This window comes from Pseudomonas sp. NPDC090752 (assembly GCF_055584805.1).
The window spans coordinates 163,700-276,139 of sequence record NZ_JBVJLI010000004.1; the positions used below are offsets into that span (position 1 = coordinate 163,700).

Annotated in this window: 105 protein-coding genes and 6 tRNA genes (2 of these 111 only partly in view); 43 read left to right on the forward strand and 68 right to left on the reverse strand. The window is 61.1% G+C overall.

Annotated features, from left to right (window positions below):
* On the forward strand, positions 1-149 hold the final stretch of the coding sequence (locus tag ACZ6YA_RS07975; RefSeq protein WP_465896572.1) for an MDR family MFS transporter. It extends 1,402 nt beyond the left edge of the window; the window shows 149 of its 1,551 coding nt (coding positions 1,403-1,551); its start codon lies beyond the left edge, outside the window; the stop codon is at positions 147-149.
* Positions 150-280: 131 nt separating this feature from the next.
* Here ACZ6YA_RS07975 and uvrB read toward each other — a convergent pair whose 3' ends face one another.
* Positions 281-2,296 (reverse strand): excinuclease ABC subunit UvrB, encoded by a 2,016-nt coding sequence (gene uvrB, locus ACZ6YA_RS07980; RefSeq protein WP_465896573.1) that lies wholly within the window; start codon positions 2,294-2,296, stop codon positions 281-283.
* A gap of 287 nt (positions 2,297-2,583) precedes the next feature.
* Between uvrB and ACZ6YA_RS07985 the strand changes: the two genes are divergently transcribed.
* Both ACZ6YA_RS07985 and ACZ6YA_RS07990 read left to right on the forward strand, forming a co-directional pair.
* Positions 2,584-3,780, forward strand: a complete 1,197-nt coding sequence (locus tag ACZ6YA_RS07985) for an amino acid aminotransferase (RefSeq protein WP_465896574.1) — start codon at positions 2,584-2,586, stop codon at positions 3,778-3,780.
* A gap of 74 nt (positions 3,781-3,854) precedes the next feature.
* A tRNA-Asn gene (locus ACZ6YA_RS07990) sits at positions 3,855-3,930 on the forward strand.
* 58 nt (positions 3,931-3,988) lie between these two features.
* Here the strand turns inward: ACZ6YA_RS07990 and ACZ6YA_RS07995 are convergent.
* The 17 genes from ACZ6YA_RS07995 to ACZ6YA_RS08075 form a co-directional block, all read right to left on the reverse strand.
* A complete protein-coding gene (locus ACZ6YA_RS07995; RefSeq protein WP_465896575.1) occupies positions 3,989-4,405 on the reverse strand; it encodes a cupin domain-containing protein in 417 nt (138 codons plus the stop codon).
* A 106-nt stretch (positions 4,406-4,511) separates the two neighbouring features.
* A complete protein-coding gene (locus tag ACZ6YA_RS08000; RefSeq protein ID WP_465896576.1) occupies positions 4,512-5,072 on the reverse strand; it encodes a DUF1285 domain-containing protein in 561 nt (186 codons plus the stop codon).
* A gap of 10 nt (positions 5,073-5,082) precedes the next feature.
* Complete coding sequence (locus ACZ6YA_RS08005) at positions 5,083-5,688, reverse strand: DUF4823 domain-containing protein (protein ID WP_465896577.1); 606 nt, start codon at positions 5,686-5,688, stop codon at positions 5,083-5,085.
* 65 nt (positions 5,689-5,753) lie between these two features.
* On the reverse strand, positions 5,754-6,722 hold the full coding sequence (locus tag ACZ6YA_RS08010) for a GTP 3',8-cyclase MoaA (protein WP_465896578.1): 969 nt from the start codon (positions 6,720-6,722) through the stop codon (positions 5,754-5,756).
* A 107-nt stretch (positions 6,723-6,829) separates the two neighbouring features.
* A complete protein-coding gene (locus tag ACZ6YA_RS08015) occupies positions 6,830-7,465 on the reverse strand; it encodes a TetR/AcrR family transcriptional regulator (protein ID WP_465896579.1) in 636 nt (211 codons plus the stop codon).
* A gap of 364 nt (positions 7,466-7,829) precedes the next feature.
* The gene (locus ACZ6YA_RS08020; RefSeq protein WP_465896580.1) at positions 7,830-8,612 is read right to left on the reverse strand and encodes a TatD family hydrolase; all 783 of its coding nucleotides are present in this window, start codon (positions 8,610-8,612) and stop codon (positions 7,830-7,832) included.
* Positions 8,613-8,642: 30 nt separating this feature from the next.
* Positions 8,643-9,629 (reverse strand): DNA polymerase III subunit delta', encoded by a 987-nt coding sequence (locus tag ACZ6YA_RS08025; RefSeq protein ID WP_465896581.1) that lies wholly within the window; start codon positions 9,627-9,629, stop codon positions 8,643-8,645.
* Positions 9,622-10,254: a dTMP kinase gene (tmk, locus tag ACZ6YA_RS08030; RefSeq protein WP_465896582.1), complete on the reverse strand. Its 633-nt coding sequence runs from the start codon at positions 10,252-10,254 to the stop codon at positions 9,622-9,624. Before tmk ends, ACZ6YA_RS08025 begins: the two co-directional genes overlap by 8 nt.
* A 9-nt stretch (positions 10,255-10,263) precedes the next feature.
* Positions 10,264-11,427, reverse strand: a complete 1,164-nt coding sequence (mltG, locus tag ACZ6YA_RS08035) for an endolytic transglycosylase MltG (RefSeq protein ID WP_465896583.1) — start codon at positions 11,425-11,427, stop codon at positions 10,264-10,266.
* A 4-nt stretch (positions 11,428-11,431) separates the two neighbouring features.
* Positions 11,432-12,247 (reverse strand): aminodeoxychorismate lyase, encoded by an 816-nt coding sequence (gene pabC / locus ACZ6YA_RS08040; protein WP_465896584.1) that lies wholly within the window; start codon positions 12,245-12,247, stop codon positions 11,432-11,434.
* The gene (fabF, locus tag ACZ6YA_RS08045) at positions 12,247-13,491 is read right to left on the reverse strand and encodes a beta-ketoacyl-ACP synthase II (RefSeq protein ID WP_465896585.1); all 1,245 of its coding nucleotides are present in this window, start codon (positions 13,489-13,491) and stop codon (positions 12,247-12,249) included. Before fabF ends, pabC begins: the two co-directional genes overlap by 1 nt.
* A 174-nt stretch (positions 13,492-13,665) precedes the next feature.
* On the reverse strand, positions 13,666-13,902 hold the full coding sequence (gene acpP / locus ACZ6YA_RS08050; protein ID WP_008096410.1) for an acyl carrier protein: 237 nt from the start codon (positions 13,900-13,902) through the stop codon (positions 13,666-13,668).
* 203 nt (positions 13,903-14,105) lie between these two features.
* Entirely contained in the window at positions 14,106-14,846 is a 741-nt protein-coding gene (gene fabG / locus ACZ6YA_RS08055) for a 3-oxoacyl-ACP reductase FabG (protein ID WP_387527323.1), read from the reverse strand.
* A gap of 16 nt (positions 14,847-14,862) precedes the next feature.
* Complete coding sequence (gene fabD / locus ACZ6YA_RS08060) at positions 14,863-15,801, reverse strand: ACP S-malonyltransferase (RefSeq protein WP_465896586.1); 939 nt, start codon at positions 15,799-15,801, stop codon at positions 14,863-14,865.
* Positions 15,802-15,928: 127 nt separating this feature from the next.
* Positions 15,929-16,939 carry a phosphate acyltransferase PlsX gene (plsX, locus tag ACZ6YA_RS08065; RefSeq protein WP_465896587.1) on the reverse strand — a complete coding sequence of 337 codons (1,011 nt, stop codon included), beginning with the start codon at positions 16,937-16,939 and terminating at the stop codon, positions 15,929-15,931.
* Positions 16,940-16,942: 3 nt separating this feature from the next.
* Positions 16,943-17,125 carry a 50S ribosomal protein L32 gene (gene rpmF / locus ACZ6YA_RS08070; protein WP_346613720.1) on the reverse strand — a complete coding sequence of 61 codons (183 nt, stop codon included), beginning with the start codon at positions 17,123-17,125 and terminating at the stop codon, positions 16,943-16,945.
* A 13-nt stretch (positions 17,126-17,138) separates the two neighbouring features.
* Positions 17,139-17,666, reverse strand: coding sequence for a YceD family protein (locus ACZ6YA_RS08075; RefSeq protein WP_465896588.1), 528 nt, complete (start codon positions 17,664-17,666; stop codon positions 17,139-17,141).
* A 96-nt stretch (positions 17,667-17,762) separates the two neighbouring features.
* Here ACZ6YA_RS08075 and ACZ6YA_RS08080 point away from each other — a divergent pair, with 96 nt between their 5' ends.
* Positions 17,763-18,341: a Maf family protein gene (locus ACZ6YA_RS08080; RefSeq protein ID WP_465896589.1), complete on the forward strand. Its 579-nt coding sequence runs from the start codon at positions 17,763-17,765 to the stop codon at positions 18,339-18,341.
* 5 nt (positions 18,342-18,346) lie between these two features.
* Here the strand turns inward: ACZ6YA_RS08080 and ACZ6YA_RS08085 are convergent, their stop codons facing one another.
* Genes ACZ6YA_RS08085 through rluC form a run of 3 tightly spaced genes read right to left on the reverse strand, consistent with a single transcriptional unit; the run spans position 18,347 to position 20,995 of the window.
* Positions 18,347-19,372 (reverse strand): S49 family peptidase, encoded by a 1,026-nt coding sequence (locus ACZ6YA_RS08085; RefSeq protein ID WP_465896590.1) that lies wholly within the window; start codon positions 19,370-19,372, stop codon positions 18,347-18,349.
* Between the two features lie 2 nt (positions 19,373-19,374).
* Entirely contained in the window at positions 19,375-20,049 is a 675-nt protein-coding gene (locus ACZ6YA_RS08090) for an HAD family hydrolase (protein ID WP_465896591.1), read from the reverse strand.
* On the reverse strand, positions 20,039-20,995 hold the full coding sequence (gene rluC / locus ACZ6YA_RS08095) for a 23S rRNA pseudouridine(955/2504/2580) synthase RluC (protein WP_465896592.1): 957 nt from the start codon (positions 20,993-20,995) through the stop codon (positions 20,039-20,041). The genes ACZ6YA_RS08090 and rluC overlap by 11 nt, the downstream gene beginning before the upstream one ends.
* A gap of 743 nt (positions 20,996-21,738) precedes the next feature.
* On the opposite strand from rluC, the gene rne reads away from it, so the two are divergent.
* Positions 21,739-24,951 (forward strand): ribonuclease E, encoded by a 3,213-nt coding sequence (rne, locus tag ACZ6YA_RS08100; protein WP_465896593.1) that lies wholly within the window; start codon positions 21,739-21,741, stop codon positions 24,949-24,951.
* An 82-nt stretch (positions 24,952-25,033) separates the two neighbouring features.
* Here rne and murB read toward each other — a convergent pair whose 3' ends face one another.
* The 8 genes from murB to ACZ6YA_RS08140 are packed head-to-tail and all read right to left on the reverse strand — an operon-like array spanning position 25,034 to position 31,874.
* The gene (gene murB / locus ACZ6YA_RS08105) at positions 25,034-26,053 is read right to left on the reverse strand and encodes a UDP-N-acetylmuramate dehydrogenase (protein WP_465896594.1); all 1,020 of its coding nucleotides are present in this window, start codon (positions 26,051-26,053) and stop codon (positions 25,034-25,036) included.
* Positions 26,050-26,514, reverse strand: a complete 465-nt coding sequence (locus tag ACZ6YA_RS08110; protein WP_465896595.1) for a low molecular weight protein-tyrosine-phosphatase — start codon at positions 26,512-26,514, stop codon at positions 26,050-26,052. Before ACZ6YA_RS08110 ends, murB begins: the two co-directional genes overlap by 4 nt.
* The gene (kdsB, locus tag ACZ6YA_RS08115; RefSeq protein ID WP_465896596.1) at positions 26,514-27,278 is read right to left on the reverse strand and encodes a 3-deoxy-manno-octulosonate cytidylyltransferase; all 765 of its coding nucleotides are present in this window, start codon (positions 27,276-27,278) and stop codon (positions 26,514-26,516) included. Before kdsB ends, ACZ6YA_RS08110 begins: the two co-directional genes overlap by 1 nt.
* Positions 27,275-27,460, reverse strand: a complete 186-nt coding sequence (locus ACZ6YA_RS08120; protein WP_003247142.1) for a Trm112 family protein — start codon at positions 27,458-27,460, stop codon at positions 27,275-27,277. Before ACZ6YA_RS08120 ends, kdsB begins: the two co-directional genes overlap by 4 nt.
* A gap of 43 nt (positions 27,461-27,503) precedes the next feature.
* The gene (gene lpxK / locus ACZ6YA_RS08125) at positions 27,504-28,514 is read right to left on the reverse strand and encodes a tetraacyldisaccharide 4'-kinase (protein WP_465896597.1); all 1,011 of its coding nucleotides are present in this window, start codon (positions 28,512-28,514) and stop codon (positions 27,504-27,506) included.
* A complete protein-coding gene (locus ACZ6YA_RS08130) occupies positions 28,514-28,948 on the reverse strand; it encodes an ExbD/TolR family protein (protein WP_465896598.1) in 435 nt (144 codons plus the stop codon). Before ACZ6YA_RS08130 ends, lpxK begins: the two co-directional genes overlap by 1 nt.
* Positions 28,945-29,580, reverse strand: coding sequence for a MotA/TolQ/ExbB proton channel family protein (locus tag ACZ6YA_RS08135; protein ID WP_401073480.1), 636 nt, complete (start codon positions 29,578-29,580; stop codon positions 28,945-28,947). The genes ACZ6YA_RS08130 and ACZ6YA_RS08135 overlap by 4 nt, the downstream gene beginning before the upstream one ends.
* Positions 29,581-29,633: 53 nt before the next feature.
* The gene (locus tag ACZ6YA_RS08140; RefSeq protein ID WP_465896599.1) at positions 29,634-31,874 is read right to left on the reverse strand and encodes a DNA internalization-related competence protein ComEC/Rec2; all 2,241 of its coding nucleotides are present in this window, start codon (positions 31,872-31,874) and stop codon (positions 29,634-29,636) included.
* Between the two features lie 142 nt (positions 31,875-32,016).
* Here ACZ6YA_RS08140 and ACZ6YA_RS08145 point away from each other — a divergent pair, with 142 nt between their 5' ends.
* On the forward strand, positions 32,017-32,655 hold the full coding sequence (locus tag ACZ6YA_RS08145; protein WP_465896600.1) for a DUF2062 domain-containing protein: 639 nt from the start codon (positions 32,017-32,019) through the stop codon (positions 32,653-32,655).
* On the opposite strand, the gene ACZ6YA_RS08150 is transcribed toward ACZ6YA_RS08145, so the two are convergent.
* The 3 genes from ACZ6YA_RS08150 to ACZ6YA_RS08160 all read right to left on the reverse strand — a co-directional run bounded on the left by ACZ6YA_RS08150 (position 32,539) and on the right by ACZ6YA_RS08160 (position 35,028).
* Complete coding sequence (locus tag ACZ6YA_RS08150; protein ID WP_403133066.1) at positions 32,539-33,318, reverse strand: ABC transporter permease; 780 nt, start codon at positions 33,316-33,318, stop codon at positions 32,539-32,541. The two genes, ACZ6YA_RS08145 and ACZ6YA_RS08150, sit on opposite strands and share 117 nt — an antisense overlap.
* Positions 33,315-34,247 carry an ABC transporter ATP-binding protein gene (locus ACZ6YA_RS08155; RefSeq protein ID WP_465896601.1) on the reverse strand — a complete coding sequence of 311 codons (933 nt, stop codon included), beginning with the start codon at positions 34,245-34,247 and terminating at the stop codon, positions 33,315-33,317. Before ACZ6YA_RS08155 ends, ACZ6YA_RS08150 begins: the two co-directional genes overlap by 4 nt.
* 157 nt (positions 34,248-34,404) lie before the next feature.
* Positions 34,405-35,028: a glutathione S-transferase gene (locus ACZ6YA_RS08160; RefSeq protein ID WP_465896602.1), complete on the reverse strand. Its 624-nt coding sequence runs from the start codon at positions 35,026-35,028 to the stop codon at positions 34,405-34,407.
* A 286-nt stretch (positions 35,029-35,314) separates the two neighbouring features.
* Between ACZ6YA_RS08160 and ACZ6YA_RS08165 the strand changes: the two genes are divergently transcribed.
* Positions 35,315-37,762, forward strand: coding sequence for an acyl-CoA dehydrogenase (locus ACZ6YA_RS08165; protein WP_465896603.1), 2,448 nt, complete (start codon positions 35,315-35,317; stop codon positions 37,760-37,762).
* 79 nt (positions 37,763-37,841) lie between these two features.
* Complete coding sequence (locus tag ACZ6YA_RS08170) at positions 37,842-38,252, forward strand: PA2817 family protein (protein ID WP_465896604.1); 411 nt, start codon at positions 37,842-37,844, stop codon at positions 38,250-38,252.
* A 109-nt stretch (positions 38,253-38,361) separates the two neighbouring features.
* Here ACZ6YA_RS08170 and ACZ6YA_RS08175 read toward each other — a convergent pair.
* The 5 genes from ACZ6YA_RS08175 to ACZ6YA_RS08195 form a co-directional block, all read right to left on the reverse strand.
* Positions 38,362-38,437, reverse strand: a tRNA-Gly gene (locus tag ACZ6YA_RS08175).
* An 85-nt stretch (positions 38,438-38,522) separates the two neighbouring features.
* Positions 38,523-38,598: transfer RNA gene (locus ACZ6YA_RS08180), tRNA-Gly, on the reverse strand.
* 3 nt (positions 38,599-38,601) lie between these two features.
* A tRNA-Glu gene (locus tag ACZ6YA_RS08185) sits at positions 38,602-38,677 on the reverse strand.
* Between the two features lie 91 nt (positions 38,678-38,768).
* A tRNA-Gly gene (locus ACZ6YA_RS08190) sits at positions 38,769-38,844 on the reverse strand.
* Positions 38,845-38,846: 2 nt separating this feature from the next.
* Positions 38,847-38,922, reverse strand: a tRNA-Glu gene (locus ACZ6YA_RS08195).
* A gap of 351 nt (positions 38,923-39,273) precedes the next feature.
* On the opposite strand from ACZ6YA_RS08195, the gene ACZ6YA_RS08200 reads away from it, so the two are divergent.
* Positions 39,274-40,041: a hypothetical protein gene (locus ACZ6YA_RS08200; protein WP_465896605.1), complete on the forward strand. Its 768-nt coding sequence runs from the start codon at positions 39,274-39,276 to the stop codon at positions 40,039-40,041.
* Positions 40,042-40,083: 42 nt separating this feature from the next.
* On the opposite strand, the gene ACZ6YA_RS08205 is transcribed toward ACZ6YA_RS08200, so the two are convergent.
* Both ACZ6YA_RS08205 and ACZ6YA_RS08210 read right to left on the reverse strand, forming a co-directional pair.
* Positions 40,084-40,566, reverse strand: coding sequence for a GAF domain-containing protein (locus tag ACZ6YA_RS08205; protein WP_465896606.1), 483 nt, complete (start codon positions 40,564-40,566; stop codon positions 40,084-40,086).
* The gene (locus tag ACZ6YA_RS08210; protein WP_465896607.1) at positions 40,567-41,454 is read right to left on the reverse strand and encodes an ATP-binding protein; all 888 of its coding nucleotides are present in this window, start codon (positions 41,452-41,454) and stop codon (positions 40,567-40,569) included.
* A gap of 76 nt (positions 41,455-41,530) precedes the next feature.
* On the opposite strand from ACZ6YA_RS08210, the gene ACZ6YA_RS08215 reads away from it, so the two are divergent.
* On the forward strand, positions 41,531-43,888 hold the full coding sequence (locus ACZ6YA_RS08215; protein WP_465896608.1) for a hybrid sensor histidine kinase/response regulator: 2,358 nt from the start codon (positions 41,531-41,533) through the stop codon (positions 43,886-43,888).
* Here ACZ6YA_RS08215 and ACZ6YA_RS08220 read toward each other — a convergent pair.
* Both ACZ6YA_RS08220 and msrB read right to left on the reverse strand, forming a co-directional pair.
* Positions 43,878-44,366, reverse strand: a complete 489-nt coding sequence (locus ACZ6YA_RS08220; RefSeq protein ID WP_465896609.1) for a glutathione peroxidase — start codon at positions 44,364-44,366, stop codon at positions 43,878-43,880. The two genes, ACZ6YA_RS08215 and ACZ6YA_RS08220, sit on opposite strands and share 11 nt — an antisense overlap.
* A gap of 1 nt (position 44,367) precedes the next feature.
* Complete coding sequence (gene msrB / locus ACZ6YA_RS08225) at positions 44,368-44,769, reverse strand: peptide-methionine (R)-S-oxide reductase MsrB (RefSeq protein WP_465896610.1); 402 nt, start codon at positions 44,767-44,769, stop codon at positions 44,368-44,370.
* A gap of 179 nt (positions 44,770-44,948) precedes the next feature.
* Here msrB and ACZ6YA_RS08230 point away from each other — a divergent pair, with 179 nt between their 5' ends.
* Together ACZ6YA_RS08230 and htpX are read left to right on the forward strand one after the other, a co-directional pair.
* Positions 44,949-46,160: a pyridoxal phosphate-dependent aminotransferase gene (locus ACZ6YA_RS08230; protein ID WP_465896611.1), complete on the forward strand. Its 1,212-nt coding sequence runs from the start codon at positions 44,949-44,951 to the stop codon at positions 46,158-46,160.
* A gap of 213 nt (positions 46,161-46,373) precedes the next feature.
* Positions 46,374-47,261 (forward strand): protease HtpX, encoded by an 888-nt coding sequence (htpX, locus tag ACZ6YA_RS08235; protein ID WP_400658974.1) that lies wholly within the window; start codon positions 46,374-46,376, stop codon positions 47,259-47,261.
* A gap of 54 nt (positions 47,262-47,315) precedes the next feature.
* Here htpX and ACZ6YA_RS08240 read toward each other — a convergent pair whose 3' ends face one another.
* Complete coding sequence (locus ACZ6YA_RS08240) at positions 47,316-47,966, reverse strand: thiopurine S-methyltransferase (protein ID WP_465896612.1); 651 nt, start codon at positions 47,964-47,966, stop codon at positions 47,316-47,318.
* 102 nt (positions 47,967-48,068) lie between these two features.
* Here ACZ6YA_RS08240 and ACZ6YA_RS08245 point away from each other — a divergent pair, with 102 nt between their 5' ends.
* Positions 48,069-48,836, forward strand: a complete 768-nt coding sequence (locus ACZ6YA_RS08245) for a DODA-type extradiol aromatic ring-opening family dioxygenase (RefSeq protein ID WP_465896613.1) — start codon at positions 48,069-48,071, stop codon at positions 48,834-48,836.
* Positions 48,837-48,977: 141 nt separating this feature from the next.
* On the opposite strand, the gene ACZ6YA_RS08250 is transcribed toward ACZ6YA_RS08245, so the two are convergent.
* Together ACZ6YA_RS08250 and ACZ6YA_RS08255 are read right to left on the reverse strand one after the other, a co-directional pair.
* Positions 48,978-50,657: a DEAD/DEAH box helicase gene (locus ACZ6YA_RS08250; protein ID WP_465896614.1), complete on the reverse strand. Its 1,680-nt coding sequence runs from the start codon at positions 50,655-50,657 to the stop codon at positions 48,978-48,980.
* A gap of 412 nt (positions 50,658-51,069) precedes the next feature.
* Positions 51,070-51,825, reverse strand: a complete 756-nt coding sequence (locus ACZ6YA_RS08255; RefSeq protein WP_465896615.1) for a spermidine synthase — start codon at positions 51,823-51,825, stop codon at positions 51,070-51,072.
* Positions 51,826-51,942: 117 nt separating this feature from the next.
* Here ACZ6YA_RS08255 and ACZ6YA_RS08260 point away from each other — a divergent pair, with 117 nt between their 5' ends.
* The gene (locus ACZ6YA_RS08260; RefSeq protein ID WP_465896616.1) at positions 51,943-53,289 is read left to right on the forward strand and encodes a class II 3-deoxy-7-phosphoheptulonate synthase; all 1,347 of its coding nucleotides are present in this window, start codon (positions 51,943-51,945) and stop codon (positions 53,287-53,289) included.
* Here ACZ6YA_RS08260 and ACZ6YA_RS08265 read toward each other — a convergent pair.
* Together ACZ6YA_RS08265 and ACZ6YA_RS08270 are read right to left on the reverse strand one after the other, a co-directional pair.
* Positions 53,270-54,490: a winged helix-turn-helix domain-containing protein gene (locus tag ACZ6YA_RS08265; protein WP_465896617.1), complete on the reverse strand. Its 1,221-nt coding sequence runs from the start codon at positions 54,488-54,490 to the stop codon at positions 53,270-53,272. The genes ACZ6YA_RS08260 and ACZ6YA_RS08265 overlap by 20 nt on opposite strands.
* A 118-nt stretch (positions 54,491-54,608) precedes the next feature.
* A complete protein-coding gene (locus tag ACZ6YA_RS08270; RefSeq protein WP_465896618.1) occupies positions 54,609-54,827 on the reverse strand; it encodes a DUF1127 domain-containing protein in 219 nt (72 codons plus the stop codon).
* Between the two features lie 96 nt (positions 54,828-54,923).
* On the opposite strand from ACZ6YA_RS08270, the gene ACZ6YA_RS08275 reads away from it, so the two are divergent.
* A complete protein-coding gene (locus tag ACZ6YA_RS08275) occupies positions 54,924-55,775 on the forward strand; it encodes a LysR substrate-binding domain-containing protein (RefSeq protein ID WP_465896619.1) in 852 nt (283 codons plus the stop codon).
* Positions 55,776-55,779: 4 nt separating this feature from the next.
* On the opposite strand, the gene ACZ6YA_RS08280 is transcribed toward ACZ6YA_RS08275, so the two are convergent.
* The gene (locus ACZ6YA_RS08280; RefSeq protein WP_465896620.1) at positions 55,780-56,529 is read right to left on the reverse strand and encodes a sulfite exporter TauE/SafE family protein; all 750 of its coding nucleotides are present in this window, start codon (positions 56,527-56,529) and stop codon (positions 55,780-55,782) included.
* 114 nt (positions 56,530-56,643) lie between these two features.
* Here ACZ6YA_RS08280 and ACZ6YA_RS08285 point away from each other — a divergent pair, with 114 nt between their 5' ends.
* The 3 genes from ACZ6YA_RS08285 (at position 56,644) to ACZ6YA_RS08295 (ending at position 58,681) form a co-directional block, all read left to right on the forward strand.
* Positions 56,644-57,600: a LysR family transcriptional regulator gene (locus ACZ6YA_RS08285; RefSeq protein WP_465896621.1), complete on the forward strand. Its 957-nt coding sequence runs from the start codon at positions 56,644-56,646 to the stop codon at positions 57,598-57,600.
* 55 nt (positions 57,601-57,655) lie between these two features.
* The gene (locus ACZ6YA_RS08290; protein WP_465896622.1) at positions 57,656-58,111 is read left to right on the forward strand and encodes a MarR family winged helix-turn-helix transcriptional regulator; all 456 of its coding nucleotides are present in this window, start codon (positions 57,656-57,658) and stop codon (positions 58,109-58,111) included.
* Positions 58,112-58,252: 141 nt separating this feature from the next.
* On the forward strand, positions 58,253-58,681 hold the full coding sequence (locus ACZ6YA_RS08295; RefSeq protein WP_465896623.1) for an organic hydroperoxide resistance protein: 429 nt from the start codon (positions 58,253-58,255) through the stop codon (positions 58,679-58,681).
* Positions 58,682-58,736: 55 nt separating this feature from the next.
* Here ACZ6YA_RS08295 and efp read toward each other — a convergent pair whose 3' ends face one another.
* Both efp and earP read right to left on the reverse strand, forming a co-directional pair.
* Complete coding sequence (efp, locus tag ACZ6YA_RS08300) at positions 58,737-59,309, reverse strand: elongation factor P (protein ID WP_465896624.1); 573 nt, start codon at positions 59,307-59,309, stop codon at positions 58,737-58,739.
* A 48-nt stretch (positions 59,310-59,357) separates the two neighbouring features.
* Complete coding sequence (gene earP / locus ACZ6YA_RS08305) at positions 59,358-60,491, reverse strand: elongation factor P maturation arginine rhamnosyltransferase EarP (RefSeq protein WP_465896625.1); 1,134 nt, start codon at positions 60,489-60,491, stop codon at positions 59,358-59,360.
* 132 nt (positions 60,492-60,623) lie between these two features.
* On the opposite strand from earP, the gene ACZ6YA_RS08310 reads away from it, so the two are divergent.
* Positions 60,624-61,016: a hypothetical protein gene (locus ACZ6YA_RS08310; protein ID WP_465896626.1), complete on the forward strand. Its 393-nt coding sequence runs from the start codon at positions 60,624-60,626 to the stop codon at positions 61,014-61,016.
* Positions 61,016-61,486: a GreA/GreB family elongation factor gene (locus tag ACZ6YA_RS08315; protein ID WP_465896627.1), complete on the forward strand. Its 471-nt coding sequence runs from the start codon at positions 61,016-61,018 to the stop codon at positions 61,484-61,486. The genes ACZ6YA_RS08310 and ACZ6YA_RS08315 overlap by 1 nt, the downstream gene beginning before the upstream one ends.
* Before the next feature lie 111 nt (positions 61,487-61,597).
* On the opposite strand, the gene ACZ6YA_RS08320 is transcribed toward ACZ6YA_RS08315, so the two are convergent.
* Positions 61,598-62,530 carry a LysR family transcriptional regulator gene (locus tag ACZ6YA_RS08320; protein WP_465896628.1) on the reverse strand — a complete coding sequence of 311 codons (933 nt, stop codon included), beginning with the start codon at positions 62,528-62,530 and terminating at the stop codon, positions 61,598-61,600.
* A gap of 117 nt (positions 62,531-62,647) precedes the next feature.
* Here ACZ6YA_RS08320 and ACZ6YA_RS08325 point away from each other — a divergent pair, with 117 nt between their 5' ends.
* The 4 genes from ACZ6YA_RS08325 to ACZ6YA_RS08340 all read left to right on the forward strand — a co-directional run bounded on the left by ACZ6YA_RS08325 (position 62,648) and on the right by ACZ6YA_RS08340 (position 67,444).
* A complete protein-coding gene (locus ACZ6YA_RS08325) occupies positions 62,648-63,397 on the forward strand; it encodes a 3-oxoacyl-ACP reductase family protein (protein ID WP_465896629.1) in 750 nt (249 codons plus the stop codon).
* Positions 63,398-63,446: 49 nt separating this feature from the next.
* Positions 63,447-64,640 carry an MFS transporter gene (locus ACZ6YA_RS08330; RefSeq protein WP_465896630.1) on the forward strand — a complete coding sequence of 398 codons (1,194 nt, stop codon included), beginning with the start codon at positions 63,447-63,449 and terminating at the stop codon, positions 64,638-64,640.
* A 96-nt stretch (positions 64,641-64,736) separates the two neighbouring features.
* Complete coding sequence (locus ACZ6YA_RS08335; protein ID WP_465896631.1) at positions 64,737-65,117, forward strand: hypothetical protein; 381 nt, start codon at positions 64,737-64,739, stop codon at positions 65,115-65,117.
* Between the two features lie 188 nt (positions 65,118-65,305).
* Positions 65,306-67,444, forward strand: a complete 2,139-nt coding sequence (locus ACZ6YA_RS08340; RefSeq protein WP_465896632.1) for a TonB-dependent siderophore receptor — start codon at positions 65,306-65,308, stop codon at positions 67,442-67,444.
* Positions 67,445-67,531: 87 nt separating this feature from the next.
* Here ACZ6YA_RS08340 and ACZ6YA_RS08345 read toward each other — a convergent pair whose 3' ends face one another.
* Together ACZ6YA_RS08345 and ACZ6YA_RS08350 are read right to left on the reverse strand one after the other, a co-directional pair.
* Positions 67,532-68,131 carry an FMN-dependent NADH-azoreductase gene (locus ACZ6YA_RS08345; protein ID WP_465896633.1) on the reverse strand — a complete coding sequence of 200 codons (600 nt, stop codon included), beginning with the start codon at positions 68,129-68,131 and terminating at the stop codon, positions 67,532-67,534.
* A gap of 109 nt (positions 68,132-68,240) precedes the next feature.
* Complete coding sequence (locus tag ACZ6YA_RS08350; RefSeq protein WP_465896634.1) at positions 68,241-68,555, reverse strand: 3-phosphoglycerate kinase; 315 nt, start codon at positions 68,553-68,555, stop codon at positions 68,241-68,243.
* A 48-nt stretch (positions 68,556-68,603) separates the two neighbouring features.
* Between ACZ6YA_RS08350 and ACZ6YA_RS08355 the strand changes: the two genes are divergently transcribed.
* From ACZ6YA_RS08355 to ACZ6YA_RS08370, 4 genes are all read left to right on the forward strand, one after another.
* On the forward strand, positions 68,604-69,527 hold the full coding sequence (locus tag ACZ6YA_RS08355; protein ID WP_465896635.1) for a LysR family transcriptional regulator: 924 nt from the start codon (positions 68,604-68,606) through the stop codon (positions 69,525-69,527).
* A gap of 13 nt (positions 69,528-69,540) precedes the next feature.
* Positions 69,541-70,353 (forward strand): alpha/beta fold hydrolase, encoded by an 813-nt coding sequence (locus ACZ6YA_RS08360; RefSeq protein ID WP_400802306.1) that lies wholly within the window; start codon positions 69,541-69,543, stop codon positions 70,351-70,353.
* Complete coding sequence (locus tag ACZ6YA_RS08365; protein ID WP_465896636.1) at positions 70,347-70,904, forward strand: peptidylprolyl isomerase; 558 nt, start codon at positions 70,347-70,349, stop codon at positions 70,902-70,904. The genes ACZ6YA_RS08360 and ACZ6YA_RS08365 overlap by 7 nt, the downstream gene beginning before the upstream one ends.
* Positions 70,905-70,967: 63 nt before the next feature.
* The gene (locus tag ACZ6YA_RS08370) at positions 70,968-72,800 is read left to right on the forward strand and encodes an ABC transporter ATP-binding protein (RefSeq protein WP_465896637.1); all 1,833 of its coding nucleotides are present in this window, start codon (positions 70,968-70,970) and stop codon (positions 72,798-72,800) included.
* 15 nt (positions 72,801-72,815) lie between these two features.
* Here the strand turns inward: ACZ6YA_RS08370 and ACZ6YA_RS08375 are convergent, their stop codons facing one another.
* A complete protein-coding gene (locus tag ACZ6YA_RS08375) occupies positions 72,816-74,201 on the reverse strand; it encodes an aminotransferase-like domain-containing protein (RefSeq protein WP_465896638.1) in 1,386 nt (461 codons plus the stop codon).
* A 279-nt stretch (positions 74,202-74,480) separates the two neighbouring features.
* Between ACZ6YA_RS08375 and ACZ6YA_RS08380 the strand changes: the two genes are divergently transcribed.
* Entirely contained in the window at positions 74,481-75,650 is a 1,170-nt protein-coding gene (locus tag ACZ6YA_RS08380) for an MFS transporter (protein WP_465896639.1), read from the forward strand.
* On the opposite strand, the gene ACZ6YA_RS08385 is transcribed toward ACZ6YA_RS08380, so the two are convergent.
* Positions 75,637-76,398 (reverse strand): SDR family oxidoreductase, encoded by a 762-nt coding sequence (locus ACZ6YA_RS08385; protein WP_465896640.1) that lies wholly within the window; start codon positions 76,396-76,398, stop codon positions 75,637-75,639. The genes ACZ6YA_RS08380 and ACZ6YA_RS08385 overlap by 14 nt on opposite strands.
* A 289-nt stretch (positions 76,399-76,687) precedes the next feature.
* On the opposite strand from ACZ6YA_RS08385, the gene ACZ6YA_RS08390 reads away from it, so the two are divergent.
* The 3 genes from ACZ6YA_RS08390 (at position 76,688) to kdsA (ending at position 79,561) form a co-directional block, all read left to right on the forward strand.
* The gene (locus ACZ6YA_RS08390) at positions 76,688-77,689 is read left to right on the forward strand and encodes an NADP-dependent oxidoreductase (protein WP_465896641.1); all 1,002 of its coding nucleotides are present in this window, start codon (positions 76,688-76,690) and stop codon (positions 77,687-77,689) included.
* A 152-nt stretch (positions 77,690-77,841) separates the two neighbouring features.
* Positions 77,842-78,681 carry a lipopolysaccharide kinase InaA family protein gene (locus ACZ6YA_RS08395; RefSeq protein WP_465896642.1) on the forward strand — a complete coding sequence of 280 codons (840 nt, stop codon included), beginning with the start codon at positions 77,842-77,844 and terminating at the stop codon, positions 78,679-78,681.
* 37 nt (positions 78,682-78,718) lie between these two features.
* On the forward strand, positions 78,719-79,561 hold the full coding sequence (gene kdsA, locus ACZ6YA_RS08400; protein WP_465896643.1) for a 3-deoxy-8-phosphooctulonate synthase: 843 nt from the start codon (positions 78,719-78,721) through the stop codon (positions 79,559-79,561).
* A gap of 213 nt (positions 79,562-79,774) precedes the next feature.
* Here kdsA and pyrF read toward each other — a convergent pair whose 3' ends face one another.
* Entirely contained in the window at positions 79,775-80,476 is a 702-nt protein-coding gene (gene pyrF, locus ACZ6YA_RS08405) for an orotidine-5'-phosphate decarboxylase (RefSeq protein WP_465896644.1), read from the reverse strand.
* Between the two features lie 182 nt (positions 80,477-80,658).
* Between pyrF and ACZ6YA_RS08410 the strand changes: the two genes are divergently transcribed.
* Entirely contained in the window at positions 80,659-80,826 is a 168-nt protein-coding gene (locus ACZ6YA_RS08410) for a DUF2897 family protein (RefSeq protein WP_465896645.1), read from the forward strand.
* 49 nt (positions 80,827-80,875) lie between these two features.
* Here the strand turns inward: ACZ6YA_RS08410 and ACZ6YA_RS08415 are convergent, their stop codons facing one another.
* The 11 genes from ACZ6YA_RS08415 to ACZ6YA_RS08465 all read right to left on the reverse strand — a co-directional run bounded on the left by ACZ6YA_RS08415 (position 80,876) and on the right by ACZ6YA_RS08465 (position 94,559).
* On the reverse strand, positions 80,876-81,208 hold the full coding sequence (locus ACZ6YA_RS08415) for a ComEA family DNA-binding protein (RefSeq protein ID WP_465896646.1): 333 nt from the start codon (positions 81,206-81,208) through the stop codon (positions 80,876-80,878).
* Positions 81,209-81,394: 186 nt separating this feature from the next.
* Positions 81,395-83,404: a polysaccharide biosynthesis protein gene (locus tag ACZ6YA_RS08420; RefSeq protein ID WP_465896647.1), complete on the reverse strand. Its 2,010-nt coding sequence runs from the start codon at positions 83,402-83,404 to the stop codon at positions 81,395-81,397.
* A gap of 105 nt (positions 83,405-83,509) precedes the next feature.
* Positions 83,510-84,514 carry an MraY family glycosyltransferase gene (locus ACZ6YA_RS08425; protein ID WP_465896648.1) on the reverse strand — a complete coding sequence of 335 codons (1,005 nt, stop codon included), beginning with the start codon at positions 84,512-84,514 and terminating at the stop codon, positions 83,510-83,512.
* Positions 84,511-85,479, reverse strand: coding sequence for a UDP-glucose 4-epimerase family protein (locus ACZ6YA_RS08430; RefSeq protein WP_465896649.1), 969 nt, complete (start codon positions 85,477-85,479; stop codon positions 84,511-84,513). Before ACZ6YA_RS08430 ends, ACZ6YA_RS08425 begins: the two co-directional genes overlap by 4 nt.
* A 50-nt stretch (positions 85,480-85,529) precedes the next feature.
* Positions 85,530-86,648, reverse strand: coding sequence for a glycosyltransferase family 4 protein (locus ACZ6YA_RS08435; RefSeq protein WP_465896650.1), 1,119 nt, complete (start codon positions 86,646-86,648; stop codon positions 85,530-85,532).
* Positions 86,645-87,790, reverse strand: a complete 1,146-nt coding sequence (locus ACZ6YA_RS08440; RefSeq protein ID WP_465896651.1) for a glycosyltransferase family 4 protein — start codon at positions 87,788-87,790, stop codon at positions 86,645-86,647. The genes ACZ6YA_RS08435 and ACZ6YA_RS08440 overlap by 4 nt, the downstream gene beginning before the upstream one ends.
* Positions 87,787-88,683, reverse strand: coding sequence for a GDP-mannose 4,6-dehydratase (locus tag ACZ6YA_RS08445; RefSeq protein ID WP_465896652.1), 897 nt, complete (start codon positions 88,681-88,683; stop codon positions 87,787-87,789). The genes ACZ6YA_RS08440 and ACZ6YA_RS08445 overlap by 4 nt, the downstream gene beginning before the upstream one ends.
* Positions 88,683-89,714, reverse strand: coding sequence for a GDP-mannose 4,6-dehydratase (gene gmd, locus ACZ6YA_RS08450; protein ID WP_465896653.1), 1,032 nt, complete (start codon positions 89,712-89,714; stop codon positions 88,683-88,685). The genes ACZ6YA_RS08445 and gmd overlap by 1 nt, the downstream gene beginning before the upstream one ends.
* Positions 89,715-90,006: 292 nt before the next feature.
* On the reverse strand, positions 90,007-91,374 hold the full coding sequence (locus ACZ6YA_RS08455; RefSeq protein ID WP_465896711.1) for a TolC family outer membrane protein: 1,368 nt from the start codon (positions 91,372-91,374) through the stop codon (positions 90,007-90,009).
* A gap of 35 nt (positions 91,375-91,409) precedes the next feature.
* The gene (locus ACZ6YA_RS08460) at positions 91,410-92,735 is read right to left on the reverse strand and encodes an HlyD family type I secretion periplasmic adaptor subunit (protein ID WP_465896654.1); all 1,326 of its coding nucleotides are present in this window, start codon (positions 92,733-92,735) and stop codon (positions 91,410-91,412) included.
* A gap of 12 nt (positions 92,736-92,747) precedes the next feature.
* Positions 92,748-94,559 carry a type I secretion system permease/ATPase gene (locus ACZ6YA_RS08465; RefSeq protein ID WP_465896712.1) on the reverse strand — a complete coding sequence of 604 codons (1,812 nt, stop codon included), beginning with the start codon at positions 94,557-94,559 and terminating at the stop codon, positions 92,748-92,750.
* Positions 94,560-95,210: 651 nt separating this feature from the next.
* On the opposite strand from ACZ6YA_RS08465, the gene ACZ6YA_RS08470 reads away from it, so the two are divergent.
* The 5 genes from ACZ6YA_RS08470 (at position 95,211) to ACZ6YA_RS08490 (ending at position 106,068) form a co-directional block, all read left to right on the forward strand.
* Positions 95,211-96,029 carry a hypothetical protein gene (locus ACZ6YA_RS08470; RefSeq protein WP_465896655.1) on the forward strand — a complete coding sequence of 273 codons (819 nt, stop codon included), beginning with the start codon at positions 95,211-95,213 and terminating at the stop codon, positions 96,027-96,029.
* 17 nt (positions 96,030-96,046) lie between these two features.
* Positions 96,047-97,450: a DUF4214 domain-containing protein gene (locus ACZ6YA_RS08475; protein ID WP_465896656.1), complete on the forward strand. Its 1,404-nt coding sequence runs from the start codon at positions 96,047-96,049 to the stop codon at positions 97,448-97,450.
* A 143-nt stretch (positions 97,451-97,593) separates the two neighbouring features.
* Positions 97,594-100,068, forward strand: a complete 2,475-nt coding sequence (locus tag ACZ6YA_RS08480) for a glycosyltransferase (RefSeq protein ID WP_465896657.1) — start codon at positions 97,594-97,596, stop codon at positions 100,066-100,068.
* Positions 100,065-102,467 (forward strand): glycosyltransferase family 2 protein, encoded by a 2,403-nt coding sequence (locus ACZ6YA_RS08485; RefSeq protein WP_465896658.1) that lies wholly within the window; start codon positions 100,065-100,067, stop codon positions 102,465-102,467. The genes ACZ6YA_RS08480 and ACZ6YA_RS08485 overlap by 4 nt, the downstream gene beginning before the upstream one ends.
* A gap of 154 nt (positions 102,468-102,621) precedes the next feature.
* Entirely contained in the window at positions 102,622-106,068 is a 3,447-nt protein-coding gene (locus ACZ6YA_RS08490) for a glycosyltransferase (RefSeq protein WP_465896659.1), read from the forward strand.
* 165 nt (positions 106,069-106,233) lie between these two features.
* Here ACZ6YA_RS08490 and ACZ6YA_RS08495 read toward each other — a convergent pair whose 3' ends face one another.
* Positions 106,234-107,427, reverse strand: coding sequence for an alginate O-acetyltransferase AlgX-related protein (locus tag ACZ6YA_RS08495; protein WP_465896660.1), 1,194 nt, complete (start codon positions 107,425-107,427; stop codon positions 106,234-106,236).
* 60 nt (positions 107,428-107,487) lie between these two features.
* Complete coding sequence (locus ACZ6YA_RS08500) at positions 107,488-108,087, reverse strand: acyltransferase (RefSeq protein WP_465896661.1); 600 nt, start codon at positions 108,085-108,087, stop codon at positions 107,488-107,490.
* A gap of 431 nt (positions 108,088-108,518) precedes the next feature.
* Between ACZ6YA_RS08500 and rfbB the strand changes: the two genes are divergently transcribed.
* The 5 genes from rfbB to ACZ6YA_RS08525 form a co-directional block, all read left to right on the forward strand.
* Positions 108,519-109,619 (forward strand): dTDP-glucose 4,6-dehydratase, encoded by a 1,101-nt coding sequence (rfbB, locus tag ACZ6YA_RS08505; RefSeq protein WP_465896662.1) that lies wholly within the window; start codon positions 108,519-108,521, stop codon positions 109,617-109,619.
* Positions 109,616-110,518 (forward strand): dTDP-4-dehydrorhamnose reductase, encoded by a 903-nt coding sequence (gene rfbD / locus ACZ6YA_RS08510; RefSeq protein ID WP_465896663.1) that lies wholly within the window; start codon positions 109,616-109,618, stop codon positions 110,516-110,518. Before rfbB ends, rfbD begins: the two co-directional genes overlap by 4 nt.
* A 12-nt stretch (positions 110,519-110,530) precedes the next feature.
* Positions 110,531-111,412, forward strand: a complete 882-nt coding sequence (rfbA, locus tag ACZ6YA_RS08515) for a glucose-1-phosphate thymidylyltransferase RfbA (RefSeq protein ID WP_465896664.1) — start codon at positions 110,531-110,533, stop codon at positions 111,410-111,412.
* Positions 111,412-111,960 carry a dTDP-4-dehydrorhamnose 3,5-epimerase gene (gene rfbC / locus ACZ6YA_RS08520; protein ID WP_465896665.1) on the forward strand — a complete coding sequence of 183 codons (549 nt, stop codon included), beginning with the start codon at positions 111,412-111,414 and terminating at the stop codon, positions 111,958-111,960. Before rfbA ends, rfbC begins: the two co-directional genes overlap by 1 nt.
* Before the next feature lie 137 nt (positions 111,961-112,097).
* Positions 112,098-112,440, forward strand: the start of a protein-coding gene (locus ACZ6YA_RS08525; protein WP_465896666.1) for a hypothetical protein. 1,685 nt of this gene lie beyond the right edge of the window; only the first 343 of its 2,028 coding nucleotides appear in the window; it begins with the start codon at positions 112,098-112,100; its stop codon lies off the right edge, out of view.

A 112,440-nucleotide genomic window follows, 5' to 3' on the forward strand; every position in this document is an offset into this window, starting at 1 on the left:
AGTTGAGTGAGATTGTGCACCAGCAGGCGCTGATCATGGCTTACAACGATGCCTTCCATTTTGTAGGGATTGGGTTGGCGGTGAGCATGGTGGCGGTGCTACTGACTCGCAAACTGCCGGAGGGGCTCAAGGCTGGGGAGGCTCATTAATATTGGCGGTGCCTGTCCCGCCCTCTTCGCGGGCAAGCCCGCTCCCACAGGATTTCCACTGCCCTTGAGAACAGTGGTGAGCCTGTGGGAGCGGGCTTGCCCGCGAAGAGGCCAGGACAGGCAACCAAGAATCAACTGGTAATCAACCGCTCCCTAAGCTGAGTAATCTCATCCCGCAGCTGCGCCGCCGCTTCAAACTCCAGATCGCGCGCAAACTGCATCATTTTCTCTTCCAGCTGCTTGATGCGCTTGGTGATCTCACCCGGCGTGCGCAGTTCGGCCTCGTAGCGGGCGCTTTCCTCTGCGGCCTTGGCCATGCCCTTGCGCTTCTTACTGCGCGACCCGGGCACAGTGGCGCCTTCCAGAATGTCGGTAATGTCCTTGACCACGCCCTTGGGCACGATGCCATTGGCCTCGTTGAAGGCGATCTGCTTCTCTCGGCGGCGCTCGGTTTCGTCGATCGCCCGCTGCATCGAGCCGGTGATCTGGTCGGCATAGAGAATGGCCCGGCCATTGAGGTTACGCGCAGCGCGACCGATGGTCTGGATGAGCGAGCGCTCGGAACGAAGGAAACCTTCCTTGTCGGCATCGAGGATCGCCACCAGCGACACTTCAGGCATATCCAGCCCCTCACGCAGCAGGTTGATGCCCACTAGCACGTCGAAGGTACCCAGGCGCAGGTCTCGGATGATTTCCACCCGCTCCACCGTGTCGATATCCGAGTGCAAGTAGCGCACCCGCACATCATGGTCGGCCAGGTAATCGGAAAGGTCCTCGGCCATGCGCTTGGTCAGCGTGGTGGCCAGTACCCGCTCGCCCTGATCGACGCGCTTGCGAATCTCCGAGAGCAGATCGTCGACCTGGGTAAGCGCCGGACGTATTTCAACCTGAGGGTCGACCAGGCCGGTCGGGCGCACCACCTGCTCGACCACACGTCCGGCGTGCTCTGCTTCGTATGGCCCAGGGGTGGCGGAGACGAAGATGGTCTGCGGGCTGACCGACTCCCATTCATCGAAACGCATCGGCCGGTTGTCCAGGGCAGAGGGCATGCGAAAACCGTACTCGACCAGGGTTTCCTTGCGCGAGCGGTCGCCCTTGTACATCGCGCCGACCTGCGGAACGCTGACATGGGACTCGTCGATCACCAGCAGCGCATCGTCTGGCAGGTAGTCGTAGAGCGTGGGCGGCGGTGCACCGGCCGGGCGTCCGGACAAGTAGCGCGAGTAGTTTTCGATGCCGTTGCAGTAACCCAGTTCAAGGATCATCTCCAGATCGAACCGGGTGCGCTGCTCCAGGCGCTGGGCCTCCACCAGCTTGTTGGCCTTGTGCAGGTACTCCAAGCGGTCCTTGAGTTCTTCCTTGATGCCTTCCACGGCCCCCAGCAGGGTTTCCCGCGGGGTGACGTAGTGACTCTTGGGATAAAAGGTAAAGCGCGGCAATTTGCGGAAGACTTCGCCGGTCAGCGGGTCGAATGCAGCAATGTTCTCAACCTCATCGTCGAACAGCTCGATGCGGATGGCTTCCAGATCCGATTCGGCGGGGAATACATCGATCACATCACCACGCACGCGGAACGTGGCGCGGGCAAAGTCCATCTCGTTGCGGGTGTACTGCAGGTCGGCCAGGCGCCGCAGCAGCGCGCGCTGGTCGAGCTTGTCGCCACGGTCGACGTGCAGGACCATTTTCAAATAGGTCTCGGGGCTACCCAGACCATAGATGCACGACACGGTGGTGACGATGATCGCATCACGCCGCTCCAGCAGCGCCTTGGTCGCTGACAGGCGCATCTGTTCGATGTGGTCGTTGATCGAGGCATCCTTCTCGATGAAGGTATCCGACGACGGCACATAAGCTTCGGGCTGGTAGTAGTCGTAGTAGGAAACGAAATACTCCACCGCATTATTCGGGAAGAACGCCTTGAACTCGCCATACAGCTGCGCGGCCAAGGTCTTGTTCGGCGCCAGCACCAACGTGGGCCGCTGCACCTGCGCAATGACGTTGGCGATACTGAAGGTCTTGCCCGAACCGGTCACCCCGAGCAGGGTCTGGTGCGACAGGCCCGCCTCGATGCCCTCGACCATCTGGCGGATGGCCTCGGGCTGGTCGCCGGCCGGCTGGAAACGGGTGACGAGCTGGAACTCGGACATGTCGGACCTCGCGGTAACGCAGCAACTGTAAATTTAGCCAGTAGTCTATACCCAAATGCGCCTGCCTGGGACCGGATTCAAGGTCGAGGTGTGAGCGCCTATTGCGGTGGACACGGCAATTCGACCAATGGTCGAAAAATATTTGCGCAAATTGCCGGAAAAGCTGCGCCACACTGTCGCAGTGACCGTGCGGTATCACTATACTGACTCCCCGTTTGTGCACCGCTTCAGTGCATTCGGCTGGAGCGTGTACGCCCTATCACTCTCCATTCAGAGCCAAGGTAACAATGAGCCTGTTTTCCGCTGTCGAGCTGGCACCCCGCGACCCCATTCTGGGCCTCAACGAAGCTTTCAACGCCGATCCCCGTACCGACAAGGTCAACTTGGGCGTGGGCGTGTACTGCAATGAGGAAGGCCGCATCCCGCTGCTGCGCGCCGTGATCGAAGCCGAAACCCAGCGTGCCGCCCAGCATGCCTCGCGCGGCTACCTGCCGATCGACGGCATCGCCACCTACGACCTGGCCGTGCAAAAGCTGATCTTCGGCGCCGAGTCGCCACTGCTGGCCGCCGGCCGCGTGGTCACCGTGCAGGCCGTTGGCGGTACCGGTGCTCTGAAAATCGGCGCCGACTTCCTCAAGCGCTTGTCGCCCAACGCCGTAGTCGCCATCAGCGACCCGAGCTGGGAAAACCACCGCGCGTTGTTCGAAACCGCCGGCTTCCCGGTGCAGAACTACCGCTACTACGACGCGCCAAGCAACGACGTCAACCGTACCGGCATGCTCGAAGACCTTAACGCCTTGCCGTCCGGCTCGATCGTCGTGCTGCACGCTTGCTGCCACAACCCGACCGGCGTCGACCTCGGTCTGGACGACTGGAAAAACGTCCTGGAAGTAGTCAAGGCCAAGGGCCACGTGCCGTTCCTCGACATGGCCTACCAGGGCTTTGGTGATGGCATCGCCGAAGACGCCTTCGCCGTCCGCCTGTTCGCCGAGTCGGGCCTGGACTTCTTTGTCTCCAGCTCGTTCTCCAAGTCGTTCTCGCTGTACGGCGAGCGCGTCGGCGCCCTGTCGATCGTCACCGCCAACAAAGACGAAAGCACCCGTGTGCTGTCGCAGGTCAAGCGTGTGATCCGCACCACCTACTCCAACCCGCCGACTCACGGCGCGACCATCGTCGCCACCGTGCTCAACAGCGCCGAACTGCGCCAGATGTGGGAAGCCGAGCTGGGTGAAATGCGCCAACGCATCCACGGCATGCGTCAGCAAATGGTCAGCCTGCTGGCCGAATACGGCGCCAAGCGCGACTTCAGCTTCGTCGGCCGCCAGGCGGGCATGTTCTCCTACTCGGGCCTGACCGTCGAACAAGTGGCACGCCTGAAGAACGAGTTCGGCATCTATGCGCTGGACACCGGCCGTATCGCCGTCGCCGCGCTGAACCAGAGCAACATCCACGTGGTCACCAAGGCCATCGTCGAAGTTCTGTAACTGCTTGATTTAGCTGATTGAATTGCCAGGGGTGGGTTGACTTGCCCTTGGCAATCCGTAAAATGCACGCAGATTCCGCGATAGCTCAGTCGGTAGAGCAAATGACTGTTAATCATTGGGTCCCTGGTTCGAGTCCAGGTCGCGGAGCCAAATTCTGAAAAACCTCCAGATGCGCAAGCATTGGAGGTTTTTTTATTTCTAAGTTCTACTACTTTTGCAACGGTTCGGTCACTTCCTTACCCTCATCCACCAGGCTCCACACCAGCAACTTGGCAGGCTGAGTCTTGCTGGCGTTGCGCGACACACTGTGCACGGTGCCCGGCGCTTCGTACCAGTACTCACCGGCGGTGTAAGTCTTTTCCTGTTCGTCGTTGAGCTTCGAGACCACCGCACCTTCAAGCACGTATGCCATCACGGCACCAGGGTGCTGGTGAGCGGGCGAAGCTTCACCGGGCGCATAGCTGACGGTGAGCATGACGGCTTTCTTGCCGGGGGCGTTGCTAGGTTGCTGCTCTTGCAGGACTTTGACCTGGTCAGCCACATCGCCGTGCGCCCAGGCGCTGGGCTGTCCCGTGAGCAGGCCAACACTGATGAGCAGGGCGAGGGAAAGAATCGAGGGTTTCATTGGGGGTCTCCTGATTGGCATCTGCCAGCAGGTTAGGCTCATGGACTCCCGTGACAAACGGCCAATTCAGGGAAAAAACAGGGAGCCGCTTGGCCAACTCGCGATTTCAGCTGCTACGCCCGATGGGATAGAACACGCCATGACTCCAGACGCCTAGCCATTCGTCGCCGTCGATCTCACGCGGCACTGCCAGGTCGACCAACTGGTAAAACACATTTCGATGGATCAACGCCTCCAGATTGCTGCGCATCAGCACATAAGGCGACGGCTCCTGGGTGACCGGGTCGATCTCCACACGCAGAGGATTCGCCGGGCACGCCTCGACCTGATCCTCGACATTGCTGGTAAAGGTCAACACCTGCTGCTCGCCACTGCCCCGCACATCCATGGCCACGGCAACGAACGGCGCATCGTCGACGCGAATACCCACCTTTTCCACCGGCGTGATCAGGAAGTAGTCATCGCCATCGCGGCGAATGATCGTGGAGAACAGCCGCACCATCGGTTTGCGCCCGATTGGTGTACCCAGGTAATACCAGGTGCCGTCACGGGCGATGCGCATGTCGATGTCACCGCAGAATTCCGGATTCCACAGATGCACCGGTGGCAGGCCCTTGTGCTTGGGGATCTGTGCCAGTAGATCGTTGGCCTTGCCGGAATCCGTCATCACCCTGCCCTCACTCACTCATGCCGAGAAGGCTACGAGCGTACTCGCGCATCGGTGCCGCGAGCAAATCTTGAGGCGTATTGTCGTGGAACGTCAACAAACCGCCACGGCTCTTGATGCGTGCGCTATCGATCAGGTAACGGGTATTGGTTTCAATCAGCATCATCTGCACCACACCGGTATCCCAACCCAGGCGGTCGACCGCCTGCTCGTCATACCATTCATCGCCATTGGAGATGCGGTCATCGGTGCGCGCGAAGCGGGTGTACAGCACATAGTCGGCGCCGACAGCACGGGCCTCGGCAATGGCTTCTTCCAAGCCCAGCGGGCCTTGGGCTCGGCGCACCAGCGGAAAATACTCGACGAAGCTCTTGAAGGCTTCCTCGGCCACCACGTTCTGTTTCGGCACGGGCCCTTTGCTCGGCGGCATGAATGCGCCCTGGCCGATGAAGATGAACGAATCGGGTTGCAGGCGGATCGACAGCGTGCGGCGAGTATCGCTGTGATCCAGCAGGCCGGCATCGCTCATGTGGTAACGGACGCCCTCGCCCATATCGCTGACATTCATGCAGCCGCCCAGCGCCAACAGCGCCAGCGGCAAGACCAGGCTACGCATCTTCCCTCCAGTGGCCGGTGACGAAAAACCGGCGAATAGCCGGCCAATGCAGCTTTTGCGCCAGATCAGCCGCCGATCACCTTCATCACCATCACATCGCCGGAAAACGCCAGCTCCTGCTTGTCGGCCAAGGCCTTGACCAACAATCGCTGCAATGCGGGAAGCGCCTGGTGGCGGGGCTGTTCGAGCAGGTCGCCGACAAAGTGACGGTTGCTCGACGACAGGCAGCCATGCAGCCAGCCGGTGGAGGACAAGCGCAACCGCGAGCAGGTACGGCAGAACGGCACACTTTCGTTGGCGATCACGCCAAAATGGCCCCTGCCCGGAATCTGGTAACGCAGCGCAGTGGCATCCAGCGGCGCATCGACCTGCTGGTAATCATGCTCACGGCCGATCAAGTCCAGCAGCTGATCAAGCCCTACAAACTGCTGCAGGAACGCATTGGTGTCGCGGGCCAGATGGCCCATGCGCATCAATTCGATGAAACGCAGCTCAAACCCTTGCGCCAGGCAATAGTCGAGCATGGGCACCACCTGATCGAGGTTTTCCCCGCGCATGGGCACCATGTTCACCTTGATCTGCATGCCCATGGCACTCGCCTGCTGCATGCCGGAAAGCACGCTGGCCAAGTCACCCCCCCGGGCGATGCGCCGGAACGCCAGGGGGTCGAGGGTATCGAGAGAAACGTTCAGGCGACGGATACCGGCAGCCTGCAACTGCGGCAGCTTGCGCGAGAGCAACTGGCCATTGGTGGTAAGGGAGATGTCCTGCAGGTCGAGCCTGGCTACCGCTGTCAGGAACGCATCAAGCCTGGGGCTGACCAAGGGCTCGCCACCGGTAATGCGCAGGCGCTCAATGCCGGCGGCCTCGATCAGGTAGGCCACACCACGTGCCAGCACCTCTGCCGACAGTTCATCCTGGGCCGCCACCAGCCGCTTGCCATTGGGCACACAATAGCTACAGGCATAGTTACAGGCAGCCGTCAGGCTGACGCGCAGGTTGCGAAAACGCCTGCCTTGACGATCGACGATCATGAATGACTCCGGCATGGATGAATCGGGGCTGGCGAAACCTGACTCAAAATTCAGGTTTTTGCAAGCCCTGGCTTCATGCCGGTTTCAGCTGAAAACGGTGAGACGCTTCAGTTCGCGGGTTCCGGGTCGCGCTTGCGCTTGTTGCCCATGCGCACGCCGATGTCCATGAGGAATTGGAAGAAACCTTCCTGGTCCTCCAGCACATTGCTCCAGAACGGCGAGTGGTACAGCGCCACGGCGCCGTGAACCAGCGCCCAGGCGGCGCAGTAGTGGAAGTACGGCGGCACGTCTTCGAGTTTGCCTTCGCTGATTCGCCCCTTGATCAGCTGGGTCAGCCGATCGAAGTTGGAGGCACGAATGCTGTGCAGCTCCTCGACCAGTTCCGGCACCTGATTGCCCTTGACCACCTTTTCTTCCAGGCGGTCAAACAGCCGGTAACGCTGCGGGTCGCGCATGCGGAACTCGAAATAGGCGCGCGACAGCGCCTCCTTGTCGCGGTCGACATCGGCCGAATGCAACAGCGCGTTCAAGTCGCGCTCGTAATCGAGCATCAGGCGCAGGTAGATCTCCGCCTTGGACTTGAAGTGCTTGTAGATCGTACCTTTGCCGATACCTACCGCGTCGGCGATCATCTCGACGGTGACGCTATCTTCACCCTGTTCGAGAAACAGCTTGAGCGCAGTATCGAGGATTTCCTGTTCGCGACGGCGAAACTCACGGACCTTACGAGGTTCTTTCTGCATGGGAAGGACTGGATGACATTGAAGCGGTTTATTATGCCTAACTTGCAGCAAATTGCACGGATCATCCAACCATGTCTGTGTTTCACGATGAGTTCCAGCAGGCGCAGGGGCTGTACAGATGCATTGAGGAAGGAAGTGACAGCAGGCGTATTCCAAATCTGTTTAAAAAACGACCAATAGGCACTGGCACTGCGCCAAACCTGACCAATACTTGAAGTGTTGGCGCGGCGCATCCCCCCCAAGTGGCGCGCCGATAAAGGTGCTCAGGGACCGCGTACCTTTGTTTTACTCCTAATGGTCTTAACCCGGATTCCTCCCCCAGAACCCGGGTTTTTTTTGCCTGCAGTTGTGCGCCAGGGTGTGCTCAGGCCACCCGTGCGAGCGGAAACAAGCGCTTGAAGTTGGCAGTGGTCTGCTCGGCCAACTGCGCATAACTCACGCCCCGCAATGACGCCACATATTCAGCCACCTCACGCACATACTGCGGAAGGTTAGGCTTGCCACGATAAGGGATCGGCGCCAGGTAAGGCGAATCAGTCTCCACCAGCAGCCGGTCGGCCGGCACTTGCCGCGCTACTTCGCGTAATGCGTCGGCATTGCGGAAGGTAACAATGCCGGACAGCGAGATGTAATAGCCCAGGTCCAGCGCCGCCTTGGCCATGTCCCAGTCCTCGGTAAAGCAGTGCAGAACGCCGGCCTGGGGCAGGTTGGCCTCGCGTAGCAGCGCCAAGGTGTCGGCCCTGGCCGCGCGGGTATGCACGATCACCGGCTTGCCGGTCTGGCGCGAAGCCTCCAGGTGCAGGCGGAACGAGGCCTGCTGCAGCTCGGCGGCTTCCGGCTCGTAGTGGTAATCCAACCCGGTTTCGCCAATCGCGACAACGTGCGGGTGCGCCAACTCACGCAACAGCCATTCCAGTGCCGGGGTTTCGCCCGGCGCCAGGTCAAGAGGGTGCACGCCCACCGAGCAGTCGACATCAGCGTACTGCTCGCTCAGTGCCTTCACTGCGCCAGCGTTCTCGGCGCTCACGCCAATGCACAGAAAGTGCCCGACGCCGCGCTCGCGCGCCGCCTGCAAGGCAGCATCAAGGGAACCCTGGTGGGCACTGAGGTCAAGACGATCGAGATGGCAATGGGAGTCTACGAGCATGGGATACGGCACACATGAAGAAATGGAAAATCAGCGGGAACCCGGTAGCTGCACCCAGTGGGCGAGCAAGGCTTCCAGCAGCAGGACACGGTTGAGGTTGGCCTTGCCCAGCACCCTCTGGCGCTGCTCGAGTATCCACGCCTGGACCTCGAGCACCTTGGCCTGCCGGCTCTTCTGCGCAAGGTATTGCACCACCTTGCGCATATCGGCCAAGCCTAGCCCTTCCTCATCCTGGGTCAATTGATAACGCAGGGTCAGGTGCGACCAGTCGCAGAACCAGTCGAACAGCAACAATAAAGGCACGCCGCTCCAGGCCTCGGCCAATTGACTGGGTGATTGCTGTTGCTTGAGCAACTTCTTCACTCCATCCGTGACCAGTGCTCGCTGCTCGCGCACGCCCTGGGCTTGCAGCTTCACCGCTAACAGCGGCGATCCGGCGGCCAGGGTCAGTAGCTCGTCACGCTCGGCCTCGTCGCAATCGACAAGCGCCGTGGCCAGCCAAGCCTGGCTCTGGGCCAGACTGGGCGGCGGACAGGTAACCTGCTGGCAGCGACTCTTGATGGTTGGCAGCAGGCGGCTGGACTGGTGGCTGACCAACAACAGCACGGTATCGCCGGAAGGCTCTTCCAGGCTTTTGAGCAGTGCGTTGGAAGCATTGACGTTCATCGCTTCGACCGGCTCGATCAGAATGACTTTACGCCCACCCAGCTGCGCCGTCTGCACCACGAAAGACACCAGCTCACGCACCTGGTCGACTTTGATCGGCTTGTCGGCTTCTTCTGGCTCCAGCACGAAATTGTCCGGGTGACTACCCGCCTTGAGCAGCAGGCAGGATTTGCACTGCCCGCAAGCATCCAGCCCCTGCGGCTGCTGGCACAGCAATCGAGCCATCAGGCGTTCGGCCAGGGCGCGCTTGCCGATACCCTGCGGCCCATGCAGCAGGTAGGCATGGGCATGCTGGGCACGCCCGGCCAACTGCTGCCACAGTGCTTGCTGCCAGGGGTACGCCTCAGCCACGGTAACGGTCCAGAATGCTCGGCAACAGCGCGTCGATGGCGCGCTGCACGGCTTCCAGCGGCTGTGCGGCATCAAGCAGGTCGTAGCGCTGGGGCTCGCGCTGGGCGCGCTGCAGATAGGCCTGGCGCACGGCCTCGAAGAAGGCTTGTCCTTCCTGTTCGAAACGGTCCAGGCGGCCACGCGCGGCTGCACGGGCCAAGCCGACTTCCACCGGCAGGTCGAACACCAGGGTCAGATCGGGGCGCAGGTCACCCTGAACGAATTGCTCAAGCGTGGCGATGCGCTCGACTGACAGGCCTCGGCCACCGCCCTGATAGGCATAGGTGGCATCCGTGAAGCGATCGCACAGCACCACGGCGCCACGTTCCAGCGCCGGACGGATCACCTGCGCCAGGTGCTGGGCGCGCGCGGCGAACACCAACAGCAACTCGGTGTCGGCCGCCATCGTTTCGTCGCTTGGCGCCAACAGCAATTCGCGGACCTTCTCGGCCAGCGGCGTGCCGCCAGGCTCGCGGGTCAGCACCACATCCAGCCCCTGCTCGCGCAGGCGTGCAGCCAGGTAGTCGCGGTTGGTGCTTTTGCCCGCGCCTTCGGGGCCTTCCAAGGTAATAAACAAGCCGCTCACAGGCAGTCCTTAATTTTGTTCGACAGGCGCCGGCGTTTCGGCCGGGGCAGGGTCGCTGGCAGGTGCCGGATCCTGAACGGAGGGCTCAGCCGGCGCTGGCGTGTCCTCGGCGGGCATGTCCTGCACATCCGGCTGCGCTTGCGGTGCCGGGCTGGACCGGTAGTCCGCGCGCCGCTTGAGCTGGAACTCGCGGACCGCCGAGTTGTGGTCGTCGAGGTCGTCGGAGAACACATGGCTGCCATCGCCACGGGCGACGAAGTACAGGCTGGTACCATCGGACGGGTTGAGCGCAGCGTGGATCGCCTCGCGCCCGACCATGGCAATCGGCGTCGGCGGCAGGCCGCTGATGGTGTAGGTGTTGTAAGGGGTCGGCTCACGCAGGTCGGCGCGGGTAATCCGACCGTTGTAGCGTTCGCCCATGCCATAGATGACCGTAGGGTCGGTCTGCAGCATCATGCCCAGGCGCAAGCGACGAACGAACACACCCGCGATCTGCCCGCGTTCCTGGGGGATGCCGGTCTCTTTCTCGACCAGCGAGGCCATGATCAGCGCCTGGTACGGGTCGCGATAAGGCAGGTCGGTGGTGCGCTCGGCCCATTCTTTGGCCAGCACTTCGTCCAGGCGCATGTAGGCCTGCTGCAGCAACTCCACATCACTCATGCCCCGCACGAAACGGTAGGTGTCCGGGAAGAAGCGGCCCTCTGGGAACACCCCGGTATGGCCTAGCTTGTCCATGACTTCCGAATCGGCCAGGCCGTCGAGGGTATGCTTGATTTTTTCGTGCTTGGCGATCGCCGAACGCACCTGGCGGAAGGTCCAGCCCTCGACCAGGGTCAGGTTGTACTGCACCACGTCAGCCCGGCGCCAGGCGTCGAACAGGTCTTCCACGGTCATGCCAGGGGTGAGGCGGTACTCACCGGTCTTCAGCGGCGTACCGGCCATATTGAAGCGCCAGTACAGGCGCAGCCAGAAAGCGTCATCGAGCAACCCCTCGCTCTGCATGCGATAGAACATGCGGTTGGGGTTGGTGCCATTGGGCACGTCGAGCAGGCGCTCCTGCGTCACACCCAAGGGCTGCTCCAGCACCGAGTTGACTTTCCAGGCCGACCAGCCCAATGCCAGGCCGGCCAGGATCAAACCCATTTCCAGCAGCAGCAGGAATTTGCGTCTCACGAATTCAGGTATCCAGTAGCGTACGGGCAACGGCCTGCAGTTTACGGGTGAGCGGGCCCGGCGACCAGTTCAGCGCGGCAAATGCCCGTACAGGCCAGACCCCGTAGACGCTGTTGCAGACGAATACTTCTTGCGCCTGCGCCAGTTCGTCGAACGGCAAGTCACGCACCTGCACCGAGACCTCCAGTGCCTGCGCCTGCTCCAGCAACGCGCCACGCATCACCCCGGCAACACCGCAGCGGCCGAGATCAGCGGTAAGCAGCACGCCGTCGCGCACCAGGAAAAGATTGCTGTACACGCCTTCTACCACCCTGCCCTGCCCGTCACACATCAGGCCTTCGGCATGTTCGCTGTCCTGCCATTCGGCACGGGCCAGCACTTGCTCCAGGCGGTTGAGGTGTTTGAGGCCGGCCAGCAGCGGTTGTTCCCCCAGCCGGGTCCGGCAGGGGAAAAGACGCACGCCGAGTTCGGCATGTTCAGCAGGATAGTTGGGCAGTGGGCTGCCCTGCAGGATGCGCCGCGGTGCGGCACCGACAACCGGAGCATAACCACGCTGGCTATCACCCCGAGTCAGGATCAGCTTGGCCACACCGTCACCCAGCTGGCTGGCATAACGCAGGATTTCATCGCGTACCAGCGCCAGGTCGACATCAATAGCCAGACGCTGACAGCCCAATGCCAAGCGCGCCAGGTGGCCATCCAGCAAGCTGGGCCGGCCACCGCGCACGGCGAGGGTCTCGAACAGACCATCGCCGTAGGCCAGGCCGCGGTTCTGCAGGTTGATCGCAGTCGCAGGCTGGCCGTCGATCCAGCTGTGCATCAACCGGCGAACCGGCGGAACACCAGCGAGCCGTTGGTGCCACCAAAGCCGAAGGAGTTGGACAGCACCACATCGATCGGCATGCTGCGCGCTTCATGGGGTACGAAGTCGAGGTCGCAACCTTCGTCCGGCTCGTCCAGATTGATGGTCGGCGGCGCCATCTGGCTATTGATCGCCAGCACGCTGAAGATCGCCTCTACCGCCCCGGCGGCGCCCAGCAGGTGACCGGTCATCGACTTGGTCGAGCTGACTGCCAGCTTGTAGGCATGCTCACCGAACACACGCTTGATCGCCGCGACTTCGGCGATGTCGCCGGCCGGGGTCGAGGTGCCGTGGGCGTTGATGTAGCTAACCGCCTCCGGCTGGATGCCGGCATCACGCAGGGCATTGGCCATGCAGCGAGCTGCGCCTTCACCGCTGTCAGGCGGCGACGTCATGTGGTAGGCGTCGCCGCTCATGCCGAAGCCGATCAACTCTGCGTAGATGGTCGCGCCGCGGGCTTGGGCATGTTCGAGTTCTTCAAGCACCAGCGCACCCGCGCCGTCAGACAGCACGAAGCCGTCACGGCCCTTGTCCCACGGACGGCTGGCACGGGTTGGCTCGTCATTGCGAGTCGACAGCGCGCGCGAAGCTCCGAAGCCACCCATGCCGAGGCCGCAGGCCGCCATTTCGGCGCCGCCGGCGATCATCACATCGGCTTCGCCATAAGCGATGTTGCGCGCAGCCATGCCGATACAGTGAGTGCCGGTGGTGCAGGCAGTGGCGATGGCGTAGTTCGGCCCCTGCAGACCCAGGTGAATCGACAAGAAGCCGGAGATCATGTTGATGATCGAGCCCGGTACGAAGAACGGCGAAATGCGCCGCGGACCTTGCTCATGCAGGGTACGGCTGGTTTCTTCGATGTTGGTCAGGCCGCCTATTCCCGAGCCCATGGCCACGCCGATGCGCTCACGGTTGGCGTCGGTGACTTCCAGGCCGGCATTACGCACCGCCTGAAACCCGGCCGCCAAGCCGTACTGAATGAACAGGTCGAGCTTGCGAGCTTCCTTGGCCGACAGGTACTGCTCGACCTCGAAGCCCTTCACCGAGCCGCCAAAACGGGTGGAGTAGGCAGTCAAGTCCGTGTGTTCGATCGGACCAATGCCACTGCGGCCAGCCAGAATGCTCTGCCAGGTGCTCGGTACATCGGTACCCAGTGGCGACAGCATACCCATACCAGTGACCACGACGCGTCTACGCGACACAGTACTCTCCTTTTCTAATAACCAGAGTCTCTTGCCATTGCATTCAAGCAAGGGAATGAAATGGCAACAAGCTCTCAAAGCCCATAGATCGACGCAGGGCCTTTGCAAAGAAAAAACCGCACGCCGGCAAAGGCAGTGCGGTTTTTCTCGTCAAGAAGCGACGACTACAGCGTCTTAGGCCTTGTGGCTGTTGACGTAGTCGATTGCAGCTTGGACAGTAGTGATTTTCTCGGCTTCTTCGTCAGGGATTTCGGTCTCGAATTCCTCTTCCAGAGCCATCACCAGCTCAACGGTGTCAAGCGAATCGGCACCCAGGTCATCGACGAAGGACTTCTCATTGGTCACTTCCTCTTCCTTGACGCCCAGTTGCTCGGCGACGATTTTCTTGACGCGTTCTTCGATGGTGCTCATACCTAGTTTTCACTCCTAATGGACATATGTCAGGCAGCTGGCCGGTGACCAAGTTTATAGGAAGACGTTCGCTTTTCAAGCGGAACGCACCTCCCAATTAGCCACCCTGCCCTCTGCCTGGAATCTGGTTGCAGCTTTATAACGGATTTTAGGCTCGGAGTATGACTCTTTTTTGAACCAATCCGTCACATTGAGTTGCGGTGTTACATGTACATCCCGCCATTCACCGGCACGGTGGCACCGGTGACATAGGCTGCGCCGTCGGATGCCAGGAAGGAAACCACCTTGGCGATTTCGTCGGCCTGGCCCAGGCGGCCCAGCGGAATCTGAGTTTGCAGGGCTTCGCGCTGCGCTTCTGGCAGCTCGCGGGTCATGTCGGTGTCGATGAAGCCTGGAGTCACAGAATTGACGGTGATACCGCGCGAACCTACTTCACGCGCCAGGGCGCGGCTGAAGCCTTCAAGGCCGGCCTTGGCGGCCGCGTAGTTGGCCTGGCCGGCGTTGCCCATGGCACCGACGACCGAGCCGATGCTGATGATACGACCCCAACGCGCCTTGGTCATGCCGCGCAGCACGCCCTTGGACAAACGGTAAAGGCTGTTCAAGTTGGTGTCGATCACGTCGAACCACTCGTCGTCCTTCATGCGCAGCATGAGGTTGTCACGGGTGATGCCGGCGTTGTTGACCAGGATGGTCGGCGCACCGAACTGCTCGCCAATGGCGCCCAGTACTGCTTCCACGGACTCGGCGCTGGTCACGTTCAGCTCCATGCCGGTGCCGGTGATGCCGTGCTCTTTCAACGTGGCGGCGATGCGCTCGGCGCCGGAGGCAGAGGTGGCGGTGCCGATCACGGTCGCGCCCTGGCGGCCCAGTTCGAGGGCGATGGCCTGGCCGATGCCACGGCTGGCGCCGGTAACCAGTGCAACTTTACCTTGCAGGCTCATGCAAGCTTCTCCAAATTCAGGCCAGCGCCGCACGGGTGGCGGCGACGGCGTCAGGGGTATTGAGGTTGTAGGTGGTCACGCCCTCGGCGCAACGCTTGTTCAGGCCAGCCAGGACCTTGCCCGGGCCGCATTCGACCAGGTTGACCGCGCCGTTGGCGGCGAGGGTCTGCACGCATTCGACCCAGCGTACCGGCTGGTGCAACTGTGCCAGCAAGTCATGCTTGAGCGCATCGAGGTCGGCAGCAACGGCAGCGGTCACGTTCTGCACCACTGGAATTTGCGGCGCCTTCCATTCGATGGCGTTGACGTTCTCGGCAAAACGCTCGGCGGCCGGCTTCATCAACGCGCAATGCGATGGCACGCTCACGGCCAGTGGCAGGGCGCGCTTTGCACCAGCCTCTTTGCACAACGCCATGGCACGGTCCACCGCAGCCTTGTTGCCAGCAATCACAACCTGGCCCGGCGAGTTGAAGTTCACCGCGCTGACCACTTCATCTTCGGCAGCCTTGCTGCAGATCTCGACCACGACGGCATCATCCAGACCGAGAATCGCGGCCATGGCACCATGGCCGGCCGGAACGGCTTCCTGCATCAGCTGACCGCGACGCTCGACCAGGCGAACGGCGTCTTTCAGCGACAGACTGCCCGCGGCAACCAGGGCGCTGTATTCACCCAGACTGTGACCGGCAACAAAGGCCGGCTGCGCACCGCCCTCCTCCAGCCACAGGCGCCACAGCGCGATGGAGGCCGCAAGGATCGCCGGCTGGGTCTTGTCGGTTTGATTGAGCTTCTCTTCCGGCCCATTCTGGACCAGATCCCACAGGTCGTAGCCCAGAGCCTCGGAAGCCTCCTTGAAGGTTTCGACGATTACCGGCTTCTCAGCGCCAAGTTCGGCGAGCATGCCCAGCGACTGGGAACCTTGACCGGGAAAGACGAATGCGAGGGATGCAGACATTGAACAAGCCCTTATGATCTTGTCGTCGGATAGGGTGCGCCAAGCCCGAGGCTAGACGCGGAATCTGAAAACTTGGATGGAAACGCAGACCAAGCGGTCACATTTAAGCACTTCATCGGCGAAATGCCTAAGGCAACAAATCTTCGAGGCGGCCATGCAGCCGCTGCGGGAGGTTTTCCTGGATCTCGATCAGCGCTCGCTGGATCGCGCTCTGGAAGCCCTGCACACCCGCCGAGCCATGGCTCTTGATGACAATACCCTGCAAGCCGAGGAAGCTCGCACCATTGTGCCGCGCCGGCGCCAGGTCGGCCTGCAGGCGCTTGAGCAACGGCATGGCCATGGCCCCAGCGGCACGGGCCAGCACACCGCCCTTGAACAGTTTCTCGATGCGCGCACCGATCATGGTTGCCAGGCCTTCGCTGGATTTGAGCAGGATGTTGCCAACAAAGCCGTCACATACCACCACGTCCGCTTCACCGCGGTACAGGCCATCACCTTCGACGAAGCCTACATAATTGAGACCGCGCGCGTTCTGCAGCAGCGTTGCAGCCAGCTTGACCTGTTGATTGCCCTTGATGTCTTCGGTGCCGATGTTCAACAGCGCCACGCGCGGGCGATGAATACCCAGGGCCTGCGCGGCCACTGACCCCATTACGGCGAACTGGTAGAGGTTTTCTGCACTGCAATCGACATTGGCACCCAAATCGAGCAGCTGGCAGTAGCCGGTCTGAGTCGGAATCGCCGCCACCATGGCAGGCCGATCGATGCCCGGCAGGGTTTTGAGCACGAAGCGCGACAGCGCCATCAGCGCTCCGGTATTGCCGGCACTGACGCAGGCCTGGGCCTTGCCATCACGCACCAGTTCAAGAGCAATGCGCATCGACGAATCCGGCTTGCCACGCAACGCCTGGGAGGGCCGCTCGTCCATACCGATCACCTCACTGGCAGCGACAATCTGCAGGCGCGCGCGATCCGCAGCCGCAAGGCCGCTGACAAGATCTTCCAGAAGGGAGGGTTGACCGACGAGGGTCAGGTGAAGCGAGGGTGTAGCCGAGAGGCAGGCAATGCTAGCCTGGACAATGCTGCGGGGACCGAAGTCCCCGCCCATTGCGTCGATCGCGATGATCTGAGCGGACAAGGATTACTCGTCAGCGCCCTTGTCGATCACTTTACGGCCACGGTATACGCCTTCTGGCGAAACGTGGTGGCGCAGGTGCATTTCGCCGGTGGTTTTTTCTACCGACAGCGCGTTTTCCGACAGGGCGTCGTGCGAACGGCGCATGTCACGGGCAGAGCGGGATTTTTTGTTCTGCTGAACAGCCATAATTGATTAACTCCTAAACGTTTGGGTCACGCTTTAACTGCGCCAAAACACTGAACGGGTTGGACCGCGATACCTCGTCCTTGCTCGAATCGGGCTCGTCTGCGCCCGCCGGCTGCTGGCATTCTTCCGGATGATGAGCAGGCACGATAGGCAAGGCGAGCAAAAGCTCCTCCTCGACCAAGGCCTGCAGATCCAAAGGATCTTCGCCCAGTTCCAGCACGTCATAGCCTTTCGGCAACGACTGGGTATTCGCACCCTCCTTCACCACAGCGTATGTACATTCGCTATGGATCGGCAGGGTGACCAGCTCAAGACAACGCTGGCAAACCATTTTGACTTCGACATCCAGCTCGGTGTGGATAACCACAGCGTGCTGCTCATCTCGTTCAAAATCGAACTTCGCCTGCACCGTACCGACATTGTCGGAAAGCGGGTCGCAGAGTCTTTCCAAATCAGCGAGTTGCAGCGAACCGTTAAGGGTTACGCCACGATCGGCTAATTTGCGCGGGTCAACGTGAGGTGGAATCGGGTCATTCAACATAGGCGCAGCATTCTAGGGATGCCCCCCGCCCCTGTCAAAGGAAATTAGGCGGCATCTCACATGTTAGAATTTGGTTCACTTGAACAGGAGTCTACCATGCTGCCCTTGTTACTGGCTTCCAGCTCTCCATACCGGCGCGAACTGCTCACTCGCCTGCGCCTGCCTTTCACCTGGGCAAGCCCCGACCTAGACGAGCAGCGCCTGGCTGAGGAGCCGGCCACCGAGCTGGTGCGGCGCCTGGCCAGACAAAAGGCCGAGGCACTGGCGAGCAGCCACCCGGGACACCTGATCATCGGCTCCGACCAGGTGGCCGTGCTCGGCGAACAGATCCTCGGCAAGCCCCACAGCTTCGAGCGCGCCTGCGAGCAATTACTGGAGGCGAGCGGGCAGCAGGTCACCTTCCTGACCGGGCTGGCGCTGCTCAATAGCGCCACCGGGCAATGCCAGGTCGATTGCGTGCCATTCACGGTGACGATGCGGGAGCTGGATCGGGAACGCGTGGAGCGCTACGTGACCGCCGAGCAGCCACTCGATTGCGCAGGCAGCTTCAAGGCCGAAGGGCTGGGGGTAAGCTTGCTCAAGAGCACCCACGGGTGCGATGCCACCAGCCTGATCGGGTTACCGCTGATTCGGCTGGTGGACATGCTGACGAAAGAAGGCGTTGAAATCCCCTGAACCCATCAGCGCAGAGCAGGCCCCTGGAACCCCATGTACAGTGCCAGCTTCTCAGCCACGCTGGCACCGATGCGCTTGGAGAAACGATCGAATGGCGAATCCTGAACGGTGAAGTCGACCAGCTCCTTCTCGCCAACGATCTCGCGCGCCACGTAGCTGGCGCTACCCAGGCCATCCACCAGCCCCAGCGCCTTGGCCTGCTCGCCCGACCACACCAGGCCACTGAACAGCTCAGGGTGCTCCTTGTCCTTCAGGCGGTCACCGCGCCCCTGCTTGACCATGGCGATGAACTGCTGATGCGTAGTGTTCAACACCCCCTGCCAGAACGCTCGCTCATCGGGTTTTTCCGGCGAGAACGGATCGAGGAAGGCCTTGTGCTCACCGGCAGTGTAGGTACGCCGCTCGACGCCCAGTTTCTCCATCGAGCCCACGAAGCCGTAGCCGGCAGCCGTCACACCAATGGAGCCGACCAAACTGGCCTTGTCGGCGTAGATTTCGTCCGCCGCACTGGCAATGTAGTAGGCGCCAGACGCCCCCAGATCAGCGATGACCGCGTACAGCTTGATATCCGGATATTCGGCGCGCAAACGGCGGATCTCGTCATAGACATAGCCCGCCTGCACCGGACTGCCGCCCGGGCTGTTGATGCGCATGACCACCGCCTTGGTCTTGGGATCCTTGAATGCTTCGCGCAGGCTCTTGACCAGGTTGTCGGCACTGGCGGCCTCCTGATCGGCGATCACCCCGCGCACCTCCACCAAGGCCGTATGGTTGGCGCTACGCGAAGCGGCCTTGTCCATGTCGGTAAACGGCAGGAACAAAGCAAGAATGCCGAACAGGTAGACGAAGGTCAGCAGCTTGAAGAAGATCCCCCAGCGCCTGGCTCGACGCTGCTCCTGTACACCCGCCAGCAGCGTCTTTTCGAGCAGGTTCCAGCTCTTGCGCTCGACGCGAACTTCCTCCTCGCGACCCTCACGGGCGAGGCGTTCCTCTGGCGTTTCATTACTGGGCGCTTTCCACTCGTCAACCATGCTCACCTACCTTGGAATTGCGAGGAACCGGCCAGCCACTCACGCAGCTGGGAAAAATGATTGATGCACACCTGCGGCCCGAATTCGGCCAGTGCCTGCAGCGACATGGCACCATAGCCCATCGCCACTGAATGCATGCCGGCATTACTGGCCATTTGCAGGTCGAATGCCGAATCTCCGACCATCAGCGCCCGGCCGGGTTCGGTGCCGCAATGCCTGAGGATCTCTTCGAGCATCAGCGGGTGCGGCTTGCCACGGGTTTCATCTGCGGCGCGGGTGATGTCGAAGAATTGCTCCCAGCCATTGGCCTTGAGCACTCGATCCAGGCCACGGCGCGCCTTGCCGGTCGCCACAGCCAGGCGATATCCCTGGGCACGAAAGCCATCCAGCGACTCGACCACGCCTTCGAACAAGGGCGAAGGCTGCTGATCCAGAGCTGTATAGATGTCGGCATAGTGTTGCCGGAAGCGCTCTACCTGCAACGCATCGAGATGAGGATAAAGCGTCGAGATGGCCTCGCCCAACGCCAGGCCGATGATCCCCTTGACGGCATCATCCGGGCTTGGCGCCTCGCCCGCCCGCTCGGCAGCGGCATTCATCGCGGCGACGATCCGGCCAATGGAATCGGCCAAGGTGCCATCCCAATCGAAAATCAGTAGCTCATAGTCACGACGCACTGAGTCGCTCCACGGTTTTGGCCCAGACTTCATCCACGGGTGCTTCAAGCTTCAGCTCGCCGCCATCGGGCAGCGGCACGGTCAGGGCGTAAGCATGCAGGAACAAACGCTTGCCACCCAGCTCACGAATCTCGCGACTGAAGTCTTCGTCACCGTACTTGCTGTCACCGGCAATCATGTGGCCAGCATGCAGCGTATGCACGCGAATCTGGTGGGTGCGACCGGTGATCGGACGCGCCTCGACGATGGTGGCGAATTCGCCGAAACGGCGCAGCACACGGAACAGGGTCAGCGCCTCCTTGCCCTCATCGTTCACTTCGACCATGCGCTCACCCGAGCGCAGGTTACTTTTGAGCAGCGGCGCGTTGACTTGCTTCTTCGAGGTCGGCCAGTGGCCGCGCACCAGCGCCATGTAGCGCTTGTCGACGCCATCGCCGCGCAACGCGGCATGCAGATGGCGCAGCATGCTGCGCTTCTTGGCGATCATCAGCAGGCCCGAGGTGTCGCGGTCCAGGCGGTGCACCAGCTCAAGCTCCTTAGCGTCCGGGCGCAGTTGACGCAGCGCCTCGATCACACCAAAACTCAGGCCACTGCCGCCGTGCACGGCGATACCAGAAGGTTTGTTCATCACGATCAGTGCCTTGTCTTCATAGACAATGGCAGCTTCCAGGCGCTGCAGCAGCCCCTGGGCTACCGGTGCCGGCTCGTCGCGCTCGGGTAGGCGCACAGGCGGCACGCGCACGATGTCGCCGGCCTGAATCTTGTAATCAGGCTTGACGCGGCCTTTGTTCACCCGCACCTCGCCTTTGCGCAGGATGCGATACACCAGGGTCTTGGGCACGCCCTTGAGCGCCGTGATGAGAAAATTGTCGATGCGTTGGCCGGCAAGCTCCGGCGCGACTTCGATCAGCTGAACGCCGGAAGTCGGAGGGGTATTGGTCGTCATGGCGGGATCATAACAATTTTTTATGGAATTGAAGCACTTAATCATTACTGCTATAGTCGCGAACGCCGCCATAAGCGGCAGGCCAGCGGCACCAGGCCATTGGCCGGTCCCTGACCAACGCAATTCTCCAGGACGCGAGGCCGTCCTACGGGGTTTTCGCCAGTTTACCGAATTGCCTGGAATCGCCACCAGCGCTGTGTAGAGAAGACCGAAAAAAAACGACAAGTGCGGTGTTTCACCTGCTTACCCGCTTCTTTTCGCCGTACCTCTGCCCGCCCGTCGCTTCCACGCAACGCACGGCGAATGCTTCGGAAATTCCTGCCTTGGACATGAATGGCGTCAGTTCTTGAACCGGAACTGGCGAAAAATGCAACCCGTTGCGGATTCAGCGCGCGGCAGCACCCGAATTATCAGGGATACGTGCAGGGTGGAGATGCACAGCCCTCGGTCCGTGTAGCAGATGCCATCGAGCGTCCACGGCCGACGGTTGATTCCTCCTCCTGACTGAGTGCACGAGGCCCACTTGGTTGATTCGGATTCCAATTCGAAACCACCGGGGCCTGGTTGGCACCGCAGCAAACAGGACGCGTCGTCGCGACAACGGCAGGCTGGGCAACCGGCTGGTGCCGAACGTTCTTCGACACGGGGGTGGCCCTGCCACCCTTTGCGCACCTTGGCACCGACCATGAGAAGTCGTGTGTGCCGAACGCCGTTTCCGGCAGCCCGGAAACCGACGGTACAACATGAAAAGAATGCTGATTAACGCAACTCAGCCCGAAGAGTTGCGTGTAGCCCTGGTGGACGGCCAACGTCTCTACGACCTGGACATCGAGTCCGGCGCGCGCGAGCAGAAAAAGGCCAACATCTACAAAGGCAAGATCACCCGGATCGAGCCCAGCCTCGAAGCCGCCTTCGTCGACTTCGGCTCTGAACGTCACGGCTTCCTGCCGCTGAAAGAAATCTCCCGCGAATACTTCAAAAAAGCCCCTGAAGGCCGGGTCAACATCAAGGAAGTCCTGAGCGAAGGCCAGGAAGTCATCGTCCAGGTCGAGAAGGAAGAGCGCGGCAACAAAGGCGCCGCCCTGACCACCTTCATCAGCCTGGCTGGCCGCTACCTGGTGCTGATGCCGAACAACCCGCGTGCCGGTGGCATCTCCCGCCGCATCGAAGGCGAAGAGCGCAACGAGTTGCGCGAAGCCCTCAACGGCTTGACCGTACCGGGCGACATGGGCCTGATCGTGCGCACTGCCGGCCTTGGCCGCAGCAGCGAAGAAATGCAGTGGGACCTCGACTACCTGCTGCAGCTGTGGACCGCGATCAAGGAAGCGTCCCTGGACCGCGCCGCGCCGTTCCTGATCTACCAGGAAAGCAACGTCATCATCCGCGCCATCCGCGACTACCTGCGCCAGGACATCGGCGAAGTATTGATCGACAGCATCGACGCCCAGGAAGAAGCCCTGACCTTCATCCGCCAGGTAATGCCGCAGTACGCCAGCAAGGTCAAGCTGTACGAAGACAGCGTGCCGCTGTTCAACCGCTTCCAGATCGAAAGCCAGATCGAGACCGCCTTCCAGCGCGTCGTCGACCTGCCGTCCGGCGGCTCGATCGTGATCGACCCGACCGAAGCACTGGTCTCCATCGACATCAACTCGGCGCGCGCCACCAAGGGCAGCGACATCGAGGAAACCGCGCTGCAGACCAACCTGGAAGCGGCCGAAGAAATTGCCCGCCAACTGCGCCTGCGTGACATCGGCGGCCTGATCGTCATCGACTTCATCGACATGACCCCGGCCAAGAACCAGCGCGCCGTCGAAGAGCGCGTGCGCGAGTGCCTGGAGGCTGACCGCGCCCGCGTCCAGGTTGGCCGCATCTCGCGCTTCGGCCTGCTGGAGATGTCCCGCCAGCGCCTGCGCCCGTCGCTTGGCGAAAGCAGCGGTATCGTCTGCCCACGCTGCTCGGGCACCGGCATCATCCGTGACGTCGAGTCGCTGTCGCTGGCCATCCTGCGCCTGATCGAAGAAGAAGCCCTGAAGGACCGCACTGCCGAGGTTCGCGCCCAAGTGCCGATCCCAGTGGCCGCCTTCCTGCTCAACGAGAAGCGCAACTCGATCACCAAGATCGAACTGCGCACCCGTGCGCGCATCATCATCCTGCCGAACGATCACCTGGAAACCCCGCACTTCGAAGTCCAGCGCCTGCGCGACGACAATCCGGAAGTGCTGAACAACCAGTCCAGCTACGAGATCGCCGCCAGCGAAACCGAAGAAGCGCCGCAGCCGACTGCTACTCGCACCCTGGTTCGCCAGGAAGCCGCGGTCAAGACCGCTCCGGCCCGCGCCAATGCCCCAGTGCCGAGCGCGACCGAAGAGCAACAGCCCGCCGCCCCTGCAGCGCCAGCGCCAGCGCCAAGCGTGCCGGAGCCAAGCCTGTTCAAGGGCCTGGTGAAGTCGCTGGTCAGCCTGTTCGCCGGCAAGGAAGAACCGGCCGCCGCACCTGTAGTCGCTGCCGAGAAACCAGCCGCCGAGCGCACTCAGCGCAATGAAGAGCGCCGTAACGGTCGCCAGCAGAGCCGCAACCGCAACGGTCGCCGCGACGAAGAGCGCAAGCCTCGCGAAGAACGTGCCGAGCGTGCTCCACGTGAAGAGCGTGCACCGCGTGAAGAACGCCAACCACGTGAAGAGCGTGCACCGCGCGAAGAACGTGCTCCTCGTGAAGAGCGTGCACCGCGTGAAGAACGCGCACCGCGCCAGCCACGTGAAGACCGTCGCGGCAACCGGGAAGAGCGCGTGCGCGAACTGCGCGAGCCTCTGGACGCTGCGCCTGTTGCCCGTGAAGAACGCGCTCCACGTGAAGAACGTGCACCGCGCGAAGAACGTGCACCGCGTGAAGAACGTGCACCGCGTGAAGAACGTGCCCCACGTGAGGAGCGCGCTCCTCGCGAAGAGCGTGCCCCACGTGAAGAACGCGCCCCACGAGAAGAACGCCAACCACGCCCACCACGTGAAGAGCGCCAACCACGTGACAGCGAAGAGGCCATCGAGAAGGCTGCCGAGCTCGCCGAAGAGCAACTGCCGAACGAAGAGCTGCTGCAGGACGAGCAGGAAGGTTCCGATGACGAACGTCCACGCCGCCGCTCCCGTGGCCAGCGCCGCCGCAGCAACCGTCGTGAACGCCAGCGCAACGCCAATGGCGACCTGATCGACGGCAGCGACGATGAAGGCAACGACGAGCAGCCGCAACAGCACCAAGCCACCGCGCTGGGGGCAGAGCTGGCTGCCGGTCTGGCCGTCACCGCTGCAGTTGCCAGCAGCAACATCAGTGCCGGCGCCGAAGCCGAAGCCAACCAGCAGGCCGAACGCGCCAGCACTGAAGTGGCTGCGACTGACAACAGCGAAGCCGCCGAACCGGTTGAAGTGGCAGCCCAGGAGCAAGTCGCCATCGCGCCGGTAGTTGAGCAGCCGGTCAGCGAGCCGGTCGTCGTGATCGAAGCCAGCGCCGAGCCTGTGGTTGAAGTCGCGCCGCAGCCAGTTGCCGAAGAGGTCCCAGCGGCCGAACCGGTCGTGGTTGCTGAAGCGCCTGCCCATACCCCGGTCGAAGCACCTGCCTTCGAAGCCATTGAAGCCGAGCAAGCACCGGTGGTCGCCGAACAGGCGCCTGTAGCCGAGCTGCCTGCTGCTGCCGTCGTCGAAGCGCAGGTGCAAGCAGTTGCCGAAGCCGCGCCAGCCGTGGTCGAAGCTGCGCCAGAAGTTGCCGAACCTGTCCCGGTGCAAGCACCGGCCGTGGTCGAGGCCGCTCCCGTCGTGCTGACAAACGGCCGCGCGCCGAACGACCCACGTGAAGTGCGTCGCCGCAAGCGTGAAGCCGAAGCTGCTGCCAAAGCTGCGCAGGAAGCTGCCGCTGCTGCTGGCGAGCCAGCGCTGGAAACCGCCGATGAGCACAAGCCTCATCACGGTTGATAGCCACGGCTAAATGAAAAAGCCCCGCCAGTGCAAACTGGCGGGGCTTTTTCTTGGCTGGCTGTTTTGGCAGATTCGACAATCAGTAAAGGTTAGGCTCCATCTCCAGCTCAACCTCGAACTTCTCCAGGATGTCCGCCTGAACACGCTGCGCCAGGGCATGCAACTGCACCCCGCTCGCCTGGCCATAATTGACCAACACCAGGGACTGCAAACAGTGCACGCCGGCATCGCCTTCGCGATAGCCCTTCCACCCGGCCTGCTCGATCAACCAACCCGCCGCCAGCTTTGCCTGACCATGCGCCTGGGGATATGCCACCACGCCTGGGTACCGCGCGCGAATCCGCGCCACAAGCTCAGCAGGCACCACTGGGTTCTTGAAGAAACTCCCCGCATTGCCCAGCTCTGCCGGGTCCGGCAGCTTCTCACGGCGAATACTGCAGATGGCATCGCTGATCGCCTGCGCGCTCGGCTGCTGCACACCTTGCTCCGCCAAGCGCTGGCGTACCGGGCCGTAGTCCAGGTGGGCCTGCAAGGTATGACTCAAGGCAAAACGCACACGTAGGATCAGCCAGCGCCCAGGGTTGCGCTTGAACACGCTGTCGCGGTAACCGAAGGCGCATTGCTCCAGGCTGAAGTCGCGCAACTCACCGGTCTGCCGGTCAAGCGCCGTCAGCCCGGTGAACACATCCTTGATCTCGACTCCATAAGCGCCGACATTCTGCATCGGCGCCGCACCCACGGTGCCAGGAATCAGGCTGAGATTTTCCAATCCGCAAAAACCTTGCTGCAGCGACCATTGCACGAACGGATGCCAGGGCTCACCCGCCTCGGCCTCGACCACCACCCGCCCCGCCTCATCGCTCAGTACTCGACAACCACGACTGGCCACGTGCAGCACCAACGCGTCGATATCACGGGTCAGCAGCAAGTTACTGCCGCCGCCGATCACCAGCACCTCTACCTGAAGCCGGTGCGCTTGCGCAAGCGCCTCGCGCACCTCGTCATCACTGTGCACCTGGATGAAGTACCGGGCTTTCACATCGATGCCGAAGGTATTGAACGGTTTTAGCGATACCTGCTCCTGCCACTGCGCCGTCATAGCCGCCCCTTGATTTCCACGACCAGCTCGCGGCAGGCGGCCTCGATCAGGTCCAGCACCTGCTCGAAGCCCGCTGCACCGCCGTAGTAAGGGTCCGGAACCTCATCGAGCGCCGCACCATAGCGACGCAGGAACAAATCAAGCTCACCGACTGCAGAGTGCGGGCGCATGGCGCGTAGGTGGCCGAGGTTGCTTTCATCCATGGCCAGGATCAGGTCGTACTCGGCAAAATGCGCCGCCTTGACCTGCTGGGCGCGTTGCTGTGACAGGTCATAACCCCGCGCCAGCGCAGCCTTGCAGGTACGGCTGTCGGGCGCCTTGCCCACGTGCCAGTCACCGGTACCGGCGGAGCCCACGTGAACCCGCTCGGCCAGGCCATCGGCTTGCAGCTGATGGCGCAACACACCCTCGGCAGTCGGGGAACGGCAGATATTGCCCAGGCAAACGAACAAAACGCGCATCAGGCCTCCAGCAAGCGCCGCACGCGCTCGAGGTCTTCAGGTGTATCGACACCCACGGCCGGCGCCTCGATGGCGTCTTCGACGTGAATGCGCACGCCATGCCACAGTGCACGCAGCTGCTCCAGCGCTTCGGTCTGTTCGAGCCAGCACGGTCCCCAGTTGACGAAGTCCTGCAGGAAACCGACGCGGTAGGCGTACATGCCGATATGACGGCGATACGGCACGCCCTCTGGCAGTTGATGGCGATCCTTGGCAAAAACATCACGCGCCCATGGCAGCGGTGCACGGCTGAAGGTCAACGCCAGGCCATGCTTGTCGCTGACCACCTTGACCGCATTGGGGTTGAAGACGGTTTCCGGGGCATGGATCGGCTCGGCCAGCGTGGCGATGCCGGCTTCCGGGTGCGCGGCCAGGTTGGCAGCAACCTGATCAATGATCACCGGTGGGATCAGCGGCTCGTCACCCTGGACGTTAACCACGATCTCATCGGCAGCCAAGCCAAGCTGCGCAGCTACTTCGGCGAGGCGATCAGTGCCAGATTCATGATCGGCACGGGTCATCAGCACTTCGCCGCCGAAGGCCTGGCAGGCCTCGAAGATACTGGCGTCGTCGGTGGCGATGACCACGCGGCTGGCACCGCTCTTGCGCGCCTGTTCCCAGACATGCTGCACCATTGGCTTGCCGGCGATCGGCAGCAATGGCTTGCCTGGCAGGCGCGTGGAACGCAGCCGAGCGGGAATCACCACGGTGAAGTTCAGGCTCATTTGTCCAGACGCTCGTCGTCGGTCAAGGTACGCGCCTCGCTTTCCAGCATCACCGGGATGCCGTCGCGGATCGGGTAGGCCAGGCCCGCGCCCTTGCTGATCAGCTCGGTCTTGTCAGCGCTGAGCTTGAGCGGACCCTTGGTGATCGGGCAGGCGAGGATATCGAGCAGTTTGGTGTCCATGGAAGCATCCTTGAGGCCAGGTGGCCGGAAATTGAGAACGGGCTCAGGGCGTGCGATGCCCTGGCAGCAAGCGTTGCAGCTGGCGATCGAACCAGTCGCCGAAAGCTGGCGTGGGCTGCGCCTCGACGGCCAGGTACCACCAGTCATCACCAGCGAAGGCCCGGCATTTCACCGCATCCTTCTCGGTCATCACCAGCGGCAGCGGCGGGCTGAACGCCAGGCTTTGTGCGCTGAACTGCGCGTGATCGGCGAACGGGTGCGGTACCGGCTGCCAGTTTAGCCCCAGCAGCGTATTGAAGAAACGTTGCGGGTTGCCGATGCCGGCCACCGCGTGCAGGCGCTGGCCTGCGGGGAAATGGTCGAGCGCGCGGCGCTCACCGCTGCGCAGGTTGACCAGGGCACTGGGCCGCAGGCTGAAAGCGAAGCCGTCGGGGCGATCGCTGCCGGCCCCGTTGAACAGCACCGCATCCGCCGCCTGCAAACGCTCGGCCGGCTCGCGCAATGGCCCGGCGGGCAGGCAGCGGCCGTTGCCCAGGCCACGGGCGGCATCGATCAGCACCAGCTCCAGGTCACGTGCGAGGCGGTAGTGCTGCATGCCGTCATCGCACAGGATCAGATCCAGCGGCTCGCTGGCCAGCAACGCCTGCACGGCGCGTGAGCGATCAGGGTCAATCATCAGCGGCACCCCGGTGCGCTGGACGATCAATAAAGGTTCATCGCCGGCCTGTTCGGCCCCCTGCTGTGCCTCGACCCGCCAGGGCAGTTGCGGCGGCTTGGCACCATAACCCCGGCTGACCACGCCGACCTTTAGCCCCTGGCGCCGGCAATGTTCGATCAGCCAGAGGATCATCGGCGTCTTGCCGGTACCGCCGATGGTTATATTGCCTACTACGATGACCGGCACCGGGGCGCGGTAACTGGCGCTCTCGCCACTGAGAAACCGCGCGCGCTTGCGCATCACCACACGTCGATACAGGGCCTCAAGTGGGCGCAGCATGGCCAGGGCTGGATGCCCGGCGTACCAGGCGGCTAACAGACGGTCGGCAAACGCCATCAAGGTGTCCCCTGGGCAGCCTCGACGGTGGTCATGCGCAGGTGGCTGAAACCGAGCTTGCCGGCGGCATCCATCGCAGTGATCACGGCCTGATGCGGGGTCTTGCCATCGGCACTGATTGCCAGCGGAAGCGTGTTGTCACCGCCTGACTCGCGCTCGATCGCCTCGCTCAGCGTGGCCAGGTCGCTCTTGGGCAGCAGGTGGTTGTTCACCGAATACACACCCTCGGCACTGATGGTGACCTCCACCAGCTTGTCCTGGTCTGCTGGCGGCTGCTCGGCGCTGGCGGCCTCGGGCAGCTCGACACGCAACTGGGTCTCGCGGGTGAAGGTGGTGGTGACCACGAAGAACAGCAGCAGGACGAACACCACGTCGATCAGCGACGCGAGGTTGATGTCGACGCTCTCCCGCTGGCGATTGCGCCGGAACTTCACGCCTTGTCTCCGGCCACTTCGACTTCGCGGTCGCCCTGGATCACTTCCACCAGCTTGATTGCCTCCTGCTCCATGCCCACCACCAGTTCATCGATGCGGCGCAGCAGGAAGCGATGGAAGAACACCGCCGGGATACCGACCATCAGGCCGGCGGCCGTGGTGACCAGGGCCTTGGAGATACCACCGGCCAGTACCGAGGCGTTGGCGGTCATCTGCGAGCCCATGAAGGCGCTGAAGATATCGATCATGCCCAACACGGTGCCGAGCAGGCCGAGCAGCGGGGCCATGGCAGCGATGGTGCCAAGGGTGCTGATGTAACGTTCGAGTTCGTGGATGACCCGAGAGGCGGCCTCTTCGATGCACTCTTTCATAATCTCGCGACCATGGCGCGAATTGGCAAGGCCTGCGGCAAGGATCTCGCCCAACGGCGAATCGGCGCGCAGAGCCTTGAGCTTGTCACTGGTGAGCTGCTTGTCCTTGATCCACATCCACACCTGCCCCAGCAGGTGCGGCGGGGTAACGCGGCTGGCGCGCAGGGTCCATAGGCGCTCGACGACAATAGCCATGGCAGCGATGGAACTCAGAATGATCGGCAGCATCATCCAACCACCGGACTTGACCAATTCCCACACAGTAATCGCCCCTTTGAAAAAGGTCGCCACTCTACCATACACGCGCTCAGGCCTCATCTGCCGAAGGTCAGGGAATTCGCCTGGCTGCGCCAGAATCGCCGCTGCGCCCGCAGCCCTTGGGCCTCGCCGTGGCTGCCCAATACCAGCCGCAACGCCCCCTGCACCGCCGTATCATGGATCGCCAGGCCATGGCGCCGATAACGCTCGATGACCTGCGCATGCGGATGGCCAAACCCATTGTTGCGCCCACGCGAAACCAACACCCCACGTGGCTCCGTGGCACGGATGAAGGCCTCGGTCGACGAAGTGCGACTGCCGTGATGAGGCGCCTGCAGCCAGTCGACGGCGGGTGCGTCGTTCGCCGACAGCCAAGCCAGCTCGGCGCCCGCCTCAATGTCCCCGGCCAGCAGCAGCCGCTCGCCATTGGCCTCGACCATTAATACACAGGAGCGATCGTTACTGCCCTGCCCTTGTGCCCAGTGCCAGAGCGAGAAGCGCACGCCCTCCCATTCCCAGCTTTCACCACTTGGACAAGGCTGGGCGTCCAGGTCCGCCGGCATCTCCTGCGCCTCACCGCTGAGCACCCGAGCGACCGGCAAGCCGTGAAAAACGGCAAGCGCCCCACCCGCATGATCGGCATGGGCATGGCTGATCAGCATCACATCCAACTGCCGAACGCCCAGCCTGCGCAGCGTCGGCAAAACCACGCGTTCGCCCAGGTCGCTCTCGCCCCGCGCTGGGCCGGCGTCGTACAGCAGGCTGTGATTGGGGGTGCGCAGCAATACAGCCAAGCCTTGACCGACATCCAGCTGCCAGACTTCGACCTGACCTTGCGTAACCGGCTCACCGGACACCCACAAGGCAAATAGCATGATCCCACCCAGCGCCCGCAATGGCACACCGGCAGGCAACAGCACCAGCAACGCGCCGAGACAGACCAGCAGCCAGGCCCAGCCCGGCAGCGCGGGCGGCACCCACGCTGGCCGCCAGTCGGCGATCCAGGCCAGCAACTGAAACAGGAGATCCAGCGAACTTCCCGCCAGCCACAACAACGCCTCGCCCACGCCGGGTACCGGCGACAGCAGGGTACCGAGCAAGGCCAGCGGCAGTACCATAAGGCTGATCCAGGGTACGGCCAGCAGGTTAGCCACCGGCGCACTCAGGCTGACAGGCAAACCAGTGGCCAGCAGCACCGGCAACAAGCCAATGGCTATCACCCACTGGGCGCGGCTCCACGCTTGCCAGGGTCGCCATCTGCCGAGCCGGGCGCTGAAGCAATAGACAAGAATCGCCACTGCCGCGAACGACAGCCAGAAGCCTGGAAGCAACGGCGCCAGGGGCTCCACGATCAGCACCCCATTGAGTGCGATGAGCAATGGCAAGAATGCGCCCAGATGACGAAAGCGTAGTCGCCAGGCCAGCACCACCGCCAACATCAGGCAGGCGCGCTGCACGGGGATGCCGGCACCGGCCAGCCAGCCGTAGGCCAATGCCGCCGTCAGGGCCAGGCCGCACGCCCATGGCAGCCACGGCAACCTTCGGGGCCACAGCCCCCAGCGCGCCAGCCCTGCGACCAAGGCGTAGAAAAAGCCGGCGACCAGGCCAATGTGCTGTCCCGAGATCACCAGCAAGTGCACCGTGCCGGTCGCCTGCAGCACCTGCCAGCTGTCCCGCGCCAGACCGGCGCCATCGCCGAGTACCAAGGCCACCAGTGCTGCCTCCTGGCCGTTGGCATCGACAGCTAGCAGACGCTGGCGCAGCGTGTCCCGCCAACCCGGGGTATCAGCCTCCAGCACATGGCCCGCCTTGACCGTGCCGGTCGCGCCGATCCGCCGCGCCAACAGCTGCGCCTCACGGTCCGGCCCGTGCGGGTTCAGCAATCCGGCTGGACGCTGCAGAGTGACTGCCAGGCGCCAACGCTCGCCAGCCCGGAGCGGTGGGCCATCGAACCAGTTCAACAATAAACGTTGCGGCAACTCGGCGCGGCGTGACTGGGGCTGCCCCAGCTCGAAACGCACGCCCTGCCCGGTGCCGGTCGGCAACCCGACCACCCTGCCCTCCAACCACAGGGTGCGGCCTTCCAGGTCAGGTAACAGGCGATCATCCAGGGCCTGTTGCGCCGACCAGCAGGCCCAGCACAGCCCCAGCACGAAGCAGCCCACCGGCCACAGGCGCGTGAACAGGCAAGCCAGACCGCCGGCAAGCAGCAACAACAGCCATCCGACCGATGGCACCAGCGGTAAAAGGCCCAGGCACAACAGCCCGAGCGCGAGCGCAAACATCCCTGTGCGCATGAGGTAGAGCTCCAGAAGCACAATCGCTTACTGAGGCATAGCTGAAAAGCCGACCAAGCTCGCTCAACAATTGTCACAAACTCTGAACAAGACCGCGATGGAATCAAGGCATACTGCCTCGATCAACGCTCCGGGAGCCTACATGCCGCGCCGCCTTTTCAAACGCTACATGCCGGACCCGACCAGCATTCGGGAACACAAGTCGCTGCGCTTTTTCGGCAAGTTGCTGCATGACCCGAACCTCTGGCACCTCAACCGCCATTCGGTGGCACGGGCCATGGGCGTGGGCCTGTTCGCGGCGCTGATTCCCATCCCCATGCAGATGCTGCTGGCGGCAGCGCTGGCGATCCCGGTGCGCGGCAACCTGCCGATCGCCGTCAGCCTGGTTTGGCTGACCAACCCGCTGACCATGCCACCGGTGTTCTTCGTCACTTACATGACCGGCGCCTGGCTGCTGCAGACACCGGCCCGCACGCTACCCGAGAACCTTACGTTCGAATGGATCACCGACCAGCTGTCGACCGTCTGGCAACCCTTTTTGCTGGGCTCGGTGGTGTGCGGGGTTGTGCTGGGCATCGTCGCCTACTTCACCACCCTGCTGTACTGGCGCTGGTGGATTGGCCGGCAATGGCGCCGGCGCAAGCTCAAATGTTCAGCAAAGGTTTCAGGCACGCATGCCGCGACCGCTGACCAGCAGGCGAACGCACAGCGTGTAGAGGACGGCCGTGGCGACCAGCATGAAGGTGATCGCCGTACCAATGCTGATGTCCGACACCCCTAGAATGCCGTAGCGGAACGAGTTGACCATGTGCAGCACCGGGTTGGCCAGCGACACGGTCTGCCAGAACGGCGGCAGCAGGTTGATCGAGTAGAACACCCCTCCCAGGTAGGTCAGTGGCGTCAGCACGAAGGTCGGGATGATCGAGATATCGTCGAAGTTGCGTGCGAACACGGCATTGACGAAGCCCAACAGCGAGAAGATGGTCGCGGTCAGCAGCACGACGATGACCGTCACGCCCAGGTGGTGCACCTGCAGGTGGGTGAAGAACAGCGACAGCAAGGTCACGATCACACCCACCGCCAGGCCACGCAGCACGCCACCCAGCACATAACCGACGAGAATGATGTGCGGCGACACCGGCGACACCATCAGTTCCTCGATCGAACGCTGGAACTTACTGCCAAAGAAGCTCGATACCACGTTGCCATAAGAGTTGGTGATCACCGACATCATGATCAGCCCAGGGACGATGTACTCCATGTAGGTGAAGCCACCCATGTCGCCAATCTGCCGGCCGATCAGGTTACCGAAGATGACGAAGTACAGGACCATGGTGATGGCCGGTGGTAGCAGGGTCTGCGGCCAGATCCGCAAGAAACGCCGCACTTCGCGGTAGACGATGGTATTCAAGGCGACCCAGTTGGTGCGCAGTTCCACACTCATACGGCCACCTTCGACAGGTTCTTTTCCACCAGAGACACGAACAGCTCCTCAAGTCGGTTGGTCTTGTTGCGCAGGCTCTGCACCTCGATGCTCTGCAGGGCCAGTTGGCCGAACAACGCGGTGATGCCAATGTCCTTGTCCACCTGCACTTCCAGGGTGTGCGGGGTGATCAGCCGGCAAGGATAGCCCTGCAATACCGGCGCGGCAGGCAGGTCCTGCTTGAGGTCAAGGACGAAGGTTTCGACATGCAGCTTGCCCAGCAGCTTGCGCATGCTGGTGTTCTCGACGATGGTGCCGTGGTCGATGATGCCGATGTTACGGCACAGCTGCTCGGCCTCTTCGAGGTAGTGCGTGGTGAGAATGATGGTGATGCCCTTCTGGTTCAGCTCGGTGAGGAAACTCCACATCGAGCGGCGCAGTTCGATGTCCACACCGGCGGTTGGCTCATCGAGAATCAGCAGACGCGGCTCGTGGATCAACGCTCGGGCAATCATCAGCCGGCGCTTCATGCCGCCGGACAACGAGCGCGACTGCACGTCACGCTTGTCCCACAAGCCCAGCTGGGTCAGGTACTGCTCGGCGCGCTCCTTGGCAAGCTTCGGCGGGATGCCGTAATAGCCGGCCTGGGTCACGACGATGTCGAAGGTTTTTTCGAACTGATTGAAATTGAATTCCTGCGGCACCACGCCCAGGCAGCGCTTGAGCGCCGAAGGTTCGCGGTCGAGGTCATGGCCGAACACATTCACCGTGCCGCTGGTCTTGTTGACCAGGGTCGAGAGAATGCCGATGGTGGTGGATTTACCGGCGCCGTTGGGGCCGAGCAAGGCAAAGAAGTCGCCTTCGGCAACATCGAGATCGATGCCTTTAAGGGCCTGGAAGCCGTTGCCGTAGGTCTTGGTCAACTGTCGAATGGACAGGGCAGAACTCATAGCGGGTCACTTACCGAAGAAAAAGGTGCAGGACACGCCAGGGCAAGGTCACTGGCGCAGTGAGTGCGGCCAATGGTGCAAGGCCCGGCCGCACAAGTACAGTCATGTGTATTGATAGTGGCTATTAACGAGGGTTCGAAAATAGCCAGAACGTCGCTCAGGTCAGTGCGGTCATCACCGCCGCCTGATAGGCCGGGCGCGCCTTGAGGCGCTCATACCAGGCTTCCAGGTGATGCATGGCCGGGCGTTCGATGGGCATCTCGAACCAGGCATAGACGAAGCTGCCCAATGGGATGTCGCCCATGCCGATCTGGTCACCGGAAAGGTACGGTTGCTGCGCCAGGGTTTCATCGGCGATCGCCAGCAACTGCGCGCACTGCTTGTGCGCGGCGTTGATCGCGACCCAGTCGCGCTGGTCTTCAGGTGTGCGCAGCAAACCCCAGAACAAAGGGCGGAATGGGGTGGCGAAGGACGAGGTGGTCCAGTCCATCCATTTGTCGGCAAGGGCACGCTGGCGCGGGTCATCGAGGTACCACCCTTGTTCCTGGCCGTACTCTGCGCAGAGGTAGCGGACGATGGCGTTGGATTCCCACAGGGTCAGGTCACCATCCTCGAGCATCGGCACCAACCCGTTAGGATTACGCGCGCGATAGTGCGGCTCGTTGACCACGCCGAAGGCGCCACCGGCGTCGATGGATTCGAAATCAAGGCCCAGTTCTTGGGCGATCCACAGTGCCTTGCGCACATTGCTCGAATTCTTGCGGCCCCAGATCTTCAGCATGGCAACGTCCTTATGAAATGCATAGGCAGCACAGTCTACTCCAGACCTTTGCCGTCTGTACCGGCCTCTTCGCGGGGCAAGCCCGCTCCCACGAGTTCTCCTCGTACCCTGAGAACAACAGTGAGCCTGTGGGAGCGGGCTTGCCCCGCGAAGCGGCCGGTGCAGGCAAACAATGGCCTGAAACTCTTGCCGCCACACCATGTCACTGTTCTGACAATGCTGTTCAATGCGTTGCGTCTACGCTGTGTGGGACGGCTCAAGCCCCTGGTTCCAAGGAGGACCGATTATGTTGCTGTTGTGGTTGGTGGTGCTGGTGATCCTTGCTGCGTACCTCACGCACCGGCGCCTGGCGCCTTTGCAGATACTGGCCATGCTGGCAGGTTACGTGGTGCTGATGGGGATTTTCAGCAGCGCCCCCGGCTGGCTGCTGGCCCTGATCTGGGTCGTGCTGGCGCTCAAGGTAGCCCTGGTGGCGCTGCCGGAATGGCGGCGCAAAGTGTTCACCGGCCCGGTGTTCAAATGGTTCCAGCGCACGCTGCCGCCGATGTCGCAAACCGAGCGCGAGGCGATTGATGCCGGCACCGTGTGGTGGGATGGCGAACTGTTCAGCGGTCGCCCAGACTGGCACACGCTGCTCGACTACCCGGCGCCCAAGCTCACTGACGAAGAGCAGGCCTTCATCGACGGACCCACAGAAGAATTGTGCGCCATGGTCAGCGACTGGCAGATCGGCCAGGACCTGGACCTGCCCCCCAAAGCCTGGGCGCATATCAAGTCGCACGGCTTCTTCGCCCTGATCATCCCCAAGGAATATGGCGGCAAAGGGTTCTCCGCCTACGCCCACTCGCAGGTGGCGATGAAGCTGGCTACGCGCAGCGGCGACCTGGCCTCCACCGTGATGGTGCCCAACTCGCTTGGCCCGGCCGAACTGTTGCTGCACTACGGCACCGACGAACAACGCAACCACTATCTGCCGCGCCTGGCCCGCGGCGATGACATCCCCTGCTTCGCCCTGACCGGGCCGCTGGCCGGCTCCGACGCCGGGGCGATGCCCGACACCGGAGTCGTCTGCAAAGGCCAGTGGAACGGCGAAGAAGTCATCGGCCTGCGTCTGAACTGGGAAAAGCGCTACATCACCCTGGGTCCGGTCGCTACCCTGCTGGGCCTGGCCTTCAAGGCTTATGACCCAGAGCATCTGCTGGGTGACGAAGAAGAATTGGGCATCAGCCTGGCGCTGATCCCCACCGATACCCCCGGGGTGGAAATCGGCAAGCGCCATCTACCTCTAGGCGCGGCGTTCATGAACGGCCCCAACAGCGGCAAGGACGTGTTCGTGCCGCTGGACTTCCTGATCGGCGGCCAGGCCATGCTCGGCAAGGGCTGGATGATGCTGATGAACTGCCTGTCGGTGGGCCGCTCCATTTCCCTGCCCGCCGTCGGCACCGGCGCTGCCAAATACACCAGCCTGGTCACCGGCCAGTACGCCAACATCCGCGAGCAGTTCAACGTACCGCTGGCCGCCTTCGAGGGCATCCAGGAATCGTTGGCGCGCATTGGCGGTAACGCCTGGCTGATGGACAGCGCCCGCCTGTTGACCGCTAAAGCCGTGGACCTGGGAGAAAAGCCTTCGGTGCTGTCGGCGATCCTCAAGTACCACCTGACCGAGCGCGGCCGCGAGTGCATCCAGCACGCCATGGACGTGCATGGCGGCAAGGGCATCATCATGGGCCCGAACAACTACCTGGGGCGCAACTGGCAAGGGGCGCCGATCTTCATTACGGTCGAGGGCGCCAACATCCTCTCGCGCAACCTGATGATCTTTGGCCAGGGCGCGATCCGCTGCCACCCGTTCGTGCTCAAGGAAATGGCCCTGGCCGGGCGAGAGGACCATGACCAGGCACTGAAGGAGTTCGATGACCTGCTGATGAAGCACATCATGTTCGCTGCCGGCAATGCCGCCAGTACGTTCGCGTACGGCCTGGGGCTCGGCCATCTGGAGAAAGTACCTGGTGATGCCCTGAGCCAAGGCTACTTCCGCGCCCTCAACCGCCAAGCAGCGGCCTTTGCCCTGCTGGCGGACCTGTCGATGATGCTGCTCGGTGGCGCCCTCAAGCGCCGCGAGCGGCTGAGCGCGCGCCTGGGGGATGTGCTGAGCTACCTGTACCTGTCCTCTGCCGCGCTCAAGCGCTATCACGACCTGGGTTCGCCGGAGCACATGCGGCCGCTACTGCGCTGGGCCATGGAAGAAAGCCTGGGCCAGGCTGAAAGCGCCCTGGACCGCCTGCTCGACAACTTCCCCAATCGCTTCATCGGCTGTGCCCTTCGGGTGCTGGTTTTCCCCTTTGGCCGTCGCCACACCGGGCCAAGCGATGAACTGGATGCCGAGGTAGCTGAGCTGATCGGCCGCAGCAAGGGCGACCCAGCGCTAGAGGAGTTGCTTGCCGGCTGCTACAGGCCGCAGGCCGAAGGCGATCCGGTGGCCGCCTTGCAAAGGGCGAGCGACTTGCTCGACGACGCCGTGCCGTTGCACAAAGCACTGCATCAGGCAATCAAGGAGGGCAAGGTGCAACCGGTGCCCGGGCAGTCGGCAATCGATGCCGCGGTCGAGGCCGGCGTGTTGCAGCCCGGTGAAGGCCAACGGCTGCATGAGGCGGAAACGGCACGCCGTGCGGTGATCGACGTGGATGCCTTCGACAAGGAGCAGTTGTTGGCGGAGCCGGGCAAGGTTCGCTGACGCTGGGGGCCGCTTTGCGGCCTCTTCCCCAACCCGCGTATACTCCGCGCCCGTTTCAACGACACCGAGGACCCGCCCAATGGCCAACCCCCACCTGGAATACCACCTGCAACTGCTGAGTCACCTGCGCACCATCCTGGTGGCACTGGGTGAAGCCGAGCAGGTACCGGAGGAAAGCCACGCTCTGTTCCTCGACCGCTTCGACGAGCTGCTGACCCTGCTGCCGCAAGATCCACTGCAAAGCCAGTACCTGGGCCAGGACCTGATCTGCCAGGTCATTCAGCGCTACCCACAGATCGCTCACCTGGTGCCGCGTGACCTGCTGTGGTTCTTCGCCGGTGACTGCCTGCATTTCATGCCCGATGAAGAACTGGACATGTACCAGCAGCTGGAAGAGCGCCGCTTTGAAGCCGAGCAGAATGACGAGCCGTTCGACTGGCACCTGGAAAAGCAACTGCTGAGCACGCCCCGCCAGGGCAGCACGCACTGACCTGCCTTAGCACCATGAAGTTGCGCTGAAACATGCGCAGCTTCTGCCCTGGACTCATTTCTCAGAGCAAAAAAAAACGCCACCTCCGAAGAGATGGCGTTTTCTGATTTGGAGCGGGAAACGAGACTCGAACTCGCGACCCCGACCTTGGCAAGGTCGTGCTCTACCAACTGAGCTATTCCCGCATTTGAAGCTTTACCGCTAATCGGCGTGAAGCGCCACGAGGACCTTCACCACCACTGCACCGTGCGAACGCCACAGTATTTAAACTGGAGCGGGAAACGAGACTCGAACTCGCGACCCCGACCTTGGCAAGGTCGTGCTCTACCAACTGAGCTATTCCCGCAAATGGCGTCCCCTAGGGGACTCGAACCCCTGTTACCGCCGTGAAAGGGCGGTGTCCTAGGCCACTAGACGAAGGGGACACACAACACTTTTCAGTGCACCCGATATGAACCTCACGATTCACTCTGGATTTTCTTTTCCTGCCGCGCCGTTAAGCGTTGCCGGAGAAACTGGAGCGGGAAACGAGACTCGAACTCGCGACCCCGACCTTGGCAAGGTCGTGCTCTACCAACTGAGCTATTCCCGCAATGGCGTCCCCTAGGGGACTCGAACCCCTGTTACCGCCGTGAAAGGGCGGTGTCCTAGGCCACTAGACGAAGGGGACACGCTGCTGGCATTACTGCCTGCTTTCACTCCCTGCCGCGTTTCGCTGTGTGCTTTACGCTGCAAGTGGCGCGCATTCTAGGGATGCCTCGCAGGGTCGTCAACCCCTTTGTAGAAATTTATTTAAATCAATGACTTCGGTCCATCTTGCGAGCCTCTCCGATGAGCGCCCTGGCATTGGCGTTGATTTTCTGACAGCACCTCGGCAAGCTCGGTATTGATGTGCCAGCATCCGAGCTGATTGTAGTTATAGAGCAGGTTGCCGATATAAAAAGAGATTAGCCTGCGAGGGCCTCTCGCGGGCACGCCCCCTCCTACACTGATACAAAACCTACTCAATGAGGCGTTAACGGTGACACCACTTCTGATCACACTGCTCATCGTGGCGGGTATCGCGTTACTGATCGTGATTGGCTACCTCAACAACGTGGTCGAGAACAGCAAGCTGGAACGCGCACGGCTAAAGATCGAGCTGGCCGACCGTTTGCGCCGCTGCGGCGAAATCACCGAGACCTTCCCTGGGCAGTTCATGACGCCGGCCCTCAAGCTGTTGCTGACCCGTCTGGAGCTCAACCTCAACCAGCGGCAATTGGCACTGGACAAGAACAATGCCGAACTCAAGGCACGCATCGCAGAACTCGAAGGGTTGATCGCCCAGGGCGAACGGATCCCGGTCAATAACCCGCCCAGCCCGATCCAAACCGAGGCCAAGGCCAAGGATGTGCGTTTCCTGCTTGAGGCACTGCACACCCAGATCGTCAAGGCGACCCAGGAAAACGTCCTGCAAACCAGCGAAGGCAAGTACTGGGTCAAGGAAATTCGCCACCTGCTGGTGCTGCTGCACATCGAGTTCTTCAATAACCTTGGCCAGCAAGCCCTGCAGCAGGAACAGCCGGGCCAGGCGCGCCTGGCGTTCGAGCGTGGCGTGCAGTACCTGCGCAAACAGCCCGAGCCGAAAGTGTATGAAGAACAGCTGACCTACCTTGAGAAACTCCTGGCGCGGGCCAATGCACAGGTGCTGGACCAGATGGAACCGGCCGAGAACGATCAGAATGAACTGACCGAAGGGCTCAAGACTGACGAGGACGAGACCTGGAAGAAGCGCGTGATCTACGACTGATCAGCAAAAAGAAAGGGGCCAATGACTGGCCCCTTCTTTATTTCAGCAGTCAGTCAACTCCAAGAAGACCGCCACCAAGCGTTCCAGCCCACGCTGGTCCGCCTCACTGAAGCGCGCCAGCTTCGGGCTGTCCAGGTCGAGCACACCGATCAACTTGCCCCCCTTTACCAGCGGGATCACCAGTTCGCTGTTGGACGCGCTGTCACAGGCGATGTGCCCGGGGAACGCGTGCACATCCTCGACCCGTTGGGTCTGCCGGGTGGCGGCCGCCGCGCCGCATACGCCGCGGCTGAACGGAATGCGCACACAGGCCACCTGCCCCTGGAACGGGCCGAGCACCAGCTCTTCATTGCGGTTGAGGTAGAACCCCGCCCAGTTCAGGTCGTCCACCTGGTGGTACAGGAACGCCGAGAACTGCGCGGCATTGGCGATGAAGTCACGCTCGTCGGCAAACAGTGCCTGCACTTGCGCCGCCAGCAGGTCATAGCCATCGAGGCCGGCGCCACTGGCATTGAGGTCGATCATTTACTTTTGCTCCAGCAATTGCAGCCCGACCCAGTAGCGGGCGAACTGATAGGCACAACGGCCATTACGGTTGCCGCGGCCGGTGGCCCAGCGCACGGCGAGGATGTCGAGTGCTTCGTCGCGCTGCCAGGTCAGCCCGGCAGGTTGCGCCAGCTGGCCGATCCAGTGCTCGACCACACTGAGGAAGTGCTCCTGGGTGAAGGGGTAGAACGACAGCCACAGGCCAAAACGGTCGGACAAGGCAATCTTGTCTTCCACTGCTTCGCTGGGGTGCAGCTCGCCATCGACCCGCTTCCAGTTTTCGTTGTCGCTTTCTTTCTCCGGCACCAGGTGGCGGCGGTTGGACGTGGCGTACAGCAGCACGTTGTCCGGGGCCTGCTCCAGCGAGCCGTCGAGCACGCTCTTGAGCACCCGGTAATCGCCCTCCCCGGCTTCGAACGACAGGTCGTCGCAGAACAGGATGAAGCGCTGCGGCAGCTTCTGCAGCTGCTCGACGACGCGCGGCAAGTCGGCCAGGTGATCGCGCTCGATCTCGATCAGGCGCAACCCGGCACCGGCGTGCTCGGCCAGCAAGGCCCGAACCAGGGACGATTTACCGGTGCCACGCGAGCCCCACAACAAGGCATGGTTTGCCGGCAGGCCATTGATGAACTGATGGGTGTTGCGCCCCAGTTGATCACGCTGCTTGTCGACGCCAATCAGATCGGTCAGACGAATGTCCAGGCTGACCTGCAACGGCATCAGGTAACCGGTGCGGCCATCGCGCTGCCAGCGCGCGGCCAGGGTGGTCGACCAGTCGATGTCCGAGCGTGGTGCCGGCAACAAGGGTTCGAGACGCGCCAGCACGGATTCGGCGCGTTCCAGGAAAGCATTCAAGCGAGCGTCCATGACGACTCCTAGCAGGACAGGTGAGATTTACCGCTGAATGTGTGACAGGCCCGCCAGCAGCCGGGGCTGATCGGCTATGCTTGCGCAGCGCAAGGGACGTGAAACCGGCTCGGGACTCATGGATATCAAGTTCACCAATCGCCTGTCATACAAGCAAGCCCGGTTGACAGTCCTGGTCGGCTTCATCCTGGGTACATTGCTCAGTCTCATCCAGATCGGCATCGATTATGCCAGCGAAGACGCATCCATCAACCGCGAAGTGCAGGCGCTGCTGCAAATCAGCCACAATCCGGCCTCGCGCATCGCCTACAACATCGACTCGGAACTGGCGCTGGAGCTGACCCGCGGCCTGCTGCAGTCGCCGGCAATCATCCGAGCACGGCTGATCGATAACAACGAAACCGTGCTGGCTGATGTCGAGCGCGCGCCCCTGCAAGACCGCTATCGGCCACTGAGCGACTTCCTGTTCGGCGAACAGCGTCAATTCAAGGAGCGCCTGTTCCTCACCCACATGCCCGAGGAATACCTCGGCACGCTGTACCTGGACGTCGATACCTATGCCTTTGGCAGCCGCTTCCTCGACCGCGCCGGGGTTACCCTGCTCAACGGCTTCGCCCGTAGCCTGGTGCTGACCGGCATACTCCTGGCGCTGTTCTACATGATGCTCACCAAACCGCTGGTCGACGTGATCGGCGCGCTCAGCGGCCGTGACCCGCGCCAGCCGGGGCAGACACGCCTGGAGTGCCCGCATGGCCACGAGCTGGATGAAATCGGCGTACTGGTCAAGGTCGCCAACCAGCAGTTCGTCAGCATGGCCACCGAGATCCAGCAGCGGCGCACCGCCGAGAACCGCCTGACGCAGTACCTCAACGAGCTGGAAGACATCGTTTCGGCCCGCACCGAGGAACTCAAGGCCAGCAACAGCCGCCTCAGCCAGTCCAACCAGGAACTGGTCGAAGCACGCCAGCGCGCCCTGGACATGGCCCAGGCGCGCGCGGCATTCCTGGCCAACATGAGCCATGAAATCCGCACCCCGCTCAACGGCATGCTCGGCATGATCGCACTGGCCCTGGACAGTCCGCTGGCCAGCGAGCAGCGCCAGCAACTGTCGATCGCCCACGACTCAGGCAAAGTGCTGGTGGAACTGCTCAACGATATCCTCGACCTGTCCAAGTTCGACGCCGGGCAACTTGAGCTCGAACGTATCGCCTTCGACATGGGCGCGATGGTCGAGGACACTGCCAACCTGCTGTCACAGAACGCCGCGCAAAGCGTCGAACTGACCTGCCTGATCGCCAGCGACTTTCCCAGCACGGTGCTGGGCGACCCGACCCGAGTGCGCCAGGTGGTCAGCAACCTGCTGTCCAACGCCCTCAAGTTCACCCGCTTCGGCCGCGTTGACATTCGCCTGACGCGCATCGTCGGCGGCGTGCGCCTGGAAGTGCGCGATACCGGTATCGGTATCCCCGAGGACGCCCAGGCGCGAATCTTCCAACCGTTTACCCAGGCAGGCGCCGGCATCACGCGCCAGTATGGCGGCACCGGCCTGGGCCTGGCCCTGACGCGCAACCTCTGCAAAGCCATGCAAGGCCACCTGCACATCCGCTCCGAACCCGGTTTCGGCAGCCGCTTCAGCGCAGAACTGCCGCTGACCACCCACACCGAGGCCATCCCACCTGCACATCTGCAGGGGCGAATCGTGGCGGTAAGCAACGCGGCTAGCGGCCTGTGCGAGCTGCTGCAGGACCTGCTGCCCGGCTGGGGGCTGGAATTTCAAGCGCACGACAGCGCTGCCGCACTGGATGGCCGTGCGATCGACCTGCTGATCACCGACGATCTCGACCACTTGTTCCAGCTGCGCCCAGCACTCAAAGCGCCGATCTTGCTGGTGACGGCCTACGGCAATTTCCTGCCAACGGAACAGTCAGCGCTGCTCGCGCCACTGCACCAACTGGCCCGCCCGCTGGCACGCAACGCGCTGTACCAGACGTTGCGCCGCACACTGCAAGGGCAAGCCCCCGAACATCCCCTGGCGACCCCTAGCCTGACCACCACCAACGGCCGCGCACGCATTCTGCTGGTGGAGGACAATCCGGTGAACCAGCTGGTGGCCAAGGGCATGCTGGCCAAGCTCGGTTGCCAGGTGCAACTCGCCACTCAAGGCGCCGAAGCGCTGGAGTGGCTGGAGCAGGAGGCGTTCGACATGGTGCTGATGGACTGCAACATGCCAGTAATGGACGGTTACGAAGCCAGCCGCCGCATCCGCCAGAGTGGCCGCTGGCCTGAGCTGCCGATCGTCGCCCTGACCGCCAACGCCATGCCCGAAGAGCGCGAGCGCTGCCGGGCGGCGGGCATGAACGACTACCTGGCCAAGCCGTTCCGCCGCGAAGAGCTGTTGGCACTGATCGACCACTGGGTGCCGCTCAGCGGCTGAGCAAGCGCTCGATGTCGGCCTCCAGAGCCTGGGGCTTGGTGGTCGGGGCATAACGCACGACCTTGCCACTGGCCGGGTCGACCAGGAACTTGGTGAAGTTCCACTTGATCTTCTGCGAACCCAACAGGCCCGGTGCGCGCTGCTTGAGCTCGACGAACAGTGGGTGGGTGCCGGGGCCGTTGACCTCGATCTTGCGAAACAGTGGGAAGCTCACGCCGAAGTTACGCTCGCAGAACTGCGCAATCTCGCGTGCATCACCCGGCTCCTGCTTGCCGAACTGGTTGCAGGGAAAACCCAGCACCACCAGGCCGCGCTCGCGGTAGTGCTGCCACAGTTGCTCCAGGCCCTTGTACTGTGGGGTGAAGCCACACTGGCTGGCGGTGTTGACCACCAGCAGTGCCTTGCCGGTGAAATCGCCGAGCACTTTGTGCTCGCCGCCCAGGGTCACGCAGGGGATGTCCAGCATCGATCCAGCCATCTCAGGCTCCGTCACGCGGTTGGAAGTCCAGGCACACCGAATTGATGCAGTAGCGCAGGCCAGTGGGTGGCGGGCCATCGGGGAATACGTGGCCCAGGTGCGCGTCACATTGGGCGCAGGTGACCTCGGTGCGGATCATGCCGTGGCTAGTGTCGCGAATCTCGATCATCGCGCTTGCCTCAAGGGGCGCATAGAAGCTCGGCCAACCACAGCCGGAATCGAACTTGGTGGCTGAATCGAACAGCGGCAAGCCGCAGCAGATGCAGTTGTAGATGCCCGCACGCTTTTCACTGTTGTACTTGCCGGTGAACGGCCGCTCGGTGCCCTTCAGGCGGCACACCTGGTACTGCGCCGGGTCGAGCATTTCGCGCCATTCTTCCAGGGTTTTGTCGATCTTTTGCATGTGGGGACCTCGGCAGGCTGAATTTCACCTCGCGCCGTCTTTTCCGTAGCGCGGGTGGCACGTATATTAGTTGGCTTCGTGTGCACGGGCTCCAAGTCTGGCACCCGCTTGCTGCCCTTTCAAACCTTTCGAACCTTTCGAAGGGGGCGCCAGCGCGTATTCTCAACCGGGATCACATCATGCAGTTCAGCAAATCGAACAAGCTCGCCAATGTCTGCTATGACATTCGCGGCCCAGTGCTCAAGCACGCCAAACGCCTGGAAGAGGAAGGCCATCGCATCCTCAAGCTGAACATCGGCAACCCGGCGCCGTTTGGCTTCGAAGCGCCGGACGAAATCCTCCAGGATGTGATCCGCAATCTGCCGACCGCCCAGGGCTACAGCGACTCCAAAGGCCTGTTCAGCGCGCGCAAGGCGGTGATGCAGTACTGCCAGCAGAAGGAAATCGAAGGCGTCACCATCGAGGACATCTACCTCGGTAATGGCGTCTCCGAGCTGATCGTCATGTCGATGCAGGCACTGCTCAACAACGGCGACGAGGTGCTGATCCCGGCCCCCGACTATCCACTGTGGACCGCCGCCGTGAGCCTGGCCGGCGGCAAGCCGGTGCATTACCTGTGCGACGAGCAGGCCGACTGGTTCCCCGACCTTGAAGACATCAAGGCCAAGATCACCCCGAACACCAAGGCCCTGGTGATCATCAACCCGAACAACCCCACCGGCGCCGTGTACTCCAGGGAGCTGCTCCTGGGCATGCTGGAGCTGGCGCGCCAGCACAACCTGGTGGTGTTCTCCGACGAGATCTACGACAAGATCCTCTACGACGAGGCCGTGCACATCAGCACCGCTTCACTGGCCCCGGACCTGCTGTGCCTGACCTTCAACGGCCTGTCCAAGTCGTATCGGGTGGCGGGTTTCCGCTCCGGCTGGCTGATCATCTCGGGGCCCAAGCACCACGCCCAGAGCTACATCGAAGGCATCGACATGCTGGCCAACATGCGCCTGTGCGCCAACGTACCGGCCCAGCATGCCATCCAGACCGCCCTGGGCGGCTACCAGAGCATCAACGACCTGGTGCTGCCACCGGGCCGCCTGCTGGAGCAGCGCAACCGCACCTATGAATTGCTCAACGCCATCCCGGGCGTCAGCTGCGTCAAGCCGATGGGCGCGCTGTACGCTTTCCCGCGGATCGACCCGAAAGTCTGCCCAATCCTCAACGACGAGAAATTCGCGCTGGACCTGCTGCTGTCGGAAAAACTGCTGATTGTCCAGGGCACGGCGTTCAACTGGCCGTGGCCGGACCACTTCCGTGTGGTGACCCTGCCACGGGTGGATGACCTGGAGCAGGCGATCGGGCGCATTGGCAACTTCCTGAAAGGTTATTCGCAGTAAGCCACTGCCCTGGGAGGGCGCATTGCGCCCTCCTACACACCCAGCAGAATGTTTCTTACATCCTGCAATGCTCTACCTCACAGCGCCCGCTAGATCCTCTGCCATACTCCGCCGTACACAGTTTGAAATAGTCGCCTGATTGAATCCGAGCGACCAGCCCCTTATATACCCCGCATACGCAACACACTCATCCGTCAGGAGAACGTAACAACCATGATGCGCATTCTGTTGTTTGTAGCCACCAACCTCGCGGTGGTGCTGGTTGCAAGCATTACCCTGAGCCTGTTCGGCTTCAACGGGTTCATGGCCGCCAACGGGGTCGACCTCAACCTCAGCAGTCTGCTGGTATTCTGCGCCGTGTTCGGCTTTGCCGGCTCCCTCGTTTCGCTGTTCATCTCCAAGTGGATGGCGAAGATGAGCACCGGCACCCAGATCATCTCGCAACCGCGCACCCGCCATGAACAATGGCTGCTGCAGACGGTAGAGGAGTTGTCGCGCGAGGCCGGCATCAAGATGCCCGAGGTGGGTATTTTCCCGGCCTACGAGGCCAACGCCTTTGCCACCGGCTGGAACCGCAACGACGCACTGGTCGCCGTGTCCCAGGGCCTGCTGGAGCGCTTCTCGCCCGATGAAGTGCGCGCCGTGCTGGCCCACGAGATTGGCCACGTGGCCAACGGTGACATGGTCACCTTGGCGCTGGTGCAGGGCGTGGTGAACACCTTCGTGATGTTCTTCGCCCGCATCATCGGCAACTTCGTCGACAAGGTTATCTTCAAGAATGAAGAAGGTCAGGGCATTGCCTACTACGTGGCGACCATCGTCGCCGAGCTGATCCTCGGTATCCTCGCCAGCATGATCGTCATGTGGTTCTCGCGGCGTCGCGAATACCGCGCCGACGAAGCGGGTGCACAATTGGCCGGGACTGCCGCAATGATCGGCGCCCTGCAACGTCTGCGTGTGGAGCAGGGCCTGCCGGTGCACATGCCCGACACCATGAAGGCCTTTGGCATCAATGGCGGCCTCAAGCACGGCCTGGCCGGCCTGCTGATGAGCCACCCGCCGCTGGAAGAGCGCATCGAGGCCCTGCGCCGTCGCGGCTGATCTGCCCAGGTAGAAAAAGGGCGACCCGGAGGTCGCCCTTTTTTCGTCCAGCGATTAGAAACGCACGCGATACACGCGCTCGATCACACTCTCAACGCCCGCCTGAAGGAATTTCGGGCTTTCTTCAATCACTTCTCGCTCTTCCAGCACGCTAACTTCACCAGGTGCGTAGCCTTCCCGCACTTCGCTGTCCACTACCGCGAAAGGCGGGCCATCCAGCAGGGACTGGTCATAGTCCATGGTCAACAGCAGGCCTTGGCAACCCGACGGCAGCACCTTGGCCAAATGCGCCATGTAACGCGCGCGCATCTCTGAAGGCAAGGCGATCAACGCAGCACGATCGTACAGCCCCCGACAATCGGCAACATCCTGGGCCTGCAAGGCAAAGAAATCACCACACCAGATTTCTATATCTGCACTGCGCCAAATTTCAAACGCACCCTGTTGCGAAACCTGCGCCTGCAGCCCCTGCTCGTGAAAAAAATCCTCCACCGCCCGCCGCGACAACTCCACCCCCAGTACCCGATGGTTGCGCGCCGCCAACCAGGCCATGTCCAGGCTCTTGCCACACAACGGCACCAGCACGCGGCTGCCTTCAGCCAGCGCCAGCGCTGGCCAATGCGCCAGCAGGAACGGGTTGACGTCTGCACGGTGAAAACCGATCTGATTATCGGCCCATCGCCTTTGCCAAAACGCTGGTTCCATGATCACTCCCGATTTTTAGATGGATTAAAGGGAAAACTTGGTTTGGATTTCGATCTGTAATGGGTTGAACATGATGACATCTTAATTCTCCGGACCCTAATCATGCTGCCCAGCCTGTTCATTTCCCACGGCTCACCCATGCTCGCCCTACAGCCCGGCGCCAGCGGGCCGGCACTGGCCCGGCTGGCCAATATCCTGCCCCGACCGAAAGCGATCGTGGTGGTCTCAGCGCACTGGGAAAGCCGCGAGCTACTGGTAACCAGCGCTGCGCAGCCACAGACCTGGCATGACTTCCACGGCTTCCCGCCTGCGCTGTATGCAGTGCAGTACCCGGCACCGGGCAACCCAGCGCTGGCCACAAAGGTCAGTGAATTACTCAACGCTGCCGGTCTGCCGACGCACCTGGATGCTCAGCGGCCATTCGACCACGGCGCCTGGGTGCCGCTGTCGCTGATGTACCCAGACGCGAGCATTCCAGTGATTCAGCTTTCGCTGCCCAGCCGTATGGGGCCGGCGCTGCAGTTGAAGGTCGGCCAGGCACTGGCGGCGCTGCGCGAGGAGGACATTCTGCTGGTAGGGTCCGGCAGTATCACCCACAACCTGGGTGAACTCGACTGGCACGCTGGGCCGGAGGTGATCAAGCCGTGGGCGCTGGCATTTCGTGATTGGGTGGTGGAAATGTTGAGGGCAGACGACCAGGCTGCATTGCTGGACTTCCAGCAGCAGGCGCCTTTTGCGGCACGCAACCACCCCAGTGATGAGCATTTCTTGCCGCTGTTCTTTGCCCTGGGAGCTGGCGGTAAGTTTGGCATCGTGCATCAGGGATTTACCCTGGGCGCGCTGGGGATGGATATCTATCGGTTCGACTGAAGGGCCCTTTCGCGGGACAAGCCCGCTCCCACAATGATTGGCACTGCTGGGCCATTGTGGGAGCGGGCTTGCCCCGCGAAGTGGCCCCCACAGGCAAAAAAAATCCCCGACCTAAGCCGGGGATTTTTCGTTACGCCAGGATCAATCCTCGCGGTAGCGACGCAGCTTCAGCTGCTTGCCAGCCACGCGGGTGTCCTTGAGCTTGGACAGCAGGCGCTCGAGGCCATCTTCCGGCAGCTCGATCAGGCTGAAGCTGTCGCGCACCTGGATGCGACCGATTGCATCACGGGCCAGGCCACCTTCGTTGAGGATCGCCCCCAGCAGGTTCTTGGCGGCGATACCATCACGGGCACCCAGGGCAGTACGGCAACGTACACGGCCTTCGGCCAGCGGCAGTGGCGCGCGACGCTCGCGGTCACCACGGTCACCACGATCGCTGCGCTCGGCACGCTCTGGGCGGTCACCGCGTGGCGCGACGCCTGGTACCAGCGGCTGCTCGCGCTCTACGGCTGCCAGGTCCAGGGCTTGGCCGTTGGTGGCCTTGCGCAGCAGGGCTGCAGACAGGGCACGCGGGCTGCAACCCAGGGCTTCGGTCAGGCGGTCGAACAGCTCGCCATGGCTGGCCTCAGCTTCGGCAACCAGCGGCTCCAGGCTCTTGGTCAGCTTCTTGATGCGCGCATCCAGCACGGCTTGAGCGTTCGGCAGACGGGCTTCGGCAACCTTCTGCCCAGTCACGCGCTCGATGACCTGCAGCATGCGGCGCTCACGCGGGGTGACCAGCAGCAGCGCACGGCCTTCACGACCGGCACGGCCGGTACGGCCGATACGGTGTACGTAAGACTCTGGGTCGTACGGCATGTCGACGTTGAACACGTGAGTGATGCGCGGTACGTCCAGGCCACGGGCAGCGACGTCGGTAGCGACGACGATGTCCAGGCGGCCATCCTTGAGCGAGTCGATGACGCGCTCACGCTGGTTCTGGGCAATGTCGCCGTTCAGCGCAGCAGCCTTGTAGCCTTTGGCTTCCAGCGCGGCGGCCAGGTCCAGGGTGGCTTGCTTGGTGCGCACGAAGGCGATCAGCGCGTCGAACTCTTCCACTTCGAGCAGACGCAGAACAGCCGGGATCTTCTGGTCGGCGTGGACCATCAGGTGGGCCTGGTCGATCGCGGTAACGGTCTGGGTCTTGCTCTGGATCTTGACGTGCTTGGGCTCACGCAGGTGACGTTCGGCGATCGAGCGGATCGACGACGGCAGGGTTGCGGAGAACAGTACGGTCTGGCGGCTGGCCGGAATGGCATCGAAGATCACTTCGAGGTCGTCCATGAAGCCCAGCTTGAGCATTTCGTCGGCTTCGTCCAGTACCAGATACTGCACGGTCGACAGGACTTTCTCGTCGCGACGCAGGTGGTCGCAGAGACGGCCCGGGGTAGCGACGACGATTTGCGCGCCGTTACGGATGGCACGCAGCTGTGGGCCCATCGGGGCACCACCGTAGACAGCCACCACGTTAACGCCAGGCATCTGCTTGGCGTAGGTTTCGAAAGCGGTAGCAACTTGCAGCGCCAACTCACGGGTTGGCGCCAGGATCAGGGCTTGCGGTTCGCGCTTGCTCACGTCGATCTTGTTGAGGATCGGCAGGGCGAAGGCAGCGGTCTTGCCGGTGCCAGTCTGCGCCTGGCCGATCATGTCGTGACCGGCGAGGATGATCGGGATCGACTGATGCTGAATAGCGGACGGCTCTTCGTAGCCTGTGGCCAGAACAGCAGCAACGATATTCGGATTGAGATCGAGAGCGGCGAATCCGCCGGTTTCCTGGGTCATGGGTCTGCCTCTAGGTGCATCCGCAAAGACCCATGCTCCAAAGCTGCACATGCCTTGAAAGACCAGAAGGTCACCCAGGCAGCTTTGGCGGCGGGGATTTGCGAAAACGATTGAAAAAGAAAAACTTGGGAAAGTCCGCCTAGCGGACGCGCAGCCGAAGCTGGACTCGGAGGATTTGCACCACCTGATTTTGAGGTCCGCTAAAAGACCGGCGCGTACTATACCCGAATTAACTGATTGCAGTGAGGAAAATTTTTACACGTCGAAGCCAGTATCGGGCCATCAGCAAACGCCAGCTGAATCGATTCCCTCAGGACCACCAAATCGTGCTTTTCGCGGGCAAGCCCGCTCCCACATGGACTGCGCACCACCTTGTGGGAGCGGGCTTGCCCGCGAACAGGGCAACGCGGTTTCAGCTAGCTGGCCGGATTACACGGATCAGCGCTTCAAGGCTATAGCCCAACCGCGGCGCCAGCGCCTCGGCCCGCGCTCGCACGCCGTCCAGGTCCAGCACCTGCTCCAGGTCCGCCGGAACCAGCAGGATCACATTGCCCTCCTTCACCGGCAGCTCCCAGTAATGGCGATGGTACAAACCGCGCAACAGCGCCGCGCCCAGCGGTCTGCCGTCGTCGCCGGCCCACTGATTGATCACCAGCCAGCCGCCAGGGTTGAGCTGCTTCTGGCAGTTCTCCAGGAAGGTCCAGGCCAAATGACCAACGCCCGGGCCGTGGTCGGTGTACAGGTCGACGAAGAGCAGGTCGGCCTTCTCCGCCGTCGGCAGCAACTCCAGGGCATCGCCGACCCGCACGTACAAGCGCGGGTCGTCGTCCAGCCCCAGATACTCCATGGCCAGGCGCGGCACATCCGGGCGCAGCTCGATGGCTTCGATGTCGTCAAGCGGCAGGAACTTCATGCACGCCTGGGTCAGGGTCCCGGCGCCCAGGCCGAGAAACAGCGCACTCTCGGGCTGAGCGTGGCACAGCGCCCCCACCAGCATGGCACGGGTATAGTCGTACTCCAGCCAGCTGGGGTCGGCAGTGAACACACAGCTCTGCTCGATGGCATCGCCGAATTCGAGGAAGCGGTAGTCGTCCACTTCATAGACGCTGATGACGCCAAAGGCATCCTCGACCCGGGCCAAAAGCACTTCTTCCCGCTCCGTCGCCATTTACCTGCCATCCGCCGTGCAAAAACGCGCATTGTCCGTCAACACCCTTGATGCAACAAGCTCAGCGCCAACTGTTACCATGACAAACAGCCTATAACCGACCATACCGAGCCTGTGATGAACCGACCGTGGAGCCCTGACAGCTGGCGTGCCCTGCCGATCCAGCAGCAACCGACCTACCCCGATGCCGCGCACCTGCTCAAGGTCGAGCAGACCCTGGCCAGCTACCCGCCGCTGGTGTTCGCCGGGGAAGCACGCGAGCTGCGCCGGCAGTTCGCCGAAGTCACCGAAGGCCGGGCCTTCCTGCTGCAGGGCGGCGACTGCGCCGAAAGCTTCGCCGAGTTCTCGGCGGCGAAGATCCGCGACACCTTCAAGGTGCTGCTGCAGATGGCCATCGTCATGACCTTCGCCGCCGGCTGCCCGGTGGTCAAGGTCGGGCGCATGGCCGGGCAGTTCGCCAAGCCACGCTCGGCAAACGACGAAACCATCGGCAACATCACCCTGCCGGCCTACCGCGGCGACATCGTCAACGGCATCGGCTTTGACGAAAAAAGCCGCATCCCCGACCCGGACCGCCTGCTGCAGGCCTACCACCAGGCCACCGCCAGCCTCAACCTGCTGCGCGCCTTCGCCCAGGGCGGCTTTGCCGACCTGCACCAGGTGCACAAGTGGAACCTGGACTTCATCGCCAATTCGGCGTTGGCCGACAAGTACCACCAATTGGCCAATCGCATCGATGAGACCCTCGCCTTCATGCGCGCCTGCGGCCTGGACAGCGCCCCGCAGTTGCGCGAAACCAGCTTTTTCACCGCCCACGAAGCGCTGCTGCTCAACTATGAAGAAGCCTTCGTGCGCCAGGACAGCCTGACCGGCGACTACTACGATTGCTCGGCGCACATGCTGTGGATCGGCGACCGCACCCGCCAGCTCGACGGTGCCCACGTGGAGTTCCTGCGTGGCGTGCACAACCCGATCGGGGTCAAGGTCGGCCCGAGCATGAACCCCGAAGAGCTGATCCGCCTGATCGACACGCTCAACCCAGCCAACGACCCCGGCCGCCTCAACCTGATCGTGCGCATGGGCGCCGGCAAGGTCGGTGAGCACCTGCCTGGGCTGATCCGCACCGTCGAGCGCGAAGGGCGCAAGGTGCTGTGGAGCTCCGACCCGATGCACGGCAACACCATCAAGGCCAGCAGCGGCTACAAGACCCGCGACTTCGCGCAGATCCTCGATGAAGTGAAACAGTTCTTCCAGGTACACCAGGCTGAGGGCAGCCACGCCGGTGGCATTCATATCGAAATGACCGGGCAGAACGTCACCGAATGCATCGGCGGCGCGCGGCCGATCACCGAAGATGCGCTGTCTGACCGCTACCACACCCACTGCGACCCACGCATGAACGCCGATCAGTCGCTGGAACTGGCCTTCCTGATCGCCGAAACCCTCAAGCAGGTGCGACGCTGAGCAACGCCTGACGCAACTGGCTGCCCGCCTGGCGCGGGCAGTTCAGTTGCACCCGCTGCAGGCCCAGCCAACTGGCCAGCTGCAGCAGGTTGACGGCCAGGGCGTGGTAACCCGCCTCGTCCAGCGGCTGTGCTTCGGTATGCACCGCATGCACGGCAAGCTGCCCTTGAGCGCGTTCGGCGCGCAGGTCGAGGCGCGCGGCAATACGTTCTTCGTACAGAAACGGCAGCACGTAGTAGCCGTATATCCGCTTGTGCGCTGGGGTGTAGAGTTCCAGACGATAGCGGAAGTCGAATAGCCGCTCGGTGCGGTTGCGCTCCCAGACCAGTGAGTCGAAGGGCGACAGCAAGGCGCTTGCCGCTATCCGTCGGGGAATGCGCGGGACACCTGCGCAGTAGCCAGGCTGCTTCCAGCCTTGCACCTCCGCAGCCTGCAAGCGGCCATCGGCAACCATCTCGTGCAGTGCCGCCCTACCCTGGCTGGGCTCCAGGCGAAAATAATCGCGCAGGTCGCGCTCGGTCGCCACGCCCAAGGCGTTGGCGGCATGCAGCATCAGCCCCTGATGGGCTTCGGCTTCGCTCGGCAGCGGCTGGTCGAGGATCGCTCGCGGCAACACCTTGTCCGGCACATCGTAAAGACGCTCGAAGCCACGCCGGCTGGCCACGGTCACTTCGCCAGCGGCGAACAGCCATTCGAGGGCGTGCTTTTCATCGCTCCAGTCCCACCAGGGGCCGGCGCGCTCCTGCCGAGTAGACAAGCTGCCGGCGCCCAATGCGCCCTGCTCGCGGACTGCAGCCAGCACCCGGGCGATCACATCCTGGCGCTCGCGACCGAATTGCGCGAGCTGGCGGTAGATGCCACGCCCATCGGCGGCGTGGGCCATGCGCCAGCGCAGCAGCGGGTAAAGCGTCATGGGCATTAGTGACGCCTCATGCCCCCAGTATTCGAACAGCTGACGTTGGCGACCTCGGCCCCAGGCGAGCTGGTCGAGCACCGAAGGCTCGTAATTGCCCAGACGAGAGAAAAGCGGCAAGTAGTGGGAACGGACCACGGCGTTGACCGAATCGATCTGCAGCACGCCCAGGCGCTGGAGCATGCGCTTGATGGCGGTCAGCGCTGGCGCAGACTGATGCTGTTTGCCAAAGCCTTGCGCAGAGAGGGCCAGGCGGCGGGCCTGGTGAGTGGACAACTTGAGCGGCAAGCCTGGTCTCCTTCTGATGCCTGTAATGGCCTCTTCGCGGGCAAGCCCGCTCCCACAGGGTCATGCGCTATTCCTGTGGGAGCGGGCTTGCCCGCGAAGAGGCCATTACAGGTGTAGCCTATTTACGCAGCGGGTCATCCCAGAAATGCCGCTCGGCCTCTTGCTGGATATCCGCCCGGCTCAACCCCAGGTCGTGCAAGGTGGCATCACTGAGGCGGGCCAGCTCTCGACGCTGGCGATACAGCTCGTACCAGCGCAGCGGACGGTCGCTGACCGCGTGCCACAGGTGGTTCAGGCTAAAGGAAGGTTGCTGGATGCTGCTGACATGACCTTTCATCGTGAAGCCCTCCGTGTTGATGGCTTCAGTCTCACGCCAGGCCTAAGATCAATCCAACGAATGTTTCTGATGCCATGCATCTCGGAGATTGATGCAATGTCCCAGTATCAAAGCCTCGATGCCGACGTACTGCGCACCTTCGTCGCCATCGCCGAGCAAGGTGGCTTCACCCGCGCCGGCGAAGTGGTCAACCGCACCCAGTCGGCGGTGAGCATGCAGATGAAACGCCTGGAGGAAGACATCCTCCAGCGCCAGCTGTTCGAACGCGACGGCCGGCAGGTTCGCCTGACCGCCGAGGGCCAGGTACTGCTCGGCTATGCGCGGCGCATCCTCAAGCTGCACGGCGAAGTGTTCAACACCCTGCGCATGCCGCACATGGTCGGGATGGTGCGCATCGGCACCCCGGACGACTACGCCATGCGTTTTCTGCCGACCATCCTGTCGAGCTTTGCCAAGGCTTACCCGCTGATCCAGGTCGAGGTGCATTGCGATTCGTCGAAACAGCTGATGCTGCGTCAAGACCTGGACCTGACCATCGTCACCCGCGAACCCGGCAACGAGATCGGCCAGTTGCTGCGCCAGGAGCGTCTGGTGTGGGCCGCTGCCGAAAGCTTCTGTCCGCAGGAACAGCGGCCCATGCCGCTGGCGCTGTTCAATACCGATTGCTTCTGCCGCGCCTGGACCTGCAATGCCCTGGAGGCCCAGGGCATCGACTACCGCATCGCCTACACCAGCCCAAGCCTGGCGGCGATTTTCGCCATCGTCACGGCGGGGCTGGCGGTGACGGCGCAGTTGCAGAGCCTGATAGGCGGGAATATCCGCATCCTCGGCGAACAGGATGGGTTGCCGCAATTACCAATGGCCAACGTGATGCTGTTGCGCAACAGCCAAAGTCAATCACCGATCACCGACTGCATGGCCGATTACATCATCGAAGGGTTCATGTAAGGGCTTAGAGCTCGAAGCCCAGCATCAGCGCACAGACCACCAGGAAGACGCAGAACATTGCACGCAGCACCTTCTCCGGCAGCGCATGGGCCAGCCGCACGCCCCAGCTGATGCTCAGTAGCCCACCGACCGCCAAGGGAACACCCACGCCCCAGTCGACACTGTGGTGCACGCCGTAGGTCAGCAAGGTTACCGTGGTGCTCGGCGCCGCCAGCGCCAGCGACAGGCCCTGCGCGACCACTTGGGTGGTACCGAACACGCTGGTCAGAATCGGCGTAGCCACCACAGCCCCGCCAACCCCGAACAAGCCGCCCATGGTCCCAGCGAAACTGCCCAGCACGCCAAGCCACGGCCAGGCATAGCGCATTTCGGCACTCGGCGGCGAAACCTTGATAAACATCCGCACGACGTTCCACACCGCCAGCGCTACCAGGAAGCCGACGAAGCCCAAACGCATGGATTGGGCATCGATGCCTACCGCCCAAATGGAACCCAACCAGGCAAACAGGAAGCTGCAGGCCGCCAGTGGCAGGGCATGCCGCAACTCGATGCGGTTTCGCTGGTGATAGCGCCACAATGCCAGCAATACGTTCGGCACCACCATCACCAGCGCCGTGCCCTGGGCCAGTTGCTGGTCGAGGCCAAACAGCACACCCAGCGCGGGGATGGCGATCAGCCCGCCACCGATCCCGAACAAGCCCCCCATAGTGCCCAAGACGGCGCCCAATCCGATATACAACAACCACTCGATCATCAGGGCCTCATCTGCCTGCGTTTGTAATGCGAGCATGCTAACGATTGCAGGCTGGCGGGGAAACGCACAGCCACGCACAATGGCTATGCGTTTCTCGCAAAAGCAGAATTTTTTATGAGCCCTGATACCCTCACCGACCAGTTGAGCCTGTTCCTTGATGTACTGGAGACCGGTAGCTTTTCCGCTGCCGCCCGGCGTCATCCGCTGACCCCCTCCGCCGTCGCGCGGCGCATCGACAACCTCGAAAACGCCGTTGGCAGCCGCCTGTTCACCCGCAGCACCCATGCCGTGCGCGCCACACCGGCAGGCAATGCCTTCGCCGAGCGTGCCCGGCGCATCATCGAAGAATTGCGCCTGGCCCGTGCCGAGGCCGTGTCGCTGAGCAATTCCCCGGAGGGCCTGATCCGCATTGACGCCCCCGCCGCCTTCGGCCGCCGCCACCTGGCGCCGGCCATCGCCGATTTCCTGGTCGCCTACCCGGGCCTGGATGTCCATCTGCGACTGATCGACAGCTTCGTCGACCTGCACGGCAGCCACCTGGGCGAAGTCGACCTGGTCCTGCGCGCGGGCCCGCTGGCCGATACGCGCCTGGTCGCCACGCCACTGGCCTACATGGTGCGCATCGCCTGCGCCAGCCCCGCCTACCTGGCCAGCCGCAGCGTACCTGCGTGCCCCAGCGAACTGCCTGATCACGACGGGCTGGATTGGGACGGCCTGGCGCCACCCTTCGCCTGGCGCTTCACTGTCGACGGGCAACAGCGCCTATACCGCCCCTCGCGCATGCGCATGGCCGCCAACAATGCCGAGACCTTACTGTTCGGCGCCCTCGCCGGCCTGGGTATCGCCCATTTGCCGACCTGGCTTATCAGCGACTACCTGCTGCGGGGGGAACTGGTGCCGCTGTTTTGCGACACTGGCCTGCCTGCGGCAGAGACCAGCGGTATTTATGCGCTCCGCCTGGAACATGAAACGAACTCTCGCAGCCGCTTGCTGCTCGAATTCCTCAAGAGCCGCTTCAGCCCGATTCCACCCTGGGACCTGGCACTTAGAAGCGAGCTGCGCTGGCAATGAGCGCGCAAACTTTCAGCGTGCTAGATTCGACCATTGATCACATTCAAGGACCTGCATGAACGCCGACACCCAAGCCTCCTGTGACGAGCTGCTGCTGGACAACCAGGTCTGCTTCGCCCTGCACTCCACCTCGTTGCTGATGACCAAGGTCTACAAGCCGTTGCTCCAGGCGCTGGGCCTGACCTACCCGCAATACCTGGCCATGCTCGTGCTGTGGGAACAGGACGGCCTGACCGTGGGCGAGATCAGCCAGCATTTGCTCACCGACCCCGGCTCGCTGACTCCTTTGCTCAAACGCCTGGAAAGCGAAGGCCTGCTCAAGCGCACCCGCAGCCGCGAGGACGAACGGGTGGTGCTGGTGCAGCTCACGGACAAAGGCCACGCCCTGCAGCAGCAGGCCAAAGAGGTGCCGCCGTGCATCCTCAAGGCCAGCGGCCGCAGCCTGGAAAGCCTGCAAAAGCTGCAGGCCGACCTGCTGGCATTACGCGAGAACCTGCAAAAAAACCTCTGACGGCTATGCTGTGCGATGCCCGTTCGGATGAGCGGTGAAGATTTATATTGCGCACAAACTAATTGCGCGCTAATTTAAATCCCGTACCCACCCGGCGCTCCCGCTTCAAGCGGGGCGCACAGCACACTAGCGAGGCTCAAGATGCAAAAGGTCACTCCGCTGTACATCGCAGAAGCCACCTCCACCGGCGGTCGCGACGGCAAATCCCGCTCCAGCGACGGCAAGCTGGAAGTTAAGCTGAGCACCCCCAAGGAATTGGGCGGCGCGGGCGGTGACGGCACCAACCCCGAGCAGATGTTCGCCGCCGGTTACTCGGCCTGCTTCATCGGTGCACTGAAATTCGTCGCCGGCCAGGAGAAAAAATCGCTGCCTGCCGACGCCTCGATCACCGCCAAGGTCGGCATCGGCCAGATCCCAGGTGGTTTTGGCCTGGATATCGACCTGCACATCAACCTGCCCGGCCTGGCCCAGGCCGACGCCGAAGGGCTGGTGGAGAAAGCGCACCAGGTTTGCCCTTACTCCAACGCCACCCGCGGCAATGTGGATGTGCGGTTGCACGTGACGGTGTAAATCACAGGCACAAAAAAACCCGGCCGAGGCCGGGTTTTTTGTTTCACAAGAAGGATTACTTCTTGGAACGACCTTTGTAAGCGCCGCCTTCACGAGTGTCGATGTCGATCCACTCGTCGATCTGGATGAAGTCGGCAACCTGCAGCTCAGTGCCGTTCTTCAGTTTGGCAGGCTTCATGACCTTGCCGGAGGTGTCACCGCGAGCAGCGTTCTCGGTGTAGACAACCTGACGGCTGATGGTGGTCGGCAGTTCAACCGATACCAGGCGGCCTTCGAAGAACACGGCTTCACAGACGTCTTCCATGCCTTCTTCGATGAACGGCAGAACGGCTTCGATGTCTTCGGCGTTCAGCTCGTACATGGTGTAGTCGGTGGTGTCCATGAAGGTGTACGAGTCACCGCTGATGAACGACAGGGTCGCTTCTTTGCGATCCAGGATCACGTCGTCCAGCTTGTCGTCCGCACCGAATACGGTTTCGGTCTTGTAGCCGGTCAGCAGGTTCTTCAGCTTGGTCTTCATGATCGCGCTGTTGCGACCCGATTTGGTGAACTCGGCTTTCTGAACCAGCCACGGGTCGTTGTCGATCCGCAGTACGGTACCGGGTTTCAGTTCTTTACCAGTTTTCATTACGAAGTATCCGAATCTGGATGGATTTATAAAAATCGAGGCCGCATATCATAGCCAATTTCGGTAAAACTGTACCAGCGCCTTGGCAAGGTCCGGCCGAGCGGCCTGCTCGGCCGCCCAATCTCGGGCATGCTGCTGCAGCTCCGGCCAATGTTTACGGGCCTCTTGCCATGCCTGGCGCATGTCGTGGTCCATGTTCCAGGCGCGCCACAATGCCACCAGTGCTTCGCCGGCAGCGTCCGACAGGCCCTGTCGGTAAAGGCGCAGGAACGCTTCGAGCTTTTCCCAGTGGGCGTTTTCTTCTTGCACGTAGATGTGCCACAGCATCGGCCGGCCAGCCCACTGCGCGCGCACGAACGAGTCCTCGCCGCGCACCGCGTTGAAATCACAGGCCCACAGCAGCCGGTCGTAATCATGCTGGCTGACGAACGGCAAGATCTGCACGGTCAGCGCGTCGCGCCGGTAGACATCACCGACCTTGAGCCCCGGTTCGCCCAGCCACCGACCCAGATCGCCCAGAATGCGGCCTTGCGGCACCAGCAGATGAGTGGTGCAGGTATCAGTGGATAACGCATCGAGCCAGGCGCCCAGCTGCGGGTTTTCGTAGGCGAACAGTGAGATCAGCTGTGCATCCGCTTGCGCTCGAATACCCAAGCTGTGCAGGAACGCAGCGCGGGCCTCGGCGGACTGCTCGAAGGCCTGTCGTTGCCGCAGCAGCGAGGCCTCGCGCAGAAGCCCGCCAGTCTTTTCGGTAAAGCCAGGAAAGAAAAATATTTTGCGCAGGCCGTTCGGCTGCGGCGAGGGTAGCCCATGGCAACCCTCTACCCAGTCCTCGGCACTGAGGTAGTCAAGGTTGAGCCACAGAACCGGCTTGGCCCGCGCACGCATTGCCTCGACATACGGCAATGGCAACTGGCAGGCGAAGGCACCAATCACTACATCGGCGGGTTCCACCGGCTGCCACTGCGCAGGCCAGGCACGCACATCGACGCCCTGCTGCCATTGCTGCGCAGCGCTGGCGTCGGCTCCCGGGCACATGGGCACAAAGGCATTCAGGTCATCCACCCACAGGCGCACCGCCAGATCGTGCTCGGCGACCAGCTGCCGAGCCAACCGCCAAGTCACCCCAATATCGCCGTAGTTGTCGACGACGCTGCAGAAGATGTCCCACGCGACTTTCATAGGTCCTGCCCTCGCCCTGCGCAAATCGGCGAATTCTGCGTTCAAATCGTCGCCGACAAAAGCGCTAATACTGAAAGATCGCCCGATGCCATGCGACAATGGCGCCTCGTCCCGCCCTGCCAGGAGGCCGTCATGCCCCGCCACCGTGAATTGAAGATCACCCTCAAACCACTGCAACTGGTCCTGTGCGTGGCATTTGGCCTGTGGCTCGGCGCCGTGGCCATTGCCCTGAGCCTGTGGCTGGCGGTGCGCTGGTGGCCCGAGCAGGTGCAACCGGTGGCCCAGGCCGTCGCCCCTTCCCCCGCCCGCCCGGTAGCCCCGCCCGCACAGCCGCTGGATGCGCAGGGCGAAATGTTCCAGCGCTACAAGGACATCCTGCACAAGCAGGAGCTGCAGCAAGCCGCTGAAGCCGCCCAAGGCAACCCGCGTAACCTCAACAGCCCCAAGTGCCAGTTCTGGCTGTCGCAGAACCGTACGGCGCCGACCGACAAGAGCCAGGCCAACGTGCTGGAGTTCTGTTACTGATGGACAAGGCTAGCCTGCTCACGCGCATCGTCGCTGCCCTGGAAACCGACATGGAGGTGCTGCGCCGCGCTGCCCAGACCGCCTACGAAACCGCCACCGCCGAAGAAAACATCGCCGAGAACAAGTACGACACGCTTGGCCTGGAAGCGTCGTACCTGGCCACCGGCCAGGCCAGGCGCACGGCCGAGATTCGTCAGGCACTACTCACCTACCGGCAGTTGCTGCTGCGCGAATACGATCCGGCGCGGGGGGTGCAGGTGAGCAACCTGGTGACACTGGAGGATGAGGATGGCGGGAAACGGTTGCTGTTTCTCGGGCCCGAAGCGGCGGGCCTGAAAATGGGCGAGGGGGATGGGCTGGTAACCGTGATAACGCCGCGTTCGCCCCTGGGGCAACTGCTGGCGGGCAAAAAGGTCGATGATGAGGTGAACCTCGGGACACAGGTCTTTTATATTATCGATGTTGTCTGATAGGGCCCTTTCGCGGGGCAAGCCCGCTCACACAGGATCCCCATAATATCCAGATGCAAGTTGCTCCTGTGGGAGCGGGCTTGCCCCGCGAAGAGGCCGGTACATGCGCACCTAGCCCAGCGCATCAAACCGCTCCGCCAACCTGCGCTCAGCGAACTGCTCCTGAACAAACTCGATGAACGCCCGGGTCTTGCCCGGCAGCAGCTTGTGTTCGGCGTAGTACAGGCTGATATGTCCATCGTCCACATACCAGTCCGGCAACACCCTCTGCAGCAACCCTGCCTCCAGGTATGGCACGGCAAACGGCAGGCTGACCAGGGCAATGCCCAAGCCCTGCTGCGCCACAGCGCAGGCCGCATCCGAGTCACTCATGGTCATCGCCTGGCGCAACTGCAAGGGCTGTTGCGCGTGCCAGCGGCTAGTCAGTGGCCAGGACCGCACGCGGCCGGTCTGCGGTGAGCGAATCAGGATCCCGGCATGGCTCTGCAGCGTTTGCGGATCTTCGATGCCCGGGTGTTGGCTCAAATACCCGGGCGCGGCCACCAATACTCGATGCGCCGGCGTCAGCTTGCGCGCCACCACCCCCAACGGCAGCTCGAAACCGCCGCCGATTGCGGCATCGAAGCCCTGGCCGATCAGGTCCACCTGGCGGTTGTCGAAGTGCCAGTCCGGGGTGATCGCCGGGTAGCGGTGCAAAAAATCGCCCAGCAACGGCAGCACGTACAAGCGCCCGAATACGGTCCCCATGCTCACCCGCAACAGCCCGGCCGGTTGGCCTTCGGCGCTGGCCAGGTTGGCCACGGCGTACTGGATGGTGCGAAAGCTGTCGCTGACTTCACCGAGAAAACGCTGTCCAGCTTCAGTCAAGGTCAGCTTGCGCGTACTACGCTGGAACAGCCGCACGCCGAGGCGCGCCTCCAGTTGGGCGACATGCTTGCCCACCGCCGCCGGGGTCAGGCTCAGGCGGCGGGCGGCCTCGGCAAAGCTGCCGACCTCGGCGCTGCGGATGAAACACTCAAGGGCGTTGAACGATTCCATGGCCATGATTACCAACCAAAGGTTTACTCTGCTGATAGCGATTGCCATCTTATCAGCAGGTAATCATCGGTCGATACTGCGCCCATCCAAGGCATTCGGCCTTGCTTCCAGCAGGAGATCAGCATGTCCAAGCAACTTACCCTCGAAGGCAAAGTGGCCCTGATCCAGGGCGGCTCCCGCGGCATTGGCGCCGCCATCGTCCGCCGCCTGGCGCGCGAAGGCGCACAGGTTGCCTTCACCTACGCCAGCTCCGAAGGCCCGGCCAACGACCTGGTAGAAGAAATCAAGGCAGCCGGTGGCCAAGCCCTGGCCCTGCGCGCCGACAGCGCCGACGCCGCCGCCGTGCAGCTGGCGGTCGACGACGCCGTAAAAGCCTTCGGCCGCCTCGATATCCTGGTCAACAACGCCGGCGTCCTGGCCGTGGCGCCATTGGTAGACTTCGACCTCGCCGATTTCGACCGCACGCTGGCCATCAATGTACGCAGCGTGTTCGTCGCCAGCCAGGCCGCCGCCCGCTACATGGGCCAGGGCGGGCGGATCATCAACATCGGCAGCACCAATGCCGAACGCATGCCGTTCGCCGGCGGTGCGCCTTATGCCATGAGCAAATCGGCCTTGGTCGGCCTGACCAAGGGCATGGCGCGTGACCTGGGGCCGCAGGGCATTACCGTAAACAACGTGCAGCCCGGGCCAGTGGACACCGACATGAACCCGGCCAGCGGCGAGTTCGCCGACAGCCTGATCCCGCTGATGGCCATCGGGCGCTATGGCCAGGTGGATGAAATCGCCAGCTTCGTGGCTTACCTGGCAGGGCCGGAGGCCGGCTACATTACCGGCGCCAGCCTGACCGCCGATGGTGGCTTTGCCGCCTGATAGACTGGGGGCCAGGTGCCCCCTGCTTTTTCCTGAACACGAGAACCCCATGACCTCCCCGACCCTCAGCCGCGCGCTGATCCTGCTGATGGCCACCGCCACCGGCCTGGCCGTGGCCAGCAATTACTATGCCCAGCCCCTGCTGCACAGCATCGCCGAACAGTTCGGCCTGAGTACCGCCAGCGCCGGCAGCATCGTCATCGCCGCGCAGCTCAGCTACGGCGCCGGCCTGCTGTTGCTGGCGCCCCTGGGCGACCTGTTCGAGCAGCGCCGCCTGATCGTGATCATGTCGGTGATCGCCACCCTGGGCCTGGTGATCAGTGCCTGCGCCCCCAGCCTGCCGTGGCTGATTCTCGGCACCGCGCTCACCGGCCTGTTCTCGGTGGTGGCGCAGATCCTCGTGCCGATGGCCGCGACCCTGAGCGAACCGCACCAGCGCGGACGCGCCGTGGGCACCTTGATGAGCGGCCTGCTGCTGGGCATCCTGCTGGCACGCACCGCTGCCGGTTTCATGGCCGAGCTGGGCGGCTGGCGCAGCATCTACGTACTGGCCGCCGTGCTGATGTCCATCACCGCCTTTGCCCTGTACCGCAGCCTGCCGCAACACCACAGCCATGCCGGGCTGAAGTACCCGGCACTGATCGGCTCGGTGTTCCGCTTGTTCATCGAAGAGCCGGTGCTGCGCCTGCGCTCGCTGCTGGGGTTACTGGCGTTCAGCCTGTTTGCCCTGTTCTGGACACCGCTGGCGTTCCTGCTGGCACAACCGCCTTACCAATATTCCGACGCGATCATTGGCCTGTTCGGGCTGGCCGGGGCGGCCGGTGCGCTGTCAGCCAACTGGGCCGGGCGCCTGGCCGACCGCGGCAAGGGCGCGCTGGGCACCACCGTGGGGCTGGTAGCACTGCTGCTGTCTTGGGTACCGCTGGGCTTCGCGCAAAGCTCGTTGCTGGCGCTGCTGCTGGGCGTGCTGCTGCTCGACCTGGCCGTGCAGCTGGTGCACGTGAGCAATCAGAACGCGGTAATCGCGCTGCGGCCCGAAGCCCGTACCCGGCTGAATGCCGGCTACATCACCTGTTATTTCATTGGCGGCGCGCTAGGCTCCTTGCTGGGCACCCAGTTGTTCCAGCATTCGGGCTGGATGGGCATCGTGATCGCCGGGTTGCTGATCGGCGCATTGGCGCTGCTGGTGTGGGGTTGGGCCGAACACAAGCGCAAGCGCGCGCCGCGGGCCTGCGAGGCATAAGGCCACACCACCCTCCGTCGCCTGCCCGTTGACTTGCCCGTCACGCCAGCGCTCAGTAAGCGCTGGCTAAGCCCCTTTCACTGACAGGATGACTCAATGACAAGGCTCACGGTGCAATCCGGCGATTTCTTGCAAGGTGAAGGCGAGTATCGCAATGGATCGCTCACACTCAAAACCCCGCGCAGCCCCTCGCCTGGCGAGCGGATATCCCTGACTCGCATCAGCGATTTGCAGCTGGCCAGCCTGGAGACCAGCCGCAGCCTGGGCACCGCGCTTGGCTGGGGCGTGGCCGGTGCCCTGGTGGCAGGCCCGGTGGGCCTGCTGGCGGGGTTGTGGCTGGGTGGTAAGGAGGAGGAAGCCACCTTCCTGGCCACCTTCAAGGATGGCCGCAAGTTGATGGCCATCACCGATGGCAAGACCTGGTCGAAGATTGATGACAGCTGGCGCCAGCATCGGCGCCCGGCCGCGGGAGACTAAGCGTTTCAGGCACACTTTGATTATTCGTGCCTGATAAGATGCGGCACTTTTTGTCTGCACCGGCCTCTTCGCGGGGCAAGCCCGCTCCCACAGGTATATCACTGCTATCAGGTTCGGTGGTGCACCTGTGGGAGCGGGCTTGCCCCGCGAAGAGGCCGGTGTGCTCTCTGCCGCTTAAGGACCCCCGCATGCCCTCGCTCCGCCCTCGCCTGCCCCTGAGCCTGCTCAGCCTGGGCCTGGCCCTGCACAGCCTCCAAGGATGGGCTGAAGACAGTGTGACACTCGCCCCCGTGCAGGTATCCGACACCTACGGCAGCGATGGCTATCAAGCGCGAGAGGTAGCAGTAGGCGGATTCCAGCCTGCGCCCCTGCTCGACACGCCCGCGTCGGTCAGTGTATTCAGCCAGCAACTGATCGAAGACCGCCAGGTGCGCAAGCTCAGCGAAGTGCTGCAAAGCGACGCCTCGGTCGGCGAGAGCTATGCCCCGATTGGCTACTACGAAAACTTCAACGTGCGCGGCTTCGAGCTGAACGCCGCCAGTAGCTACCGCATCAACGGCCAGACCATCGCCGGCGAGCAGAACGTGGCGCTGGAAAACAAACAGCAGGTCGAACTGCTCAAGGGCCTGTCAGGCCTGCAGAGTGGCGTGTCGGAGCCCGGCGGGCTGATCAACTACGTGACCAAGCGCGCCGAGGATGTGCGCAGCGTCACGGTCTCCACCAACGAACACGGCGAACGCTACCTGGCCACAGACCTGGGCGGCTGGTTCGGCAGCGAGCGGCAGTTCGGCCTGCGCGCCAACCTTGCCCATGAAGATATCCGCTCGTACGTCGACCACGCCGACGGCAAGCGTGACTTCGCCTCGCTAGCCTTCGACTGGCAGATCAGCCCCGACGCCACCTTGCAGTTGGATGCCGAGTACCAGCACCGCGAGCAACGCTCGGTGCCGGGCTACCAGCTGCTGGGCGGCAGCGAAGTGCCGCACGGCATCGACCCGGACGACCGTCTGGCCTACCAGCATTGGGCCAAACCTGTGCAGAACGATTCGCTGAACCTCGGCGGGCGCTTCCAGTACCGCTTCAACGATGCCTGGAGCGGCACCCTGAGCGCCTCGCGCAGCAAGGTAGTAATCGATGACTACAGCGCCTTCGCCTGGGGCAGCGAAGGCGGCTGGCAGTCGCACTTCAGCCCGGAAGGCGACTACGACATCTACGATTTCCGCAGCCCCGACGACACCCGCCGCACCGACGAAGCGCAGGCCGTGCTGAACGGAAAATTCGATGCGCTCGGCGTGGGTCATGAGCTGACCGTGGGCACCAGCGCGCAACGTCGTACGCTGGATCAACGCCCTTACTACAACGAACTGGTCGGCGGCGGCAATATCTACACCGGCGCACCTGCCGTGGAACCCTCTGACCGGCCCATCGGTGCCAGCGAGCGGCGTCTGGACAGCCGCCAGTACGGCGTGTTCGTCAGTGACCGCATCAGCTTCAACGAGCAATGGCAGACGGTGCTCGGCGCCCGTGAAGTGCGCCTGGACGAACAGACCTGGGACGAAAACGGCGTGGCCGGGCGCCATACCCGGCAATACCAGCTGCTGCCCAATGCCGCGCTGATCTACAAGCCGCGCCCCGACACCACGCTGTATGCCAGCTACGCCAAAGGTCTTTCAAGCGGTGGCACCGCCCCGTGGTTTGCCAGCAACGCGGCCGAGATCCTCGCCCCTACCCTGTCGCACCAACTGGAGCTCGGCATCAAGCGAGACTGGCAAGGCATGAGTTTCAGCGCCGCACTGTTCCAGATCCGCCAGGCTTACCAGTACGCCCGCCCACAGGAGGATGGCAGCTTCACCTACGTGCAGCAGGGCCAGCAGAAAAACATCGGCCTGGAGCTCGGCGCCAGCGGCTGGGTGACCTCGGACCTGCAGATCCAGGCCAGCGCCGCAGCGATTCGTGCGCGGGTCGAGAACAGCGGCACCGAGGCTTACGAAGACCATCAGGCCATTAACGTGCCACGTCTTCGCGCCGCCCTGCAGGCCGATTACACCCTGCCGGTTCCAGGCCTGGCCTTGCTTGGCGGGGCACGGTATAGCGCCAGCAAGTATGCGAGCCAGGCCGGCAACGTCGAAGTCGGTGGTTACACCGTGTTCGATCTCGGCAGCCGCTACCGCACGCGCATCGGGGGGTATGACACGGTGTTGCGGCTGACCGTGGACAATGTGTTCGACAAACGCTACTGGCGGGATGTGGGGGATTACCTCGGGGACAACTACCTGTTCCAGGGCGCACCGCGCACGGCCCGCCTGTCGGCCTCAGTGAGTTTCTAACGTGCATAAAAAAGCCCGGCCATCGAGGCCGGGCAGGTACACCCAAAGGAGCAAAACAAGGTGTCAGGGTTGGGAATGCGTTGAAACTCAGGCCACCGCCGCCAGCTTGGCCTTGGCCTGGTTGATGCCTTTTTCAAAGAAGTCGCCGCTCATGTTCAGGCCTTCGGCATGGATGAAGTTCACATCATGGATACCGATGAACGCCATCACCTGGCGCAGGTACGGTTCCTGGTGATCGCTGGTGGCGCCGGCATGAATGCCGCCGCGGGCAGTCAGGACGATGGCGCGCTTGCCGGTCAGCAGGCCTTGCGGGCCGGTCGGGGTGTACTTGAAGGTGATGCCGGCACGCAGCACGTGGTCCAACCAGGCCTTGAGGGTGCTGGGGATGGTGAAGTTGTACATCGGCGCGGCCATCACCAGCACATCGGCGGCGAGCAGTTCGTCGGTCAGTTCATTGGAACGGGCCAGGGCTTCGAGTTCGGCGGCGCTGCGCTGATCTTCTGGCTTCATCCAGCCACCGAGCAGGTTGGCGTCCAGGTGCGGTACCGGGGTCACGGCCAGGTCACGCACAGTGATTGCGTCAGCCGGATGCGCCGCTTGCCATTGCTCGATGAAGTCACGGGTCAGTTGACGGGAAACGGAATCCTGCTGGCGGGCGCTGCTTTCGATGATCAGTACGCGGGACATGGGGTGCCTCCATCGGCAAATAGGGTGCGATTCGATGGAGGTGAGATTAAGGCTTGACCTATCGATAAAAAAGCGTAAAAAGTGGGTTCAATCTATCGATTAATCCGTTTTATTGCGCTTTGCAGTCCAGCGCAATACGCAGCTTGATGATCTGCCGGTTGAATTTCGCCGTCACATCCACACTTTTGCCCGCCGGCACGTTGACCCGACGTACCCGTGGCGCCTCGGGGCCATTGCGGAAGGTCACCTTGCAAGCCGCCGGCACTTGCCCATAGTTGTTCAGGGTGATGGCACCGATATCGTAGGCGGTGTCGTAGGCGGTGTAGTCCAGCTTGACCCCGGTCAGTTCCTTCTCCACATCGATGGGGTAAGCCCAAGCCCCTAGGGGCAGGCACATCAGTATTGCCGCACAACATTTCTTCATGGGGCGCTCTCCTTGAAAGAGCGCAGCTTAGGACAACAGGAGCCAAAGATGAAAGCGCCGCGCGTGACCCTGGATCAGTGGCGGACCCTGCAGGCAGTGGTCGATCACGGTGGCTTTGCCCAGGCCGCCGACGCCCTGCACCGTTCGCAGTCGTCAGTCAGCTACACGGTGGCGCGCATGCAGGAGCAACTGGGTGTGCCGCTGCTGCGCATCGATGGCCGCAAGGCGGTGTTGACCGAGGCCGGCAACGTGCTGCTGCGCCGCTCGCGGCACCTGGTCAAGCAGGCCAGCCAGCTCGAAGACCTGGCCCACCATATGGAGCAAGGCTGGGAAGCCGAGGTGCGCGTAGTGGTCGATGCTGCCTACCCCAGCGCCCGCTTGGTACGCGCCTTGGCCGCGTTCATGCCGCAGAGCCGCGGTTGCCGGGTGCGCCTGCGTGAAGAGGTGCTGTCCGGGGTCGAAGAAGTGATGCATGAAGGCATCGCCGACCTTGCCATCAGCAGCTACAGCATTGGCGGCTACCTGGGTACCGAGCTGAGCGCGGTGGAGTTCGTTGCCGTTGCCCACCCCGAACACAGCCTGCATCGGCTGGGCCGGGACATCACCTTCCAGGACCTGGAAAGCCAACTGCAGGTGGTGATCCGCGACTCGGGCCGTTCGCAGCCGCGCGATGTCGGCTGGCTCGGCGCCGAGCAGCGCTGGACCGTCGGCAGCCTGGGCACCGCGACCACCTTCGTCAGCAGTGGCCTGGGCTTTGCCTGGCTGCCACGCCACATGATCGAACGCGAACTGCGCGACGGCGTGCTCAAGCCATTGCCACTGGATCAGGGTGGCAGCCGCCACCCACTGTTCTACCTTTATTCGAGCAAAGAGAAGACCTTGGGCCCGGCCACGCAGATCCTCATCGACCTGCTGCGCAATTTCGACACCGCGCCTCTGGACGTGCCCTTCGCAGCCCCCCCACAAGCCTGAGAGGACCGCGCCCATGGCCTATTTCGAACATGAAGGATGCTCGCTGCATTATCAGGAATACGGTCAGGGCGAACCCCTGGTGCTGCTGCACGGCCTTGGCTCCAGCAGCCAGGACTGGGAGCTGCAGGTACCCGAGTTGAGCCGCCACTACCGGGTGATCCTGATGGACATCCGCGGCCACGGCCGCTCCGACAAGCCGCGCGACGGCTATCAGATCGCCACTTTCAGCGCCGACCTGCTGGCCCTGCTTGAACACCTGCAGACAGGACCGGTGCACTTCGTCGGGCTGTCCATGGGTGGCATGGTCGGTTTTCAGTTCGCCGTCGACCACCCGCAATGGCTGCGCAGCCTGTGTATCGTCAACAGCGCCCCCGAAGTCAAACGCCGTACCCGCAGCGACTGGGTGTGGTGGGCCAAGCGCTGGGGCCTGGCGCGCATCCTCAGTGTCGAAACGGTCGGCAAGGGACTGGCCGAGCGGTTGTTCCCCAAGCCCGGGCAAGCCGACTTGCGCCGCAAGATGGCCGAGCGCTGGGCACGCAACGACAAGCGCGCCTACCTCAAGAGCTTCGATGCCATCGTCGACTGGGGCGTGCAGGAACGCATCGGGCAGATCCACTGTCCCACGCTGGTAATCGCCGCCGACCACGATTACACCCCGGTACAACTTAAACAGCGCTATGTGGCCCTGATGCCCCAGGCAAGGCTGGTAGTCATCGATGATTCCCGGCACGCTACTCCCCTCGATCAACCCGAGGTCTTCAACCAGACGCTGCTGCAGTTCCTCGCAGCTGCTTCCACCTCTCAAGGATCTTTGAGCCCATGCTGAAAAAACTTCTGCTCACCGCCTGCTCGGTCGCCTTCGCCACCAGCGTCATGGCCTCCGACAAGACCCCTCACGTGTTGCTGGACACCAGCTTCGGTCAGGTCGAAATCGAGCTCAATGCAGAAAAAGCGCCGATCAGTACCAAGAATTTCCTGGCGTACGTCGACAGCGGTTTCTACAACAATACGATCTTCCACCGCGTGATCCCGGGCTTCATGGTCCAGGGCGGTGGCTTCACCGAACAGATGGTGCAAAAGCCGACCCAGGATCCGATCCGCAACGAGGCCAGCAATGGCCTGCAGAACACCCGGGGCACGCTGTCGATGGCGCGTACTTCCAATCCAAACTCGGCAACTAGCCAGTTCTTCATCAACGTCGCCGACAACGCCTTCCTGGATCCAGGTCGTGATGCCGGATATGCCGTATTCGGCAAGGTCACCAAGGGCATGGAAGTGGTCGACCAGATCGTCAATTCGCCCACCACCGTCAAGAAAGGCATGCGCGATGTGCCGGCCGACCCGGTGTACATCAAGTCCGCCAAACGCATCGACTGACCGCAGGCTTCACAGGGACGTGAAACCGCCTGAGGGTCGGGTTGAACAGGAGTGTTGTCACCCATGCTGTACCGCCGTTTCGAGCAACTGATCGACATTTTCCGCGACGCGCCCAGCGAGTCGCCGCCCACCCAGGTGTGGCCGTTCTACCTGTATTACCTGCGCCAGGTGTGGCCAAGTTTCCTCGCCCTGCTGGTGGTCGGCCTGTTCGCCTCGCTGATCGAAGTGGCAATGTTCAGCTACCTGAGCCGTATCATCGACCTGGCCCAAGGCACCCCCAATGCCAACTTCTTCAGCGAGCACAGCGGCGAGCTGATCTGGATGCTGGTGGTGATCCTGCTGCTGCGACCGATCTTCTTCGGCCTGCACGACCTGCTGGTGCACCAGACCATCAACCCCGGCATGACCAGCCTGATTCGCTGGCAAAACCACAGCTACGTGCTCAAGCAGAGCCTGAATTTCTTCCAGAGCGACTTCGCCGGGCGCATCGCCCAACGCATCATGCAGACCGGCAACTCGCTGCGCGATTCGGCGGTGCAGGCAGTGGATGCGCTGTGGCACGTGCTGATCTACGCAATCACCTCGCTGGTGCTGTTCGCCGAAGCCGACTGGCGGCTGATGCTGCCGCTGCTGGCATGGATCGGCGCCTACGTGGCCGCGTTGCTGTACTTCGTGCCACGGGTGAAGGAGCGTTCGGTGATTTCCTCCGATGCCCGCTCCAAGCTGATGGGGCGCATCGTCGACGGCTACACCAACATCGCCACCCTCAAGCTGTTCGCCCATACCGATCACGAGCAGCAGTACGCCCGTGAAGCGATCCGCGAGCAGACCGAGAAAACCCAGCTGGCATCGCGGGTGATCACCAGCATGGACGTAGTCATCACCACCCTCAACGGCTTGCTGGTGGTCACCACCACGGGCCTGGCGCTGTGGCTGTGGAGCCAGTCGCTGATCACCGTGGGTGCCATCGCCCTGGCCACTGGCCTGGTGATCCGCATCGTCAACATGTCGGGATGGATCATGTGGGTGGTCAACGGCATCTTCGAGAACATCGGCATGGTCCAGGACGGCCTGCAGACCATCGCCCAGCCCGTGGCCGTTACCGACAAACCCAATGCCCAACCGCTGAAAGTCACCCGTGGCGCGGTGCGTTTCGACGATGTCGACTTCCACTACGGTAAGGCGCGCAATGTGATCGAAGCGCTGAACCTGGATATCCGCCCGGGCGAGAAGATCGGCCTGATCGGCCCGTCCGGCGCCGGCAAGTCGACCCTGGTGAATCTGCTGCTGCGTCTTTACGACGTGCAGGGCGGGCGCATCCTGATCGATGGCCAGGACATCGCCGAGGTGACCCAGGCCAGCCTGCGCGCGCAGATCGGCATGATCACCCAGGACACCTCGCTGCTGCATCGCTCGATCCGCGACAACCTGCTCTACGGTCGCCCGGATGCCAGCGAAGCCGAACTGCGTGAAGCGGTGCGCCGGGCGCGCGCTGACGAGTTCATCCCGCAACTGTCGGACGCCCAGGGGCGCACCGGCTTCGATGCCCATGTGGGTGAGCGCGGAGTCAAGCTGTCCGGCGGCCAGCGCCAACGCATCGCGATTGCCCGGGTGCTGTTGAAGAACGCCCCCATTCTGATCATGGACGAAGCCACTTCGGCGCTCGATTCGGAAGTCGAAGCAGCCATCCAGGAAAGCCTGGAAACCCTGATGCAAGGCAAGACCGTGATCGCCATCGCCCACCGCCTCTCGACCATCGCGCGCATGGACCGCTTGGTGGTGCTGGACCAAGGGCATGTCGTCGAGAGCGGCAGCCACAGCGAATTGCTGGAGCAGCAAGGGCTGTATGCGCGCTTGTGGCACCACCAGACCGGGGGCTTCGTCGGCGTGGATTGACTCCACGCCCGCCCCTCACCTCCCTGCCTGCTGCAGGAAAGCCTGGGCGCGGGCGTCTTGCCCATAGGCGACATTGATACGCAGCCACTCGCTGCCAGCGCCTGCGAAGTCGAAGGCGCTGCCGGGGGTGAGCAACACCTCATGCTGCAAGGCCAGCTGTTCAAGGCTGGCGAAGTCCCGGCCCGGCACCCGCGCCCAGACGAACATGCCGCCGTAAGGCTCGCAGAACACTTGCCAGCCGTACTGTTCGAGCTGCCCAAGCAGCTTGGCCATGTGCTGGGCCAGGCGCCCCCTCAACCGCTGGGTGCTCTTGCGGTAGCTCCCGCTGGCGAGCATCTGACCCACCACCTGCTCGGCGAAGCGCGAGGTGCCGATGCCGCTGACCATTTTCAGCTCGGCCAGTTGCGCCAGCAGCGCGGGGTCTGCCACCAGGTAACCGACCCGCAGTGAGCTGCTCAGGGTTTTGGAGAAACTGGCCATGTAGATCACCCGCTGCTCGCTGTCGAGGGTGGCCAGGCGCGTGGCCGGCCCCTCCTGGAAGTCGGCGTAGATATCATCCTCGACGATGCGCAGATCATGCTCACGGGCCAGCTCCAGCAGGCGGTAGGCCACCTTGGGCGTCAGGCTCGTTCCGGTCGGGTTCTGGTACAGGCTGTTGATGAACAGGCACCGCGGCCGGTGCTCGGCCAGCAGGCGTTCGAGCACGGCGATGTCCGGCCCGGCCACTGTGCGCGGCACCGGCAGCATGCGCACCTGATGCTGGCGCAGCAGGTTGTACAGGTTGTAGTAGCCGGGGTTTTCCACCAGCACCGTGTCGCCGGGGCGCAGCAGCGTGCGCACCAGCAGGTCGAGGGCATGGCTGGCGCCCTGGGTGGTGAGGATGTGTTCGGGGTCGGCGGCGATGTCCAGCCGCGCCAGGCGCTTGTGCAGTTGCAGGCGCAGGCTGGCCAGGCCCAATGGCGGGCAGTAGTCGAACAGGTCCTGCGGGTTGCCGCGGCTGACCTGGCGGATGGCCTGGGCCAGTTCGGCATCCGCCCGCCAGGTGGTGGGCAGCCAGCCGCAGCCGAGCTTGAGCAATTGCTCCTGGCCTTCGCGGAATTGCCGCCAGCTGCCGTCACCAGTTTCGCCCCACATGGGCGCGTCATCAACGGTCAAGCCGGGCTTGCGTTCAGCGACGAAGAAGCCGGTACCGTGCCGAGCTTCGAGCCGACCGCTGGCGACCAGGCGGTCGTAGGCTTCGATCACGCAGGAGGCGCTGACGGCCTGGTCACGGGCCAGAGAGCGAATTGAAGGCAAGCGCGCGCCGGGACGTAAGCGCTGTTTTTCGATCCAGGCTTGCAGGTGCTCGGTGAGCTGCTGCACCAGGGGGGTTGGGCTTTGGCGGTCTAGGGGCAAGTACATGGGCTAGGTGTTTGCTGATTTTGAGCGAACAGTTAAGCATAAATGCAGGGGTGGTGTGCCTTGTTGGGAGGTCGACCTGGCAGCACTGTTGCAATACTGGCCCTTTCGCGGGCAAGCCCGCTCCCACAGTTATGGACTGCCTCCAATGGTTGGATTGCTGTCCAACTTTTTGGGGCAGTCCAGATACCCCACAAGCCTCATGGAGCCTGGAGTACCTGTGGGAGCGGGCTTGCCCGCGAAAGGGCCGGTACTGACACCTTAAATAATCAGGACCCACCCATGCCCCCGCGCACAAACCCTGCCCTACTGGCTTTCGCGCTTTGCCTGATCACCCTGGCAGTCAACCTGCAGGCCCCGCTCTACATCACCTACGCCGATCTTTCCGGCCAAGGCGCCGCCGCCACGGCGGTGGCCTTTTCCGCATACGTGGTAGGCGTGCTCCCCGTGCTGCTGGCCCTGGGCGGCCTGGCCGACCGGGTCGGGCGGCGGCCGCTGATCATCACCGCACTGCTGCTGTCGATGCTCGCTACTCTGCTCATGCTGCTGGCGCCAGGCCTTGAAACGCTGGCCCTGGCGCGACTGGTGCTGGGCCTGGGTACCGGCTTGGCCACAGCCACGGCAACGGCCTACATGGGCGAGTTGATGGGTGGCGACTGCAGCGCCCGCGCCGCCAACTGGGTCACCGCCAGCACCTCATTGGGTTTTGGCCTGGGCGCTGCGCTGACCAGCCTGTTCCTGCTGCGTGGACCCAGCCTGACGCCCGGCAGTTTTCATCTACAGCTGCTGCTGGCTAGCGTTGCCCTGGTACTGACCTGGCGCCTGCCCGACCCGCGCCCGGCGCAACGAGGCGCCATGCTACGCCTGCCCTTCTACCCACGCGGCAGTGTGGTGTATGGCCTGGCCATTCTGCTGGCCTGGGCCGGCACCGGCCTGGTCATCGCCTTGCTGCCGGGCATATTGCGCCAGCATGGCCTGAACGCCTGGTCGGGGTTCTCGACCTTCTGCGTCACCAGCTGCGGCCTGCTGTTCCAGCCCCTGGCCCGGCGCCTGCCCAGCGTGAACGCCACCCTGCTGGGCCTGGCGATCCTGCCGTGCAGCTATGCGCTGCTGGCCTGGGGCGCCAACGCCGGGCATCTGGGTGCAGTGCTGCTGGGCGCGGTGGCCGCCAGTAGCGCCTGCTATGGCTTCATCTACCTGGGCGGGCTGGCGGCGGTGAATGCGTTGGCGGGCAGCGAGAAGACCCGGGCCAGTGCCGGGTTCTTCCTGCTCGCCTACCTGGGGTTCAGCGTCCCAGTGATCTTTACAGGGATGCTGAGTGATCGGCTGGGGTCGGGGATGGCCTTGCTGGTGCTAGGCGTTTTTCTGCTGCTGGGGTGTGCAGCTGTCGCGCTGGCCTTGATGTTTTCTGCCCGCAACAGTACCCGGAGTGCGTCTCTCAGATTGCAGTAGCCCCACCATCCACCGTCAGGCTGTGCCCGGTGGTGAACGCGGCGCCATCACTGCACAGGTACAGCACCGCGCTGGCGATTTCCTCGACCTTGCCGATGCGCCCTACCGGATGCATCGCCGCGGCAAACTCGGCCTTGCGCGGGTCGGACTCATAGGCCCGGCGGAACATGTCGGTATCGATCACCGCCGGGCACACCGCATTCACCCGGATGCCCTTCTTGGCATATTCGATGGCCGCCGACTTGGTCAGGCCGATCACCGCATGTTTGGAAGCACTGTAGATGCTCATTTTCGGCGCCGCGCCAAGACCGGCCACCGACGCAGTATTGACGATCGCCCCGCCGCCCTGGGCCAGCAGCAAAGGCAGTTGGTACTTCATGCACAGCCACACGCCTTTGACGTTGACGCCCATGATGGCGTCGAACTCGGCCTCGCTGCCTTCGGCCAGGCGGCCCTGCTCGATTTCGATGCCGGCGTTGTTATAGGCATAGTCCAGACGGCCGTAGGCCTGGATGACCCGTTCGTGCAACTGGCGCACATCGGCATCGCGGGTGACATCGCAGGCCACGAACAGCGCTTCGCCACCCGCTTCTTGAATGAGCGCGACCGTGGCCTCGCCACCCACCGGTTCGAGGTCGGCCACCACCACCTTCAGGCCCTCCCGGGCGAACGCCAATGCCGTCGCCCGGCCGATCCCTGCCGCGCCGCCAGTGACCAGGGCTACCTGGCCGGAAAAGATCATGCTCATTGCTTGCTCCTGAGGGTCATGGGCTGTCAGCACCGGCCTCTTCGCGGGGCAAGCCCGCTCCCACAGATCTTTCATCGCAGACCTGAAGCTTGCACGGAACCTGTGGGAGCGGGCTTGCCCCGCGAAAGGGTCAGCGCAAATGAGCCTGGAGTCTAGTCAGGCTACCGTCCAACTGGGCAGGATCATCAGGCCAGCGGTTGGGCTACCATGCTTATCAGTGATTTTGCAGACCAACCGGGATCACCGCGTTAAATTGCCCACTTATGCCTCCTGCCCACAAGGACCCACCATGACCCAGACTAACCGCCGCTTCCTGCTCGCCAAACGCCCGGTCGGCGCCGTGCGCCGTGACGACTTCACCTTTGAAAGCGTGCCCGCCGAAGCCCCCGCCGATGGCCAGATCCAAGTGCGCAACCTGTACCTGTCGCTCGACCCAGCCATGCGCGGCTGGATGAACGAAGGCAAGTCGTACATCCCGCCCGTGGGCCTCGGCCAGGTCATGCGTGCGCTAGGCGTCGGCGAAGTAGTGGCCTCCAACCACCCTGACTACAAACCCGGCGACCACGTCAGCGGCGCCCTCGGCGTGCAGGACTATTTCACCGGCGAGCCCCAGGGCCTGCACAAGATCGACCCCAAGCTGGCCCCCCTGCCCCGCTACCTCTCAGCGCTGGGCATGACCGGCATGACCGCCTACTTCGCCCTGCTCGACGTCGGCCAGCCAAAAGCCGGTGACACCGTGGTCATCTCCGGCGCTGCCGGTGCGGTGGGCAGTATCGTCGGCCAGATCGCCAAGCTCAAAGGTTGCCGCGTGGTCGGCATTGCCGGTGGCGCGCAGAAATGCCAATACCTCAAGGACGAACTGGGCTTCGACGGCGTCATCGACTACAAGGCCGAAGACGTGCTCGCCGGGCTCAAGCGCGAATGCCCGCAGGGTGTTGACGTTTACTTCGACAACGTCGGCGGTGAGATCCTCGATGCCGTACTCACCCGCATCAACTTCAAGGCCCGCATCGTCATCTGCGGCGCGATCAGCCAGTACAACAGCAAGGAAGCGGTCAAAGGCCCGGCCAACTACCTGGCGCTGCTGGTCAACCGGGCGCGGATGGAAGGGTTCGTGGTGATGGACCATGCCAAGGAGTATGGCAAGGCGGCGCACGAGATTGCCGGGTGGCTGGCCAGTGGCAAGGTCAAGAGCAAGGAGGATGTGGTCGAGGGGCTGGAGACCTTCCCCGAGACGTTGCTCAAATTGTTCAGCGGGGAGAACTTCGGCAAGTTGGTTTTGAAGGTCTGAGGCACATTCAAACCGGGGCGCACTGCGCCCCGTTCGCCCTTCCTAACACACGCCTAACCGCTCTGCGACGATGAAATTGTAGGAAATATGTGAAAAAAATGTAATATTGGATCCACTGTAAAGTGGCTATTTGATATTACAAAGGACTGGACGTGGTTGGCGACACTCAGATTTGGCAGCACGAATACCCTCATACATTGCGCTATCGCGACACCACCCTTCACCTGCGCTGCCCCATTGCGCCGCACACCCGCCAGGCTTTCGAACGATTGATCGAGCAAAGCCCTACGTCCAAACGTATCAGCGCTCCGTTGGACTGCCCCAAGAGCCAGCTGTTTACCAAGCGTGAAAAACTAGACTCGCTTAAAAAGAAATGGCGAATTCAGCGGGGTAGCCCCAAGCGCAATGGGATGTACGACTGGTCGATCGAGGAACTCATCAACACCCACGAAGCAGGCCGCCGGGGTGCGCGGGTACCTGAACTCAAAGGCTTCGGTTACAGCCGGTCAAAGCTTGGCCTCATTCAGGATGTCTTTCTCATCACCGATTTGTTGACCGGGCATGTCGATGGGCTGACGCGTGTTCGTCAGGCGCCCAACGCGGTGCACGCGGTCATGCAGGCAACCTTTGAGTTGCTGCACGCATTGCACCGTCAGGGCATCACGCATATGGACCTGTGGGCGGGCAACGTCATGCTCCCCGAGCAAGGGGCGGCTCAGGCCATCGATCTGGAAAACAGCTTCTCCGGGTCAACGGCGCATATGGCGGAAACCCTGGGATTCCAGTTTGGCTTTTTCTACTATCGAGAAATCTACCGCTACATTACCGAAGCGGACTATGATGCTGCGGTAGAATGCGCGCTTGCCGAGTATTTCCCCGACGTGCAACGCTCTGCCTTCGACCGGGTCTATGCGCTAGCCAAACATCAGGACATCGGGCGCCTGGAGCGCCGCGAGATCTTCATCAGCGGTGTCCTTGAAAGTCGTTGGTAGAGCGCCATGGCTACCCCATGACTTTACAGAGTAGAAAATGATCAAGATTACCCAGAACATCGCGTGCTCCAACACCGCCCCCTTCGTTCTGTTCGGTGGCGTTAATGTCCTCGAATCCGAAGAGCTGGCCCTGACCGCCTGCGCCGAGTACGTTCGCGTCACCGAGAAACTGGGCATTCCTTATGTGTTCAAGGCCAGCTTCGACAAGGCCAATCGCTCTTCGATCCACTCCTATCGCGGCCCGGGCCTGGAAGAAGGCCTGCGCATCTTCGAGAAGGTGAAAGCCGAGTTCGGCGTACCGATCATTACCGACGTGCATGAAATCCACCAGTGCGCGCCCGTCGCCGAAGTGGTCGACGTGCTGCAGTTGCCTGCCTTCCTGGCCCGCCAGACCGACCTAGTGGTGGCCCTGGCCAAGACCGGCAAGCCGGTCAACATCAAGAAGCCGCAGTTCCTCAGCCCTTCGCAAATGCAGAACATCGTGCAGAAGTTCAACGAAGCCGGGAACGACCAGTTGATTCTGTGCGACCGCGGCACCTGCATGGGCTACGACAACCTGGTGGTCGACATGCTCGGCTTCGGTGTGATGAAGCGCACCTGCAATAATCTGCCAATCATCTTCGACGTGACCCACGCCCTGCAGAACCGCGACCCGTCGGGCGCCGCCTCCGGTGGCCGTCGCGAGCAAGTCGTCGACCTGGCACGTGCCGGCATGGCCGTTGGCCTGGCCGGTCTGTTCCTGGAAGCCCACCCGAATCCGGACCAAGCCAAGTGCGATGGCCCAAGCGCGCTGCCGCTGGACAAGCTGGAGCCGTTCCTGGCGCAGATCAAGGCGGTGGATGATTTGGTGAAGTCGTTCCCGCCGCTGGTCATTGCCTGATTCGAAGGCAATAAAAAGGGCCGACATGCGCAGTGCATGTCGGCCCTTTTTTCATTCTGCGGCAGACGCCGCACACCCCGTGGGAGCAACTGTCTTGCTCAAAAGTCAAAAAGTTGCGCGATCCTGTGGGGGCGGGCTTGCCCCGCGAACACGGGCAAAGCCCGTGCCATCCACCGCGGTGCCTGATTCGCGGGGCAAGCCCGCTCCCACAAATCAGCCGCGAATTTCGGCGACTACCGCCGCCAGTGCCTGCGCCGGGTCAGCCGCCTGGCTGATCGGGCGACCGATCACCAGGTAATCGGAACCGGCATCCAGCGCCTGACGCGGGGTCAGAATGCGGCGCTGATCATCCTGCGCACTGCCGGCTGGACGGATACCCGGGGTGACCAGCTGCAGCGAAGGGTGAGCGGCCTTCAGCGCCGGAGCCTCCAGCGCCGAGCACACCAGCCCGTCCATGCCCGCCTTCTCGGCCAGCGCCGCCAGGCGCAGCACCTGCTCCTGTGGGTCGATATCCAGGCCGATACCGGCCAGGTCCTCACGCTCCATGCTGGTCAGCACGGTAACGCCAATCAGCAGCGGCTGCGGGCCGCTGCGCTTGTCCAGCACTTCACGGCAGGCCGACATCATGCGCAGGCCACCGGAGCAGTGCACGTTGACCATCCACACGCCCATTTCGGCCGCCGCCTTGACCGCCATGGCGGTGGTGTTGGGGATGTCGTGAAACTTGAGGTCGAGAAAAACCTCGAAGCCCTTCGCACAAAGGGTCTCGACAATGCCCGAAGCGCTGCTGGTGAACAGCTCTTTGCCCACTTTTACCCGGCAAAGTGCAGGGTCGAGTTGGTCGGCCAGTTTCAGGGCGGCTTCGCGGGTAGGGAAATCCAGGGCGACGATCAGGGGCGTCTGGCAGGCGGACATGGTCGGGGTCTCTTGGCAAGTCGTAAACGGCGCGCATTGTAAACGAAGTGGGGCAGGCTTTGGGGGCCGTGGGTCATGAGAATTGGCCTGGCCGGGTGCGGCCCCTATAATTGAACCAACGGTCAAGGCAATCGCTCAACATTCATACAAGCGAAGCCGCTGATGTTCACAGGAGAACGACAATGCCCTGGTATGCCTGGCTGATACTCATCATAGCCCTCGGCTCGATCGTTGGCGGGCTGATGATGCTGCGTGATACGGCGAAGAAACTGCCGCTGACGGAGGAGCAATTGAAGAAGGTGCATGAGCGCAATGCGGAGGCGGATGCCAAGGATGCGCAGGATCGTTGAGGCATGGTACTGGGACCGGTGATTGATACCGGCCCCAGCGGTTTGCGCGCTACTCCACCACTAACTTGTCGCGATTGCGCTCAAACAGCGCATTTCCGATGCCTTTGATTTCCAGCAATTCGTCCACTGACGCGAACGGACCATTGGCCTCTCTGTAGGCAACGATGGCCTCAGCCTTCGTTTTGCCGATGCCATTGAGTTCGCGCTGCAGCGTTGGCGCGTCTGCCTGGTTAAGGTTCACCCGAGTTGAGGAGGCTTGCACCTGGCTGACCAGCGCTGGTGGCTCGGCCAAAGGAACACTGCTGGCCGGGGCTGCGCTGACGGAAAAAGACAGACCCGTGAACAATGGCAAGAACAGATAGGACAGAACGGTATTACGCATTTTGCACACTCCTTCGAGGCTGATTACAAGGCAGCGTTTCCTTGGCTGCTTGATAAAACTAGCGGCTCGAAGGCGACGAAGAAAGCACGATGAACAAGTGAATGGTTACCAGATTCAACAGCTGACAGCGCTGCAAAACATCAGCTGTAGGACGATACGCGAGCGTTCGAGCGAATGCAGGAATACTTAGCGGTCTTGGCGCTGCTGCTGGTAAACCCAATCGACGATTTCACCTTCCGGCGCGTAGCCGCTGACCAGCTCCCGCAACAGTTGCCGCACACGGGTGAAGTCATCTTCCGCCACTGCCTTGAACAACGAGGCCAGACGCTCGCGCAACAGGTCCCAGGCCACGAAGTCTTCGTTAGCCGCCATGATCATCGGGTGCGCCGTAGGGGATACATCATCGCCAATCAACAGCTCTTCATAAAGCTTCTCGCCAGGTCGCAACCCGCTGAACTCAATGGCGATATCGCCCTGGGGATTACTTGAACTGCGCACACTGAAGCCAGAGAGGTGAATCATCTTCTCGGCCAATTCGACGATCTTCACCGGCTCCCCCATGTCCAGCACGAACACATCCCCGCCCTGCCCCATCGCACCTGCCTGGACCACCAATTGCGCAGCTTCGGGGATGGTCATGAAATACCGGGTTATCTTCGGGTGAGTCACCGTCAACGGACCACCTGCTTTGATCTGCTGGTGAAACAACGGTATCACCGAGCCAGAAGAACCCAGCACGTTACCAAAACGCACCATGGTAAAGCGGGTCTTGTTGACGCGGGAAATCTTGCTGCTGTCGCCATACATAACCGGCGCCGCTTCACGGCTCAGCGCTTGCAGGACCAACTCGGAGAGGCGTTTGGAGCTGCCCATCACATTGGTCGGACGCACTGCCTTGTCGGTGGAGATGAGCACGAAGTTGGCCACGCCCGATTGCAGCGCGGCTTGAGCAGTGCACAGGGTACCGTACACGTTGTTGAGAATACCCTCGGCAACGTTGTGTTCGACCATCGGGACATGTTTGTAGGCCGCGGCGTGATAGACCGTGTCCACCCGCCAGGTGCTCATCACATCAGCCAGATGCTGCTGGTTACGCACCGAGCCCAATATCGGCAGCAGCTGTACTGACAGCGATTCACGGGTGATGCGCTGCTCCAGCTCGGTGAGGATGCTGTACAGGTTGAATTCGCTGTGATCGAACAGCAGTAAGGTCTTGGGCTCCAGGCCAATGATCTGCCGGCACAGCTCCGAGCCGATCGACCCGCCCGCGCCGGTAACCAGCACGGTCTGTTTCTTGTTGCAGCGCCAGAGCAATTCCTCTTGCGCCGGCACCGGGTCGCGCCCCAGCAGGTCGGCAATGTCGACGTCCTGGATGTCATCGACCTTGACCCGGCCACTGGCCAGGTCGGCAAACGCCGGCACACTGCGCACATGCAGCGGATAAGGTTCGAGGAACGCAAGAATCTCCTTGCGTCGCGCACGCGAAGCCGATGGCAGGGCCAGAAGGATTTCTTGGGCGCCGCTTTCCTTGATCATTTGTGCGAGGTGTTTGGGCTTGTAGACCTGCAGGCCGGAAATGACCCGGTTGGCAAGGTCGCCATCATCATCGATGAAAGCGACTGGTCGCATCACCCGCCCCATGCGCAACGCCGCCAGCAACTGGTTACCGGCCGTGCCTGCGCCATAGATGGCGACCTTGATAAGGCCGTCATCGCGGTTGGCGAACGGAATCTGGTGGGCACCGGTAAACCAGTCACCCAGGAAGTACTGGCGCATGATCAAGCGCAAGCCCCCGATGATCACCAGGCTTAGCCACCAGTAGTTGAAAATGATCGAGCGCGGCACGATGACTTGATGGTTGCTGTACCAGTAAACCACCACGGCCAGAATCAAAGCGGACAAGGTCACTGCTTTGATGATGGCCACCAGCGCATCGTTGCCGAAGTAACGCATCACCGCGCGGTACATGCCAAAACGGATGAACAATGGAATGGCCACGGCCGGCGCTGCCAGGAACAGCCAGGTATGTTCGATGATCGGGTTGTACATCTCATCGATGCCCAAACGGACAATGAATGACAGCCACAACGCAAACCAGATCAGCGCGACGTCAGTGCACACTTGTATCAGGCGCTTCTGCTGTCGGGACAGGTTCACCAGATACTGGCGTACCCTGTCATTGCTCGCATCACTCATCCGGTTCTCCTGTTTACCTTGAAGGCCCGATCCTGCGACCCGGCGGCCTAGCAGCCAAACCGCACATTGAGCGCGATTGCACAATGCCCAGTCCGTTTGGCGATGTTATTCACGTTTCCCTGCGCGATAGTTGATCGCCAGCAGTGTAAGAGGCACATAGGCAACCAAGGTTCCCAGTGCACCGTCCAGTTGCAGCAGCAACACTGCAACCGCCACCGGCAGCAACCAGATCAGGTTGATGGCCGCCACTGCCAGGCTCACCGGCAGATGGCTGCCGTGTTGCCGCGATGCATACTGGTAGGCGTGGCTACGATGGGCTTCATAGACTTTTTCGCCATGTAGCAGTCGCCTACCCAGTGTGAACGTGGCATCAACCACGAACACACCCAAAAGTATTAACCACCCCCAGAATAATAGCGGGTTTATCCAGGCTGCCTGCAAAGCCAGCAGCCCCAGCACAATGCCGAGAAAACCACTCCCGGCATCGCCCATGAAAATCTTCGCCGGTGGAAAGTTCCAGACCAGGAAACCCGCTACTGTCGCGGCCAACATCAACGGCAACCAGATCGCCTGGGTATTGCCGGTGATCCAGTACAGCAGGCAGCCACCGAGGCATACACTGATCGCCTCGATACTGGCGATGCCGTCAATGCCGTCCATGAAGTTGTAGAGGTTGAGCAGCCAGACCAGATAGAACGCCCCTAGGATGGCACTTAGCCAGGCAATATCAAGCTGCACGCCGAAAAGGCTGAGGACTGGCATGCCGCCAAGCCAGTACAAACCCCAGGCCGCCGCCGTGAAGTGCCCCAGCAGCCGCCAGCGCGCGGCGATGTGCCCGTGGTCGTCCATGAAGCCGATCAGCGCAACCAGCCCCCCGGCCCCGAGGAGGCCAACCAGCATTGCCGCAGGTACCACCCCGCTCCATCCCAGCACCACCAGGGCGCCCAGAAAGGTAATGACGAACGCCAGACCGCCACCACGGGGCGTTGGCAAAGTGTGCGAGCTGCGGGCATTGGGAACGTCCATAAGGCTGCGGGACAACGCGTAACGCCGCAGCCCTGCGGTCATGGCAAGCGAGACGAGGCCTGCAGCGATAATCAGCCAGATCATGTGCGATTGTTTTCCAGGAAAGATCGGGCGGTTTCGTTCAGCCCTTGCTCCAACGTGAACGGCGGGCGCCAGCCCAGTAATTGCTGATTCTTGGCGATGTCGACCTGTAACGAGCCGAGTAAGCGCTGGGCCAGGTCATGCCGGCCGACCAGGGCTGCAGCGCCCCGGAGTACCGCAGCCGGCACCGGCAGCAAGCGCGCCGGGCGACCAAGCGCTCGGCCCAGTGCACGCAGGAGCTGGCTCAAAGAGACATCGTCGCCATCGCTGGCCATGAACGTCTGATTGCGAGCCTGCGGATGATCAATGCAGGTAATCACCAAATCAACCAGATTATCTACCGAAATCAGGCTACGGCGGTTATCTACAGCACCCAACGGTAACGGCACGCCACGCTGCACCCAGCGCATCATGCTCTGGAAGTTGGCTTTGACGCCTGGACCGTAGACCAGCACCGGGCGAATGACCACGACCTCCATCCCCGTCGCCCCCGCCAGCTCCCATAACGCCTGCTCCGCTTCATGCTTGGAAATACCGTAGGCGTCCAGCGGCATCTGCGCGTCATCGGCACACAGGGGTTGGCCAGGCTGACTGACTTCGCCATTGACCTTGACCGAGCTGATGAAAATGAAGCGCTTTACACCCGAGGCCGCCGCCTGCCGGGCAAGGCTGAGCGTGCCTTCGACATTGACCCGGCGGAATTCGGCCAGACTGTCGGCGGCAGTTTCCTTCATGACATGCACACGGGCGGCGGCGTGTACCACGGCATCGACACCGGCCAAGGCAGCGCGCCAGTCCGTCGAGGCGGCCAAATCGCCTACCGTGACGGTCGGCACACCGGCCGGCCCCCTGCCAGCACCGCGCACGGCAGCCCGCGGGGCCATGGCACTCAGCAACGCCAATTGGCGACATAGCGCACTGCCCACGAAACCACTGGCCCCGGTGACAAGAATGGTTTTTCTATCCATGAGTGGTCATCCAGCCTGTTTAACCTCGCAGCGGTGGGCACGCAGAAGCATTATTTGCCTTGCAGCAGGCTCCGGTATAACTCGGCGTACGAAGCGGCCATCGCCGGCGCGGTAAACACCGCCTCAAAGCGCTGCAATGCCGCGGCACCCATGGCCTGCGCCATGCTGGGCTCATCCCACAAGCGTTGCATGGCCCGCGCCAGCGCCGGCCCATCGCGAGGCGGCACCACTAGCCCGGTCTGGTCGGCCAGGTTGATGAAGGTGGTACCCGAGCCCATTTCACAGGAAATCAGCGGCTTGCCGTACATGGCCGCCTCCAGCAGCGAGATACCAAACGACTCGGAGCGCAGATGCGACGGAAACACGAAGCCGTAGCACAGCTCCAGCAGCGCCGCTTTATCTTCATCCGGCAGGCCGCCGAGGAAATGCACATGGCTCAGGCCAAGGTCGGCAGCTTGCTGTTTCAGCTGCGCCTCGAGAAAGCCGCCACCCATGATCACCACCGGCAAGCTGTTGATCTTTGCCGCCTGCAGCAGGTAGTCCAAGCCCTTGTAGTAGCGCAACGCACCGACGAACAAGAAGAACCGCTCGCCCAGCCGCTCACGCCAATAGGCCAGCTTTTGCGCGGACGCTTTGGGGTAAGTCGACCGGTCAAGGCCATAGGGAATGATCGAGACCTTGTCTTTGAAGTGCGTCAATACCGGGCTGTGGGCGGCATAGTTGGGCGAAGACGCTACAACGCTGTCGACACTGGAGAAAAAGCGGTTCATCAACGGCTGATAGAGCTTGAGCAGCCACTTCTGCTTGACGATATCCGAGTGATAGCTCACTACGGTCGGTTTGTTCAGCCTTGCGATGAAGTGCACCAGGTCCATGTAGGGCCAGGGGAAATGGTAGTGCACGATGTCCGCTTGCTTGGCCAGCTCGATAAAGTCCTTGAGCGCCGACAGCGAAAAGCCGGTAGAGGCCACGTGCAGATCCAGCTTGGCGCGGTGGGTCAGGTGGTTGGCCACCGGCTCGTTGCGCGCCGCCCCGCGAGGGCTGAGGTAAAGCACTTGCGAGTCGATGCCTTGGGCGCGGCCGCCTTCGGCGATCTGGAAAATGACCTGTTCGATACCGCCCATGGAGTCGGGGTAGTAGGTCTTGAAAAAGTGCAGAACCTTGATCATCGCCCTTCCCTGACCTTCTGATAAACCTCGAGAGTGGCTTGCGTGCAACGCTCCCACGAGAACCTGCTGGCATGGCGCAGCCCCTGCGCCACGGCCGCCGTGCGCCAGGCCTCATCTTCAAGGCCCCGCTGTAGCAATGCGCTCAGGCTGTCAACATCATCAGGCGCGCACATCAAGGCGGCTTCGCCTGCCACTTCCGGCAGCGACGAGCTGTTGGAACACACCACCGGCACCCCGGAACTCATGGCTTCGAGCACCGGCAAACCAAACCCTTCGTAATGCGATGGGAAGGTGAACAGCCTTGCCCCGGCAAACAGCAACGGCAGGTCTTCACTGGGGGCGAAGCCCAGGTAGCGCACCCAACCTTGCTGTTGCGCCCGGGCAATACGTGCGTGGATCGCCTCGCTACGCCAGCCATGGTAGCCGGTGAGAATCAGCGGCCAGCGCTGACGCAGCGGGAGCGGCAACCTGCTGTATGCATCCAGCAAGGTTTCAATGTTCTTGCGCGGCTCGATAGTGCCCACGAACAGGCTGTAACCACCGGGCTGCAGACCGTGACGCGCGAGTGTTTCGCGCAGCAGCTCGGGGTTACGTGGGTAAAACTCCGGCGAACTGGCCAACGGCACCGCATGAATCCGCTCGATGGGCCAGGCGAAGTAATCGGCCAGCTCCTGACGGGTGTAATGCGAGTCGGTGATCAAGGCATCGGCCCGCTCCAGCGTGAGCTTCAGTTCTTTTTGCAGAAAACGCGCGATCTGTGGCGCATGGCAATGGGCCCAGGTGAAGGGCGACAAGTCATGGAAGGTCGCCACACTGCGACCCGCGAACGGCGGCAGGTAATAGTTCGGGCTGTGGTAAAGATATTCCTCGTAGCCCTGCAGTGCGCGCTTTCGCAAGTAGGGCATCAGCCGCCGATAGGCCTCGACTGCCAAGGCGTTCTTCTGCACCACACGCTTGAAGCCATGAACCGCATCGGACTGATCGGATGGCTTGGGCAAAGCCGGCAGGAAGCGCCGGCCCGCGAACAGCCGCAGGTCGGTAACTTCGCTACTTTGTTGCAGCCGTGAAGCCAGTTCGTAGGTATAGCGCCCTATGCCGGTCAGCGGGAAGCGGATCGGCTCGACAGAAAGAATGAGCTTCATTTACCAGCAAGCATCCAACCCAAGGTTTCATCCAGCGACGGGGTTTGCCAGCCCGAAACCAGCGCGCGTAATAGGGCATTGTCGCCACACAGGGTTTTCACCTCGTTGGCGCGGACGAATGCCGGATTGACCTGCACGTCGATCGAGTGGCCGGTAATGGCCGAACATTTGGCGATGACTTCGCGCAACGAATGGGTTTGCCCGGAGCTGACGTTCACCGTCTGCCCCAGTGGGCGCGCTTCGATCAGCCCGCGATAAGCCTGGACCACCGCACGCACGTCACTGAAGTCGCGCCAGACGTCGAGGTTGCCGAGTTCGATGGTGTCGGCCTTGCGGCGGAAATGCGAGACGATCTTGGGCAGCAGGAAGTTTTCTGCCTGCCCAACACCGGTGTAATTGAAGGGACGCGTGATAACGATCGGCAGGCGGTCGAACCACAGCCGGGTCATATATTCCATGGCCAGCTTGCTGACCGCGTAATCATTGGCCGGCGCAGGCAATGTCTGCTCGTCCAGCATCCCTTCGGAAACATTGCCATAGACATTGGCACTGCTGGCAATCAACACGCAATCAGGTGTTTTGCCACAGACTTCGATGGCTTCGAGCAGGTTGCGCGTGCCAACCAGATTGACCTGGTAGAACGCATCGGCAGCCCCATGCCCGACAAACGCAATGGCAGCCAGATGCACGATGACATCCGGCTGCACTTCGGCCAGCAATGCGCGCACGCCCGGGCCGTCGGTAAGATCGACCTGGTAGTAGTCCGGGGCATCCAGCGCCTGGCTGCCCGTACCGACCACTTCATAGCCACTGGCTCGCAACTCGTCCGCCATGTAGCGGCCGGTGAAACCCTGGATCCCTGTGATGAGCGCGCGTTTGCTGGCCATTTGCATCAGAACGAGAACCCTTTTTCGTTACGACGCAGGTCGGCTTCGACCATCATGCGGCACAGCTCTTCCAGGCTGGTTTTCGGTTCCCAACCCAGCACTTCCTTGGCCTTGGCCGGGTTGCCGATCAGCAACTCCACTTCGGCCGGCCGGTAGAATTTCGGGTTGATCACAACCAGAACCTTGCCGCTGGTGGCGCAGGTGCCCTGCTCGGCCTCGTCCTTGCCGCTCCATTTGATTTCGATGCCTGCGGCCTTGAAGGCCATGGAAACGAAGTCACGTACGGTTTCAGTACGGTTGGTGGCCAGCACGAAGGTATCCGGCTCGTCAGCTTGCAGCATGCGCCACATGCCTTCGACGTATTCCTTGGCGAAGCCCCAGTCGCGCTTGGCGTCGAGGTTGCCCAGTTCGAGCTTGTCGAGCAGGCCGAGTTTGATCTTGGCAACCGAGTCGGTGATCTTGCGGGTCACGAACTCACGGCCGCGCAGCGGCGACTCGTGGTTGAACAGGATGCCGCTGGTGGCGAAGATGTTGTACGACTCACGGTAGTTGATGGTCATCCAGTGAGCGTAAAGCTTGGCCACGCCGTAAGGGCTGCGCGGGTAGAACGGAGTGGTTTCGACCTGCGGAATTTCCTGGACCTTGCCGAACATCTCCGAAGTGGACGCCTGATAGAAGCGCACTTTCGGGTTGACGATACGGATGGCTTCGAGCAGGTTCACCGCGCCCAGGCCGGTGATTTCGGCGGTGGTCAGCGGCTGTTCGAACGACACGCCAACGAAGCTCTGTGCAGCGAGGTTGTAGACCTCGGTGGCTTCGGTGGTTTGCAGCAGGCGAATGCTGGCGGACAGGTCGGTCAGGTCGTACTCGACCAGGTGCAGGTTGGGGTTGGTGTGGATCCCCAGTTCCTCAATGCGCCAGAAGTTGACCGAGCTGGTGCGACGATAGGTGCCATAGACCGTATAGCCCTTCTCCAGCAGCAGTTCCGCCAGGTAGGCGCCGTCTTGACCAGTGATCCCAGTGACGATTGCTTTCATGCGACTTAACCAACTCCGATAGTGCCGTGCGGGCATGTGTGATGATGAGACCGGCGCGGGCGATTCCTACCGCGCGCTTTGGGGTACGAAGACGGAGTATACATCTGTTGCCCGGTCTGCTCGACTCTGAAAAAACGCCCGGACGAGAGAGGCAAAAACCGCCCTTTAGCAAGATGGATACCGTTTGACCGGAGCCATAGGATAAGTTCGGATAGCGAGCAAATCCAGAATCAACATAGTAGGAAGTTTCTGAATAAACCCGCCCTGTACAGGATCTTATCCCTGGAAATGCTCAGCGACTGGCATCAAGCCGTGCCACGTCACCACCCGGCAGGCTGGTCTCGGGCACCGGGCTGAGCCAAACGTTGACACTGTCGACACTGTCCTGATTCAACTCCCCGGCCCAGCGATTGAGCAGGAACAGGTTGGTAATGAAGTCATACTGCGACTTCAACAGGTCGCGCCGGGCCTTGAACTCGTTCTGCACACTGGTCAGCACGTCCACCGCATTGACCACCCCATAGGTGAACGCTTTCTGCGAGGCCTCGCTGGATTTCTGCGCCGAGGACAGCGCATTGCGGTTGGCGCGGATCTTCTCGACGCTGGACTGGGCGGTGAGGTACGCCGTGGTGGTTTCCTTGACTACCTGGCGCCGGATGCCTTCCAACTGTTCTTCGGCCGCCAGTTGCTCATCGTACAGGCCCCGGACCCGAGCGGAGGTGGAACCGCCACTGTAGATCGGCACCCGCACCCCGAAGGTGGCGACATAGCTGTCGCTGCGGGGTGCCTGGGTGTTGTCATAGCCCTGGTCGCTTTGCTGCGCACTCAAACTCAGGGTCAGCTGCGGATAATGCTCGCCCTTGCCTTCGCGCACCGCTGCGTTGGCCGCTTCGGCACCACTCTGGTACGACTTGAGCAGTGGATTGGTTTCGATGGCCTGGCTGATCCAGCTCTGCAGCGGACGCGTGGGGGCCTGCAAAGCGACATCATTGCGCACCCGGCTCAGCGGTTCGTTGATCGGCCGCCCTACGATCTCGGCCAATGCCTCGCGACTGACCTGCACCTGATTGCGCGCATCGACCTCCTGCGCCGCCAGGGCATCGACACGCGCCTGCATGTCGAGCTTGTCGGTGATCTTGGCCATCTGCCGGTCGAACATCATGCTGACCCGGTCGAGGTTCAATTGCGTCGCGCGGCGCTCAGCCTGCACCAGCGCCAACTCATCGTCTGCGGCCAAGGCTACGAAATAGCGCTTGGCCAGGTCGACGGTCGCCTCGGCCAGGGTATCCTCGGCCTGTTGCCCCTTCTGGTCCTTGACGCTCTTGGATTTCTGGTAACGCTCCCACGCCGGCTTGTTGTACAGGTACTGGGTCAGGCTGAGCGAATAGGTTTCGTTGTTATAGAGGTCGCGGGTGGTTTCATTCTTGCGCAGCACGCGGCTGGAGTTGGCGTTGGCCGACACTTGCGGCAGCAGGCCACCGAGGGCTTCACGCTGCTGCTCTGCCGCAGAACGCGCGCGGGCGTAGGCCGTGAGCACCCGCGGGTCTTCCAGGCGGGCTTCGCGATACAGGCCGGCAAGGTCCAGCGCGTAGGTCGACGCAGCAACAGCCTTTGGCGCTTCGATTCGAGACTCGACAGCCATCGCCTGCCAGGCGGTCATGCACATCAATACACCGGGTAGCAAACGCAGCACAATCATTCCTCGATCAGCGATTCGGCAAACATGTTGCGCGCCGGTTTCAACAGGTACTGCAACATCGTGCGGTCGCCTGCGTTGATCAGGACCTCGGCTGGCATGCCGGGCTGCAGCTTGCGGTTGCCGAGCTTTTTCATGCCGTCTTCGGTGACTTTGACGCGCACCAGGTAGTACGCGTCACCGCTACGTTCTTCGGTCAGGCTGTCGGCGGAGATACGGGTCAGCTTGCCCTCGATGACCGGCGTCGTGGCCTGGTTGAAGGCACTGAAACGAATGTCGGCGGTCTTGCCCAGCTCCAGCCGGTCGATGTCCTTAGGCGCCACCTTGGCCTCGACCACCAGCTCCGATGACGCTGGCACGATATCCAGCAACGGCGTTGCCGCGCTGACCACACCCCCGATGGTGTGCACCTTCATGTCCAGCACCATGCCGCTCTCTGGCGCACGGATAACCACGCGCGACAGGCGATCACGCAAGGCCGCTTCTTTTTCCTGCAGGTCGAAGACCTGAGCCTGGACATCGGAGAGCTCTCTGGCCACATCGGCGTCAAATTTCTTTTTCAGCTGCACGATCTGCAACTCGGTCTCGCCGATCTGCAGCTTGGTCTTGGTAATGGTCGACTCGTGGTCCGCCACTTCCGTCTTGAGCATGTCGAGCCTGCGCTCCTGCTCAAGCAGGCGCTGGTTATCGACGAAGCCCTCGGCCAACAGCTCTCTGAGCTGCTTGATCTCACCGGAGTAGGATTTCTCCAGATTACGCTTGGTACGGATCATGTCGTTGAGGCCGACGATCTGCTGCTTCATCTGCTCGATGCGCTCGCGGTTGACCGAGATCTCGCCCTGCAGCGAATCGCGCCGCGCCTTGAACACCTGCTGCTCACCGGCCAGCGCCTCCAGGGCACGGTCCGAGTCGGTACCATTCATGGTCACCGATGGAATCGCCTGCATGCCATCACGTTCCGCGCGCAGCCTTGCTTCTTTATAGCGGGCCACAATCAGCTGGTTGCGGGTGGACTCGTACTCGGAGCTGAGCTGGGCTTCGTCCAGCACGATCAGCGGGTCGCCCTGTTTCACCAGATCGCCGTCGCGGGCCAGCAGCTCCTTGACGATGCCGCCTTCCAGGTGCTGCACGGTCTTGCGGTAGTTCTGCACGGTGACGGTACCGGAGCCGTGCACGGCGTTGCTCAGGGGCGCGAACGCGGCCCAGGTGCCAAAGATGCCGAAGGTGACGAACACGATGGTCATGCCGACGCGGCGGATGCCGCGATCGGAGGTGGGCATGTCGTCGAAATTGTGGTCGAACGTGGTGATCGCTTTACTGCTCATCTGGAAATCCTTTCACGCGCCGGTGCTGGTCGTAATGACGGGCGCAGCGGCAGCCGCCGCGGGGGGAGCCGAAGGTGGAGCGACAGGCGCGGCCGCCGGTGGTTGCGGCGCTGCTGGCTGGGCAACGCGCTGTTGGCCCTTGGCTTGTTGCGCGGCCAGCTCTGCAATCACACGGTCACGTTCGCCGTACAACGACACGGTGCCGTTAGCCATCACCAGGATGCGGTCCAGGCGGGTGAGGATGTTCGGGCGGTGCGATACGATGAACACTGTGGCGCCGCTTTCCTTGAGTTTTTGCAGGGCGACGCCCAGTGCACGCTCGCCGACGTCGTCCAGGTTGGAGTTGGGCTCGTCCAGCACGATCAGGCGCGGGTTGCCATAGACAGCCCGGGCCAGGCCGATGCGCTGACGCTGGCCGCCCGACAAGTTAACGCCGTCGCTGCCGATGACCGTGTCGTAACCGTCGGGGAGCATCAAGATCATTTCGTGTACGCCAGCCAGTTGCGCGGCTTGCACGACCTTCTCCGGGTCGACTTTGTCGAACCGGGCGATGTTCTCGCTGATGCTGCCTTCAAATAGCTCGATGTCTTGCGGCAGATAGCCCACGTAGGGGCCGAGGGCATGCTTGTCCCAGCTGGCGATGTCGGCGCCATCCAGGCGCACCACGCCATGTTGCGCCGGCCAGATGCCCATCAAGGCGCGAACCAGTGTGGACTTGCCCGCGGCGCTGGGGCCGACGACTCCGACGATGGAGCCGGCGGGAACGACGAAACTGATGTTGCGCAGGACGGGGGCCTTGGCGCCCGGTGGCGCTACGATCAGGTTTTCTACCTGGATGTGACCTTGCGGAGCCGGGAGCGGCATGCGTTCTGGTTCTTTGTTGAGGTCGTCCATCACCTTGCTCAGGCGGTCGTACTGGACCTTGGCGGAAACGAAGCCTTTCCAGCTGCCGATCATCTGGTCAATTGGAGAAAGCGCACGACCGAGCAGCAGAGACCCTGCCATCAGCAGGCCGGGATTGATCTGCTGGGTGACCACAAGATACGCCCCGATTGCCAGCATGATCGACTGCGACCACATCCGGAAGGTTTTTGAAGTTGAACTTACCAGCCCACCCTTATCGCTTGCTTCGGACTGCAGCAGCATGATGCGGCGCTGGCGCTTGGCCCAGCGATTCATCAGCGTTTCCAACATGCCCATCGACTCGATGACTTCCGCATTGCGCAAGGACTTGGAAGTGATGATGTTGGAAGCAACGTTTTCTTTGTTGGCAGTGGCAAGCGCCTTCCCAGTCACGCGATGGTTCACTACCGCAAGACCCGTCAGCACCACACCACATGCAAGGGTCATACAACCGAACCATGGATGGAACACGAACATGATCGCGGTGTAGATGGGAAACCATGGGGCGTCGAAAAATGCGAAAACGCCTGGACCAGTGAAGAACTGACGCAGTGCCGTCAGGTCATTCAGCGACTGAGCAGTGGCATCCGAACCACCGCTATTCAGTGCTCGCTTGAAGCTGGCCCGATACACATCGCGACTGAGCATCACATCCAGACGGTTGCTGATACGCACCATGATGCGTGATCGCACCCATTCAAGCGCACCCATGGTCGCCATCAGGACTGTCAGGATCAGAGTCAGCATCAGCAGAGTGGATGTACTGCTGGAAGGGACGACGCGCCCCGACACCTGAATCATGAAGAACGTGGGGACCAGCAGAAGGGCATTGACGAAGAAGCTGAAGAAACCGACCGAAAGGAAGCTGCTTTTACAGGCTTTGAGGGCGGCGTGCAGGTTATTTTCGGGTAGAGAACTCATGGTATCCATACTGAGAAGTGCGAAAACGGCCGGCAGTGTAACACCCACTTGCTTGCACGGAGTGCTTGATTGCCCGCATTGAAGTGTAACCAGCCGACGAACCGTCGATTAAACAACCTGTTTATGAAATATGACGGTGCTAGAAACGGTTGACGCCATGAGTGCAGCAATACCGGTAAGCCGGTCGAAAATCGCTTACTTACGCAGCAAATTGCCATGATTCGACCATGAACCGCTTATAAACCCTGGCTAGGCGACGAGATGACCGACACAAGCCAGAAAAAGCTAGAATATTGACGCCAAGAATTTTAACTGCACAACTCGCTGATTTTAATGAATTTTTTTTAAATAGAACGGTCGTGCAAAATGGATCCTTATACCCACATAGCACCGTGCGATCTCTGCACAGAACGTTTGGTTCCCAGAAAACGTGAAATTTTTTTTATCTTTGCTGGTTGACAACTTTTTCACATCCCTGCATCTTCGCCCTTCGCAGGGAGCCTCCAATGGCCGTTTAGTGCATGCACAGGTTTGAGCAAGTTAGCTGCCGGTGTTTCGATTTAAAAGGAGCTTAACAAGGCCATGTCTTTGCCTTCACACACCCTTGATGGCTTGAAAATAAGCTCTCGAGTCACGCTGCTCGAGCCTGGGATGTATATCTTTCGTTATGCCTCCCAGCCACCGGCCAACAAGCCCGTGTGTATTGCTTTGCAACAAGCACCTCTCGGCAAGGGCTCCATCGACTTCTTCCCCGCCGAAGGCGTCAGCAAGAACATGCTGAGCAAGTTGGGTGACACCATCGTCGCCCGGGTCAAGGCCGGCGTGACCACTGTGCTGATCACCGAATACCACATGTTCGACGACGTGATCGAACCGATCGACCTGCGCATTGACCGCATCGACACCTCCCCCGCCATCATGCGCACGTTTGCCGTGGTCGCCAACGCAGAGCCGGCACCGGCCATCGCTACCGAGCAGGTGGGCATGCCCGTCTCAATTACCGCGAAGTTGCAGAATAGCGGCGAAGTGAGCTCCAGCGAAGGCTGGGTAGGCGCACCGGACAACGATGAATTCATTGAAGGCTTCGCCATCGAATGGGCAGACAAGCCCGCAGGCGTTGACTTGCTGTACACCTGCATGGTGGCCGGCTCCGGCCCCAGCCGTAATGTTTCCACTGGCACTTTCGTGGGTGCCCGAGGCCAAGGCCTGCCGCTGATCTGCGCAGGCTTCAGCCTGGTCGGCCCGCACCGCAAAGGCTACGAATTGACAGGCCATATCGTATTCGGCAACGCCGAGCCGCAACGCCTGGTCGCCAATCAGATGATGCATGGCCCCACCGGCACCGAGCCGTTGGTGGCGCTGCATATCGCCATTACTCCCGTTACGAAGATGAACGCTGCCCGCTCTAAGTCTCCGTGGGAAAACTCTGCGCTTCAGCAGAATCTCAGTGCAACAAGCCAATTGGCTTGAAGTAACAGGAATGAATGATGCAATACGATAATCCCGTCTCTGGCTCCGAGCTGCAAGACAACCTGTCCGCCAACCTGTCGGCAACTACCGTTGACGCTATCAGCTCCCTGCTGGGCCTGAACGCCGAAGAAGCAACTGTAAACATTGCTACCTTCGACGGTGTGAACCTGACCCTGCCTACCAATGGCACCGCGGACGTAGTCACCGGCGAAATCGTTGGTGCTAAAGGCGACCAGGTCAACGTCAACCTGTCCGCAGCACAAGCCGCAGGTGCCAACACCTTCATCCTGAACAGCGAAGCCAACCTGGTTGTCAACGTTCCAACCCCAGTTCAGGCCTTCGCAGCCCTGGCTGAAGGCAGCGCGCCTCAGGTTGACCAGATCGTGGTTACCGGTATCGGCGATGACGTCATCACCGTTTCGGGCGATCAGAACGTTCACATTGATGCAGGTGCCGGCAACGACACCATCATCACCGGCAATGGCAACAACACCGTTGTCGCTGGCGAAGGCAACAACTACGTGAAGACCGGTTCGGGCTCCGACACCGTGATCCTGAGCGGCAGCAACCACGCTGACGTGGTTGACACCGGTGCAGGCTTCGACGTTGTCCAGCTGGACGGCTCGCGTGATGCCTACGACTTCGCTGTGGTCAACAACTCCACCGTGAACCTGACCGGCAACCAGACTGCCCTGATCAGCAACGCTGAGTTCCTGACCTTCGGCAATGGTGACACTGTTGCGCTGGCTCACAGCGATGAAGAAGCAGCAGCTCTGCGCCTGTTCCAAGGTATCTTGGGCCGTGATGCTGACGCCGAAGGCGCGCAGAACTTCGCTGCAGCAGTCAATGGCGGCGCTTCGCTGCAAGACCTCGCCAGCTCGTTCCTGAACTCCTCGGAGTTCACCAGCGCTGTCAACGCTACCGACATCAACGAGCTGTACAAAGCTCTGCTGGGTCGCGACGCTGACGAAAGCGGCGCAAGCGCTTGGCAAGCAGTGCTGGCCAACGGTGGCACCGCTGCTGACGTTGCTGCTGCAATCGCTGTATCCGCTGAAGCTCAAGCTGCGAACTCGTCGAACGCCGACTTCGTGAGCAGCCTGTACAGCAACGTGCTGGGTCGCAACGTTGAACAGGAAGGCCTGGACAACTGGGTATCCGCGCTGTTCAACGGTGCAAGCCGTGCAGACGTTGCTAAGAGCATCGTCGGTTCGGCCGAGGCTGCACACAAGTCCGATAGCGACTTCGTCGACGCCCTGTACCAGTCCGCGCTGGGCCGTACCGCCGATGAAGGTGGCAAGGCGAACTGGATGGCTGTCCTGGAGAACGGCGGCAGCCACGCCGACGTCGCCCTGGGCATCGTTGGTTCCGCTGAAGCTGCTGATCACATCGACAACGTCGTTGTGCTGCACGGCCAAGTGTAACTAGCCCTGCCGTAGCGAAGCGTATGCCCGGCCGCAAGGCCGGGTGTATGCAAAGGGGCGACTTCCGGGTCGCCCCTCTTTTTATTTTTTGTAGTCAAGCCAAGCTTATGTCCAGACTCCTCGACCATGGGCGAGAAACGCTCATGGACATTTTCCACCGCCATCGCCAAGCCAACGAGCAGGGCCTTGCGGCTGCTGCGCTCGAGCGTGCCATGCAAACCGCCGAGTACCGGCCAGAAGCATTGGTGTGGAAAGGCATTGCGGCCCTGCCGCAGGCGCCCGAGCTGGCCTTTTTATTTTTCAGCAATGCGGCCAAGGCATTGCCAGACCGCGCTGACATCCACGCCCTGATCGGCCGCAGCTTGCTGGCCCAGGGGCACGGCGCCCTCGCCTGTAAATACCTGACCTCCGCCTGGCGCAGACAGCCCAATGAACCGGCGCTGCGCATGACCCTCTGGCAAGCCCGCAGCGAAACGCAAACGCCTGCCGAACTGCGCCGCATGATCCTCGCTCACCTGCCCGAGATCACTGCCGGCAACGAGTTGGCACTGGTTCTCAAATTGCTCGCCGCACAGCCCGATGCACCCGGCACGGTCGGTGTGATGCGCTACGTGGAAGCGCGCCGTGAAATCCATGGTTGGGCCATCGACCTGCGCAACCCGCAGGCACCGGCGGCACTGCAGCTTGAGGCCAACGGCGGCAAGGCCGATACCCTCGCCAGCGCCCCACACCCGCTGCTCACCGCAGCTGGCCTGCCCGCCACCCACGGCGGCATCCGCATCAGCGTGCCCAACCCGACACCAAAGGTGCACGTGCGCTTCGCCGATGGCAGCGCGCTGCTGGGCAGCCCGGTGTACGCAATGCCGGCCTTCGTGCCCCCGCCGCCAGCCGGGGGTGGCGGCGAACTGCAACCGGTCGATGTGCTGATCCCGGTGTACGACGGGCTGGATGAAACCCTCGAATGCATCAACAGGGCACTTGAGGCACGCAAGCTCAACCGCACGGCGCACCGCCTGGTGGTGATCGACGATGCGACACCGCAGCCCAAGCTCGCCAAAGCCCTGACGCTGCTGGCTGCCAAAGGCAAGATCACCCTGGTGCGCAATGCCGTGAACCTCGGCTTCATCCGCACCATGAACCGTGCCATGGCCCTGAGCCCGAACAAGGATGTGGTCTGGCTGAATTCCGACACTCGAGTACACGGTGCTTGGCTCGACCGCCTGCGCAAAGTCGCTTACAGCGAAAGCCACATCGCCTCGGTAACGCCCTTCACCAATAATGGCGAGCTGATGAGCTTCCCGCGCAGCCAAGTCTGTCATGCCATGCCCAGCGCCAAACAGCAGGGCGAGCTCGATGAGCTGGCCCGGCAAGTCGACAGCCCGCCGATTGAGATCGAGACCGGCTGTGGTTTCTGCCTGTACATCAAGCGCGCCGCGCTGGATGAAGTGGGCTACCTGGACGAAGTGCACCTGTCACGCGGCTACGGAGAAGAGACCGACTGGTGCCTGCGAGCCCGCGGCCTGGGCTGGCGTCACATGGGCGCGCCAAATGTGTTCGTGGCACACCAGGGAGGGATCTCGTTCGGCGCCGAAAAGGTCATGCGCGTGGCGCACAACAACGCCATCCTGCGCCAACGTTACCCGGACGCCTCGGCGCGCTACAACGCCTTTTGCCTGCGCGATCCGATCAAGCTGGCCCGGCAAGCCCTGCAGCGCGCTCGCCTTGCCCAACTGAGTGACAAGGCACTAGCCGAGCCCAGCGCTCGTTGGCCGGAGAAAACAGATCGCATCTTGTACATCCATGACGGTACTTGTCGCGATGCAGCCTTCAGCCTTACTTACCATTGGGAAAGTAGTCGAACCTGGGTCTCGCTCGAAGCCCCGCTACAACCCCTTGCGCTGTATTTAGAGTTTGAACTGCCGAGAGATTACAGCCAACTGGTCGAGTGCCTGCGGAAAATGCCACTGCAAACGCTGGCTTTCGATCGACTTGCACGCTGCCCGACCCTGCTCTGCGATCTGCCCGCGCAGCTGGGAATTCCTTACAACATTGTTTGCCGTGACGACAGCCTGCTAAGCAAGAATATCGGCTTCGACTGGCAGCGCTTCTCCTATGAAGCAGCGAGCATCCAACTACCCTGGAAGCTACTTCGCCAGACCTATGCCAGCGCATTGCCAGAAGCAAAGGTGCATGTCCAAACAGTATCCAAATGCACCGCACCAGCCGCCAAGGCCCCGCGCGCTCTGATGATCGGCGACACGCTTCAAGACCCTGCCATTGCCCAGCGTTGGTTACACGTAGCCAGGGAGATTACTCGAAGTCAGCTGCCGATACGGTTACTGGTAACGGAAGATACCCCCTGGCTGAAAGCGCTAACGATAACTGGCGCGGTGCATTTTTTGCCCAAGCTTCATGACTTCAGCCTTGACGAGCTCGCGCAGTCTGCTGGGTGTGACGGCGTCGCCAGCCTTGCTGACCCTGTGGGTGCTGACTGGTTTGCCCCCATGTTGGCCAATGAACTGAAATTGGCGCTATATGCCAGTCCGAGCCTGCTGGCTACCGAAGCAGGCGCGATAGCTCTCTCCTCTTTGCCTTTTTCACTGAGCCTGGACCAATGACTCAACACCTCATGGACAAACCGCAGGCGGGCCACCAACCCGTCGCGCTCTCCTCTTTCAGCGGCGCCATCCTGGGGCTGCAGGGTGACGTGTTACATGGCTGGGCCGTGGATACTGCACAACCAGAACTACGCCCGGTAGTCGAAGTGTTTATCGATGGAGCAAGTGTGGCCTTAGCTCGCGCCGACCAATTTGAACCGCAGTCGCCGACGGGTGATCAGTTCCATGGTTTTGCCGTGCAGTTGCGGCAGAGCTGGTTAGACGAGGCCCGTGTGATCAGCGCACAAATCGCTAATCAGGCAGTCGTGCTTGGTGGCCAGATCATACTGCCCGCCGCACCTAGCCAGGACAGCACCTCCGTTACCTCGCAGGTATGGCATACAGGTGGCCTGCGGATCGGGGGCTGGTGTTGGGACCCACTGGCCCCCCATCGCCATGTGGAGGTAACCGTTCGCGAAGGCAATAGAGTAATCAGCCAGACCATCTGCGATGCCCATCACCAGGCACTGGCGTACCGCGCCACCAGTGACCATGGCTTTAACATTGACCTGCCCTGGGAGCTCAGCGACGGTAAAGTCCATGTCCTCGACGTTGTAAATGACCTCGGACGACCACTTCCCGGTAGCCCAATTCGCCTTTGTTGCTGGCCAGAGGGCGCAGAAGGACTGCTAGCGCAATTGGGCTCTAAGCAAGAACCAGAAACCCTGGCTTTGCTCACTGAAGTAGCCAAGGAGCAGGCTCTACGCCTGCCCAAGAGCGCAGGCTGGCAAAATTACCCGCAATGGTTCGAGGCATTCCAGCAAGTGAAAGGAGATTACTGCCCGCCACTGCAAGGAAAGCTCGGCCTGTTGTTGATCAGCGAGGGGGATTCGCTACTGGAGCAAACTAGCCTCTCGAGCTTTAGCGCTTTCAGTGAGAACGTGCATGAACAGCTTACCGCGTCGCCGGACGATCTGGCGCCGGCTATCGCCCAGCTGCTCGAAGCCGGTTGCGACCGTATCCTGCCCCTGTGCGCAGGTGACCGCCTGGCTCCAATGACACTGCCATACCTCAGCGCATTACTCGACGATGGCAGTGCCTGGGCTTATGCGGACTGCGACCACGATGGCCCGCAAACTGAACGAACCCATCCATGGTTCAAACCGGTGTGGGACATCGACTTGTTCATTGGCGCAGACCTATTCACACCCGGAGCAATCTTCAGCGCAAGCATAATTAAGCAAGCGCTCGAACGCCTGGAACAGCATACGCAGCACACCGCTGTAAATTGGGATCATTTGGTGGTGGGCGTTGCACTGGCCACGCATGAAACCAATGCAAGCGTGGCTCACTTGCCGCACGTGCTTTACCATCGGTCCGGGCATTTGCCAGCCAGCCCTGAACAGGCGGAGTATTCGCTGCAAAGGCAGCAGGCTGTGGAATGGCTGTGCGAGCGCTTAGCGCCCGGCGCAACAGTAAGCAAAGTGCCGGATTATCCTGCACTATTCAGGGCACACTGGCCATTACCGGAGCAGTTACCTCGCGTCAGCCTCATTGTGCCTACGCGAGATCACTACACATTGCTGCACGCGTGCATTGAGGGACTGCTGAACGACACCGATTACCCTAACCTGGAAATTATCGTTGTTGATAACCAGTCCAGCGACCCCGAAACGTTGGCTTACTTCGACGATATAAAAGAACGGGGTGTCCATATACTGCGCCACCCCTACCCGTTCAACTACTCGACTATCAACAACCGAGCGGTCAGCGTTGCCACAGGCGAACTGATTGGTTTGGTCAATAATGATATCGAAATCATCGAAAGCGGCTGGCTCAAAGAAATGGTGGCTCAAGCGTTGCGCCCATGCGTAGGTGCGGTCGGCGCTAAACTGCTATGGCCAAATCGTATGGTTCAACATGGCGGCGTGGTCGTTGGCGTAAACGGGCTGGCGGCACACACCGGCAACCACCTTGACCATCGAGATGCTGGATATCTAGGAACAAATCAGCTTACCCGACAGCAAAGCGCCATTACTGCGGCCTGCCTATTGATGCATAAATCGGTTTTTGATTCTGTGGCGGGCCTGGATGAATGTGCATTCCCTGTAGCGTTCAATGATGTAGACCTGTGCTTACGCGTACAACATAAGGGGATGAAGCTCATCTGGACTGCTCACGCCGTCTTGATACACGCCGAATCCGCCAGCCGCGGAAAAGATGAGACATCTGAAAAACGGTCGAGAGCCAAGCGCGAGCAAGATAACTTTATTGCGAAATGGACTTCACGCGGCCAGTCAGATCCCTTCTATAGCCCCGCCCTCAGTCTCGACTATCTTTCAGGGCCGTACGGGGGGCTGGCAATGCCCGCACGAGCAAAACGAGTTAGGCACAATAAACCACTACAAGAAACCCCATAAAACCCTATTTGCAGTCGCTCCGCCTGAAGCTGCCCGGTGTCCCGTAAACGCACCTGAGATTTTAGCGATGGCGGTGCTACCACACACTCAAATTTCACGGCTTAACGCTGAGATACGGCAAAGCTAAAAACACTTACAGGGATGAGCTTTACTTATGATCAGTCACAACATTAAGGCCAATAAATCTGGTCTTTTCGGGGCAGTTGATGACATTCGCGCATCAGGTGCATCCGGCTGGCTAATTGATACTTCCAGCATCACGACCCCTCACAAAGTCAACGCATTTTTGAATAACCAGCTGATTGGATCGACCAACACTTCGATTCTTCGCAAAGACATCAGTACAATCGTAAAGCAAGATGTTTACTGTGGATTTCATATTGAGTGGGACTCAGCGCTTCTGGCCAAGGCCATCTCTGGAACGGACAACGGCACTGAGCTCGAACTGAAGTTTGAACTGGATGGCGATGCACGGCTGATCAGCGCACTGCACACACCCAGCACCCAAGAAATTAAATCCTGGCTGACACTGAACAAAATATTTGGAAATCTGGACTGCATCGATGACAAGCTGATCGCTCACGGTTGGGCTATTGACGTTAGAGAGAAGGGTAAAACCAGAGTCGAGCTCTACGTGGACGATCACCTCGCAGCCGCGTGCGAAGCCAAATCAGCTCGACCGGACCTTACAGCACTTAAGCCCTCCCAAATACTCTCGGGCTTTAAACTTGGCATACCCGCCTTAGCTATAACCAACCTCTGCTTTAACATTGACGCACGGGTGGCTGGCCAACCCCTCCCAGGCTCGCCGTTGAAGATCGACCTCTCGCGCAAAGTCAGTATAACCTCACCCCGCATTGAGAAAGGTTACCTCACCGCCCAACTGCTCGATTGGCCGGGCAATGAAATTTCGGCGGAGCTGCATGTCAACGGATCCTTTGAAACTCATGTAATATTTAAAAAACCTGAAGATCAAGCAGGTACTGATGAGGCGGCAATCTGCTCATGGAAAATCCCGGAACGCCTCTCGGACGGCAAACCGAAAGTTTACGCCATTGTAATAAAAAGCTCAGATTCACTTGTTCGCAGTGATGTGGCACACCTGTCACACCCACAATATAAAATTCATCTAGATTCCGCCTCGCTTCATGGCATCAGCGGCTGGAGCTTTAGAGAGGACAACGATCACGCACTAAGGCTTGGCCTCTTCCAAGAAGGCGTATTGATTGACACAACGAAGTCGGATATTGACAGACCTGATGTTCACGAAGTTCACGCGACCCTCCATGAACAGTGCGGCTTCTCTTTTGCCATTACGCAAGATGCAGCAAGCAATCAAGCCATCTACACGATCAAAGACCTCGACACGAATATAAGCATCGCAAATGTTTATATTTCCACGCCGTATGAGTCACTGACAAATCTTGCCTATGAGATATCCAAGACGGCGACTTCCGAAAACCTGGCTCTATTGAAAACACTCCTGTCTCGCACTATCGCCCAGCAGAAAGACTCGAGCTCATTTACGGTAGAGCTCATGCCTCAGCGCGAGGATAAGACCTGCAAAGACTCCATAGATATTATTATCCCAATCTACGGCGGTGCAGCCGAGACAATCGAATGCATAGAAAGTGTACTGACGGCAAAGAACAACAAAAAAGCAAGATTCGTACTCATCAATGACTGCACTCCCGACCCTCTTATCAGCAACTATCTGAGAACGCTTGAGTCGCGCAATCTGAATGACTTCATGATTATCCACCGCACTTCAAATGGCGGTTTTTCTGAAGCGGTGAACATCGGTTTCAGTATTGCAGGGGCAAAAGATGTCATTCTGCTGAATGCGGATACCGTGGTGCAGGACTTCTGGATTGATCGGATGTGTGCGGCGGCTGAACTTGATAATAGAATCGGCACGATCACGCCGCTGTCCAATAACGCCGAAATTTGCACCGCCCCATACATGTGCAAGTCATTGAATATATCGGACATTGATTTCGCTCTACACGTCGACAAAAAAGCCTCCACTATTAACAGCAAGAAGATCATTGACATTCCAGTCGCGATCGGCTTCTGCATGTATATTCGACGCGAATGCCTCAATGAAGTTGGCTACTTTGACGCGGCTAAATGGGGAAGAGGTTACGGCGAGGAAGTAGATTTCTGCCTTAAAGCGACTGCGCTGGGATGGCGTCATACCATGCTGGGCGACACGTTTGTCGTTCACCGAGGCAATGTTTCATTCGGCGATGAAAAGCTCGAACGCGTGAAGGAAAGTGCTAGAAAGATATCGGAAATCTATCCATTTTATGATGGATTAATTCAGCGATTCATTACTGCAGACCCGGGCCGGGAAATCCGTAGAAGCCTGAACTTGTCAGTCATCTGCGACTTGCTACCAGGCAACAGAATCTTGCACCTTTGTCATGGCTTCGGCGGTGGCACAGAGCAGTATTTGCAAGATATGGCAAAATTAAACAAGCAAGAAAACTTCGCTCCCATCCTGCTAAAGTTTAATGCCGATGGCTCTTCCACATTGAATTTCGACCTGACAGGACTTGATCAGAACGGATTCTTTGTCAAAGAGCATCAAGAGCACTACCTGGCGACTGAAACAACCTGCTTGATGAAAGACCTAAAATCACTCAGGCTTACACAAGCTCATATTCACTCTCCATATGGCGTCCCTGCCCGCCTTTTTGATTGGATGATTGAAGAATATTCTTACTCGGTAACCGTACATGATTACTCATGGGCAGTACCGCACGCAACGCTGTGCCCAGGCGGGAATAAATACTGTACTGAGTCGACCACTCAAGAATGCACAAGCTGCATGAAGCTTTATGAGCCTCACCCGGGCCTCAAGCACTTCTTGACGAGCGATGAAGACTTTTCCGCCTATCGAAGTAACTTCAAGACACTCTTCGCCAAGGCCGATATCATTTTGACCGGCGCTAGCGACGTCAGAGATCGAATGATGCGCTTCGGCATGCCTGGGAATTACAAAGTCGTCCCTCATGCTGCACCCGAGTGTTCTCCGTATCATAAAATAGAGGCATTGCCTCCCGCCTCCCCTTCAGGCGTTATAAAGGTGGCGCTTATCGGAGGGATTAGTGACATCAAAGGCTATTATACGCTGGCGGATTGCGCCCGCGAAGCAGCCTTCAGAAACCTGCCCATTGAATTTATAGTAGCTGGGCACACAATGGACGATCACCGCCTACTAGGGCTCAAAAACGTCAGAATTCTTGGAAAATATAAAGACGAAGAGCTTTATTCGCTACTGGCCTCGAACCGACCACACCTGTCGTTCTTTCCAAGCAATTGCCCAGAAACCTTCTCGTATACATTGAGTCACGCTCTTCGATTTGGTCTTTGGCCTGTCGTTTCAAATATCGGCGCCACAGCCGAGCGCGTGGAGACTAGCAAGTTCGGGACGGTATACGATCGAGCGACACCTACACTCGACTTGCTGCACTTGCTTATCGACGAGGGATTGAAGAGTATGCAACGAGGGGGCACACTGCCAAATAAAAAATATACTACCTACCCGAGCACCTATAGCGAATACCTCGCCATGGAAACCCAAAAAAGCCATTAACTTTCTAACAAGCTAACACGCTATCGACAGGGCGACATGCTCGCCGCACTGCCCTGTCGACAGTTATACTTCCACCCCTGATGGGCCGAAGCAAACCCATTACCATGCTTAAACCCTATAACGTGAAACCCCTGCCCCCCCATTAACTAATATCGAAACTTTATGTTATTTTTTCGCCGCTGTTTTTTTTGCATAAACACTCACATCAATGAAAGGAGCTGGCGGCGACACAATGAAACGCTGATTGGTTTGCAAAACAACAATATCAGGGCAAAAATCCTCAACGACGCCTTTGTCCACACCACCTGTCGTATGTACGAACATTACTTCCTCAAACAGATTTGCGGCATGGGTCAACATGTAATTACTCGAGCTACCACCAAAAACAAGTAATTTCTTCTTTGTTTCAGCGCTTGAATTTTCATAACGCTTCACATTGCCATGATTAACAATATTGTTATTACTCACCAGTTCTGACGTTTGTGATGCTAGCGTCTTAAGCCGCACCGACTTAACGACAGGGGAAACCTTGTCCCCCAGATCCCCTCTCATCGTGACGACTTCGTAGCTAGGCTTCACACCGGCCAACTTGTCCTCCCCCATCGCCAGCAATGCACTTGATAACGCCAAGTTTGCGCCATGATCGGTCCAGTGAGTTTCTGCTGCATCGTAACAAAGATATTTATGGGCACGCAGTTGGCCCAGAGGCCAAGTTATAAACTCACCGTGCGACGAGAGCCATCTATCAACCAGCGTTCTACGTGCTCTAGCGAAGGGGTACTCCTCCGTCATGACCTCCTCTTTAGAAGGTGCCAACAGAAACGTATAACTACACCGCCCACGAAGATAAGAATCGACGGCTGAAAAATAGTTAGCCCAACCACTGTCCCAGTCCTTAGACACTTGCTTGACGCCCTGAAACTGCGCCACACTCCCGTTGGTATCCTTATCGAGAAAGACCCAACCAGAATCACCGATAATGACATCGGGAGTTACTATATCCAGACGCGCTGCACTAACAAACGCCCCGCCTATCACCACCCCTAACTCAAGCGATGCACTAGCAACCTCTAACTCAGATTTAAATCCGCAATAGGGTTGAGTTAAGCCTTCGATTTCGCTGGGTTCACGGTGCTTCTTGAGCACATCCCGCCGGGAAACACTGAGCTTGACCTCATGCATGCGCTGGCCATCTTTTACACTTAAAGCAACAACGTCATGCTCCTCATTGCCGAGCACCCATCCCTCAATGAGTATTTTTATCTTTTCCTGATTTACCGCCAACAGCCTGACTGAGTCCAAGAACCACTTGAAAATAAAATCATTATTTTTTGTCAAACTATGCTTAGCATCAAACATGAACACCTCATGACCAGCCAATCGCTTCGACCACCGCACGCTGAATTGACCGAATAAACTTCATATTAGCGCAATATTCCAATTCACACCTGTTCTCACGACGGCTGCAGGCACTCCCACGGCTACGCAATTTTCTGGTATGACTTTGGTAACCACAGAGGCAGCTCCAATTACCGTGTCATTGCCAATTATCGAGCCCTTCATGACCTTCACCGAAGACGCCAACCAAACATGCTCCCCTATTATGACATCTTCAGCCGGATTGATCCGCCCTCCTGTCGCCACGTCAACAATACTGTGCATATCGCTTGTCATAATACTTACTTCATTAGCTATCAAGCATCTGTCCCCAATGACAATTTTTGATGGTTCATGCGCATACAGCCTGGATTTCCAAGTACAAGAGACCCTTTTCCCCACTTCCACCCGACAGTCATCAGCGCAATAGATATCAATACTTGCCAGCTTTGAGTCCGCCCCAAGATGCACTGTGCACCCGCTGCCCACCACCACTGAGGCAGAGGTCAGTACGCAACCCCGCTCAATCCTCAAGAAATTCCCATTTCCTTTGAAGACAATCCGAGCCGTCGAGCTTTCCTCCACACCCGGATCTATCTCAACACAATTACCTGTGCCTTTATCTAAAATTGTCAACGCCATGACTACCCCCCTTGCACTATCCAACTAACTGCGACGCACACCCCGCGCGTAACACACAACAATTCACAATCACACCCCACACAAGATAGAGCCTATGCCAAAATATTGCAAGCTTATAACTAACCTTTCGCGATGCACAAATTATGCCTCATTTTTATACCCTACTTAACATGATACCTACACTAAAAATCATCCCCGCCCAACCTTCACAACAATGCATTGCTTCAGCCACACCACGCTAAGTCATTGCGCAATCTAAACAATCAGACTCACTATCAATTCGACTTTGCCCACTCAGCATATTGATACAACACCGCTTAACCAAGATCATAATAGTAGTCTCCAAAGCAATAGCGCATTACAATGTCCGCGAGGCTGCCGGCTCCGCGTAGGCGCCTAACCTGAACCACTGTTAACCCCAAGGATGCCCCATGATCTTAGTCACAGGAGGAGCCGGCTTCATCGGCTCGAATTTCGTTCTCAAGTGGTGCGCTGGAAGCGAAGAGCCCGTTGTTAATCTCGACGCACTGACCTACGCCGGCAACCTCGCCAACCTGCAATCGCTGAAAGGCAACGCACAGCATCATTTCATCCAAGGCAACATTTGCGATGCAGATCTGTTGGCCGACCTGTTTGCCGAATACCGCCCCCGCGCAGTGGTGCATTTCGCTGCCGAGTCTCACGTCGACCGCTCTATTACCGGCCCCGAAGCATTCGTCGAAACGAACGTAGTCGGTACCTTCCGCCTCCTGGAAGCCGCACGGGCACACTGGAACAGCCTCGAAGGTGCCGAAAAAGAAGCCTTCCGCTTCCTCCACGTCTCCACCGACGAGGTCTACGGCACCCTGGCCCCGAACGACCCGGCCTTCACCGAAACCACGCCCTACGCGCCCAATAGCCCATACTCGGCGAGCAAGGCTGCCAGTGACCATCTGGTACGCTCTTACTTCCATACCTACGGCATGCCGGTGCTCACCACCAATTGCTCAAACAATTACGGCCCGTTCCACTTCCCGGAAAAGTTGATCCCACTGATCATCGTCAACGCCCTGGCCGGCAAGGCGCTGCCTGTTTACGGCGACGGCCAGCAGATCCGCGACTGGCTGTATGTCGAAGACCACTGCTCGGGCATTCGTCGCGTTCTGGAAGCTGGCGCGTTCGGCGAGACCTACAATATCGGTGGCTGGAACGAGAAGGCCAATATTGACATCGTCAAAACGCTCTGCGCGCTGCTTGATGAGCTGGCTCCTGCTGCTGATCGCCAGGTGATCAACCAGACGACTGGAAAGCCAGTTGAAAACTATGCCGAGCTGATCACCTACGTGACTGACCGCCCGGGCCATGATCGTCGTTACGCGATCGATGCCCGCAAGATTGAACGCGAGCTCGGTTGGAAGCCTGCGGAAACATTCGATACCGGTATCCGCAAGACCGTCGCCTGGTACCTGGCCAACCAGGAGTGGGTGAAGGGTGTCATGGACGGCAGTTACCGTGACTGGGTAGCGCAACACTACGGAGCGAGCAAAGCGTGAAGATACTGCTGCTGGGCAAAAACGGTCAGGTAGGTTGGGAGCTGCAACGCGCACTGGCCCCCCTCGGCGAAGTGATTGCACTGGATCGCCAGGGCGGCGATGGCTTGTGCGGCGACTTGGCCAACCTTGATGGCCTGGCTGCCACTGTGCGCCAGCTGGCTCCTGACGTCATCGTCAATGCGGCGGCCTATACGGCAGTGGACAAGGCCGAGAGCGACCAGGCCCTGGCCACGCGTATCAATGCCGAAGCACCTGGTGTCCTGGCACGTGAGGCGGCAGCACTGGATGCATGGTTGATCCACTACTCTACCGATTACGTTTTCGATGGCAGTGGCCAGTCACGCTGGCTGGAAGAAAGCGCTACGGGACCATTATCGGTGTATGGCCGCACCAAGCTCAATGGTGAGCACGCCATCGAGGCGAGCGGTGCCCGCGCCGTAGTGCTGCGCACCAGCTGGGTGTATGCTGCGCGCGGCCAAAACTTTGCCAAGACCATGCTGCGACTGGCTGCGGAGCGTGATGCGTTGAACGTGGTGGCGGACCAGTTTGGCGCGCCCACGGGTGCGGACCTGATTGCTGATGTGACCGCACATATTCTGCGCCAGGTCAGCGGCGAAAACGGCGCTGAGGACTTGACCGGCACTTATCACTTGGCGGCAGCAGGCGAAACCAGCTGGCATGGGTTTGCCCAGTTCGTGCTCGCCTATGCAAGCCATAAGGGTGTTGCGCTGAAGGTTGCTGCCGAGCAAGTGGGTGCGATCAGCACTGAGGCTTATCCAGTACCCGCGCCACGGCCACGCAATTCGCGCCTGCATCTAGGTAAACTTGAAAGCACTTTCAAATTGAAGATGCCGCTTTGGCAGCAAGGCGTGCAACGTATGTTGGATGAAATTCTGTAAATAGGGACTCCCATGGCTCGTAAAGGAATTATTCTGGCTGGCGGTTCGGGCACACGCCTTCACCCCGCCACACTGTCGGTTTCAAAGCAGTTGTTGCCGGTGTATGACAAGCCGATGATCTATTACCCGCTCAGCACGCTGCTGCTGGCCGGGATTCGGGACATTCTGATCATCTCCACCCCGCAGGACACGCCACGCTTTGAACAACTGCTGGGTGATGGCAGTCAGTGGGGCCTTAACCTTACCTATGCTGTGCAACCAAGTCCGGACGGACTGGCACAGGCATTTACCATCGGTGCCGATTTTATTGGCAACGACACGTCGGCCCTGGTGCTGGGCGACAACATCTTCTATGGCCATGACTTCCAGTCGTTGCTGCTCAATGCTGGCCAGCGTGAGACGGGCGCCTCGGTGTTCGCTTATCACGTCCAGGATCCTGAGCGCTACGGCGTGGCCGAGTTCGATGACACCGGCCGTGTCCTGTCCCTCGAAGAAAAGCCGAAGGTTCCGAAGTCCAACTACGCGGTTACCGGGCTGTACTTCTACGACAACCAGGTAGTGGATCTGGCCCGAGGCTTGAAGCCCTCTGCCCGTGGCGAGCTGGAGATTACCGATCTCAACAACCTTTACCTGCAACAAGAGCAACTGCAGGTAGAAATCATGGGCCGCGGCTATGCATGGCTGGATACAGGCACCCATGACAGCTTGCTGGACGCCAGCCAATACATCGCCACCATGGAACGCCGCCAGGGCCTCAAGGTCGCCTGCCCCGAAGAGATCTGCTATCGCGCCGGCTGGATCGATGCCGAACAGCTCGAACGCCTCGCTCAGCCTTTGCTCAAGAACGGTTATGGGCTGTACCTGAAAAATCTGCTTAAAGAGAAAGTGTTCTGATGAAAGCATTACCTCTGGCCATCCCCGAAGTCATCCTGTTCACCCCAACCGTCTTCGGCGATGACCGCGGTTTTTTCTACGAAAGCTTTAACGCCCCCATCTTCAGTGAAGTCACCGGCCTGCAGCCAAACTTCGTACAGGACAATCATTCGCGCTCTGCCAAAGGCGTGCTGCGCGGCCTGCACTATCAGTTGGCACCACACGCGCAAGGCAAGTTGGTGCGTGTGGTTCAGGGCGAAGTTTTCGATGTGGCGGTGGACATCCGTCGCTCATCCACAACGTTCGGCAAATGGATCGGCGCGGTGCTGTCTGGCGACAACAAGCAACAACTGTGGATTCCGCCAGGTTTTGCCCATGGCTTTGTCACCCTGAGTGAAACGGCCGAATTCCTGTACAAGACGACCGAACTCTACTCGCCTCACAGCGAGCGTTGCATCGCCTGGGATGACCCCGAAATTGGCATCGAGTGGCCAATCGATTTCACGCCCAGCTTGTCCGGCAAGGACCAACTGGGTGTGGCACTTGCGAACGCCGAAGTATTCGACTGAGTGAATAACGGGGCTGTGCATTATTATTCACAGTCTCGACTTTTTACTCGCGTCGCGATTCTGCCCCTCCAAAGATGACCCGCCACCAAGCCTGTGGTTGAATGCCAGCCATTCGACCCGCGATGGATGCTCCCAGTATGGCAAGGCTGCTTCCCCACGTTCCATCAACCCAAGATACCGTCAGTGGCCAATTAGCAGCCCTACTCGCAGTAATTGCAGGCGTAATCATCCTCGCGGCCGGTATCAGCATGCTTGCGCTGCACTTTCACCTGGGCAGCAATCCATACGTTCCGGTCTTCGCCCAGCCCAGGGTGGAAACGCCCAGCCAACTGAACCCGGAACCGATAGAAAGACTGGTGTTCGTCATCCTCGCCGCACTTACCCCCATCGCTTTGGTCGTACTGGCCAAGGTGCTCAAGAGCGTCCGCCTCAGCCCTCGGCTCAATTTGCCAGCGATTGTTCTGTCAATCATGGTCATGG

What these genes read in the sequence shown, in the direction of transcription:
- fabD (WP_465896586.1), bottom strand. Translation starts at nt 15,801, where the DNA reads ATGTCTGCATCCCTCGCATTCGTCTTTCCCGGTCAAGGTTCCCAGTCG.
- ACZ6YA_RS08320 (WP_465896628.1), bottom strand. Translation starts at nt 62,530, where the DNA reads ATGGCCATGGAATCGTTCAACGCCCTTGAGTGTTTCATCCGCAGCGCC.
- ACZ6YA_RS08470 (WP_465896655.1), top strand. Translation starts at nt 95,211, where the DNA reads ATGTATATCTTTCGTTATGCCTCCCAGCCACCGGCCAACAAGCCCGTG.
- ACZ6YA_RS08230 (WP_465896611.1), top strand. Translation starts at nt 44,949, where the DNA reads ATGCAGTTCAGCAAATCGAACAAGCTCGCCAATGTCTGCTATGACATT.
- ACZ6YA_RS08170 (WP_465896604.1), top strand. Translation starts at nt 37,842, where the DNA reads ATGGCCAACCCCCACCTGGAATACCACCTGCAACTGCTGAGTCACCTG.
- ACZ6YA_RS08005 (WP_465896577.1), bottom strand. Translation starts at nt 5,688, where the DNA reads ATGCGTAGCCTGGTCTTGCCGCTGGCGCTGTTGGCGCTGGGCGGCTGC.
- ACZ6YA_RS08360 (WP_400802306.1), top strand. Translation starts at nt 69,541, where the DNA reads ATGGCCTATTTCGAACATGAAGGATGCTCGCTGCATTATCAGGAATAC.
- ACZ6YA_RS08255 (WP_465896615.1), bottom strand. Translation starts at nt 51,825, where the DNA reads ATGGCGACGGAGCGGGAAGAAGTGCTTTTGGCCCGGGTCGAGGATGCC.
- rfbB (WP_465896662.1), top strand. Translation starts at nt 108,519, where the DNA reads ATGATCTTAGTCACAGGAGGAGCCGGCTTCATCGGCTCGAATTTCGTT.
- ACZ6YA_RS08275 (WP_465896619.1), top strand. Translation starts at nt 54,924, where the DNA reads ATGTCCCAGTATCAAAGCCTCGATGCCGACGTACTGCGCACCTTCGTC.
- ACZ6YA_RS08495 (WP_465896660.1), bottom strand. Translation starts at nt 107,427, where the DNA reads ATGTTTGATGCTAAGCATAGTTTGACAAAAAATAATGATTTTATTTTC.
- ACZ6YA_RS08295 (WP_465896623.1), top strand. Translation starts at nt 58,253, where the DNA reads ATGCAAAAGGTCACTCCGCTGTACATCGCAGAAGCCACCTCCACCGGC.
- ACZ6YA_RS08260 (WP_465896616.1), top strand. Translation starts at nt 51,943, where the DNA reads ATGAACCGACCGTGGAGCCCTGACAGCTGGCGTGCCCTGCCGATCCAG.
- msrB (WP_465896610.1), bottom strand. Translation starts at nt 44,769, where the DNA reads ATGCAAAAGATCGACAAAACCCTGGAAGAATGGCGCGAAATGCTCGAC.
- ACZ6YA_RS08355 (WP_465896635.1), top strand. Translation starts at nt 68,604, where the DNA reads ATGAAAGCGCCGCGCGTGACCCTGGATCAGTGGCGGACCCTGCAGGCA.
- kdsA (WP_465896643.1), top strand. Translation starts at nt 78,719, where the DNA reads ATGATCAAGATTACCCAGAACATCGCGTGCTCCAACACCGCCCCCTTC.
- ACZ6YA_RS08000 (WP_465896576.1), bottom strand. Translation starts at nt 5,072, where the DNA reads ATGACGGATTCCGGCAAGGCCAACGATCTACTGGCACAGATCCCCAAG.
- ACZ6YA_RS08345 (WP_465896633.1), bottom strand. Translation starts at nt 68,131, where the DNA reads ATGTCCCGCGTACTGATCATCGAAAGCAGCGCCCGCCAGCAGGATTCC.
- ACZ6YA_RS08460 (WP_465896654.1), bottom strand. Translation starts at nt 92,735, where the DNA reads ATGAGCAGTAAAGCGATCACCACGTTCGACCACAATTTCGACGACATG.
- ACZ6YA_RS08155 (WP_465896601.1), bottom strand. Translation starts at nt 34,247, where the DNA reads ATGAGTTCTGCCCTGTCCATTCGACAGTTGACCAAGACCTACGGCAAC.
- ACZ6YA_RS08435 (WP_465896650.1), bottom strand. Translation starts at nt 86,648, where the DNA reads ATGATCAAGGTTCTGCACTTTTTCAAGACCTACTACCCCGACTCCATG.
- fabG (WP_387527323.1), bottom strand. Translation starts at nt 14,846, where the DNA reads ATGAGCCTGCAAGGTAAAGTTGCACTGGTTACCGGCGCCAGCCGTGGC.
- ACZ6YA_RS08335 (WP_465896631.1), top strand. Translation starts at nt 64,737, where the DNA reads ATGACAAGGCTCACGGTGCAATCCGGCGATTTCTTGCAAGGTGAAGGC.
- ACZ6YA_RS08325 (WP_465896629.1), top strand. Translation starts at nt 62,648, where the DNA reads ATGTCCAAGCAACTTACCCTCGAAGGCAAAGTGGCCCTGATCCAGGGC.
- ACZ6YA_RS08465 (WP_465896712.1), bottom strand. Translation starts at nt 94,559, where the DNA reads ATGAGTTCTCTACCCGAAAATAACCTGCACGCCGCCCTCAAAGCCTGT.
- ACZ6YA_RS08015 (WP_465896579.1), bottom strand. Translation starts at nt 7,465, where the DNA reads ATGCAGAAAGAACCTCGTAAGGTCCGTGAGTTTCGCCGTCGCGAACAG.
- ACZ6YA_RS08165 (WP_465896603.1), top strand. Translation starts at nt 35,315, where the DNA reads ATGTTGCTGTTGTGGTTGGTGGTGCTGGTGATCCTTGCTGCGTACCTC.
- pyrF (WP_465896644.1), bottom strand. Translation starts at nt 80,476, where the DNA reads ATGTCCGCCTGCCAGACGCCCCTGATCGTCGCCCTGGATTTCCCTACC.
- ACZ6YA_RS08270 (WP_465896618.1), bottom strand. Translation starts at nt 54,827, where the DNA reads ATGAAAGGTCATGTCAGCAGCATCCAGCAACCTTCCTTTAGCCTGAAC.
- ACZ6YA_RS08290 (WP_465896622.1), top strand. Translation starts at nt 57,656, where the DNA reads ATGAACGCCGACACCCAAGCCTCCTGTGACGAGCTGCTGCTGGACAAC.
- kdsB (WP_465896596.1), bottom strand. Translation starts at nt 27,278, where the DNA reads ATGAGCCTGAACTTCACCGTGGTGATTCCCGCTCGGCTGCGTTCCACG.
- htpX (WP_400658974.1), top strand. Translation starts at nt 46,374, where the DNA reads ATGATGCGCATTCTGTTGTTTGTAGCCACCAACCTCGCGGTGGTGCTG.
- rne (WP_465896593.1), top strand. Translation starts at nt 21,739, where the DNA reads ATGAAAAGAATGCTGATTAACGCAACTCAGCCCGAAGAGTTGCGTGTA.
- ACZ6YA_RS08380 (WP_465896639.1), top strand. Translation starts at nt 74,481, where the DNA reads ATGCCCCCGCGCACAAACCCTGCCCTACTGGCTTTCGCGCTTTGCCTG.
- ACZ6YA_RS08480 (WP_465896657.1), top strand. Translation starts at nt 97,594, where the DNA reads ATGGACATTTTCCACCGCCATCGCCAAGCCAACGAGCAGGGCCTTGCG.
- ACZ6YA_RS08145 (WP_465896600.1), top strand. Translation starts at nt 32,017, where the DNA reads ATGCCGCGCCGCCTTTTCAAACGCTACATGCCGGACCCGACCAGCATT.
- ACZ6YA_RS08020 (WP_465896580.1), bottom strand. Translation starts at nt 8,612, where the DNA reads ATGCTCGTAGACTCCCATTGCCATCTCGATCGTCTTGACCTCAGTGCC.
- ACZ6YA_RS08250 (WP_465896614.1), bottom strand. Translation starts at nt 50,657, where the DNA reads ATGACCCAGGAAACCGGCGGATTCGCCGCTCTCGATCTCAATCCGAAT.
- ACZ6YA_RS08110 (WP_465896595.1), bottom strand. Translation starts at nt 26,514, where the DNA reads ATGCGCGTTTTGTTCGTTTGCCTGGGCAATATCTGCCGTTCCCCGACT.
- ACZ6YA_RS08430 (WP_465896649.1), bottom strand. Translation starts at nt 85,479, where the DNA reads ATGGATAGAAAAACCATTCTTGTCACCGGGGCCAGTGGTTTCGTGGGC.
- ACZ6YA_RS08375 (WP_465896638.1), bottom strand. Translation starts at nt 74,201, where the DNA reads ATGTACTTGCCCCTAGACCGCCAAAGCCCAACCCCCCTGGTGCAGCAG.
- ACZ6YA_RS08490 (WP_465896659.1), top strand. Translation starts at nt 102,622, where the DNA reads ATGATCAGTCACAACATTAAGGCCAATAAATCTGGTCTTTTCGGGGCA.
- ACZ6YA_RS08220 (WP_465896609.1), bottom strand. Translation starts at nt 44,366, where the DNA reads ATGGCTGGATCGATGCTGGACATCCCCTGCGTGACCCTGGGCGGCGAG.
- rfbC (WP_465896665.1), top strand. Translation starts at nt 111,412, where the DNA reads ATGAAAGCATTACCTCTGGCCATCCCCGAAGTCATCCTGTTCACCCCA.
- ACZ6YA_RS08365 (WP_465896636.1), top strand. Translation starts at nt 70,347, where the DNA reads ATGCTGAAAAAACTTCTGCTCACCGCCTGCTCGGTCGCCTTCGCCACC.
- ACZ6YA_RS08245 (WP_465896613.1), top strand. Translation starts at nt 48,069, where the DNA reads ATGCTGCCCAGCCTGTTCATTTCCCACGGCTCACCCATGCTCGCCCTA.
- ACZ6YA_RS08385 (WP_465896640.1), bottom strand. Translation starts at nt 76,398, where the DNA reads ATGAGCATGATCTTTTCCGGCCAGGTAGCCCTGGTCACTGGCGGCGCG.
- ACZ6YA_RS08080 (WP_465896589.1), top strand. Translation starts at nt 17,763, where the DNA reads ATGCTGCCCTTGTTACTGGCTTCCAGCTCTCCATACCGGCGCGAACTG.
- ACZ6YA_RS08440 (WP_465896651.1), bottom strand. Translation starts at nt 87,790, where the DNA reads ATGAAGCTCATTCTTTCTGTCGAGCCGATCCGCTTCCCGCTGACCGGC.
- acpP (WP_008096410.1), bottom strand. Translation starts at nt 13,902, where the DNA reads ATGAGCACCATCGAAGAACGCGTCAAGAAAATCGTCGCCGAGCAACTG.
- uvrB (WP_465896573.1), bottom strand. Translation starts at nt 2,296, where the DNA reads ATGTCCGAGTTCCAGCTCGTCACCCGTTTCCAGCCGGCCGGCGACCAG.
- pabC (WP_465896584.1), bottom strand. Translation starts at nt 12,247, where the DNA reads ATGCACAGCTGGATCGACGGCCAGCCTGCGACTGCGATCAACCTGCAG.
- ACZ6YA_RS08415 (WP_465896646.1), bottom strand. Translation starts at nt 81,208, where the DNA reads ATGCGTAATACCGTTCTGTCCTATCTGTTCTTGCCATTGTTCACGGGT.
- ACZ6YA_RS08280 (WP_465896620.1), bottom strand. Translation starts at nt 56,529, where the DNA reads ATGATCGAGTGGTTGTTGTATATCGGATTGGGCGCCGTCTTGGGCACT.
- ACZ6YA_RS08010 (WP_465896578.1), bottom strand. Translation starts at nt 6,722, where the DNA reads ATGATCGTCGATCGTCAAGGCAGGCGTTTTCGCAACCTGCGCGTCAGC.
- ACZ6YA_RS08075 (WP_465896588.1), bottom strand. Translation starts at nt 17,666, where the DNA reads ATGTTGAATGACCCGATTCCACCTCACGTTGACCCGCGCAAATTAGCC.
- ACZ6YA_RS08455 (WP_465896711.1), bottom strand. Translation starts at nt 91,374, where the DNA reads ATGACCGCCTGGCAGGCGATGGCTGTCGAGTCTCGAATCGAAGCGCCA.
- murB (WP_465896594.1), bottom strand. Translation starts at nt 26,053, where the DNA reads ATGACGGCGCAGTGGCAGGAGCAGGTATCGCTAAAACCGTTCAATACC.
- ACZ6YA_RS08420 (WP_465896647.1), bottom strand. Translation starts at nt 83,404, where the DNA reads ATGAGTGATGCGAGCAATGACAGGGTACGCCAGTATCTGGTGAACCTG.
- efp (WP_465896624.1), bottom strand. Translation starts at nt 59,309, where the DNA reads ATGAAAACTGGTAAAGAACTGAAACCCGGTACCGTACTGCGGATCGAC.
- ACZ6YA_RS08310 (WP_465896626.1), top strand. Translation starts at nt 60,624, where the DNA reads ATGCCCCGCCACCGTGAATTGAAGATCACCCTCAAACCACTGCAACTG.
- ACZ6YA_RS08160 (WP_465896602.1), bottom strand. Translation starts at nt 35,028, where the DNA reads ATGCTGAAGATCTGGGGCCGCAAGAATTCGAGCAATGTGCGCAAGGCA.
- ACZ6YA_RS08445 (WP_465896652.1), bottom strand. Translation starts at nt 88,683, where the DNA reads ATGCAAATGGCCAGCAAACGCGCGCTCATCACAGGGATCCAGGGTTTC.
- rfbA (WP_465896664.1), top strand. Translation starts at nt 110,531, where the DNA reads ATGGCTCGTAAAGGAATTATTCTGGCTGGCGGTTCGGGCACACGCCTT.
- ACZ6YA_RS08330 (WP_465896630.1), top strand. Translation starts at nt 63,447, where the DNA reads ATGACCTCCCCGACCCTCAGCCGCGCGCTGATCCTGCTGATGGCCACC.
- rluC (WP_465896592.1), bottom strand. Translation starts at nt 20,995, where the DNA reads ATGACGACCAATACCCCTCCGACTTCCGGCGTTCAGCTGATCGAAGTC.
- ACZ6YA_RS08120 (WP_003247142.1), bottom strand. Translation starts at nt 27,460, where the DNA reads ATGGACACCAAACTGCTCGATATCCTCGCCTGCCCGATCACCAAGGGT.
- ACZ6YA_RS08150 (WP_403133066.1), bottom strand. Translation starts at nt 33,318, where the DNA reads ATGAGTGTGGAACTGCGCACCAACTGGGTCGCCTTGAATACCATCGTC.
- ACZ6YA_RS08425 (WP_465896648.1), bottom strand. Translation starts at nt 84,514, where the DNA reads ATGATCTGGCTGATTATCGCTGCAGGCCTCGTCTCGCTTGCCATGACC.
- ACZ6YA_RS08140 (WP_465896599.1), bottom strand. Translation starts at nt 31,874, where the DNA reads ATGCGCACAGGGATGTTTGCGCTCGCGCTCGGGCTGTTGTGCCTGGGC.
- ACZ6YA_RS08500 (WP_465896661.1), bottom strand. Translation starts at nt 108,087, where the DNA reads ATGGCGTTGACAATTTTAGATAAAGGCACAGGTAATTGTGTTGAGATA.
- ACZ6YA_RS08315 (WP_465896627.1), top strand. Translation starts at nt 61,016, where the DNA reads ATGGACAAGGCTAGCCTGCTCACGCGCATCGTCGCTGCCCTGGAAACC.
- ACZ6YA_RS08215 (WP_465896608.1), top strand. Translation starts at nt 41,531, where the DNA reads ATGCTTGCGCAGCGCAAGGGACGTGAAACCGGCTCGGGACTCATGGAT.
- ACZ6YA_RS08285 (WP_465896621.1), top strand. Translation starts at nt 56,644, where the DNA reads ATGAGCCCTGATACCCTCACCGACCAGTTGAGCCTGTTCCTTGATGTA.
- lpxK (WP_465896597.1), bottom strand. Translation starts at nt 28,514, where the DNA reads ATGGCGTTTGCCGACCGTCTGTTAGCCGCCTGGTACGCCGGGCATCCA.
- ACZ6YA_RS08085 (WP_465896590.1), bottom strand. Translation starts at nt 19,372, where the DNA reads ATGGTTGACGAGTGGAAAGCGCCCAGTAATGAAACGCCAGAGGAACGC.
- ACZ6YA_RS08390 (WP_465896641.1), top strand. Translation starts at nt 76,688, where the DNA reads ATGACCCAGACTAACCGCCGCTTCCTGCTCGCCAAACGCCCGGTCGGC.
- ACZ6YA_RS08350 (WP_465896634.1), bottom strand. Translation starts at nt 68,555, where the DNA reads ATGAAGAAATGTTGTGCGGCAATACTGATGTGCCTGCCCCTAGGGGCT.
- ACZ6YA_RS08370 (WP_465896637.1), top strand. Translation starts at nt 70,968, where the DNA reads ATGCTGTACCGCCGTTTCGAGCAACTGATCGACATTTTCCGCGACGCG.
- ACZ6YA_RS08475 (WP_465896656.1), top strand. Translation starts at nt 96,047, where the DNA reads ATGCAATACGATAATCCCGTCTCTGGCTCCGAGCTGCAAGACAACCTG.
- rpmF (WP_346613720.1), bottom strand. Translation starts at nt 17,125, where the DNA reads ATGGCTGTTCAGCAGAACAAAAAATCCCGCTCTGCCCGTGACATGCGC.
- ACZ6YA_RS08205 (WP_465896606.1), bottom strand. Translation starts at nt 40,566, where the DNA reads ATGATCGACCTCAATGCCAGTGGCGCCGGCCTCGATGGCTATGACCTG.
- ACZ6YA_RS07985 (WP_465896574.1), top strand. Translation starts at nt 2,584, where the DNA reads ATGAGCCTGTTTTCCGCTGTCGAGCTGGCACCCCGCGACCCCATTCTG.
- ACZ6YA_RS08210 (WP_465896607.1), bottom strand. Translation starts at nt 41,454, where the DNA reads ATGGACGCTCGCTTGAATGCTTTCCTGGAACGCGCCGAATCCGTGCTG.
- earP (WP_465896625.1), bottom strand. Translation starts at nt 60,491, where the DNA reads ATGAAAGTCGCGTGGGACATCTTCTGCAGCGTCGTCGACAACTACGGC.
- ACZ6YA_RS08410 (WP_465896645.1), top strand. Translation starts at nt 80,659, where the DNA reads ATGCCCTGGTATGCCTGGCTGATACTCATCATAGCCCTCGGCTCGATC.
- ACZ6YA_RS07995 (WP_465896575.1), bottom strand. Translation starts at nt 4,405, where the DNA reads ATGAAACCCTCGATTCTTTCCCTCGCCCTGCTCATCAGTGTTGGCCTG.
- gmd (WP_465896653.1), bottom strand. Translation starts at nt 89,714, where the DNA reads ATGAAAGCAATCGTCACTGGGATCACTGGTCAAGACGGCGCCTACCTG.
- ACZ6YA_RS08485 (WP_465896658.1), top strand. Translation starts at nt 100,065, where the DNA reads ATGACTCAACACCTCATGGACAAACCGCAGGCGGGCCACCAACCCGTC.
- ACZ6YA_RS08340 (WP_465896632.1), top strand. Translation starts at nt 65,306, where the DNA reads ATGCCCTCGCTCCGCCCTCGCCTGCCCCTGAGCCTGCTCAGCCTGGGC.
- ACZ6YA_RS08240 (WP_465896612.1), bottom strand. Translation starts at nt 47,966, where the DNA reads ATGGAACCAGCGTTTTGGCAAAGGCGATGGGCCGATAATCAGATCGGT.